This is a genomic window from Lentzea sp. NPDC003310, from assembly GCF_040610935.1.
GTDB lineage: Bacteria > Actinomycetota > Actinomycetes > Mycobacteriales > Pseudonocardiaceae > Lentzea.
In genome coordinates this window covers 1-115,343 of sequence record NZ_JBEXNC010000009.1, presented here as the reverse complement: position 1 = coordinate 115,343, position 115,343 = coordinate 1, and the positions used below count along the sequence as shown (strand labels likewise).

At 70.1% G+C, this 115,343-nt stretch carries 105 protein-coding genes and 1 tRNA gene (1 of these 106 running past the window's edge); 36 read left to right on the top strand and 70 right to left on the bottom strand.

Annotation, left to right across the window (positions count from 1 at the left end; translation table 11 throughout):
* The 4 genes from ABZX02_RS19665 to ABZX02_RS19650 form a co-directional block, all read right to left on the bottom strand.
* A protein-coding gene (locus ABZX02_RS19665; RefSeq protein WP_355300015.1) for a hypothetical protein crosses the window boundary here: on the bottom strand, positions 1-516 show its 5' portion. The gene continues 348 nt to the left of window position 1, outside the view; only the first 516 of its 864 coding nucleotides appear in the window; the start codon lies at positions 514-516; its stop codon lies off the left edge, out of view.
* A 68-nt stretch (positions 517-584) separates the two neighbouring features.
* Positions 585-1,178, bottom strand: coding sequence for a Crp/Fnr family transcriptional regulator (locus ABZX02_RS19660; RefSeq protein WP_355300014.1), 594 nt, complete (start codon positions 1,176-1,178; stop codon positions 585-587).
* 39 nt (positions 1,179-1,217) lie between these two features.
* Positions 1,218-1,955 (bottom strand): FkbM family methyltransferase, encoded by a 738-nt coding sequence (locus ABZX02_RS19655; RefSeq protein WP_355300013.1) that lies wholly within the window; start codon positions 1,953-1,955, stop codon positions 1,218-1,220.
* A gap of 9 nt (positions 1,956-1,964) precedes the next feature.
* Positions 1,965-2,801, bottom strand: coding sequence for a hypothetical protein (locus tag ABZX02_RS19650; protein WP_355300012.1), 837 nt, complete (start codon positions 2,799-2,801; stop codon positions 1,965-1,967).
* 172 nt (positions 2,802-2,973) lie between these two features.
* Between ABZX02_RS19650 and ABZX02_RS19645 the strand changes: the two genes are divergently transcribed.
* Positions 2,974-3,049: transfer RNA gene (locus tag ABZX02_RS19645), tRNA-Arg, on the top strand.
* Positions 3,050-3,124: 75 nt separating this feature from the next.
* Here the strand turns inward: ABZX02_RS19645 and ABZX02_RS19640 are convergent.
* Positions 3,125-3,607, bottom strand: a complete 483-nt coding sequence (locus tag ABZX02_RS19640; RefSeq protein ID WP_355300011.1) for a hypothetical protein — start codon at positions 3,605-3,607, stop codon at positions 3,125-3,127.
* Positions 3,608-3,698: 91 nt separating this feature from the next.
* A complete protein-coding gene (locus tag ABZX02_RS19635; RefSeq protein ID WP_355300010.1) occupies positions 3,699-4,181 on the bottom strand; it encodes a GNAT family N-acetyltransferase in 483 nt (160 codons plus the stop codon).
* A gap of 28 nt (positions 4,182-4,209) precedes the next feature.
* Here ABZX02_RS19635 and ABZX02_RS19630 point away from each other — a divergent pair, with 28 nt between their 5' ends.
* The 4 genes from ABZX02_RS19630 (at position 4,210) to ABZX02_RS19615 (ending at position 10,706) form a co-directional block, all read left to right on the top strand.
* Positions 4,210-5,151: a nucleoside hydrolase gene (locus ABZX02_RS19630; protein WP_355300009.1), complete on the top strand. Its 942-nt coding sequence runs from the start codon at positions 4,210-4,212 to the stop codon at positions 5,149-5,151.
* A gap of 46 nt (positions 5,152-5,197) precedes the next feature.
* Positions 5,198-6,097 (top strand): LCP family protein, encoded by a 900-nt coding sequence (locus ABZX02_RS19625; RefSeq protein ID WP_355300008.1) that lies wholly within the window; start codon positions 5,198-5,200, stop codon positions 6,095-6,097.
* A gap of 248 nt (positions 6,098-6,345) precedes the next feature.
* On the top strand, positions 6,346-10,155 hold the full coding sequence (locus ABZX02_RS19620) for a hypothetical protein (RefSeq protein ID WP_355300007.1): 3,810 nt from the start codon (positions 6,346-6,348) through the stop codon (positions 10,153-10,155).
* A 53-nt stretch (positions 10,156-10,208) separates the two neighbouring features.
* Positions 10,209-10,706, top strand: a complete 498-nt coding sequence (locus ABZX02_RS19615) for a DUF2165 domain-containing protein (RefSeq protein ID WP_355300006.1) — start codon at positions 10,209-10,211, stop codon at positions 10,704-10,706.
* Here the strand turns inward: ABZX02_RS19615 and ABZX02_RS19610 are convergent.
* Both ABZX02_RS19610 and ftsZ read right to left on the bottom strand, forming a co-directional pair.
* The gene (locus tag ABZX02_RS19610; protein WP_355300005.1) at positions 10,681-12,690 is read right to left on the bottom strand and encodes a diguanylate cyclase; all 2,010 of its coding nucleotides are present in this window, start codon (positions 12,688-12,690) and stop codon (positions 10,681-10,683) included. The genes ABZX02_RS19615 and ABZX02_RS19610 overlap by 26 nt on opposite strands.
* A gap of 727 nt (positions 12,691-13,417) precedes the next feature.
* Positions 13,418-14,746 carry a cell division protein FtsZ gene (gene ftsZ, locus ABZX02_RS19605; RefSeq protein ID WP_355300004.1) on the bottom strand — a complete coding sequence of 443 codons (1,329 nt, stop codon included), beginning with the start codon at positions 14,744-14,746 and terminating at the stop codon, positions 13,418-13,420.
* 558 nt (positions 14,747-15,304) lie between these two features.
* Here ftsZ and ABZX02_RS19600 point away from each other — a divergent pair.
* On the top strand, positions 15,305-15,430 hold the full coding sequence (locus ABZX02_RS19600; protein WP_355300003.1) for a hypothetical protein: 126 nt from the start codon (positions 15,305-15,307) through the stop codon (positions 15,428-15,430).
* A 106-nt stretch (positions 15,431-15,536) separates the two neighbouring features.
* Here ABZX02_RS19600 and ABZX02_RS19595 read toward each other — a convergent pair whose 3' ends face one another.
* The 8 genes from ABZX02_RS19595 to ABZX02_RS19560 form a co-directional block, all read right to left on the bottom strand.
* Entirely contained in the window at positions 15,537-16,286 is a 750-nt protein-coding gene (locus ABZX02_RS19595; RefSeq protein WP_355300002.1) for an FtsQ-type POTRA domain-containing protein, read from the bottom strand.
* Positions 16,283-17,650, bottom strand: a complete 1,368-nt coding sequence (gene murC / locus ABZX02_RS19590; RefSeq protein ID WP_355300001.1) for a UDP-N-acetylmuramate--L-alanine ligase — start codon at positions 17,648-17,650, stop codon at positions 16,283-16,285. Before murC ends, ABZX02_RS19595 begins: the two co-directional genes overlap by 4 nt.
* Entirely contained in the window at positions 17,647-18,750 is a 1,104-nt protein-coding gene (murG, locus tag ABZX02_RS19585) for an undecaprenyldiphospho-muramoylpentapeptide beta-N-acetylglucosaminyltransferase (protein WP_355300000.1), read from the bottom strand. Before murG ends, murC begins: the two co-directional genes overlap by 4 nt.
* Before the next feature lie 20 nt (positions 18,751-18,770).
* On the bottom strand, positions 18,771-20,159 hold the full coding sequence (gene ftsW, locus ABZX02_RS19580) for a putative lipid II flippase FtsW (protein ID WP_355300256.1): 1,389 nt from the start codon (positions 20,157-20,159) through the stop codon (positions 18,771-18,773).
* 146 nt (positions 20,160-20,305) lie between these two features.
* Positions 20,306-21,679 carry a UDP-N-acetylmuramoyl-L-alanine--D-glutamate ligase gene (murD, locus tag ABZX02_RS19575; RefSeq protein ID WP_355299999.1) on the bottom strand — a complete coding sequence of 458 codons (1,374 nt, stop codon included), beginning with the start codon at positions 21,677-21,679 and terminating at the stop codon, positions 20,306-20,308.
* A 4-nt stretch (positions 21,680-21,683) separates the two neighbouring features.
* Positions 21,684-22,769 (bottom strand): phospho-N-acetylmuramoyl-pentapeptide-transferase, encoded by a 1,086-nt coding sequence (gene mraY / locus ABZX02_RS19570; RefSeq protein ID WP_089917287.1) that lies wholly within the window; start codon positions 22,767-22,769, stop codon positions 21,684-21,686.
* Positions 22,766-24,226, bottom strand: coding sequence for a UDP-N-acetylmuramoyl-tripeptide--D-alanyl-D-alanine ligase (gene murF, locus ABZX02_RS19565; protein WP_355299998.1), 1,461 nt, complete (start codon positions 24,224-24,226; stop codon positions 22,766-22,768). The genes mraY and murF overlap by 4 nt, the downstream gene beginning before the upstream one ends.
* On the bottom strand, positions 24,223-25,653 hold the full coding sequence (locus ABZX02_RS19560) for a UDP-N-acetylmuramoyl-L-alanyl-D-glutamate--2,6-diaminopimelate ligase (protein ID WP_355300255.1): 1,431 nt from the start codon (positions 25,651-25,653) through the stop codon (positions 24,223-24,225). Before ABZX02_RS19560 ends, murF begins: the two co-directional genes overlap by 4 nt.
* Positions 25,654-26,026: 373 nt before the next feature.
* Here ABZX02_RS19560 and ABZX02_RS19555 point away from each other — a divergent pair, with 373 nt between their 5' ends.
* Entirely contained in the window at positions 26,027-26,776 is a 750-nt protein-coding gene (locus ABZX02_RS19555) for a universal stress protein (RefSeq protein WP_355299997.1), read from the top strand.
* Positions 26,777-26,820: 44 nt separating this feature from the next.
* The gene (locus tag ABZX02_RS19550; protein WP_355299995.1) at positions 26,821-31,965 is read left to right on the top strand and encodes a TIR domain-containing protein; all 5,145 of its coding nucleotides are present in this window, start codon (positions 26,821-26,823) and stop codon (positions 31,963-31,965) included.
* Here the strand turns inward: ABZX02_RS19550 and ABZX02_RS19545 are convergent.
* From ABZX02_RS19545 to mraZ, 5 genes are all read right to left on the bottom strand, one after another.
* Positions 31,962-33,149 (bottom strand): putative glycoside hydrolase, encoded by a 1,188-nt coding sequence (locus tag ABZX02_RS19545; RefSeq protein WP_355299993.1) that lies wholly within the window; start codon positions 33,147-33,149, stop codon positions 31,962-31,964. The genes ABZX02_RS19550 and ABZX02_RS19545 overlap by 4 nt on opposite strands.
* Before the next feature lie 160 nt (positions 33,150-33,309).
* A complete protein-coding gene (locus tag ABZX02_RS19540) occupies positions 33,310-35,211 on the bottom strand; it encodes a penicillin-binding protein 2 (RefSeq protein WP_355299991.1) in 1,902 nt (633 codons plus the stop codon).
* Positions 35,211-35,801 carry a hypothetical protein gene (locus tag ABZX02_RS19535; RefSeq protein WP_355299989.1) on the bottom strand — a complete coding sequence of 197 codons (591 nt, stop codon included), beginning with the start codon at positions 35,799-35,801 and terminating at the stop codon, positions 35,211-35,213. Before ABZX02_RS19535 ends, ABZX02_RS19540 begins: the two co-directional genes overlap by 1 nt.
* Positions 35,798-36,751, bottom strand: a complete 954-nt coding sequence (gene rsmH / locus ABZX02_RS19530; protein ID WP_355299988.1) for a 16S rRNA (cytosine(1402)-N(4))-methyltransferase RsmH — start codon at positions 36,749-36,751, stop codon at positions 35,798-35,800. Before rsmH ends, ABZX02_RS19535 begins: the two co-directional genes overlap by 4 nt.
* Positions 36,752-36,918: 167 nt before the next feature.
* Entirely contained in the window at positions 36,919-37,350 is a 432-nt protein-coding gene (gene mraZ / locus ABZX02_RS19525; RefSeq protein ID WP_053733094.1) for a division/cell wall cluster transcriptional repressor MraZ, read from the bottom strand.
* A 409-nt stretch (positions 37,351-37,759) separates the two neighbouring features.
* Between mraZ and ABZX02_RS19520 the strand changes: the two genes are divergently transcribed.
* From ABZX02_RS19520 to ABZX02_RS19500, 5 genes are all read left to right on the top strand, one after another.
* The gene (locus ABZX02_RS19520; protein WP_355299985.1) at positions 37,760-38,407 is read left to right on the top strand and encodes a helix-turn-helix domain-containing protein; all 648 of its coding nucleotides are present in this window, start codon (positions 37,760-37,762) and stop codon (positions 38,405-38,407) included.
* Positions 38,338-39,192, top strand: a complete 855-nt coding sequence (locus tag ABZX02_RS19515; RefSeq protein ID WP_355299983.1) for an RNA-guided endonuclease TnpB family protein — start codon at positions 38,338-38,340, stop codon at positions 39,190-39,192. The genes ABZX02_RS19520 and ABZX02_RS19515 overlap by 70 nt, the downstream gene beginning before the upstream one ends.
* A gap of 128 nt (positions 39,193-39,320) precedes the next feature.
* Positions 39,321-40,322: a MoxR family ATPase gene (locus tag ABZX02_RS19510; protein ID WP_355300254.1), complete on the top strand. Its 1,002-nt coding sequence runs from the start codon at positions 39,321-39,323 to the stop codon at positions 40,320-40,322.
* Positions 40,323-40,324: 2 nt separating this feature from the next.
* Positions 40,325-41,590: a DUF58 domain-containing protein gene (locus ABZX02_RS19505; protein WP_355299981.1), complete on the top strand. Its 1,266-nt coding sequence runs from the start codon at positions 40,325-40,327 to the stop codon at positions 41,588-41,590.
* Positions 41,590-44,112, top strand: a complete 2,523-nt coding sequence (locus tag ABZX02_RS19500) for a DUF3488 and transglutaminase-like domain-containing protein (protein ID WP_355299980.1) — start codon at positions 41,590-41,592, stop codon at positions 44,110-44,112. The genes ABZX02_RS19505 and ABZX02_RS19500 overlap by 1 nt, the downstream gene beginning before the upstream one ends.
* 191 nt (positions 44,113-44,303) lie before the next feature.
* On the opposite strand, the gene ABZX02_RS19495 is transcribed toward ABZX02_RS19500, so the two are convergent.
* Positions 44,304-44,699 (bottom strand): DUF3040 domain-containing protein, encoded by a 396-nt coding sequence (locus tag ABZX02_RS19495; RefSeq protein ID WP_090073948.1) that lies wholly within the window; start codon positions 44,697-44,699, stop codon positions 44,304-44,306.
* Positions 44,700-44,981: 282 nt separating this feature from the next.
* Between ABZX02_RS19495 and ABZX02_RS19490 the strand changes: the two genes are divergently transcribed.
* Both ABZX02_RS19490 and ABZX02_RS19485 read left to right on the top strand, forming a co-directional pair.
* Complete coding sequence (locus tag ABZX02_RS19490) at positions 44,982-45,488, top strand: hypothetical protein (protein ID WP_355299978.1); 507 nt, start codon at positions 44,982-44,984, stop codon at positions 45,486-45,488.
* Positions 45,488-47,044, top strand: a complete 1,557-nt coding sequence (locus ABZX02_RS19485; protein WP_355299976.1) for an alkaline phosphatase D family protein — start codon at positions 45,488-45,490, stop codon at positions 47,042-47,044. The genes ABZX02_RS19490 and ABZX02_RS19485 overlap by 1 nt, the downstream gene beginning before the upstream one ends.
* A 543-nt stretch (positions 47,045-47,587) precedes the next feature.
* Here the strand turns inward: ABZX02_RS19485 and ABZX02_RS19480 are convergent.
* Positions 47,588-50,746, bottom strand: coding sequence for a S8 family serine peptidase (locus tag ABZX02_RS19480; protein ID WP_355299974.1), 3,159 nt, complete (start codon positions 50,744-50,746; stop codon positions 47,588-47,590).
* Between the two features lie 267 nt (positions 50,747-51,013).
* Here ABZX02_RS19480 and ABZX02_RS19475 point away from each other — a divergent pair, with 267 nt between their 5' ends.
* Both ABZX02_RS19475 and ABZX02_RS19470 read left to right on the top strand, forming a co-directional pair.
* On the top strand, positions 51,014-52,519 hold the full coding sequence (locus tag ABZX02_RS19475) for a M48 family metalloprotease (protein ID WP_355299972.1): 1,506 nt from the start codon (positions 51,014-51,016) through the stop codon (positions 52,517-52,519).
* A gap of 18 nt (positions 52,520-52,537) precedes the next feature.
* A complete protein-coding gene (locus tag ABZX02_RS19470) occupies positions 52,538-53,638 on the top strand; it encodes a DUF4034 domain-containing protein (RefSeq protein WP_355299970.1) in 1,101 nt (366 codons plus the stop codon).
* A 531-nt stretch (positions 53,639-54,169) separates the two neighbouring features.
* Here ABZX02_RS19470 and ABZX02_RS19465 read toward each other — a convergent pair.
* From ABZX02_RS19465 to ABZX02_RS19455, 3 genes are all read right to left on the bottom strand, one after another.
* Complete coding sequence (locus tag ABZX02_RS19465) at positions 54,170-54,829, bottom strand: hypothetical protein (protein WP_355299968.1); 660 nt, start codon at positions 54,827-54,829, stop codon at positions 54,170-54,172.
* Positions 54,830-54,914: 85 nt separating this feature from the next.
* Positions 54,915-56,189, bottom strand: a complete 1,275-nt coding sequence (locus tag ABZX02_RS19460) for a DNA polymerase IV (RefSeq protein WP_355299967.1) — start codon at positions 56,187-56,189, stop codon at positions 54,915-54,917.
* A 35-nt stretch (positions 56,190-56,224) separates the two neighbouring features.
* Positions 56,225-57,319, bottom strand: coding sequence for an amidohydrolase family protein (locus tag ABZX02_RS19455; protein ID WP_355299965.1), 1,095 nt, complete (start codon positions 57,317-57,319; stop codon positions 56,225-56,227).
* A 12-nt stretch (positions 57,320-57,331) separates the two neighbouring features.
* Between ABZX02_RS19455 and ABZX02_RS19450 the strand changes: the two genes are divergently transcribed.
* Complete coding sequence (locus ABZX02_RS19450) at positions 57,332-58,642, top strand: glutamine synthetase family protein (RefSeq protein ID WP_355299963.1); 1,311 nt, start codon at positions 57,332-57,334, stop codon at positions 58,640-58,642.
* Here ABZX02_RS19450 and ABZX02_RS19445 read toward each other — a convergent pair.
* The 6 genes from ABZX02_RS19445 to ABZX02_RS19420 form a co-directional block, all read right to left on the bottom strand.
* Positions 58,623-59,147 (bottom strand): sigma-70 family RNA polymerase sigma factor, encoded by a 525-nt coding sequence (locus ABZX02_RS19445; protein WP_355300253.1) that lies wholly within the window; start codon positions 59,145-59,147, stop codon positions 58,623-58,625. The genes ABZX02_RS19450 and ABZX02_RS19445 overlap by 20 nt on opposite strands.
* A 200-nt stretch (positions 59,148-59,347) precedes the next feature.
* Complete coding sequence (locus tag ABZX02_RS19440; protein ID WP_355299961.1) at positions 59,348-60,025, bottom strand: sigma factor-like helix-turn-helix DNA-binding protein; 678 nt, start codon at positions 60,023-60,025, stop codon at positions 59,348-59,350.
* A 103-nt stretch (positions 60,026-60,128) separates the two neighbouring features.
* Positions 60,129-60,695, bottom strand: a complete 567-nt coding sequence (locus ABZX02_RS19435) for a sigma-70 family RNA polymerase sigma factor (RefSeq protein WP_355299959.1) — start codon at positions 60,693-60,695, stop codon at positions 60,129-60,131.
* A gap of 85 nt (positions 60,696-60,780) precedes the next feature.
* Entirely contained in the window at positions 60,781-61,497 is a 717-nt protein-coding gene (locus ABZX02_RS19430) for a class I SAM-dependent methyltransferase (protein WP_355299957.1), read from the bottom strand.
* Positions 61,494-62,063 (bottom strand): sigma-70 family RNA polymerase sigma factor, encoded by a 570-nt coding sequence (locus tag ABZX02_RS19425; protein WP_355299955.1) that lies wholly within the window; start codon positions 62,061-62,063, stop codon positions 61,494-61,496. The genes ABZX02_RS19430 and ABZX02_RS19425 overlap by 4 nt, the downstream gene beginning before the upstream one ends.
* Before the next feature lie 99 nt (positions 62,064-62,162).
* A complete protein-coding gene (locus ABZX02_RS19420; RefSeq protein ID WP_355299953.1) occupies positions 62,163-62,882 on the bottom strand; it encodes a class I SAM-dependent methyltransferase in 720 nt (239 codons plus the stop codon).
* Positions 62,883-62,915: 33 nt separating this feature from the next.
* Between ABZX02_RS19420 and ABZX02_RS19415 the strand changes: the two genes are divergently transcribed.
* The 4 genes from ABZX02_RS19415 (at position 62,916) to ABZX02_RS19400 (ending at position 66,847) form a co-directional block, all read left to right on the top strand.
* Entirely contained in the window at positions 62,916-63,761 is an 846-nt protein-coding gene (locus ABZX02_RS19415; protein WP_355299951.1) for a ParA family protein, read from the top strand.
* Positions 63,754-64,515: a DNA-formamidopyrimidine glycosylase family protein gene (locus ABZX02_RS19410; protein ID WP_355299949.1), complete on the top strand. Its 762-nt coding sequence runs from the start codon at positions 63,754-63,756 to the stop codon at positions 64,513-64,515. Before ABZX02_RS19415 ends, ABZX02_RS19410 begins: the two co-directional genes overlap by 8 nt.
* Positions 64,516-64,547: 32 nt before the next feature.
* Positions 64,548-65,789 (top strand): cytochrome P450, encoded by a 1,242-nt coding sequence (locus ABZX02_RS19405; RefSeq protein ID WP_355299947.1) that lies wholly within the window; start codon positions 64,548-64,550, stop codon positions 65,787-65,789.
* A gap of 80 nt (positions 65,790-65,869) precedes the next feature.
* A complete protein-coding gene (locus ABZX02_RS19400; RefSeq protein ID WP_355299945.1) occupies positions 65,870-66,847 on the top strand; it encodes a quinone-dependent dihydroorotate dehydrogenase in 978 nt (325 codons plus the stop codon).
* 3 nt (positions 66,848-66,850) lie between these two features.
* On the opposite strand, the gene ABZX02_RS19395 is transcribed toward ABZX02_RS19400, so the two are convergent.
* The 7 genes from ABZX02_RS19395 to rimO form a co-directional block, all read right to left on the bottom strand.
* Positions 66,851-68,035, bottom strand: coding sequence for a solute carrier family 23 protein (locus tag ABZX02_RS19395; RefSeq protein ID WP_355299943.1), 1,185 nt, complete (start codon positions 68,033-68,035; stop codon positions 66,851-66,853).
* A gap of 236 nt (positions 68,036-68,271) precedes the next feature.
* A complete protein-coding gene (locus ABZX02_RS19390; RefSeq protein WP_355299942.1) occupies positions 68,272-69,093 on the bottom strand; it encodes a hypothetical protein in 822 nt (273 codons plus the stop codon).
* Positions 69,094-69,134: 41 nt separating this feature from the next.
* Positions 69,135-69,986, bottom strand: a complete 852-nt coding sequence (locus tag ABZX02_RS19385; protein WP_355299940.1) for a PspA/IM30 family protein — start codon at positions 69,984-69,986, stop codon at positions 69,135-69,137.
* A 359-nt stretch (positions 69,987-70,345) separates the two neighbouring features.
* A complete protein-coding gene (locus ABZX02_RS19380) occupies positions 70,346-70,768 on the bottom strand; it encodes a helix-turn-helix transcriptional regulator (protein WP_355299938.1) in 423 nt (140 codons plus the stop codon).
* A 106-nt stretch (positions 70,769-70,874) separates the two neighbouring features.
* A complete protein-coding gene (locus tag ABZX02_RS19375; RefSeq protein WP_355299936.1) occupies positions 70,875-71,351 on the bottom strand; it encodes a CinA family protein in 477 nt (158 codons plus the stop codon).
* Positions 71,348-71,926: a CDP-diacylglycerol--glycerol-3-phosphate 3-phosphatidyltransferase gene (gene pgsA / locus ABZX02_RS19370; protein ID WP_355299935.1), complete on the bottom strand. Its 579-nt coding sequence runs from the start codon at positions 71,924-71,926 to the stop codon at positions 71,348-71,350. The genes ABZX02_RS19375 and pgsA overlap by 4 nt, the downstream gene beginning before the upstream one ends.
* Positions 71,923-73,326, bottom strand: coding sequence for a 30S ribosomal protein S12 methylthiotransferase RimO (rimO, locus tag ABZX02_RS19365; protein WP_355299934.1), 1,404 nt, complete (start codon positions 73,324-73,326; stop codon positions 71,923-71,925). Before rimO ends, pgsA begins: the two co-directional genes overlap by 4 nt.
* 95 nt (positions 73,327-73,421) lie before the next feature.
* Here rimO and ABZX02_RS19360 point away from each other — a divergent pair, with 95 nt between their 5' ends.
* The 7 genes from ABZX02_RS19360 (at position 73,422) to ABZX02_RS19330 (ending at position 78,479) form a co-directional block, all read left to right on the top strand.
* A complete protein-coding gene (locus ABZX02_RS19360; RefSeq protein WP_355299932.1) occupies positions 73,422-73,922 on the top strand; it encodes an amino-acid N-acetyltransferase in 501 nt (166 codons plus the stop codon).
* Between the two features lie 63 nt (positions 73,923-73,985).
* A complete protein-coding gene (locus tag ABZX02_RS19355; RefSeq protein ID WP_355299930.1) occupies positions 73,986-74,837 on the top strand; it encodes a MerR family transcriptional regulator in 852 nt (283 codons plus the stop codon).
* On the top strand, positions 74,821-75,612 hold the full coding sequence (locus tag ABZX02_RS19350; RefSeq protein ID WP_355299928.1) for a hypothetical protein: 792 nt from the start codon (positions 74,821-74,823) through the stop codon (positions 75,610-75,612). Before ABZX02_RS19355 ends, ABZX02_RS19350 begins: the two co-directional genes overlap by 17 nt.
* Positions 75,599-76,117 carry a hypothetical protein gene (locus ABZX02_RS19345; RefSeq protein ID WP_355299927.1) on the top strand — a complete coding sequence of 173 codons (519 nt, stop codon included), beginning with the start codon at positions 75,599-75,601 and terminating at the stop codon, positions 76,115-76,117. The genes ABZX02_RS19350 and ABZX02_RS19345 overlap by 14 nt, the downstream gene beginning before the upstream one ends.
* Complete coding sequence (locus ABZX02_RS19340) at positions 76,114-77,268, top strand: YcaO-like family protein (protein ID WP_355299925.1); 1,155 nt, start codon at positions 76,114-76,116, stop codon at positions 77,266-77,268. Before ABZX02_RS19345 ends, ABZX02_RS19340 begins: the two co-directional genes overlap by 4 nt.
* 5 nt (positions 77,269-77,273) lie before the next feature.
* Positions 77,274-77,927: a nitroreductase family protein gene (locus ABZX02_RS19335; RefSeq protein WP_355299923.1), complete on the top strand. Its 654-nt coding sequence runs from the start codon at positions 77,274-77,276 to the stop codon at positions 77,925-77,927.
* Positions 77,928-78,011: 84 nt separating this feature from the next.
* Positions 78,012-78,479 carry a phospholipase gene (locus ABZX02_RS19330; protein ID WP_355299921.1) on the top strand — a complete coding sequence of 156 codons (468 nt, stop codon included), beginning with the start codon at positions 78,012-78,014 and terminating at the stop codon, positions 78,477-78,479.
* Position 78,480: 1 nt separating this feature from the next.
* On the opposite strand, the gene ABZX02_RS19325 is transcribed toward ABZX02_RS19330, so the two are convergent.
* Positions 78,481-80,859, bottom strand: coding sequence for a DNA translocase FtsK 4TM domain-containing protein (locus ABZX02_RS19325; RefSeq protein WP_355299919.1), 2,379 nt, complete (start codon positions 80,857-80,859; stop codon positions 78,481-78,483).
* A gap of 118 nt (positions 80,860-80,977) precedes the next feature.
* On the opposite strand from ABZX02_RS19325, the gene ABZX02_RS19320 reads away from it, so the two are divergent.
* Positions 80,978-81,751 (top strand): lysophospholipid acyltransferase family protein, encoded by a 774-nt coding sequence (locus ABZX02_RS19320; RefSeq protein ID WP_355299917.1) that lies wholly within the window; start codon positions 80,978-80,980, stop codon positions 81,749-81,751.
* Here the strand turns inward: ABZX02_RS19320 and ABZX02_RS19315 are convergent.
* Together ABZX02_RS19315 and ABZX02_RS19310 are read right to left on the bottom strand one after the other, a co-directional pair.
* Entirely contained in the window at positions 81,648-82,328 is a 681-nt protein-coding gene (locus ABZX02_RS19315; RefSeq protein ID WP_355299915.1) for a hypothetical protein, read from the bottom strand. The genes ABZX02_RS19320 and ABZX02_RS19315 overlap by 104 nt on opposite strands.
* 48 nt (positions 82,329-82,376) lie before the next feature.
* The gene (locus tag ABZX02_RS19310) at positions 82,377-85,148 is read right to left on the bottom strand and encodes a BTAD domain-containing putative transcriptional regulator (RefSeq protein WP_355299913.1); all 2,772 of its coding nucleotides are present in this window, start codon (positions 85,146-85,148) and stop codon (positions 82,377-82,379) included.
* 124 nt (positions 85,149-85,272) lie between these two features.
* Between ABZX02_RS19310 and ABZX02_RS19305 the strand changes: the two genes are divergently transcribed.
* Positions 85,273-85,902 carry a class I SAM-dependent methyltransferase gene (locus ABZX02_RS19305; protein WP_355299911.1) on the top strand — a complete coding sequence of 210 codons (630 nt, stop codon included), beginning with the start codon at positions 85,273-85,275 and terminating at the stop codon, positions 85,900-85,902.
* Positions 85,903-85,978: 76 nt separating this feature from the next.
* Here ABZX02_RS19305 and ABZX02_RS19300 read toward each other — a convergent pair whose 3' ends face one another.
* The 9 genes from ABZX02_RS19300 to thyX form a co-directional block, all read right to left on the bottom strand.
* A complete protein-coding gene (locus tag ABZX02_RS19300; RefSeq protein WP_355299909.1) occupies positions 85,979-86,176 on the bottom strand; it encodes a hypothetical protein in 198 nt (65 codons plus the stop codon).
* Positions 86,176-86,979, bottom strand: a complete 804-nt coding sequence (gene atpB / locus ABZX02_RS19295) for a F0F1 ATP synthase subunit A (RefSeq protein WP_355299907.1) — start codon at positions 86,977-86,979, stop codon at positions 86,176-86,178. Before atpB ends, ABZX02_RS19300 begins: the two co-directional genes overlap by 1 nt.
* A gap of 103 nt (positions 86,980-87,082) precedes the next feature.
* Positions 87,083-88,672, bottom strand: coding sequence for a ribonuclease J (locus tag ABZX02_RS19290; protein WP_355300252.1), 1,590 nt, complete (start codon positions 88,670-88,672; stop codon positions 87,083-87,085).
* An 86-nt stretch (positions 88,673-88,758) separates the two neighbouring features.
* Entirely contained in the window at positions 88,759-89,655 is an 897-nt protein-coding gene (dapA, locus tag ABZX02_RS19285; protein WP_355299905.1) for a 4-hydroxy-tetrahydrodipicolinate synthase, read from the bottom strand.
* Between the two features lie 19 nt (positions 89,656-89,674).
* A complete protein-coding gene (locus ABZX02_RS19280; protein WP_355299904.1) occupies positions 89,675-90,286 on the bottom strand; it encodes a TIGR03085 family metal-binding protein in 612 nt (203 codons plus the stop codon).
* A gap of 25 nt (positions 90,287-90,311) precedes the next feature.
* Positions 90,312-90,725 (bottom strand): hypothetical protein, encoded by a 414-nt coding sequence (locus tag ABZX02_RS19275; protein ID WP_355299902.1) that lies wholly within the window; start codon positions 90,723-90,725, stop codon positions 90,312-90,314.
* Positions 90,726-90,727: 2 nt separating this feature from the next.
* Entirely contained in the window at positions 90,728-92,167 is a 1,440-nt protein-coding gene (locus ABZX02_RS19270) for a protein kinase (protein WP_355299901.1), read from the bottom strand.
* A gap of 71 nt (positions 92,168-92,238) precedes the next feature.
* A complete protein-coding gene (locus ABZX02_RS19265; protein WP_355299899.1) occupies positions 92,239-92,640 on the bottom strand; it encodes an ACT domain-containing protein in 402 nt (133 codons plus the stop codon).
* Between the two features lie 4 nt (positions 92,641-92,644).
* Positions 92,645-93,349: an FAD-dependent thymidylate synthase gene (gene thyX / locus ABZX02_RS19260; RefSeq protein WP_355299898.1), complete on the bottom strand. Its 705-nt coding sequence runs from the start codon at positions 93,347-93,349 to the stop codon at positions 92,645-92,647.
* 68 nt (positions 93,350-93,417) lie between these two features.
* On the opposite strand from thyX, the gene ABZX02_RS19255 reads away from it, so the two are divergent.
* Both ABZX02_RS19255 and ABZX02_RS19250 read left to right on the top strand, forming a co-directional pair.
* Entirely contained in the window at positions 93,418-93,936 is a 519-nt protein-coding gene (locus tag ABZX02_RS19255; protein WP_355299896.1) for a toxin-antitoxin system HicB family antitoxin, read from the top strand.
* 5 nt (positions 93,937-93,941) lie between these two features.
* Positions 93,942-94,856 carry a DUF4097 family beta strand repeat-containing protein gene (locus ABZX02_RS19250; protein WP_355299895.1) on the top strand — a complete coding sequence of 305 codons (915 nt, stop codon included), beginning with the start codon at positions 93,942-93,944 and terminating at the stop codon, positions 94,854-94,856.
* Positions 94,857-94,886: 30 nt separating this feature from the next.
* Here the strand turns inward: ABZX02_RS19250 and ABZX02_RS19245 are convergent, their stop codons facing one another.
* Genes ABZX02_RS19245 through ABZX02_RS19235 form a run of 3 tightly spaced genes read right to left on the bottom strand, consistent with a single transcriptional unit; the run spans position 94,887 to position 96,997 of the window.
* Positions 94,887-95,381 (bottom strand): hypothetical protein, encoded by a 495-nt coding sequence (locus ABZX02_RS19245; protein ID WP_355299893.1) that lies wholly within the window; start codon positions 95,379-95,381, stop codon positions 94,887-94,889.
* Positions 95,382-95,399: 18 nt separating this feature from the next.
* Complete coding sequence (locus ABZX02_RS19240; protein WP_355299891.1) at positions 95,400-96,008, bottom strand: TetR family transcriptional regulator; 609 nt, start codon at positions 96,006-96,008, stop codon at positions 95,400-95,402.
* Between the two features lie 5 nt (positions 96,009-96,013).
* Positions 96,014-96,997, bottom strand: coding sequence for an aldo/keto reductase (locus ABZX02_RS19235; RefSeq protein ID WP_355299889.1), 984 nt, complete (start codon positions 96,995-96,997; stop codon positions 96,014-96,016).
* A 126-nt stretch (positions 96,998-97,123) separates the two neighbouring features.
* Here ABZX02_RS19235 and ABZX02_RS19230 point away from each other — a divergent pair, with 126 nt between their 5' ends.
* Positions 97,124-97,666 carry a helix-turn-helix domain-containing protein gene (locus ABZX02_RS19230; RefSeq protein ID WP_355299887.1) on the top strand — a complete coding sequence of 181 codons (543 nt, stop codon included), beginning with the start codon at positions 97,124-97,126 and terminating at the stop codon, positions 97,664-97,666.
* The gene (locus tag ABZX02_RS19225; RefSeq protein ID WP_355299885.1) at positions 97,663-98,538 is read left to right on the top strand and encodes an SRPBCC family protein; all 876 of its coding nucleotides are present in this window, start codon (positions 97,663-97,665) and stop codon (positions 98,536-98,538) included. The genes ABZX02_RS19230 and ABZX02_RS19225 overlap by 4 nt, the downstream gene beginning before the upstream one ends.
* A gap of 171 nt (positions 98,539-98,709) precedes the next feature.
* Here the strand turns inward: ABZX02_RS19225 and ABZX02_RS19220 are convergent, their stop codons facing one another.
* Positions 98,710-99,216: a hypothetical protein gene (locus tag ABZX02_RS19220; protein WP_355299883.1), complete on the bottom strand. Its 507-nt coding sequence runs from the start codon at positions 99,214-99,216 to the stop codon at positions 98,710-98,712.
* Between the two features lie 21 nt (positions 99,217-99,237).
* The gene (locus ABZX02_RS19215; RefSeq protein ID WP_355299881.1) at positions 99,238-99,780 is read right to left on the bottom strand and encodes a GNAT family N-acetyltransferase; all 543 of its coding nucleotides are present in this window, start codon (positions 99,778-99,780) and stop codon (positions 99,238-99,240) included.
* A 63-nt stretch (positions 99,781-99,843) separates the two neighbouring features.
* Between ABZX02_RS19215 and ABZX02_RS19210 the strand changes: the two genes are divergently transcribed.
* Positions 99,844-101,049, top strand: coding sequence for a crosslink repair DNA glycosylase YcaQ family protein (locus ABZX02_RS19210; RefSeq protein ID WP_355300251.1), 1,206 nt, complete (start codon positions 99,844-99,846; stop codon positions 101,047-101,049).
* A gap of 382 nt (positions 101,050-101,431) precedes the next feature.
* On the opposite strand, the gene ABZX02_RS19205 is transcribed toward ABZX02_RS19210, so the two are convergent.
* The 14 genes from ABZX02_RS19205 to ABZX02_RS19140 all read right to left on the bottom strand — a co-directional run bounded on the left by ABZX02_RS19205 (position 101,432) and on the right by ABZX02_RS19140 (position 115,032).
* Positions 101,432-101,869 (bottom strand): hypothetical protein, encoded by a 438-nt coding sequence (locus ABZX02_RS19205; RefSeq protein WP_355299879.1) that lies wholly within the window; start codon positions 101,867-101,869, stop codon positions 101,432-101,434.
* Positions 101,866-102,603: a 4-hydroxy-tetrahydrodipicolinate reductase gene (dapB, locus tag ABZX02_RS19200; protein WP_355299878.1), complete on the bottom strand. Its 738-nt coding sequence runs from the start codon at positions 102,601-102,603 to the stop codon at positions 101,866-101,868. The genes ABZX02_RS19205 and dapB overlap by 4 nt, the downstream gene beginning before the upstream one ends.
* Positions 102,600-103,892, bottom strand: coding sequence for a pitrilysin family protein (locus ABZX02_RS19195; RefSeq protein WP_355300250.1), 1,293 nt, complete (start codon positions 103,890-103,892; stop codon positions 102,600-102,602). Before ABZX02_RS19195 ends, dapB begins: the two co-directional genes overlap by 4 nt.
* Before the next feature lie 107 nt (positions 103,893-103,999).
* Positions 104,000-106,240, bottom strand: a complete 2,241-nt coding sequence (locus tag ABZX02_RS19190) for a polyribonucleotide nucleotidyltransferase (protein ID WP_355299876.1) — start codon at positions 106,238-106,240, stop codon at positions 104,000-104,002.
* Positions 106,241-106,470: 230 nt separating this feature from the next.
* Positions 106,471-106,740: a 30S ribosomal protein S15 gene (gene rpsO, locus ABZX02_RS19185; protein ID WP_045318466.1), complete on the bottom strand. Its 270-nt coding sequence runs from the start codon at positions 106,738-106,740 to the stop codon at positions 106,471-106,473.
* Between the two features lie 127 nt (positions 106,741-106,867).
* Positions 106,868-107,314, bottom strand: coding sequence for a hypothetical protein (locus ABZX02_RS19180; protein WP_355299874.1), 447 nt, complete (start codon positions 107,312-107,314; stop codon positions 106,868-106,870).
* Positions 107,311-107,793 (bottom strand): helix-turn-helix transcriptional regulator, encoded by a 483-nt coding sequence (locus tag ABZX02_RS19175; protein WP_355300249.1) that lies wholly within the window; start codon positions 107,791-107,793, stop codon positions 107,311-107,313. The genes ABZX02_RS19180 and ABZX02_RS19175 overlap by 4 nt, the downstream gene beginning before the upstream one ends.
* A gap of 83 nt (positions 107,794-107,876) precedes the next feature.
* The gene (locus ABZX02_RS19170) at positions 107,877-108,809 is read right to left on the bottom strand and encodes a bifunctional riboflavin kinase/FAD synthetase (RefSeq protein ID WP_355299873.1); all 933 of its coding nucleotides are present in this window, start codon (positions 108,807-108,809) and stop codon (positions 107,877-107,879) included.
* Between the two features lie 49 nt (positions 108,810-108,858).
* Entirely contained in the window at positions 108,859-109,188 is a 330-nt protein-coding gene (locus ABZX02_RS19165) for a hypothetical protein (protein ID WP_355299872.1), read from the bottom strand.
* Positions 109,189-109,207: 19 nt separating this feature from the next.
* Complete coding sequence (truB, locus tag ABZX02_RS19160) at positions 109,208-110,095, bottom strand: tRNA pseudouridine(55) synthase TruB (protein WP_355299870.1); 888 nt, start codon at positions 110,093-110,095, stop codon at positions 109,208-109,210.
* Positions 110,096-110,106: 11 nt separating this feature from the next.
* Entirely contained in the window at positions 110,107-111,432 is a 1,326-nt protein-coding gene (locus ABZX02_RS19155) for an MFS transporter (protein WP_355299868.1), read from the bottom strand.
* 131 nt (positions 111,433-111,563) lie between these two features.
* Positions 111,564-112,865, bottom strand: a complete 1,302-nt coding sequence (locus ABZX02_RS19150; protein WP_355299866.1) for an MATE family efflux transporter — start codon at positions 112,863-112,865, stop codon at positions 111,564-111,566.
* Between the two features lie 50 nt (positions 112,866-112,915).
* Entirely contained in the window at positions 112,916-114,049 is a 1,134-nt protein-coding gene (locus ABZX02_RS19145; RefSeq protein WP_355299865.1) for an ROK family transcriptional regulator, read from the bottom strand.
* A complete protein-coding gene (locus ABZX02_RS19140) occupies positions 114,046-115,032 on the bottom strand; it encodes a bifunctional oligoribonuclease/PAP phosphatase NrnA (RefSeq protein WP_355299863.1) in 987 nt (328 codons plus the stop codon). Before ABZX02_RS19140 ends, ABZX02_RS19145 begins: the two co-directional genes overlap by 4 nt.
* Between the last annotated feature and the right edge of the window lie 311 nt (positions 115,033-115,343).

Below are 115,343 nucleotides of genomic sequence, written 5' to 3'. Positions count from 1 at the left end.
GACGTCGTCGTACACCCGGTCCGAGATGATCGCGGCGAGGAACGTGATGTCCGGGTCCGAGAGCTCGAGCAGCCGGCGCACCTCAGCGGCGTCAACCAGCCTGTGCGCAGCCACGCGGCTGTCACCGCACCCGTCACCGAGGCGAGGAGAGTCCGACTCGTACAACGGCCCCACGGTGATGGCGGCTCGCAGGCGCAGCCTGGACTTCCGATCGCGGGACCGCAGAATTCGGTCGTAGTAAGCGAGTTCGTACTGCAGGGCGTCGAGGAACGGCCCGGTCAGCAGCGGCAACGTCTCCGGCCGGAACCCCACCGCGTAGCCGTCACCGGTGCTGTCGGGGAAACGCCGCTCGTCCCACACATCACCACGCCCCGCGCGTTCGAAGGCTCGCTGGAGCAGATCAGGAATGATCTCGGTGAACTCGCGCTGCTGCACGGCGGTATGACCGCTGTAGTTCTCCATGTCCACCACGAGCACCGCGCGGTAGGGAGGTAGATCTTCGGCTGGCTCAGTCATGCCGTTGACGGTGTCAGCGGGCCTCCGACCGTGCTGCGCAGCAGATACCACCTAGGAAGTGACCCAGGTCACTCAGCAAGTCGAATGGGGCTCGTCGAGACCAAGAAGTCCTGCTCGCACAGTTGCGTCAACGCCTTCACAACGGCGTTGCGCGACAGCCCGAGAGACTCAGCGAGCTTCGACTGCGACAGCGGGATGACCTGAGGTTCCGGGTGGTCGGCGTCAGCGAGCTGAGCGATCCGCTCGATCACGTCACGCACTCGCGTCTCCGTGCCACGAGAAGAAACCCTGGCCACGGTCTCCCGCAACTTGGCGACGACGTACTGGCCGAGCTGATCGCCGACCTTGTGCCTCTCGAGCACCCGCTTGAACGCGCCACGGGAAATGCTGAACGCGACGCAGGGCTCCATCGCGACCACCGTGGCCGACCGCGTGCCGCCGTCCTGCGCGGACATCTCGCCGAGCACGTCACCCGAACCGCGCACGGCCACCAGCAACGTCGAGTTCAGCACGCGAACCCGGCCCCGTTGCAACACCAGCAGCGACGTGTCCGGCGCTCCCTCGACCAGCAACGTCTCGTTGGCCTTGAAGTCACGCCTGATACCGGTGCTGCGCAACTCGTTCCACACGACCGCGGGCACCAGCGCCCGAAACCCTCGCACGACTCCTATCTACCCAAACGAGTGCCGGGCCGCAATCACCTAAGCGCGGAACAGGTAGTTCCTGATCTCGTCGCCGATCTGCCGCGTCGGCCTCCACTCCCCGCCGTGCCACGTGCTCATCCGGTACCCGCGGTCGGTCAGGAAGTCAGCGACGTCCTTCGCCTGGTACCCGAACCGCTCGACGTGCCGTTCCTCGATCTCGAGCAGGAACGCGGGCTTCAACCGCTCGATGGTCTCCTCGGCCCCTTCGAGGACCTTGAGCTCGGCCCCCTCGACGTCCGCCTTGACGAAGTCGAGCTTCGTGATCCCCTGCTCCTCGACGAAGTGGTCCAGCGTGTCCGTCTTGACCAGGACGTCCAGGTGCTGCTCGAACTCCTCGTTGGACCCGAGTCCGTTGGCCCCCACCGTGAGGAACGACCGCCCGGTCACCGGACTCCCGTGCCGCACCGGCACGGACATGACCTCACGCCCCTGCTTCTCGGCACCGAGAGCCACCGAGTGCCGCTTGATGTTGGCGCCTTCCCGCGGCCGCAACACGTACGACAGGGCAGGGTGCGCGAACACCAGCGGCTCGACGCTGTGCACAGTCCCTTGTGGACCGACCAGTCTCGAAAGTGTCACCGTGTAGAGCCCAAGAGCGGCCCCGACGTCCACGCAGACATCTCCAGGCCTGACGACCTTGCGGAGCCCGATCAGCTCCGCCTCGGCGTAGGGCGTGAGCCGCGCGAGGGCCCTCAACCCGGCGACAACCGCGGCACTGCGAAGTTGGGTCAACACCTCGCCAGCCTAGACGTGCCCGTTCCGGTGCTGTTCGCCCGCAGGCAACCCGACCCGGTCCGCGAACTCGGCCGCGACCCGCTCCCCGCCGTACACGCTCAGGGCCTTCACGAGGTGCAACCGCAGATCCCGCCGGTGCGAGTCCTCGAGCTCGGGCATCGCCCGCTCCACGCTGTGGACCAACGACTCGGCCCAGTGCATCGTGGGCTCCCGCTGCGCGATCTTCACCAGCTCGGCCAGGTGATCGGCCAGCTTGACCGCCTCCTCGACCTGGTACCCGTTGCGCTGCAACCACCAGATCGTCGCCGTGCCGACGTCCGTCAACACCTCGTCCCGCAGGTACCGCATCTCGGCCCGTTCCACGTCCCGCTCGGCCAACTTGAACGTGGAGTTCCTGAGCAGCTCGATGTGCTTCTGAGCCATCTCCAGGTCACCGTCGTGCACGCTGACCTTGACCTGCTCGGCCCGAGCCCACACGTGCGTCCCGGGCACCTGCTGCTCGGTGGCGAGCTCGTCCCCCAACTGCACCTGCAAGGCCGCGTGGTGCACCAACATCGCCTTGCCGCTGATCTCCTTGGCCCGCTGCAACACGTGGTGGATGGCAGCACTCTTGGGCGAGTTGTGCCGCAACCCCGTGGCGAGGTCCAACCGCCACACCACAGTCAGCCGGAGTTGGAAGTCCAGCCCGTAGACCGCACTGGCCAACGGCGTCTCGAACTCCTGCTGATGACTGCTGGCCGGCGGCACGAAGGTGATCTCCTCGACGCGCCGCGGCACCCTCCGACGCCACCAGGCCTTGAGGGAACCGAGCGGGCCAGGACGGAAGTCGGGCCAAGGTCTGCTCACGCACCCTCCCTACCTGACGTTTGTGCCCGGCAGAAGGTGGCCTGCCTCACTTCCCTCCAACGGCCGCAGGGCCTTGGCGCCGCTCCTCACGGTGCGTGAGCGGGGTTCGTGCACCTCTAGGCGGGGGCGCTGGTCAACTCGGTGGCGGGGTCCCGGTAGACTGCTGTCGCCAGCCCTAGTAGCTCAGGGGATAGAGCATCGGTTTCCTAAACCGTGTGTCGCAGGTTCGAATCCTGCCTGGGGCACCACCTTTCGCCGGGTGAAATCAAGCTCTGACCAGCGGCAACGCGGTCGGAGCTTGATCTTTTCCAGCCCCTGGCGCATCAGGCTCCCGAACGGACGTGCGCGATGTACGGCTCGTAGGCCGAGAGATCGCGCCCAGGCTCGTACCGGCTCAGGTAGTAGTAGTCGGCGATGATGTTCGCCTGCTGCTCGGTGTTGAAGTCGCCGAACGACCGGCCGCGCAGGCCCTCGGCGCCGCCGTAGTCGTAGAGGCTCTTCTTGAAGAAGCCCGCGATGGCGGTCGGCAGGAGGCTGAGGATGCTGCGGCCGTGCTGGTACTGGTAGGCGTGCGTCAGTTCGTGGACCAGCCAACGTTCGAAGCGGGCCTGGTGTTGTGGTGTGGTCAGGACGCCCTTGGGGAACGTGACGAGACGCGGGAGAGTGCGGGCCACGCCGAAGCTGCCCAGGATGCCGCCTTCGGCCAGTCGGAGGGCGCTCACGTCCAGGGCTTCGCCGAAGACCTCGCGGGCTATCGAGGTCTCGTGCTCTTCCAGGTTGCGGCGGAAGGCTGCTCTGAACGCCATGGCGGCTCCCCTCTTCTGTGGTGATGGTAGGGCTTACCGGCAGAAGACTTGTTGTGCGCCAACGGTCAGGTGCTCGACGAGTACGCCGTGCTCACCCTGCGGCGCCGCTGAGCCGGTAGCGGATCTCCTTCAACTCCACGCCGTCGATGGTCTCGGTCTTCTCGAGGCCGTCGACGCGGAACCCGAGCCGCTCGTAGAACCTCCGGGCCCGCGGGTTCTCCTCGAACACCCACAGCACCACGTCGTGCTCGCCTGCCAGCGCCGCCCTGGCCATCTCGTAGCCGAGGCCGGTGTCGTACGCCGAGGCCAGCACGTAGATCGCGTAAAGCTCGAACGCCGCGTCGGGCTCGCGCGACGGCCCCACGGCGACGAACCCCACCACCTCGCCGTCCGCCAGGCCGACCCACACCCCGCCGCGCGGGATGGAGCGCTCCCACATCGCCGTGCAGGACTCGACCGAACGGCCGTCGAGCACGGAGTCCGGGACCAGGCCCCGGTAGGCGTCCTTCCAGGCCTGCACGTGCACCGCGCCGACGGCGGGCGCGTCCTCGACGACGGCGGGTCGAACTCTCACGGCATCCCCCAATGGCATGATCGAACGCATGCGGATCATCGTCGACGCGGACCCCGGCATCGATGACGCCCTCGCTTTGTACTACCTGCGGGCACAGCCGGAAACCGAAATAGTCGCCATCGGCACGGTCCACGGCAACGTGCCGGTCGAGCAGGCCACCGCCAACGCGCTGCGGCTCGTCGAGCGCCTGGACCTGGACGTCCCGGTGGCCATGGGCGCCGCCAAGCCGCTGGCCCAGCCGCTGCGGACCGCCGAGGACGTGCACGGCCGGGACGGGCTCGGCGGCCACGCGGGCGACGAGCCCGCCGGCTCCCCCACCGGGCAGAGCGCCGCCGAGCAGCTGGCGGACCTGGCCCGGCAGCACCCCGGTGAGCTCGACCTCCTCGCCATCGGGCCGCTCACCAACGTCGCCCTCGCCCTGCAGATCGAGCCGCGCCTGCCGCAGCTGCTCGGCAAGGTCGTCGTCATGGGCGGCGCGCTCAATGTCCCCGGCAACATCACCTCCCACGCCGAGGCCAACTTCTGGCACGACCCGGAGGCGGCCGACCTGGTCCTCGCGGCCGGCTTCGACGACCTCACGATCGTCGGCCTCGACGTCACCATGGAGAGCCACGCGCCGCAGGAGTGGCTCGACGCGCTGCCCGAGGACTGCTACCCGCGCCGGATCCTCGGCTTCTACGCCGACTTCTACGGCAGCTTCCTCGGCAAGAAGGGCTTCGTCCCGCACGACCCGCTGGCCGCCGCGGTCCTGGTCGACCCCGGCCTCGCGACGTACGCCGAGGACCGGTTCGCGATCGAGCTCACCGGGCGCTACACCCGCGGCAAGATCGTCGCCGACCAGCGCTTCCTGGCCCCGGACAGCCCGTTCGGCCGCGACATCGCCACCGAACGCGCCACGGCCCGGTACGCCGTCACGGCCGACCACGCCACCTTCCACGACCGGTTGAGGCGCGCTGTGACACAACCATGACGAACCACCGACGGGACCTGGACAAACGCCGGGGACCGTAGGAGACATGAACGTCCACTTGAAACGATGGCTCGTGGTCTCGGGGGCCGCCGTGGTCATCGCGGCGGGCGTCGTGGTCGGGGGTTCCTACTGGCGGCTGGAGAGCAATCTCAAGACCGTCGATCTCGCGAGGGAGATCACCCACCCCAGGCCTCCGTCGACGCCGGGCCGCCCCCTCAACATCCTGCTCCTCGGCAAGGACGACGACCGGTCCGACACCGCGATGGTCGTGCAGCTGAACGCGAAGGGCGACCAGGCCCGCGTCATCAGCATCCCGCGCGACACGATGGTGCCGAGGCCGCAGTGCGGGACCAACCCGCCGTCCGCGCTCGCCATGTTCAACAGCGCCTTCTCCACGGGCGGCGCCGCGTGCACGGTGGCGACGGTCGAGCAGATGAGCGGGATCCGGATCGACCACTTCGTGCAGATCGACTTCAACGGCTTCCGCGACCTGATCGACCGGCTCGGCGGAATCGACGTCACGATGCCCGAGGCGATCGACGACGAGAAAAGCGGACTGCAGGTGCCGGCCGGTCCGGCGAAGCTGAACGGAACCCAGGCGCTCGCATTCGTGCGCACCCGGTACAGCATCGGAGACGGCAGCGACCTGAACCGCATCAAGAACCAGCAGCTCTTCATGCGTGCGTTGAGCGAGAAACTGGCGAACGAGAACTGGCTCGCCAGTCCCGCGAAAACCCTCGAACTCGCCGACGTCCTCACCAAGTCCATCGTCACGGACTCGGAAATCGGCTCCATTCCGGAACTGGCCGATCTCGCGGGCAAGCTCACCGCGTTGAAGCCGGACGCCATCACCTACGTGACGCTGCCGACCGAGACCTACCCGCCCGATCCGAACCGCGTCCAGCCCAGGCAACCCGAGGCGGACGCCCTCTGGCACGCCGCCTGACCTAGCAGGCGGCCCCCTGCCACTCACTCGGCCACGGCTGAGGAGACCCCCAGCGGTGCTCCTCAGCCGTGGACGTTCTACCCCAGTCAGCCACCAGCACTTCGACGGTCTCCCCATCTCGTGAAGGACGTGGAGTCGAGGTTGTCAGACCACCTCGTTATGGTGGGTTCCTGACTGCCTGTCCGGTGCGTGCGCCGCAGCTCAGACGGGCGGTCCTCGTTTTCCGGTCCGGACGAGGAGGAGGCCGCTTGGGACCCCGTGGTGTCTTCGCGGAGCGCTTCGCGCTGCTCTACGCGGAGGCAGGCGACCCGCCCCTGAAGCGGGTCACGGAGTCGGTCGCCCGTGCCCGCCGGACGGACGAACAGGGCAGGCCCCTGCGCGTTCCGGCGCAGCGGGTCAGCGACTGGCGGCGCGGGCGCAACGTGCCCGCGCGGTTCAGCGGCTTGAGCGCGGTCCTCGACGTGCTGGTCGGCGAGGCCCGCAAGCGCAGGCCCCAGCAGGCGATCGACGGCCTGTACGACCTGGACGCGTGGCGCGCCCTCTGGGAAGAGGCGCTCGCGAGTCCTGTCACGGAACCGGACACGCCTCCTCAAGAAGACGACTCCGTTTGCCCGTACATGGGTCTGAGCGCTTTCGGACCGCAGGACGCGAATTGGTTCTTCGGCCGGGAAAGGGCGACCAACGCACTTCTCGACCGGCTCGACGACAACGGCATCACAATGCTCGTCGGCGCGTCCGGAGCCGGGAAGTCCAGCGTGATGAAAGCCGGTGTCCTGCCGCGGCTCGGCAAAGACGCCGTCGTCATTTCCCCCGGCACCGATCCGCTGAAGGAGCTCGCCCTCCAGGTGCCGGAGCTGATCCACGTGCTGGAGTCGGCGGCCGGGCAGGACGTGCTGGCCGACTTCGCGCGGGAGGTGCAGTTCGCGGTCGGCGAGCGGGTCGTGATCGTCGACCAGTTCGAGGAGGCGTTCACCCTCGGCGGCGACGAGGACCGGCTGCGGGTCTTCGTCCAGGCCCTGCACGCGGCATCGCGCAAGACGGCGGTCGTGCTCGGCGTGCGGGCCGACTTCTACGCCCGCTGCCTCGACTTCCCCGAGCTCGCCGAGGCCCTGCAGACCAGGCAGATGGTGCTGAGCGCGATGTCCGCGGCCGAGGTCCGCGACGCCGTGACGAACCCGGCCAAGGCCGCGGGCCTGCAGCTCGAACCCGGGCTGGTCGACCTCATGCTGCGCGACCTGGGCACCCACAACCGCCGCGGCAAGGACGCGTACGACGCGGGCGCGCTCCCCCTGCTCAGCCACGCGCTGCTGGTCACGTGGCAGCGCCGGCAGGCGGGCCGCCTCACGATCGCCGGCTACCGCGCCGCCGGGGGCATCCAGGGCGCGGTCGCCGCCACCGCCGAACGGGCCTGGTCCGACCTCGACGAACCGGCCAGGGCGGCCGCCCGCCAACTGCTGTTGCGCCTGGTCAGGGTGGGTGACGACACGCAGGACACCCGCCGCCGCTCCAGCCGCCACAGCCTGCTGGAGGCGAGCGGCAACCTGCCCGCCACCGAACGCGCGCTCGAGGTCCTCACGCACGCCCGCCTGATCACCACGGACTCCGGCTCGGTGGAGATCACGCACGAGGCGCTGCTGCAGGCCTGGCCCCGGCTGCGCAGCTGGATCGACGAGGACCGCGCGGGCAACCTCACGCGGCAGCGGCTGGAGGAGGACGCGGCGGCGTGGTCCACGCACGACCATGACTCGTCGCTGCTCTACCGCGGCGCACGGCTGGAGGGCGTGCGGCAGCAGCAGGACGTCACCACGATCGCGAAGGAGTTCGTGCGCACGTCCGAGCGCCAGCACCGCAAGAGCGTCTGGCTGCGCCGGTCCGCGGTCGCGCTGGTGGCGGTGTTCGCGCTGATCGCGGCGGGCGCGGCGGTGATCGCGGTGAACCAGCGCAACGACGCCCAGTTCCGGCAGGTCGTCGCGGAGGCCGACCGGCTGACCGGTAGCGACCCGTCGCTGTCCGCGCAGTTCCTGATGGTCGCGCACCGCATGCGCCCCGACGACCAGGGCGTGGTCGCGAAGCTGCTCGCCACCCAGCAGGTCCCGCTGGCCGTGCCGCTCGTCGGCCACACCGGCGCGGTCTACCTGACGACGTTCAGCCCGGACGGCGCGCTGCTCGCCACCGCGAGCTACGACCGCACCGCGCGGCTCTGGGACGTGCGCGACCGCAGCCGCCCCAAGCAGGTCGCCGTCATCGCCGACCACACGAACTGGCTGAGCTCGGCGGTGTTCTCCCCCGACGGCAAGGTCCTCGCGACCACCGGCCAGGACGCGACCATCCGGCTCTGGGACGTGACGGACCCGGCGAAGCCCAGGAACCTGCACACGATCCAGACCGGCAACGGCCCGTCGTACCTGCTGGAGTTCAGCCCGGACGGCACGCTGCTCGCCGCGGCGAACGAGGACCGCTCGGCCCGGCTGTGGGACGTGCGCGACCCGGCGAACCCCGAGCCGTCCGGCGAACCGCTGCGCGACCACACCGCCGCGGTGCGCTCGCTCGCGTTCAGCCCGGACGGCAGGACCCTCGCCACCACGGGCGACGACCAGACGATCCGGTTGTGGGACGTCGCCTCGCGCACGCGGATCGGCAAGCCGATGACCGGCCACACCCTCGGCATCCACACCGTGGCGTTCAACCCCGACGGCACACTGCTCGCGAGCGGCTCCGACGACAAGATGGTGCGGCTGTGGGACCCGGCCTCGCAGGACCCGGTCGGCCAGCCGCTCGTCGGGCACACCGGGCCGGTGTGGTCGGTGAAGTTCAGCCCCGACGGCCGGACGCTCGCCTCCGGCGCTTCCGACGCCACCGCGCGGTTGTGGAGCCTCAGCAACCCCGCCGCGCCGACCCCGCTCGGCCGCCCGCTCCAGGCCCGCGGCGCGGGCGTGTTCGCGATCGGCTTCAGCCCGGACGGCGACGCGCTCGCGACCGGGTCGCTGGAGAACGCCGTCAACCTGTGGTCGCTGCCCAACGCGATGCTGCTCGGCCACTCCTCACTCGTGACGACGCCGTCGTTCAGCCCGGACGGCAAGATCGTCGCGACGGGCTCCGGCGACAAGACCGCGCGGCTCTGGGACGTCTCGAACCCGCAGCACCCCAAGCAGATCGGGCAACCGCTGACCGGCCACGAGCGGACGGTGAGCAGGCCGCGGTTCCGCCCGGACGGCAAGGTGCTCGCCACCGCGGCCGGCGACAAGACGGTGCGGCTGTGGGACGTGGCCGACCCGGAGCACCCGAAGCTGCTCGGCGCACCTCTCGTGCTGGAGAACAGGTTCGCGGCGTGGGCGCTGTTCCGCCCGGACGGCGAGGTGCTGCTCACCAGCAACACCGACGAGTCGGTGCGGCTGTGGGACGTCCGCGACCCGGCCAAACCCGTGCCGCTCGGTCCCCCGATGACGGGCCACGACGCGTACGTCAACGACGCCGAGTTCAGCCCCGACGGCCGCACGGTCGCCACGGCGAGCAGCGACAAGACCGTGCGGCTGTGGGACGTGAGCGACCCGGGGCGGCCGCGGCAGCTGGGCGAGCCGATCAAGGACCCCCAGGTCGTGAACCAGGCGATCTTCACGGCGGACGGCGGCACGCTGATCACCTCGGGCCAGCACAAGGTGATCAGGTTCTACGACGTGCGCGACCGGGAGCACCCGCGCCTCGTCAGCGAGCTCTCCGGGCACACCGGCACGATCAGCGCGATCTCGATCAGCGCGGACGGCAGGACGCTGGTGAGCAGCAGCGCGGACCGCACGTTCCGGCTGTGGAACGTCGAGGACCCGGCCAACCCGACCTACCTCGGCCGGCAGATCGCGGGCGACTGGGCGGCCGAACCGCTGGCCCAGTTCGCCCCGCACGGCAGCCTGCTCGCCACCGGCAACGCGGACGGCATCGTGCGGCTGTGGGACCTCGACGTCGAGCACGAGATCAGCCGCATCTGCACGGCCACCCGCGGCGTGCTGACCCCGGAGCTGTGGCAGGAACGTCTGTCTCAGATGGACTTCCGGGATCCGTGCTGATCCTCACCGCGCAACTGCCTCACGGGCCGCACCGTTTCGGTTACTGTCCGCCCATGCGTCTTCTTGCTCGGGTCGGCAGCTTGCGCGCGGTCGTCGCGGTGACCGTCGGGTTCATCGCCCTCAACATGATTCTCGTGGTGCTCGGCAACGTCACGGACTACGGCACGAACGAGGCGTTCGTGCAGCACGTCCTGGCCATGGACACCACCTTCGGCGAGGGGCTGAAGTGGCGGGCGATCACCAGTCCCGCGATCGTCACCCTCGTCTACGTCGCGATCATCGTGTGGGAGGCGATCTCCGCGGTCCTGCTGACCGCCGGCACCATCGCGTACCTGCGCGACAAGGAGGACAGCGCGCGCAAGTTCGCGTCCGCGGGCCTGCTGATGGTCGTGGCGCTGTTCCTCGGCGGCTTCATCACCATCGGCGGTGAGTGGTTCGCGATGTGGCAGTCGAAGGACTGGAACGGCATCGGCGCGGCCCTGCGCATGGTGACCATCGCCGGCTTCGCGCTGATCCTCGTGCACCTCAGCCCGCGTCGGGCCACTCCGTAGTCGGCTCGACGCAGAACACCGGCCCGACGCCCGCGTCGGCCCCGAGTCCACCCCACCAGTCGCGCTGCTCGGCGTCCTCGACCGGGTCGACCACGACGATGCCACCGGCCTCGTGCACGAACCCGATCAGGTCGCTGAGCACGTGCGACACCAGCTCGTCCGGCTTGCGGCAGCGCCCCTTCATCCGCACGGCCCGCACCCCGAGCGAACGCACGAGCTCGATCTCCTCGGTGGACCCACGAAAGTCGCGCGCACCGATGTGGATCCCCATGTCCGACAACAGTTCCAGGTTGTCGGCGGCCTCGCTGTCCTCGGACGCGAGCACGTGCACGGGGAACCCGAGCAGCAACCGCCCGGCCTGCAACCCGGTGTCCGCGAGCACGCGCCGCACGTCGCGAACGAGGTCGGGGTTGTTGGCCATGCTCTCGGTCAAGCAGACGGCGAGCATCTCGTCGTGCTGACAGGCGGTCTCGGCGGCCGTCCGCAACATCCACTCGCCGAGCGGCAACATCAGCCCGGTGTGCTCGGCCATCGACGCGCACTTCTCGTGCGTGATCAGCCCGGCGTCCCGGTGCCGCCAGTTGAGCTCGGCCTCGACACACACCCGCGCCGACCCGTCGAGCAGCATGACGGGGTTGAACACGACCTCGATCTCGCCGCTCTCCCACGCACCGGGCATCACGGCGGCGAGCGCGAACTCCTCCTGCTCCCGCTTGTCCTGCGTGGCGTCGTGCAGCCCCCACTGCCGCCGCCCGACCCGCTTGGCCCGCCGCAACGTCATGTCCGAGGCGCGCAACACCTCGGCGGGATGATCACCGGAGTGCAGCCGCGGCAACACCCCGATCGTCGCCGACACCGCCACCCCGTGATCACCGAAGTAGACGGGCTCGGCCAGCTCGTGCTCGATCATCCGGATGGTCGAGTCGACGTCGGGCGTCTCGGGCCCGTTCTCGACCAGCACGGCGAACTCGTCGCCCTCGAGCCGCGCCACCATCGCCTTCTCGCTGGAGAACACCGCGCTGAGCCGCTCGGCGACGAGCTTGAGCACCTTGTCCCCGATCTCGCGCCCGAGCCCGTCCGTGATCACCGCGAAGGCGTCGAGGTCGAGGTGGTACAGCGTCACACCGTGCTCGATGTCGCTGTGCAGCAACGATTCCAACCGAGTGGTCAGGTACTGCCGGTTGGGCAGCCCGGTCAACGCGTCGTGCAACGACTGGTACTGCAACCGCCCACCGAGCAACGTGAGCTGGCTGTCGTCGTCGATCATCACCACGTAGTGCACCGGCTCGTCCTCGGCGTCCCGCTGCATCGTCGCCGCGAGCAACACCCGGAAGTGCTCCCCGTCCCGATCGATGAGCCGAGGCCGCTCCTCCACCCGCCGCATCCGCCCGTACCGCAACCCGGCCAGCGCGTCGTTGACGAGCGGCAGGTCGGCAGGAGCGATCAGGTCGACGAGCGTCATCCCGGCAACGTCCTCCCGCCGCAGGATGGTGCACAGGGCCTCGTTGGCCCGCGTCAACGCCCCGTCGAGCCCGACGATCGCGATCCCGGTGGACGAGTGCTCGAAGATGTCCTCGAACCGCTCCTCACTGGCCTGCAGATCCAGCTGAACAGCCCGGTTGGCCCGTAACAGGGCCTGACTGACACTCTCCTGCTGTTCCAACACGAAAGACTGAATGGCCGCGGTATAAGCAGCAGACACGGCCCCGATCACCAACGCGGCCCGCCGAGCATCCGCCCCTTCCTGCACGACGAACTCGGCGAGCACCTCCAGCGACGCGGGCAAGCTCTCGGCACCAACGCAGTGGATCTCGACGAGCCGAGTCCCCACCACGGAGGCAACGGCAGGATCCTCGACCAGGGCCTCGGCGACCACGTTGAGCAGCTCGTGCAGCTCCTCGATCAGCTTCGCGGCAGAGAACGGTATGTACGCGGTCCGACTGACCTTCGCAGCCCAGCCGCGCGCCAACTCGTCACGTCCCACCGGACGTGACGGTCTCGCGTCGTCTTGGCTCGGCAATCCGTTCCACCTGACCTGCTCGGCGAGCAACGCCGCAGAAGCCTACCGCCAGCAATCCACACCGTCCCATCGCGCGGGCCCGTTCCCCCCAACGGGTTAACAGCGATCTCGATGCGTCACGACCTGATCAGCTAGAGCAGCTCAATTTTCTCACGACAAGCCCGAACACAGCCCTCAGAAGACCCAGAGGACGACCAACGGCAAGGAAACAACGACGAACGGCACCACAAGCAGACCACCACCCCGCCCCACAGCGAAGCCGAAGGCGAGCAGTCCTTCCCAAGACCTAAGGGCGGTGGGGTCCCATCACGAGTCGCGCCATAGCACTTGCTGCACGTGAAGAGGGGTGTCAACTCGACACGCTTTTCGTCGAGTTGACACCCCTCCAGGCATGTGGCCCGCTCTTGGCTCGGCTCGTGATGGGACCCCACCGCCGAGCCGCCCAAACAAAGCAACGGGCAGCCGCTCTACGCAACAGGCGTGCCATCAACCCGCCCACAGCGCGGACCCCCTGATCAGATTGCCGGGGTCTGGGGCAGAGCCCCAGGGGAAGCAAGCAACAGGAACCCGCCGCACGCAACAGGGGAACGCAAGCTGACGCAGGCGTCCCCCCAAAACGAAGACCCCCTGAGCCCAAACGCTACTCAGGGGGTCCGACAAGATCACAAACGCTAAAACAAGACCGAAAACGTCACCGCCGCATGAACGGCGGCACGTCCACCTCGTCATCCGGGTCGTCCGTGACCGGCACCGGCCGAGAAGGCAACGACCCGTTGGGCGACAACGACCGAGGCACAGACGGCACGTACCCGTTCCCCTGCACCGGCGAAGGCTGAGACGGCAACGAGGCGGGCGGCGCCTGCCGAACCTCAGGCTGAACAGGCTGAACAGGCTGAACGGGCTGCACCGGCTGAACAGGGGGCTGCACCGGAGCCTGCACCACGGGCTGAACCGGAGGCGGCGTGGCAGCCACCGGAGCGTGCGTCGGCGTGGCCGAGGCGGAAGCGATCGGCCCGGTCGCCGTCCGAGGCGGCGAGGACAGCGCCGTCGGCTCCAGCTTCTTGTGGGTCGGTCCGCCGCCGTCGAACCCGGCCGCGATCACCGTGACCCTCACCTCGTCGCCGAGGGAGTCGTCGATGACCGTACCGAAGATGATGTTCGCGTCCGGGTGCGCGGCCTCCTGGACCAGCGACGCGGACTCGTTGATCTCGAACAGGCCCAGGTCGGAGCCGCCGGCGATCGAGAGCAGCACGCCGTGCGCGCCCTCCATCGAGGCCTCGAGCAGCGGCGAGTTGATGGCCTTCTGGGCGGCTTGGACCGCCCTGCCCTCCCCTCGGGCCGAGCCGATGCCCATCAACGCCGAGCCCGCGCCGGACATGACCGACTTGACGTCGGCGAAGTCCAGGTTGATCAGACCCGGGGTGGTGATGAGGTCGGTGATGCCCTGGACACCGGACAGGAGCACCTCGTCCGCGGAGCGGAAGGCGTCCATCAGGCTCACGCCGATGTCGCCGAGCTGCAGCAGCCGGTCGTTCGGGATGACGATGAGCGTGTCGCACTCGTTGCGCAGCGCCTGGATGCCGTCCTCGGCCTGCTTGGCGCGGCGCTTGCCCTCGAAGGAGAACGGGCGCGTCACGACACCGATGGTCAGTGCGCCGAGCTTGCGGGCGATCGAGGCCACGACCGGCGCGCCGCCGGTGCCCGTGCCGCCGCCCTCACCCGCGGTGACGAAGACCATGTCGGCCCCCTTGAGGACCTCCTCGATCTCCTCGCGGTGGTCTTCGGCGGCCTTGTGCCCGACCTCGGGGTTCGCGCCGGCGCCGAGGCCGCGCGTGAGCTCACGGCCGATGTCGAGCTTGACGTCGGCATCAGACATCAGCAAGGCCTGTGCGTCGGTGTTCACCGCGATGAACTCGACGCCCTTCAGCCCGACCTCGATCATGCGGTTGACGGCGTTGACACCGCCACCACCGATGCCGACGACCTTGATCACCGCGAGGTAGTTGTGCGGGGGCGTCATCGGATCCGCCTTCCTGATCGTGGTCCGCGCTGTGGTGCTGGGTGTGATGCACCCGGATTGAACCCTCGACCTCTTCTCGAGATCCAGAGTTATGTCAACCCCGTATGTTCCTGCTGGACGGTAAGCACCGGCGGTGCGTCGGTCCAGCAGCCACGCCGTAGGGTCCCAACACTGTGCGCTACTACTCCCCGGTCGTGCCGTCAAGTAGCGCGTACGGTCCTGAGGACGACGCCCCCCAAGCCTAGTCGGACCTCGAATCAGAGATCGTCTCGCCCGCCCTATCGACGAGTTTCCGTCGGTGACGGCCGCTCACAGGGGCGAGAAACCCGCCTGCGAGCTACTACAGCGCCGACCCACCTACCAGGCCGTCACCCGTTCTCACGGCGTAGACCCGCCTACCGGCCGCAGCGCTGCGGACCCTCCGACAGAACAGGCGCCCGCCACCCCGCGTCGACCTGGAATTGAGTACTTCCTTCGGGTGACAACGATCGATGTGGCTAATACGGCGAGTGGTAGCCCGATGAGGACGGTAGTCGTTCATCAACCAGGAGGCATGTCTTGGCACCCGCACCCGCGTCCGTGCGTTCGCTCGTCGTCGAAGCGATCGTCCTGGAACTCGTCACGAGCAGGCTCGGCAGCCTCGTCGTACGGGTCGCGATGGCGCGACTGAGGTCGAACGGCTAGCGGACCCCGGAGGCGATTCCCTTGTGCTCCAAGCCGATTCCCCGTGCCCGACGTCCTCGCAGGTTCCCGGCGCCGTCCCGGCCGCCGGCCCCTCGGCGGTGACGGGCTACGACACCGTGGCGAGGTCCGGCGACGACACGTCGTACGTCGTGCCCTTCCGTGACAACAGCACGAGCAGCACGGCCGCCTTGCGCTTCGTGTCCTCGGCGCTGCCCCACTTCACGACGCGGTTGCCGGACAGCGTGAGCTTCACGTCGGCACCGGTCGTGGCCGCCACCGCCAGCACGTCCGGCCGCAACTGCTCCGGCAGGTCGTTCACCACGCCGACGACGGCGCGGGTGGCCGGGTCCGAGGACGACGGCAGCGTCAGGCCCAGTTCGGGGACGCCCGGCGCGGCGGCCGGGAGGATCGCGTAGTCCTTGCCCGTCGCGTCGACCAGGTGGTAGCCGTCGGGCAGCTTCACGGAACCGACCGGTGTGCGTTCGGTGATCAGCAGCCGGACGGTGCCCGGGAGCTGGCGTTCGACCTCCACCGCGGCCACGCGCGGGATGCCCGCCACGCGGTCGTGGATCTCCTGGAGGTCGAGGCGCACCAGCGGTGAGCCGGTCTCGATCGCGGCCACGGCGCGGACCTCGTCCTCGGTCAGCGCCGCGTTGCCGCGGACGTCGACCTGGTGCACGCCGAGCAACGGGGTGAAGAAGACGCAGTAGACGACGCCGACCACGGACAGCACGGTCAGCAGCGCCACCAGGCGGCGGCGCAGGATCACCCTGCGCCGCGCCCGGTACTCGGCGCTCTTCGGTCTCCGGTTCGCGGGGCGAACTCGCGTGGACCTGCCGCGAACCGGTGCGCTCACGACAGCGCGCTGACGATCTCGGGGCCGAGCATCGTCACGTCGCCCGCGCCCATGGTGACCACCAGGTCGCCCTCGCGGACCAGCGACGCCACGAGCGACGGCACGCGGTCGAACGACGGCTCGTAGTGCACGGAGGCGGTGACCTGCTCGGCGATCAGACCGCCGGTCACGCCCGGTTCCGGTTCCTCGCGCGCGCCGTAGACGTCCAGCACGACGACCTCGTCCGCCAGCGACAGCGCGGCGGCGAACTCCGCGGCGAACGTGCGGGTGCGCGAGTACAGGTGCGGCTGGAACACCACGACGAGACGGCCCGCGCCCGCGACCGGACGGGCCGCGCGCAGCTGTGCGTCGACCTCGGTCGGGTGGTGTGCGTAGTCGTCGTAGACCGACACCCCACCACCACGGCCCTTGAACTCGAACCGGCGACGCACGCCGCCGAAGGCCGCGAGGCCCTCCAGCAACCCGGCCTGGTCGGCGCCGAGCTCCAGGCCGGCCAGCAGTGCGGCGATCGCGTTCAACGCCATGTGCTCGCCCGGCACCGCGACCCGGACCTCGACTGCCACGCCGTCGATCTCGACCGACGCGAGGCCACCGGACTCGAACGGCTTGTAGTCGACCAGCTTCGCGTCCGCGGCCGACCGCCCGTACTCGCGCACGCGGATGCCGCGCGCACGGGCCTCGGCGATCAGGCGGGCGGCACCGGGATCGTCCACACAGGACACCAGCACGCCGTCCGGCACGATCCGGTCGAGGAACGAGTCGAACACGGCCGTGTAGGCCTCGACGGTGCCGTGGTGGTCGAGGTGGTCCGCCTCGACGTTCGTCACGACGGCGACGGACGGCGAGAAGAACAGGAACGAGCCGTCCGACTCGTCCGCCTCCGCCACGAACACGCCGCCGGTGCCCTGGTGGGCGTTGGCGCCGGACTCGTTCAGGTCACCGCCGATGGCGAACGACGGGTCCACGCGGCAGTGCTGCAACGCCACGGTGAGCATCGACGTGGTCGACGTCTTGCCGTGCGTCCCGGCCACACACACGACGCGGTGGTCTTCCATCAACGCCGCGAGGGCCTCGGCACGGCGCAGCACCGTGATGCCGCGCTCGCGGGCCGCCGCGTACTCCGGGTTCGTGTCCTTGATCGCGGTCGACACCACGACCTCGGTCGGACCGCCCACGAGCTGGTCCAGGTTCGCGGCGTCGTGCCCGACGGCGATCCGCGCGCCCTGGGCACGCAGGGCCAGCACGGTCCGCGAGTCCTTGGCGTCCGAACCGGACACCTGCACGCCGCGCGCCAGCAGGATGCGGGCGATGCCGCTCATGCCGGCACCGCCGATGCCGACGAGGTGAACGCGTTCGAGGCTCATTTCTTGATCACATCCAGAACGGTGCGGGCCAGGACCTCGTCCGCCTCGCGCCGGCCGGTGCCGAGCGTCGCGCGGGACATCTCCGCGAGCCGGTTGCGGTCCGCCATCAGCGGCACCACCAGCGACGCGACCTTCTGCGGCGTGAGCTCCTCGTCCGGCACCAGCAGGCCACCGCCCGCGGACACGACCGGACCGGCGTTGAGCGCCTGCTCGCCGTTGCCGATGGGCAGCGGCACGAACACCGCGGGCAGGCCGACGGCCGACACCTCGGCGACGGTCATCGCGCCCGAGCGGCACAGCACGGCGTCCGCGGCGGCGTACGCGAGGTCCATGCGCTCCAGGTACGGCACCGGCACGTACGGCGGGCGGCCCGGAACCTGCTGCACCGCAACGGAGTTCTTCGGGCCGTACGCGTGCAGCACCCCCACGCCAGCACGGGCGAACTCGGCGGCCACGGGCGCCACGGCCTCGTTGATCGAACGAGCGCCCTGCGAGCCGCCGAACACCAGCAGCACCGGCGCGTGCGGGTCGAGGCCGAAGAAGCGGCGGGCCTCGTCGCGCAGCGCGGCGCGGTTCAGCGACGTGATGGACTGGCGCAGCGGGATGCCGATGATCTGCGCGTCGGTGAGACCGGAGTCCGGCACCGCCGCGGCGACGTGCTCGGCGAACTTCGCGCCGACCTTGTTCGCCAGACCGGCCTTCGCGTTCGCCTCGTGCACCACGATCGGCACGCGGCCGCGCGCGGCCAGGTACGCGGGCAGCGCCACGTAGCCGCCGAAGCCGACGACGACGTCCGCGCCGACGCGCTCCAGCACCTCGCGGGTCTGCTTCACGGCGCCGCGCACGTTCAGCGGCAGCTTCAGCAGGTCCAGGGTGGGCTTGCGCGGCATCGGCACCGGCGGGATCAGCTCCAGCGGGTAGCCGCGGGCCGGCACGATCTTGTTCTCCAGGCCGCGCTCGGTGCCGAGCGCGACGACACGCGCGTCCGGCCGCAGCCGCATGACCGCGTCGGCCAGCGCCAGTGCCGGCTCGATGTGTCCGGCGGTGCCACCGCCCGCGACCACGACGCACGGACCACTGGGGGCAGGGTGCCCGGTCAAGACTTCCTCCGAGGGATCAATCAGTTGGGTCGCCCGCGACCGCGGGTCGACCTGCCTTGCTCAGAACGGCCCTGTGTGCGCCGCGAGTCGCGGCGACGGTACTCCGAGGGCGGAGCGGACCTTCCTGCCATACGACGTTCGTCCATGACCGGAAGTTGCTGCGTGCGGGAACGACCTGGTGCGCGCGGCGGCGTGGACGGCCGCACGGGCTTGCGCTTCGCGGGCGGCCGGTACGCCTCGGGCGCGGGCAGTTTGAGCAGGCCACCGACCCGGCCGGGGCCGAGCGAGCGCAGTGCCGCGACGGCGTCGGGCTCGTGCCGCGCGCAGTTCGCGAGGATGCCGAACACGATCATGGTGATCACGATCGAGGTACCGCCGGAGGAGATCATCGGCAGCGTGAGACCGGTGACCGGCAGCAGCTGCACGACGTAGCCGATGTTGATCGCGGCCTGCGCGACCAGCCACACTGTCAGCGTCGCGGCCACGATCCGGATCCACGGGTCGGTGTTGCGCGCCGCCACCCGCAGGCCGACCCAGGCGAGCCCGCCGAAGAGCGCGAGCACGAGCGCGCACCCGACGAAGCCGAGCTCCTCGCCGATCACGGCGAAGATGAAGTCCGACTCGACGTTGGGCAGGTACCGCCACTGCGAGCTGCCGCGCGCGAGCCCCTTGCCGAACAGACCGCCGTCGGCGAGCGCGAACATCGCCTGCCGGGCCTGGTGCCCCGCACCGTCCGGGTCGGCGTCGGGGTTGAGGAACGACGTCACGCGCTTGAGCCGGTACGCGGCACCGATCGCGAGCACGGTGGCGCCCGCGACCGCGCCGGCGGCGATCACGCCGAACAGCCGCATCGGCGCGCCCACGAACCAGAGCAGGCTGATCAGCACCACGCCGAGCGTGATCGTGCCGCCGAGGTCCGGCTGCAACATGACCAGCGCGAACACCAGCATGGCCACCGGCACGACGGGCACCAGCAGGTGCCGGTACTGCGAGAGCAACGCGCGCTTGGTGACCAGGACGTGCGCGCCCCACAACGCCAGCGCGAGCTTCACGGCCTCGATCGGCTGGAACGAGACGGGTCCAAGTGTGAACCAGGACCGCGCACCACCGCGGACGTCACCGAGCGGCGTCAGCACCAGTGCCAGCAACAGCACGCCGATGCCCATCGCGGCCGTCGAGAAGTGCCGGAGCTTGCGCAACGGGAACCGCAGCATCACCCAGAACAGCACGGCGCCGATGCACACGTAGATCAGCTGCTTCTGGAACACGCTGTACGCGGACACGCCCGACGCGACCTGTCCCGGCGCCGACGCCGACAGCACCATCACCAGGCCGAGCACGGTGAGCATGCCGAAGATCGCGAGCAGCAGGTGGAAGTCGGCGAGCGGGCGGCTCAGCCACGAGGTCATGCCGCTGCGCAACGAGGCGACGCGGCCCGCGGGACGAACCTTCCGCTTGCTTCTCGGCTTGTCGGCGACGACGGTCACCAGATCATCGTCTCCTGTGTCAAGCGCTCGAACGGGGATTCCTGGGGGCGTGTCGCCCTCATAGAACCCTACCGACCACCCGTTAGGCGCTTCACAGCGTCCGTGAACGCCTGTCCGCGGTGCGCGTAGTCGGTGAACATGTCCATCGACGCCGCCGCCGGGGCGAGCAGGACCGTGTCACCGGACTGCGCGAGCTCCTGCGCGGCACGCACCACCGCGAGCATCGGATCTTCGTCGGCCGCGAGGTCGAGCGACACCACCGGCACGTCCGGCGCGTGCTTCGCCAACGCCTCCGCGATCACCGCACGATCCGCACCGATCAGCACGGCACCACGCAGGCGGTGGGCCTCCGTCCGCACCATGTCCTCGACCGACGCGCCCTTCAGCAGCCCGCCCGCGATCCACACGACGCTGTCGAACGCGCGCAACGACGCCACCGCCGCGTGCGGGTTCGTCGCCTTCGAGTCGTTGACGTACTTGACGTCGGCGCCGTCGACCGTGACGAGCACGGCCCGGTGCGCGGCCGGTTCGAACGCCTCCAGGCCCTCTCGCACGGCCTCGGACGGCACGCCGTAGGCACGGGCCAGCGCCGTCGCGGCCAGGGCGTCCACGATCCCGGGCGGACCGGCCGGGCGGATCTTCGCGACCTCGACCAGCGGCTCGTCGTCGGCGAACGCGCGGTCGACCAGCCAGCCGTCGCGCACGCCGAGCTGACCAGGCTCGGGCTCCTCCAGCGTGAACCCGACGCGGTCGCGGGCCGGCGAGGCCTCCAGCAGGTCGACCACCCGGTCGTCCTCCAGCCAGCCGATCGCCACGTCACCGGTCAGCACGCCGGCCTTGGCCTGGGCGTAGGCGTCCATGCCGCCGTGCCAGTCGAGGTGGTCCTCGGCGAGGTTGAGCAGCGCCCCCGCCTGCGGGCGCACCGACGGCGCCCAGTGCAGCTGGAAGCTCGACAGCTCCACCGCGAGCACCCGGCGCCCGGCCAGCAGCGCGTCGACGACCGGCAGGCCCACGTTGCCGCAGGCCACCGCGTCCGCACCGGCGGCGTGCAGGATCGACTCCAGCATGCCGACCGTCGTGGTCTTGCCGTTCGTGCCGGTCACGGCGAGCCACACCGGCGGGTCGGCGAGTTCCGTGCCCATCCGCCAGGCCAGCTCGACCTCGCCGATGACCTCGATGCCCGCCGAGGCGGCGGCCGCGAGCAGCGGGCTCGACGGCTGCCAGCCGGGGCTCGTGACGACCAGCGAGGTGCCGGCCGGCGGTTCCACCAGGCCGGGCACCAGGTCCACGCCTTCGAGCAGGGTCTCGAGCGCCGCGAGCCGTTCCGGCGACGAGTCCGTCACCACGACCTCGGCGCCCGCCGCGAGCAACGCCTCCGCGGCGGACCGGCCGGTCACTCCAGCACCGGCGACCAGCACCTTCGAACCAGCCAGCTTGGTCATGAGACTAGAAACCGCCCGTCAGCCACTCGCTGTAGAACACGCCAAGTCCGAACATGCAGCAGATGCCGGCCATCAACCAGAACCGGATGATGACCGTGGTTTCCGCCCAGCCCGCGAGCTCGAAGTGGTGGTGGAACGGGGCCATGCGGAACAGGCGCCGTCGAGAGGTGCGGAAGACCGCGACCTGCAACGCCACCGACAGGGCCTCGACCACGAACAGACCACCGATGACGATCATCAGCAGCTCGGTGCGGGTCGCGATCGCGAGACCGGCGACGAGACCGCCGAGCGCGAGCGAACCCGTGTCACCCATGAAGATCTTGGCCGGAGCGGCGTTCCACCAGAGGAAGCCGATGCAGCCGGCCATCGCGGCCGCGGCGATCACGGCCAGGTCCAGCGGGTCGCGGACGTCGTAGCAGCCCGCCACCGCGTAGCTCGAGCAGTTGTAGCGGAACTGCCAGAACGAGATCACCACGTACGTGCCGAACACCATCGCCGACGAACCACCCGCGAGGCCGTCGAGGCCGTCGGTCAGGTTCACGGCGTTGGACCACGCGGCCACCATGCCGTAGCAGAAGACGATGAACCCGATGGTGCCGAACGAGACCACGGTGATGTCGCGGACGAACGACAGGTTGACCGACGCGGGCGTCAGGCCGTCCTTGTTCGGGAACTGCAGCACGAGGATCGCGAACGTGATGGTCGCGATGAACTGGCCGACCAGCTTCGCCGTCTTGTTCAGACCCAGGTTGCGGGCCTTGCGGATCTTGATGAAGTCGTCGAGGAAGCCGACGAGGCCGAGCGACGTCGTCAGCATGAGCACGAGCAGACCCGACGCCGTCGGGGTCTGCCCGGACGCCGAGGCCGACATCGAGTTCACGAGGTGCGTGCCGAGGTAGCCCGCCCACATCGCGACCAGGATGGCGAGACCACCCATGGTCGGCGTGCCGCGCTTGGTCTTGTGGTGCTGCGGACCGTCCTCGCGGATCTCCTGACCGAACCCCTGACGGGAGAAGATCTTGATCAGGTAGGGCGTCAGCAGGATCGACACCGCGAGGGCGATCGCTGCCGCGATCAGGATGCTCTTCACTTGGTTCCTGCCTCCAGCAGGGCCTCGGCGATGCGCCACAGGCGATAGGCGTTGGATGCCTTGACCAGCACTACGTCACCGGGCCGGACTTCCCCCAGGAGCAACGCGATCGCCGCATCTGCGTCCGGTACCGAGACGGATTCGTCTCCCCAAGATCCTTCCAGGTGCGCGCCCTGGTGCATCGGGCGGGCCGCCTCACCGACGACGACCAGCTTGCTGATGTCGAGGCGCACCACCAGACGGCCGATCTCGTCGTGCTCGCGCACCGCGTCGTCGCCCAGTTCCGCCATCGGGCCGAGGACGGCCCAGCTGCGGCGGGCGGGCGTCGTGGACCGCGCGATCGACGCGAGCGCCTTCAGGGCCGCCCGCACCGAGTCGGGGTTCGCGTTGTACGCGTCGTCGATGACCGTCACGCCGTCCGCGCGCTCGGTGATGTCCATGCGGTGCGCGGACACGCGTTCGGCGGCGCCGAGCCGCTGGGCCACCTCGGCCGGCGTGGCGCCGAGTTCGAGGGCGATGGCGGCGGCGACCAGCGCGTTGCCGACCTGGTGCGTGCCGTTGAGGCCGAGCTTGACCTCCGCGTCGCCCTGGGCCGTCTTCAGCGTGAAGCTCGCCCTTGCCTGCTCGTCCAGCACGATGTTCTCGGCGCGGACGTCGGCCTTCGTGCTCTCGCCGACGAGCACGACCTTCGCCTTCGTGCGGCTCGCCATGCCCGCGACCAGCGGGTCGTCCGCGTTGAGGATCGCGACCCCGTCCTCGGGCAGCGACTCGACCAGCTCGCCCTTGCCCTGCGCGATGCCCTCGCGGGAACCGAACTCGCTCAGGTGGGCGGTGCCGACGTTGAGCACGGCGCCGAAGCGCGGCGGCGCGATCTCGCACAGGTTCGCGATGTGGCCGATGCCGCGCGCGGACAGTTCCAGCACGAGGAACTTCGTGTCCTCGGTGGCCCGCAGCGCGGTCCACGGGTGGCCGAGCTCGTTGTTGAACGAGCCGGGCGGCGCGATGGTCTCGCCGACCGGGCTCAGCACCTGGGCGATGAGGTCCTTGGTGGACGTCTTGCCCGCGGAGCCGGTGATGCCGACGACCGTCAGGTCCTTCAGCCGGTCCGTGACGTGGCGGGCGAGCTTGGCGAGCGCCGCGAGCACCGCCGCGCCCTCGCCGGTCTTGTCGCCCGCGAGCACGTACGCGTTGGCGTGCTTGGTCTCCACCGGCGGCGCGATCACCGCGGGCGCGTCGACCTCGCGGCCCGCCAGCACCCCGGCCGCGCCCGCCGCCACGGCCTGCGCGGCGAAGTCGTGGCCGTCGACCCGTTCCCCGGGCAGTGCCAGGTACAGGCCGCCCCCGGTGACCTTGCGGCTGTCGAACTCGATGGTGCCGGTGACCACCGGACTGCCGTCGGTGGCGTGCAGGCGTCCGCCGACGATCTCCGCGATCTCGGCGAGCGTGAGTGCGATCAACGGTGAGCCTCTCTGATCGCGGCGGTCAGCGTCTCGACGTCCGAGAACGGGTGGACCACGCCGGCGATCTCCTGTCCCGTCTCGTGTCCCTTGCCCGCCACGACGACGACGTCACCCGGAAGTGCGAGCTCGACGGCCTTCTGGATCGCGAGCCTCCGGTCGCCGATCTCCAGGACCTCGCCCCGGTTCGCGGTGGCGAGCGCCCCTTCGAGCATGGCGGCCCGAATGGAGGACGCGTCTTCGCTCCTCGGGTTGTCATCGGTGATGATCAACACCTCGGCGCGTTCCGCGGCGGCCTCGCCCATCAGCGGGCGCTTGGCGCGGTCGCGGTCACCTCCGCAGCCGAGCACGATGATCACGCGGCCGTCGGTCTTGGCGCGCACGGCGTCGAGCGCGAGGGCGACGGCGGCGGGCTTGTGCGAGTAGTCGACGACCGCGGTGAAGTCCTGGCCCTCGTCGACGCGCTGCATGCGGCCGGGCACCTGGACGTTCTTCAGGCCCTCGGCGATCGCCTCGGCGCTGATGCCCTCGAGGTGCAGGCAGGCGATGGCGAGCAGGGCGTTCGCGATGTTGAAGCTGCCCGCGAGCGGCAGGTGGATCCGGATGTCGCCGCCGGGACCGTGCGCGGTGAACGTCTGCTCCCCGGTCGCGCTGACCTCGACGTCGGTGGCGGTCCAGTCGGCGTCCCTGGTGGTCGCGACCGTGACGGTGCCGTCCTTGACCAGGCGCGGACCCCAGTCGCCGTCGACGCAGACGACCTCCCGGCGCGCGCGGCCGTCGAACAGCTGCGCCTTGACCTGGAAGTACTCCTCCATGTCGGCGTGGAAGTCGAGGTGGTCCTGGCTGAGGTTCGTGAACGCGCCGATCTCGAACTCGGTGGCGGCGACGCGGCCCATGTGCAGCGCGTGGCTCGACACCTCCATCGCCACGTCGGTGACACCGCGCTCGGCCATCACCGCGAACAGCGCCTGCAGGTCCGGCGCCTCGGGCGTGGTGTGCGAGCTGCCGAGCTGCTCGGTGCCGATGCGGGTGCCGACGGTGCCGATCAGGCCGGTGTCGCGGCCGGCGGCGCGCAGCACCGACTCGATCATATACGTGGTGGTGGTCTTGCCGGACGTGCCGGTGACCCCCCACAACCTGATCTTCGTCGACGGCTGCCCGTAGACGTGCGCGGCGAGCAGGCCGACGACCTCGCGGGGGCGTGGGTGGATCAGCACCGGCACGTCCTTCAGCGAGTCGCGCGCGGCGCCCGCCTCGTCCGTGAGCACGGCGACGGCACCGTTCTCGATCGCCGTCGCGGCGAAGTCGGCACCGTGGACGTGCGCGCCGGGCAGCGCGGCGTAGAGGTCTCCGGCGACCACGTGCTGAGCACGCAGAGTAACCCCCGTCACCTGGACGTCGGCATGCGCTGGCCTGGTCAGGTGCACGTCGGCGACCGCGGCGAGAGCAGCCACGGAAGCAGGGCGGATGGCGTTGGGGCGGGGCGGGGCGGTCGCGACCTTGCCCTCGAGCTTGGCAGGCACGGGCAAGAGGCTACCGGCGTGCACGGAGTGGCCGAGCGGCGCGTTGGCGTTCGGGTGATGATCGTCCGATCTGCGCCGTTCGGGTGGCCCGCCGCGCTGGTCGGAGTGAGCGAGCCCGTCCGGCCGAACAAGTTCCTGCCCGCTTCGTGACTTAGTGCCCTGTGACCACTCGTGCGCCTGCGGTGAGGTGGAGAACGGCAGGAGGCGGCAGATGAGAACCAGCTCGGCGGTGGAGCCCAGGAGATTCTCCTTCTGGGCACCGGATTTCAGTCGTTCCGTGACGGTCGGTGTGGACACGTCCGAATTCGCTTACCACGCGTTCGAATGGGCGGCGCGGCACGCGTGGTCGCTCCGGACGGACCTCCAGGTCTACCTCGCGGACCCCGGCGACACGACGGTCCAGAAGGTCCTGGAACGGCTCCCGATGCTCACCGCCCACTTCCGCCCGAGCGGCGACGACCCGGTGGCCGCGCTGGTCGGGGCGTCGGACTCCAGCGCGACCTTGGTCTTGGGGTGCAAAGGTGAACAGCACCGCGGCCTGGGGCTGGGCTCCCTCGTCCTGCCGGTGCTGCGCCGCGCGCGGTGCGGAGTCGTGGTGGTGCGCGGTCGTCCCCGGGCGATCCGCGGCGAGCACGGCTGGATCACCGCGGCCGTCGGCGGGTGCGAGGACCCGGTCGTGCTGCGGCGCGCGGTCGAACTGTGCCGCACCCGCCGCGCGCGCCTGCGGCTACTGCACCTGCACCTCCCCGCGCAGCACGGCGCGTCCGTGCCGCGTGACGAGGCGGCGGTGCGCCGGGCCGTGCTGTTCCTGCGCACGACCGCGCCCGAACTGACCCCCGAGGTCCTCGTCGAGTCGCGGCACCCGCACGAGGCACTGGCCGAACTGGACTCCGACCTCGTGGTGCTGGGTCGCGGCGGACAGCACGACGGGGTCGGGCTCGTCACCAGAGCGGCGCTCTACCACGCCTCGTGTCCAGTTCTCGTGGCCAGGCCGGAGCCGATTCAGGACGACCGGGTGAAGCTCTAGCCGAAGCCTCGTTCGGCCACGCACGAGATCTCTAGCATGTGGCGATGCCTCCAGTTGACGCGACGACGCTCCGGGGCGCCCTGCTCACCCTGTCCGAAGAGGACGGCACCTGGCTGAACTCGGTCGACGCGCCGCTGGGACGGGTGCTGTCGGGCACCTCGATCCACATCTCGATGCACGGCCTGTACGGCTGGCTCGGCGGCACGAGGGTGCCGCACCTCGTGCAGGCCAGGATCGCCCGCGCCGTCGCCGACCTGCCCCCGCACCACGGGTTCGACCGGCTGGAGCCCGTCTTCGCGGTGCACACGGCGCTGGCGGCGACGGCGTTCTTCGACTCGGTGCGCGAGGTGCTGACCGGCGACCTCCAGCTGCCGACGCCGCGGGAGTGGCACCAGGAGGACCACTCGTTCGTCTCGTACCTCTACTCCGACGACGTGCCCGCGCCCTCGGCCGTGCAGGACTTCGCCAACACGATCGCCTCCATCGCGACGTGGGCCGCCAACCGCGGTGAACGCGTCCACCGGGCGTTGCACCGGACGAACCCCCGCTGCGGCAGCGAGGCGTTGCTCGACCTCAGCTTCGCGCGCAGCGTGTCGATCCGGTACGAGAAGGCGGTGCGCGCGCACGCGAAGGACGTCCGCGAGTTCGCGCTGTGGACCGGCCTCGCCGACACGAGCGGGTTCACGAGCACCGGGCAGAGCACCATCGCTCCCCCGAGCCGCGCGCTGGAGGTGCTGCACCGGGCCAACCGGGCGGCGCTCGACGACGACCCGCCCGCCGAACCCGGTCTCCCGCCGGCGCACCTGCTCTACGTGCCCGCGAACTACCGGCTCGCCAAGGCGGGCCCGGTGGCGCGGCTGTCGGACGAGAGCTGGTGGGCGTCGCAGCCGCGGCGCAGCGACGACGTGGAGGCGCTGCTCGCGACCCACCTCACGAGCCCGCTGGCGTTCCGGTTACCGCTGCTGGTGATCGGCGGGCCCGGCTCGGGCAAGTCGATGCTGACCAAGGTGCTGGCCGCGCACATGCCCGCCGCGCACTACGCCGTCGTGCGCGTGCAGCTGCGCGGGGCCCAGCACGCGGCCCTGCTCGACCAGGTCAACCAGGTGCTGGCGCAGCAGACCGACCACCAGTTCACCTGGAACGACCTGGCCTGGTCCGGCCGCCAGTGCACCCGCATCCTCGTGCTGGACGGCCTCGACGAGATGGCGGACCGGCGCGGTGACCTGCTGAGCGAGCTCGCCCGGTTCCAGAAGACCGAGGCCGCGCTCGGGCATCCGGTGGCGCTGGTGGTCACGTCCCGGACGTCGTCGCTCGACCAGCTGCACATCCCGGACCGCATGCCGGTCGTGCAGCTCACCGACCTCGACACCGCCCAGATCCGCCGGTGGGTGGCGCGCTGGAACGACGCGACGGCGCAGACCCGGCGGCCCCTCGCGCTCGACACCGTGCTCGCCCACCCCGAGGTGGCGCGCAACCCGCTGCAGCTGACGCTGCTCGCGCTGCGGCTGACGAACCCCGCCGCGGTGCACCCCCGCGGCACGGTCAGCGCGACGGACCTGTTCCAGCCCGACACCCCGTCCCCCGGCCTCGCGGTGGCGAGCGTCGCCGCGATGGGGATGCTGAACCGCGGCTGGCGGCCGATCTCCGCGGAGGAGCTCCGCGCGGACCTCGCCGCGCTCGGCGAGACGGACCCCGGCTCGGCCGAGTCGGTGATCGGCGACCTGGAGCAGCGGCCGGCGACCGTCGCGGAGTTCCGGATCGCGATGCTCGTCCTCGACCTCCTGCCGAGCGCGGAGTCCGACGACGCCCTGCTGTTCGCGCTGCTCTCGCACGCCCCGCTGGCCCTGCGCCCGGCCACGCTGACGTTCGTCGCGCAGCTGGCCCACGACGCCCCGGCCGCCACGCAGGTCAGGCTGGTCGAGGTGCTCGACGCGCTGCTGTCCCGCAACCGCGGCCACACGAGCCGCTACTCGGCCTACCAGCCGTCCCACCTGAACATGATCCGGTCGCACGCGCTCTACTCCGCGAACCTGGTGCTGCTGCGGCTGTCCGTCCAGGAGGCGGAGGACCGGCGGCCCGTCGCGACCGGGCAGGCGCACGCGCTGCTCGACCGGTGGGCCGACCGGCTCGACCAGGCCAGCCGCCGGTCCGTGCTGTCCCTGGTGGCCGTCGAGGACGGCGGGTTCGTCCGGCGCACCCCTCCCGACACCGTCGCGCGCGCACGGCTCGACCCGGACCCGCAGGCGCCCGGGGTCGAGTTCCTGCAGCGCGGCCTCTCGGCGGACGACCGCCACACCGGCCGGGTGACCTGGTCGTCCGACGGCGCGCTGCTGGCCGTCGGCCACGGCGGCGATCTCGCCGTGTGCTGGCGCGTCGGCGAGGACGCGCCACCGGAGGAGGTCGGCCGGGTCCTCGGCGTGGCCGACATCGCCTGGCACCCGTCCCGGCCGGTCGCCGCGGTCGTGCAGCGCTCGCCGCACGTCGGCGGGCACCACGTGGTGGTCACCGCGTTCGACGGCGAACCCGGCCGCCCGGTGTGCTCGGCCGGGATCGGCACCCGGCTCTCGTGGTCCCCGGACGGCGACGTGCTGGCGGTGGGCGAGATCAGCGAGATGACGCTCGTCGACAGCACCACCGGCAGGCCGTCGGGCGCGTTCAGGTTCGCGCCCTCCGGGCCCCAGCACCTGCTGCGGCCGCGCTGGTCCCCGGACGGCCACCACATCTGGGTGGCGGGCCACGGGCACATCTCGATGATCCGCACGGCCGACAACGAGGTGCGGACGTTCCAGCACGACCTGCACGCCCGGGACATCTTCGTCCTGCGCGGCGCGCAGGCCCTGGTCGCGTTCACCTCGCCCGGCAAGCACGACATCACCATCACGGCGTTCGGCCGGCTCGCCGCTCCCACGACCCTCGAAGGGCACGCGGACCTGGTCACCTGCGTCCGGTTCTCGCCCGACGGCGGCTTCGTCGCGTCGATGTCGACGGACAACACCGTCCGGCTCTGGAGGGCCGCCGACTGGCAGTGCGTGGCGGTGCTGCCGAGGGAGAACATCAGCGGCCGCGGCGGGCTCGCCTTCCACCCCACCGAGCCGCTGCTCGCGATCAAGGACGGCAACGGCGTCGACGTCGTGCGGCTCGACTACGGCGTGCTCGGCTCGGTGAGCGCCGCCCCGACGTCCCGCCGCTACGCCAACGCGAAGATCGTGCTGGTCGGCGACACCGGCGTGGGCAAGTCGGGCCTCGGACTCGTGATGAACGGGCAGCAGTTCGTGCCGACCGACTCGACGCACGGGCGCAACGTGTGGACGTTCGAGCGGTCCATCGAGACGCTGCCGTCCGGGGACGTCCAGACGCGGGAGACGCTGCTCTGGGACCTGGCCGGGCAGCCCGGCTACCGGATGGTGCACCAGCTGCACCTCAACGAGGTCGCGGTGGCGCTGGTCGTGTTCGACGCCCGCAGCGAGACCGACCCGTTCGCCGGGGTCCAGTACTGGAGCCGGGCCCTCGCCCAGGCGCGGCGGCTCGACGGACCGGCGGCCGTGCGCCTGAAAGCGTTCCTCGTCGCCGCACGGACCGACCGCGGCGGCACGGCCGTGAGCACCGCACGGATCGAACAAGCCGTGCAGAAGTACGGGTTCGACGGGTTCGTGGAGACCAGCGCGAAGGAGGGCTGGGGCGTCGAGGAGCTGATCCGCACCGCCCGGGACGCGATCGACTGGGAAGCGGTGCCCGTGGTCAGTTCCACCGCGCTGTTCCAGTCGATCAAGGACTTCGTGCTGGAGGAGAAGCAGCAGGGCCGGATCCTGTCGACCGCGGACGACCTGCTGCTCAGCTTCCGGCGGCTGCACCGCGACCCCTCGCCGGTCGACGAGCTAGCCGGGAAGTTCGCGGCGTGCCTCGGGCGGCTGGAGGGCGTCGGCGTGATCCGGCGCATGCAGTTCGGCGGCTACGTCCTGCTGCGGCCCGAGCTGCTGGACGCCTACGTGTCGTCGCTGGTGCAGGCGGCGAAGGACGAGCCGGACGGCCTCGGGTTCGTGCCGGAGAAGGACGCGCTGGAGGGCACGTTCCGGATGCCCGAGTCGGAACGGCTGACGAACGAGCAGCAGGAGCGCGTCCTGCTGATCACCGTGGTCGAGGAGCTGCTGCGCCGCGAGATCGCGTTGAAGGAGGTCACCGACAAGGAGGTCGACCTCATCTTCCCGTCGCAGTTCACCAGGGAACGGCCGGACGCCCCGCAGGTGCCCGGCCAGGACGTGGTGTTCACCTTCGACGGCGACCTGGCGTCGATCTACTCGACGCTCGCCGTGCGGCTGTCGCACTCGCGGTTCTTCCAGCGCGGCCCGATGTACCACAACTCCGCGTCCTACCTGGCCAAGGCGGGCGGCACGTGCGGCATCGCGGTCCGCGAGGTCGAGGAGGGCAAGGCCGAGCTCGTGCTGTTCCACGACGAGCAGGTGACGCCGATCGTGCGGCGGCAGTTCGAGGCGTACGTCGTCGAGCACCTGGAGCAGCGGGCCGGCAACGTGGTGCTGCGCCGGATCCGCCGGTGCAAGCCGTGCGACCAGCCCGTGGACGACGTCGTGGTGCGCAAGCGGTTGAGCGCCGGCCTCACGAACGTGCGCTGCCAGCTCTGCGACGAGTTCGTGTCGCTGCTCGACGAGGAGCAGCCGGACGTGCGGCCGGTCGTGGCCGAGATGAACTCCCACGCGAACACCCGCCGCGACCTCGACGTGGCCGCGACGACCCTCAAGGGCAAGCGGGAGGCCGAGGACTACGACGTCTTCCTGTGCCACAACGTCAAGGACAAGCCGCTCGTCCTGGAGGTCGTCGCGGAGCTGGAGGCGCGCGGGATCCTGCCGTGGATCGACATCCACGACATCCAGCCGGGCTCGCGGTGGCAGATCGAGATGGCGAAGGGCATCGAGAAGAGCCGGTCGGCGGCCGTGCTGATCGGGCCGTCCGGGTTCGGGCCGTGGCACGACGCCGAGATGCAGCTGATCAACGACTGGTCGGTGCGCGACACCCGGCGGCGGGTGATCCCGGTGATCCTCGACGGCGTGGACGGCGACGTCGACCTGCCGGGCTTCCTGCGCGTGTGGTCCACGGTCGACATGCGGATGGCGGCCCCGGACCCGGTCGAGCACCTGATCTGGGGGATCACCGGGGAGCAGTCGCGCAGGCTCTAGCAGTCCTTGCGCAGCACGGTTCCGCTGGTGCCCGGGAGCACCACGTAGCTGACCGGGGCGCCCGTCTCGTTGGTGTGGAGGGAGTCGAGCCGCACGGTCACCGGTCCGGTGCCGGTCTTGTTGGCGTTGACGACCACCGTGCCGCACTCGAAGTCGCGCTGGTGCACGTTCGTCGCGATCTCGTGGTGGGGCCCGAGCGGGTCGCCGAGGTCCCAGTCGTACTCGGCCCGCCACCGCGACGGGTCGTCGTAGCCGTCGGTCTCCTCGATCTCCGAGATCGCCGCGTGCTCCCCCACCGCGAGCAGGTACGAGGCGAAGGCGTAGCGGAACGGCTGCTCGGCGCCGCTGTGGTGCGGCTGGACCCAGGTGATCTTGCCCTTGGCCTCGTTGGCGGTGATCTGCGCGACCTGCCTGCTCCAGCCCTGCTCGTACTCCGAGAGCAGGTCGTCGTCGCCGAAGGTCAGCCACCACTCGTCGAAGCCGCCGTCGAGGTGCTCAACGTAGCTGTCCCAGGCGCCGTCGTGCAGGCGGGCGTTGGACAGGTTCGCGACGGTCTTCAGGCCCGCGTCCACGAACCTCTGCCGCGTGCCGGCGAGCATCGAGAGGTAGGCCGCGCGCATCGCCTCGTCGGTCGGGTACGCCGCCGGGCAGGTACCGGGGTGGTAGGTGTCGCAGGCGAACAGGGCGTTGTCCATGAAGACGCCGTCGAAGACCTTCGCCGAGGACGCGACCACGTTGTCGGCCCAGGCCTCCTGGTAGGCCGGGTTGCCGACGTCCATCTGCCAGTGGCCCGCGTAGCCGTCGTAGGAGAACCGGTTGCCCGCGGCGTCGCGCAGGAACCACGACGGGTCGGCCTCGCAGTAGCCGACGCCGGTGGGGAGGTCGGCGTCGTCCACACCGCCGGAACAAGCGTAGTCGCGCGTCGAGGAGAGATCTTTGTAGACGAAGGTCTGGATCTCCGGATTCGCCTTCTTCAACTTCCTCGCGAGATCACCTTCCCAGGCGTTCAGCACGACGTACGAACGCCGGTCCGCCTCGATTTCGATCATTTCGCGGGACGTGGGCGTGCTGTTCATGTGCAGCCAGTACGACTTCACGGGCGCTTCGCCCTCCGGGACCTGAACAGGGGGAACGGTCGGCAGCCCCAGCAGCAGTGCCAAGATCGAATATCCGATGGAACGCACGACGCACATCACCTCGTTCAACTCTCCGGTTTCGGAGAATTAAACGTGAAGAAATGCGTCTCAACACGAAGAAGTTTTCACTGTCAAGAGAAAGAATTCACGCCTGGGCGCGCTCCGGTCCCTTGCGCTTCCGGAACGCGCCACCGACAATGCGCGACCGCTACAGCTGCAGCTGCACGAACGGCGTCTGCTCCGGCGACATCGGCACCTGGAACCGCTGGGTCAGGAATGTCGCGATGTCGTGGAACACCGGCGCGGCCGACTGGGCACCGGACGGCGCGTCGAGCATGACGCCGACGACGTAGCGCGGGTTGTCCGCCGGGAGGATGCCCGCGAACGTGGTCCAGTACTGCGACTGGGAGTAGCACTTGCAGGCCTGGTCGATCTGCTGCGCCGTGCCGGTCTTGCCCGCCACCTGGTAGCCGGGCACCGCGGCCGGCTTGCCGGTGCCGTTCTGGTTCGGGTCGCGCGGGTCGGACTGCGTGACCGAGCGGAACATGTCGCGGACGGTCTTGGCCGTCTCCTTCGACACCACCTGCACGCCGTCGGGCCGCTGCTTCTCCGAGCGCGCGCCCTCCTGCCCGATCTCGGCGCGGACCAGGCGCGGCGGGATGCGCAGACCGTCGTTCGCGATGGCCTGGTACATGCCGGTCATCTGCAGCAACGTCATCGAGAGGCCCTGGCCGATCGGCAGGTTGCCGAACGTCGAACCGGACCACTGGTTGAGCGGCGGGACGACGCCCGCCTCCTCGGCCGGCACACCCGAGCCGGTGCGGCGGCCGAGCCCGAACTTCTGCAGCATCTCGGCGTAGCGCTCCTGGCCGACCTGCTGGGCGGCCTCCAGCGTGCCGACGTTGGAGGACTTGGCGAACACGCCGGTGAACGACATCGGGACGGTGCCGTGGTTCCACGCGTCCTTGATGACCCGGTCGGCGACCTTGATCGACCCCGGCACCTGCAGCACGTCGTCCGGCTTGAACAGGCCGTACTCGACGGCCGCGGCGGCGGTGACGATCTTGTTCACCGAGCCGGGCTCGAAGCTGTACGCCACGGCGGTGTTGCGCTTCTGGTCCTCGGACGCCTTGCCGAAGTCCGTCGGGTCGTACGTCTTGTCGTTGGCCATCGCGACGATCTCGCCGGTGCGGCTGTCCAGCACGACGGCCGAGCCGTTCTTGGCGCCGTACTTCTTCGTGTAGTCGCTGATGATCTTCTGGACCGCGTACTGCGTGTCGATGTCGATCGTCAGCTCGAGGCTCTTGCCGGGCTGCGGCTTCACCAGCTCGCGCTCGGTGTTCGGGATGACGAGCGTGTCGTCACCGGACATGGTGTCGACGACGCGGCGGCCCGTGCGACCGGCCAGCACGTTGTCCTGCGCGTTCTCCAGGCCGAGGATGCCCTGGACGGTCGGCGGCTTCTCGTCCTGGCGCCAGTTGGCCGCGCCGATGATGTTCGACGCCAGCTCGCCGTTGGGGTAGATGCGCTTGGAGCGGTACTCCGAGCCGATCTCCGAGGGGTACTTCGCGACGATCTTCGCGGCCTTGGCCGGCTCCGCCTCGTTGACCAGGACCTCGTAGGAGATGTCCTTCACCAGCTGCTGGTAGACGGTCTCCTCGTCGGTCTTCTCGCCGTTGACCTCGGGGCCGAGCGTCTCCGCCATGAACTTCGCGACCTCGCGGGCGTGCTCGTCGTAGGACACCGCGTACTTCTTCGGGTCCTTCGCGCGGGCCTCGTCCCACGTCTTCCGCGCGCGCTGCGGGAGGATGTAGAGCGCGCGCACCTCGATCGAGAACGCGAGCTGGTTGCCGTTGCGGTCGAGGATCGAACCGCGCTCGGCGGGGATGTCGATGGGCGTCGTGCGCTGCTTCTGCGCCTGCAGCGACAGCTCCTGCGCCTGCAGGCCCTGGACCTGCACGAGCTTCACGCCCGCGACCACCAGCGCGCCGATCAGCAGCACGCGGCCGACGCCGATGCGCAGCCTGCTGTTGCCGCCCAGCCGTGCGGCCGGGGCGGGACCGCGCACCGACAGCGGACGGCGCGGTCCCCTCGTCTGCGGACCGGGCATCAGCCACCCGCCGGGGGCGTCTGACCCGCGGGCGGCTGCTGACCGGCCGGCGGGTTCTGACCGGCGGGCGGCGGGGGCGGCTCGGAGGACGGCGGGGGCGGCGGCGTCGACTTGGTCGCGGGGCTCGGCTTGCCGAACTCCTCGATCGAGCCGTCCGGGTTCTGCCGCAGCCGGGCCGGGTTCGACGGCTCGACGAGGCCCATCTCACCCGCGCGGCGCGCGAGGTCGGTCGGCGACTCGAGCAGCGCCACCTCGCGGCGCAGCTGCTCCATCTGCAACGTGAGCCGCTCGGCCTCCGCCCGTGCCTCCTGCAGCCGATACGTGTCGGCGGCCGCCTGGGTGGAGAAGTACATGATCCCGGCGACGCCCGCGCCGAGCACGAGCATCACGAGCACGACGAACGGGGCCTTGGAGACCTGCTTCTGCTGCGGCGCGGCCGAGGCGCCCCGCAGGTTCGAGGCGCGCTGGGCCCGCCGGGCGTAGGCGCGCTCGGCACCGGCGGTGCGGCGCCGCGCCTTGTCCTTCTGGGCGGACTTGTCCTTGGACGGGTCGCGGGGCGACGGCCCACCGACCCGTGCGGGTGCCGTCATCTCGGTGCTCCGATCCGCTCCGCCGCGCGCAGGCGCACCGGCGCCGCCCGCGGGTTGTCCTCGATCTCCTGCTCGTTCGCGAGCTCCGCGCCCTTGGTGAGCAGCTTGACCTCCGGCCCGTGGCCGGGCAGCTCGACCGGCAGGCCGGGCGGGGTCTTCGACTTCGCGAGCTCGGCGAGCGCCTGCTTCACCATCCGGTCCTCGAGGGACTGGTAGGACTCGACGACGATCCGGCCGCCGATGCCCAGCACGCCCAGGGCCGCGGGCAGCGCGAGCCGCAGCGACTCCAGCTCGCCGTTGACCTCGATCCGCAACGCCTGGAACGTGCGCTTGGCCGGGTGCCCGCCGGTGCGCCGGGACGCCGCCGGCACGACGGCGTAGAGCAGCTCGACGAGCCGGCCGCTGTTCGTGAACGGCTCCTTCTCGCGCTCGCGCAGCACCGCCGAGGCGATCTTGCCCGCGAACCGCTCCTCACCGTAGGTGGAGAGGATGCGCGCGAGGTCGCCGTGCGAGTACGTGTTGAGCACGTCCGCCGCCGTCATGCCGGTGCCCTTGGACATCCGCATGTCGAGCGGGGCGTCCTTGGAGTACGCGAACCCGCGCTCCTCCTCGTCGAGCTGCAGCGACGACACCCCGAGGTCCATCAGCACGCCGTCGACGTGCGAGTACCCGAGGTCCGCCACGGCCTCGTCGATGTGGTCGTACGTGACGTTGACCAGGTGGACGCGGTCACCGTGGCGCGCGAGCCTCTTCCCGGCCATCTCGATGGCCTGCGGGTCGCGGTCGAGCCCGATGAGCGTCAACTCGGGGTGGGCGCTCAACAGCGCGTCGGAGTGGCCACCCATGCCGAGCGTCGTGTCGACAACGATGGCGGGCTTGCCTTCGAGCGCCGGAGCGAAGAGTTCCAGGACGCGGTCCAGCAGCACCGGAACGTGCCGCGGCTGATCCATCGGACCCTCTACTCCCCTTAATGCGCGTTTCGGGTGACGTCAGGTCCCCGCCCGCCCGTCGAACCTGGCGCCGGGGAAGGTGCGCCAGGGCCGATAGTCGAGCGGACCGAGGCCTCACGGCACCCGAATCGCGTTGAACATCCGGCCTGTTGCTCGGCTGACCGCCATCAGAAGACGCCCGGAATGACCTCCTCGCGAGCCGTGGCGTAGCCGTCCTCGTGCTCGTCGAGATAGGTCTGCCAGGCCGCCGCGTCCCAGATCTCCAACCTGGTGAACGCGCCGACGACCACGCACTCCTTGGTCAGCCCGGCATACCGGCGCAGTTCCGGTGCGATCAGGACCCGGCCCTGACCGTCCGGACGCTGCTCGTCCGTGCCCGCGAACAGATACCGCTGGTAGGCGCGTACGGCGTCGTTGGTGAACGGCGCCTCGGCGACCTTCCTCGCCATCTGCTCGAACTCGGCCCGGGGGAACACGTACAGGCAGTGGTCCTGGCCCTTGGTGACCATGAGACCTCCCGCCAGTTCGTCCCGGAACTTCGCAGGCAGTGTCAGCCGACCTTTGTCGTCCAGGCGCGGGTAGTGAGTGCCGAGGAACACGGCAGCCACCTCCCTTGCCGGGCGACGAGACCGGCAGTGGAGCCCCCGTCTGCCCCACCGGCCGCCACAGTACCCCACTTTTCACCACAGTCAACGTTGAAACAGGTGTCCACGCAGCATGTCGTTACCCGTTTGCGCAGGTAGACGGCGTGGAGTGGCGTGGGGGGACGGTGGGGGAGTTCGTGCGTCACCACCTTCGCGGGTGAGGGTTCAGACCCGAATAAGCACTCGAACGGCCTAGAAAATTCGGCGAAAACAGCGTGTGGCGGCGAGATGGTGGGGGAAGGTGGAACGGGCCCGGCACAGCCCGCGAGCGCGCGGCGCCTGACCGGCACCGAGGAGGGCCGACGGACACTCCCGCGAGCCGCCAACCAGCACTGTCGGTGTCGTGCGCTACTTTCATCACGAAATGGTCACGGTGATCCAGGCGTACCGGTACGCACTCGATCCGACCGCAAGGCAGCGCTCGGCTTTGCGGTCGCACTGCGGTGCGCAACGCTTCGCGTTCAACTGGGGCCTGGCGCGGATCAAGGCCAATCTGGACCAGCGTGCCGCCGAGGCGACCTACGGCGTTCCCGACGATCGGCTCACCCCAGCGGTGTCGTGGTCGGCCTACAGCCTGCGCAAGGTCTGGAACCAGGCGAAGAGCGAGGCAGCGCCGTGGTGGGGCGAGAACTCCAAGGAGGCCTACTCGTCCGGGCTCGCCAACCTGGCCACCGCGTTGACGACCTGGCACGACAGCCGCAGGGGCAGGAGGCCCGGCCGCGCGGTCCGGTTCCCGGGGTTCAGGGGGAAGCGAGCTGGTTCGTCCTGCCGGTTCACCACGGGCGCGTACGGCCTCACCCACGATCGGCGGCACGTCAAGTTGCCGCGCATCGACTCCGTGCGCACCCACGAGTCCACGCGCAAGCTCGCCCGCCACTTGGAGCGCGGTACCGGTCCGCCACCGTGTCCCACCGGTCCGGCCGCTGGTTCTGCTCCTTCTCGGTGGAGATCATCCGGACCGAGCCGACGCCACGCCGACCTGGCGACGCGGTCGGTGTGGATCTCGGCGTGAAATCCCTCGCGGTGCTGTCCACGGGCTTGGTCGTGCCGAACCCGAGGCACCTCGGCCTCGCACTTCGCGCACTGCGCCGGCTGCAGCGGCAGGCCGCTCGGCGCACCGGCCCCGACAAGCGCACCGGGCAGCAGCCCTCGAGCCGATGGCGCCGGACTCGCGACAAGATCACGCGACTGCACGCCCGAACCGCGTACGCCCGCAGCGATGGCCTGCACGAACTCACCACCGGTCTGATCCGCGAGTTCGGCACGATCGTGCTGGAAGACCTCCCCGTGTCCGGCATGCTGCGCAACCGCCGCCTGGCCCGGCACATCGCCGATGTCGGCATGCGCGAACTGCGGCGGCAACTCGGCTACAAGTCCGCCCGGGGCGGGTCGAGGCTGGTCATCGCCGACCGCTGGTACCCGTCGTCGAAGACCTGTTCGGACTGCGGCGCGGTGAAAGCCAAGCTGCCGCTGCGTGTCCGGGTGTACGACTGCGACGAGTGCGGCTCCGTGCTCGATCGCGATCTCAACGCCGCCCGCAACCTCGTCTCGCTCGTCGGCGAGGCTGCGAACGGCACGTCCGCGGCGAGTTGCGCCGGGACGGGAAAAAGCCCGACGGAAACCCACGTCAGACCCACGCGGTGTGGGCAGCGGGTACTGCCGCGGGAAGACCCGGCCGCGGCCGGGCCAACGCCACACCGCGAGGTGACGGCTACCGAGCGGAGCGGGCAAGCGTTCGCTCACGGCTCAGGCAACGGAAGGTGGAAACTGGTGGAGATGGATGCAGCAGGTAACTAACGGCACTTAGCCGTGGTTTGACACACTGCGTGAAACGCTCACACGTCCGTGTTCCGGACACGGCTGCTGGAGGTTTAGTGACGCCGGGAAGCCCAAGCGCGAACAGTCACGCGCCGGTCGATCAGGTTCTGGGTGAGCTGCACGGCGCCGTCCAGCGGATCGCCGCCAACGTCGAACGGGTGCTCGTCGGCAAACCCGACGTGGTCCGTCTCGCCCTCGTGACGCTGCTCGCCGAAGGGCACCTGCTGGTCGAGGACGTGCCGGGTGTCGGCAAGACCTCGCTGGCGAAAGCGCTTGCCCGTTCGATCGACTGCACCGTGAGCCGCGTGCAGTTCACGCCGGACCTGTTGCCGAGCGACATCACCGGCTCGTCCATCTACAACCGGCAGGAGAACGACTTCGAGTTCCGGCCCGGGCCGATCTTCGCGAACATCGTCGTCGGCGACGAGATCAACCGCGCCTCCCCCAAGACGCAGTCCGCGCTGCTGGAGTGCATGGAGGAGCACCAGGTCACGGTCGACGGCAACACGTACCCGCTGGGCTCGCCGTTCATGGTGATCGCGACGCAGAACCCGATCGAGATGGAGGGCACCTACGCCCTGCCCGAGGCGCAGCGCGACAGGTTCACCGCGCGTGTGTCGGTCGGCTACCCGGACCCCCAGGCCGAGCTCGCCATGGTCGACGAGCACGCGGGCCACAACCCGCTCGACGACCTGCGGCCCGTCTCGGACGCGAACCAGATCCTGCGGCTGATCGAGGCCGTGCGCCGGGTGCACCTGTCCCCCGAGGTCCGCCGGTACGCGGTCGAGCTGGTGTCGGCCACGCGCCGGCTGCCGGAGCTGCGGCTGGGCGCGTCCCCGCGGTCCACGCTGCACCTCGTCCGGGCGGCTCGCGCGCAGGCCGCGCTGGCCGGTCGCGACTTCGTGGTGCCGGACGACATCCACGCGGTGTCGATCCCGGTCCTCGCGCACCGGCTGGTGCTGACCGCGGAGGCGCAGGCCGCCCGCCGGTCCCCCGCCGACCTGATCAGGGCCCTCCTGCAGCGGGTGCCGGTGCCGACCGCGGCGATGGACCCGAGCGCGGCGTTCGTCCGGAGCATGAACAACAACAACGCAGGGACACCACGCTAACGATGCGCACCGCACTCTCCGGTCTGACCACGCGCGGAAGATGCTTGCTGGCCGCGGGGTTCGCCGCCGGAGTGTGCGCCGCCGTGCTGAACGAGCGCGACCTGCTGCGGGTCGCCGCCTTCGTGATCGCCCTGCCGCTGCTGGCCGCGTGGCTCGCGACGAGGGCGCGGGTGGGGTTGCACGCCGCCCGCTACCTCGCGCCGAGCCGGGTGCCGGTGGGGGCCGCGTCCGAGGTGAAGCTCGACCTGCGCAGCACCGGCCGGCTGCCCACGGGCGGGCTGATGCTGGAGGACACCGTCCCGTACGCCCTGGGCGCGCGGCCGCGGTTCCTCGTCGAACGGCTGCCCCGCAACACGCCGACCTCGCTGCGCTACCCGCTCAAGCCGGTCATGCGCGGCATCCAGCAGGTCGGGCCGCTGATGGCGCGGATCACCGACCCGTTCGGCCTCGCCGAGTTCGACCGCGAGCTCGCGGGCCGGTCGCGCCTGGTCGTGGTGCCGCGGGTCGTGCGACTCGGCGGGCTGCCTGGCGGGTCCGGCATGGGCGCGGGTGACGACGGCTCGGTCCGGCTGCGCGCCGGTCAGGGCGAGGACGACGCGGTCGTGCGGCCGTACCGGCAGGGCGACGACCTGCGGAAGGTCCACTGGCGGTCGACGGCGCGGCGCGACGAGCTGATGGTCCGCGTCGAGGAACGGCCGTGGCGCGGCGGCACGACGGTGCTGCTCGACCACCGGGTGCACGCGCACCGCGGCACCGGCCCCACGGCGTCGCTGGAGTGGGCCATCTCGTTCGCGGCGTCGATCTGCCTGCACCTGCACCACTTCGGGCACCAGGTGCGCCTGGTCTCCGAGGACGGGCGGGTGCTCGCGGGCGGGTCGTCCGACGGCGGGCACAGCGACCACGTGGTGCTGGACTCGCTCGCCGCGCTGCAGGGTTCGCACCGCCGTGAGCTGAGCGGCGGGACGGACCCCGGCGCGGGCCAGGAGGTCATCGCGGTGCTCGGCGGGCTCTCACCGGCCTCCGCGGAGGAGCTGGTGAGGTACCGGCCGCGCGGGACTCGCAGCCTGGCCGTGCTGATGGACGTGAACGCCTGGTCCGGTGGCACGGACACGTCCGCTCCGGAACCCGAGGACGCCCGGCGGTTGCTGACCGGCGCGGGCTGGGGCGTGGCCATCGCGAAGCCGTCGGCGTCGATGCAGCAGGTGTGGCAGGAGCTGTGCGCCTCGGCAGGGACCCGGGGTCCGTCGTTCCGTTCGGAGGTGGGCTGATGGGGTCCCGTTCCGCTCCTTCACGGGGCACCGAGCCGGAGTGGTTCACCTCGGCGACGCCGTGGATCGCCGCGCTGGCCGTGCTCTGCGCCTCGACCGCGCTGTCCGGGGTCATCGAGGGTGACCTGTGGCTGGTGCGCATCGGCGTGGTGATCGTCGCGATCACCCTGACCGGCGCGTTCCTGCGGGCGACCCGGCTGACCCCGCCGCTGGTGGCGGTCGCCCAGATCGTGGTGCTGTTCTGCCTGCTCACGGCGTTGCACACGCGGTCGGGCATCTTCCTGTTCATCCCCGGCCCGGACGCGCTGGGCGAGCTCGGCGACGTGCTCGCGGAGTCCGTGGCGCAGGTCCAGACCGGGGTGCCGCCGGTGCACGCGTCCCCGGCGATCCAGGCGCTCGTGGTGCTCGCGATCGGCCTGGTCGCGGTGCTGGTCGACACGCTCGCGGTGGCCGCGGCGGCCCCGGCGGCGTCCGGACTGGTGCTGCTGTGCGTGTTCGCGGTGCCCGCGTCGCTGGCCGACGAGATGCTGCCGTGGTGGACGTTCGTGCTGGGCGCGGCGGCGTTCGCGATGCTGCTCGCGGTCGACGGCCAGCACCGGCACGAGGCGTGGCGCGGCCGGCTCGGGTCCGGGTCGGCGAGCGGGTCCGGCGGGTCCGCGACCTCGGTGGCGGCGATCGCGATGGTGGTCGCGCTGGTCGTCGGCGCCGGCTTCACGCTGGTCGGCACGGTCGGCAGGCTGCCGGGCGGGGGCGGCGGTGGCGGCGGCAAGGGCGGCATCGGGCTGAGCGAGATGACGTCGTTGCGCGGCATGCTGAACCGCGGCCGCAGCGCCGAGGTGTTCTACGTGCGCGGCATGGACGACCCGACGTACATGCGCGCGTCCACGCTCGCCCAGTACGTGCCGAACAAGGGCTGGGAACGCGGCACGCCCCCCGGTGGCCAGCCGGCGCGCGGCGAGCTGCCGCCGCAGCCGGGTGACCGCGGCGAGGGCAAGACCACCCGGATCAACATCGAGCCGCGCGACTGGCGCAGCTTCTGGCTGCCGACGTACGGCCAGGTCCGCCGGATCGACACCCCGGACGACGACTACCAGTTCGACGCGAAGAAGGGTGTGATCTACACCCAGCGGGAGCGCGAGCCGGAGCCGTACGAGATCGACACGGTGATGACGCCGCCGACGAAGCAGGCGCTGCGGCTGGCACCGACGCAGGCGAACGCGGTGGACCGCGAGTACTACAAGTTCGACGGGGTCGAGCAGCCGATCGTCGACCTGGCCAAGAAGATCGTCGAGGGCGCCACCAACGACTTCGACAAGGCCGCCGCGCTGACGGCGTTCTTCAACGGCCCCACCTCGGGGTTCACCTACGACCTCAAGACCGGCGGCGACGTCACCACGGACGCGCTGACGGACTTCGTGCTGCGCGGCAAGGTCGGCTACTGCGAGCAGTTCGCCTCCGCGATGGCCGTGATGGCGCGCGTGGTGGGCCTGCCGTCGCGGGTGGCGATCGGCTTCACCGCCGGCGTGATGTCCGCGGACAACTCCTACCGGGTGATCAGCACCGAGGACGCGCACGCGTGGGTCGAGATCTTCTTCCCGAACTACGGGTGGACGACCTTCGACCCGACCCCGGTCAACGACGGCCGCGGGATCGTGCCGCCGTACCTGCGCGAGACCGCGCCGGGCCAGGAGGACGTGCCGACCGCGAACACGCAGACCGAGTCGACGGCGCCGTCCACGACCGGGTCGGCGCAGTCCTCCACCTCGGCCGACGGCACCGACGGAGCCGCCGACATCGGCAACGCGACGCCGGAGGACACCTCGAAGAACTGGGTGCCGTGGGCACTGCTCGCCGTCCTGATCGTCGCGACGATGTTCCAGATCCTGCGCCACACGAACCTCTCGAAGGTCGCGCCTCCCGAGGCACCGGCCGGGAGCTCGCCGTCAAGGGACGGGCCGCGGTCCAAGAGGAGCCCACTGACACCGCTGCGGCGCTGGAGCGGCCCGATCTCGGTGGTGCTGTGGGCGATCGCGCTGCTGCTCGCGGTGGCATGGCTGTCGTACATCCTGATGGTGGTCGTGCTCCTGGTGCTGCTCGCGGCGACCCCGGCGGCCATCCGCGAGCTGCGCAGGCGCGGCCGGTTGCGAGAGGTCGCCGGGCTCGGACCCCGTGCGGCCTCCGCGGCGTGGAGCGAGCTCATGGCGGAGTCGATCGACCGCGGCGCACCCGTGCCGTCCGCGGAGACGATCCGGATCGCGGCCCGCAGGCTCGCGCGCGAGCACAACCTGGACGACGCGGGCAAGGAAGGCCTGCGCGCGGTGATCGGGGCGATCGAGCGGTCCTGGTACAGCCCGAACCCGGCCGCCGACCCGGCGTTGCCCGGTGCGCTGGCCGCGGTCCGGCAGTCGCTGGGCCGCAACGCCCCGCTGTCGTGGAAGGCGAAGCTGTTCCCGAAGTCGGTGCTGAAGCCGACGCCGACGCCGACGGCGGACACGCCCGACCGGGAGCCGGTCGGGGTGTAGGTGACGGGTGGCAGGCGCCCAGGAGGTGCCTGCCACGGCACACCCGCCCCGCGCCCAGCTGCCCCGCGCCCAGCCACCCGACGCCCCAGCTGCCCCGCGCCCGGTTCCCTCGACGCACCGCCCGTGACAAAGCGAAGGGCCCGCTCCCCTCACCGGGGGCGGGCCCTTCGCTCTGCTGCTTCTCGGTCGGCTTACTGCTCTTCGTCGAAGCGACGGCGGAAGCGCTCTTCCATCCGTTCGGAGAACGAGCTGCGGCTGCGCGCTGGCTTGCCGTCCTCCTGCGCTCCCTCGGCGACCTGGTCACCGCGACGCAACGTCGTCAGGGTGATGAGCGCACCGAAGAACATGAGCAGGAAGCCGAAGACGCTCACCACGGGGATGCTGGCGATCGAGAGCTGCGGCAGCATCACTCCGGTGATGAGCGCGGCAACGCCGACCACGAACAACACGATGCCTTGTACGCGGCGTCGCTTGGACGGCCGCCGCAACTTGGCGCCCCGTACGGTGGATGCGAACTTCGGGTCCTCGGCGTAGAGCGCGCGCTCGATCTGGTCGAGCAGTCGCTGCTCGTGCTCGGAGAGTGGCATCGTTCCTCCTCCGGCACAGCGGTCGCGGGCGCCGGGTGTTCTCGGTTTCCGCCGAACCCGGCGGACGACCCACCCTGGGGACGTCACCTTCCAGGATACGATCCGCGCGCCTCGGCGACTACCCAGTCGGCCTTCTCATACGGTCTGTTCTGTCACCATCATCCTCCTGGGGCAGTGGTGAGGCCTTCGTGAGGCTCCTTCCAGCCCCTTGTGGCCTTCCGTTCACACCTCGTTCCGCCTGCCGACCCGCACGCGACAGCCGCGCTTGCTCGGATCGGTCGCATGACCGAACTCATCGTCAACGGCGCCGCCGAGCAGGGCCTGACCGGCTGGCTCGTGGTCGCGGGCGCCCCCGTCGTGCTGCGGTACGACACGGGCCAGGGGTATCCGGGGCCCGGTGATCCCGGTCCGGCGCAGCGTGGTTCGTCGTTCTTCGGCGGCGGCGACACGCCCCTGAGCACGCTGCGACAGAGCGTGACGTTGCCGCGCCGATCGTCTCAGTTCGTGGTGTCCGCGTGGCTCGGCGGCTACGCGGCGCAGCAGGACGGCGCCCGGCTGTCCGTCGAGTTCCTCGACGCCGGCGGCACCCCGCGCGGCCTGGTGGTGCTCGGCCCGGTGACGGCGGAGGAGCGGTCCGGCCGCACGGGCCTGCTGGAGCGGACGGCGCGCGGCACCGTGCCGCCGGACAGCCGGACCGCCGTGGTGACGCTGCAGATGACCCGATCCGGTGGTGGCACGTCGAACGACGGCTACGCCGACAACATCTCGTTCACGGTCGGAGGCCGCTGATGCTGAACCGACGTGATCTCCTGCGCGCCGCGGCCTCCGCCGGAGCCCTGGGCACCGTGTGGCCGCTGTCGGCGGGCCTCTCCCCCGCGCAGGCGCACGCGGCCGCCCTCGACCTGGGCGTCTCGTGGGACGCCGCGCCGTTCACGCTGGGCGTCGGTTCCGGCGACCCGTTGCCGGACAGCGTGCTCCTGTGGACGCGCCTGGCGCCCGAACCGCTGGCGTTCGAGCAGCCGCTGCCCGAGGTCGTCGAGGTCGAGTGGTCCGTCGCGCTCGACCGCACGATGCGCGCACGCGTGGCGTCCGGAACCGTTGGCGCGTCGGCCCTCCTGGGCCACAGCGTGCACGTGCCGGTGCACGGACTCCGTCCCGGCCGCACCTACTACTACCAGTTCTCGGCTCTGGGCAAGCGTTCCCGCGTCGGCCGCACGCGCACGGCCCCCGGTGGCCCGGTCTCGAAGGTGCGTTTCGCGACGGCGAACTGCCAGGCGTTCCACGACGGCTTCTACGCGGCGCACCGCGGCATCGCCGCCGAGAACCTGGACTTCGTCGTGCACCTAGGCGACTACATCTACGAACACGGCCAGGTCGGCGGCGCACACGTGCGCGACCACGAGGGTCCCGCAGTGCTGTCCCTTGCGGACTACCGCCGCCGCCACGCGCTCTACAAGGGCGACCCGTCGCTGCGCGACGCCCACGCCGCGCACCCGTTCTTCCTCACGTGGGACGACCACGAGGTGGTCAACGACTACAGCGGCTCCGAGGGCGCCGCACCGTTCGTGAAGCGCCGCGCCGCCGCCTACCAGGCCTGGTACGAGCACCTCCCGATCCGCGCTGGGAGCGCTCTCGAACCACAGATCCACCGCCGCCGAGAGTGGGGCTCCCTGGTCGACCTCACGGTGCTGGACCTGCGCCAGTACCGCTCCGCGCAGAACCTCGCCGATGGCACCATCCTGGGCGCCTCGCAGAAGAAATGGCTGCTGGACGGCATTTCCGGCGCCCGCGAGGCGTGGCAGGTGTGGATCAACTCGATCATGCTCTCGCAGCTCGCCCGCCCCGGCGGCGGCTACTACTTCACCGACCAGTGGGACGGCTTCCGCGCCGAACGCCGCGAGGTGCTCGGCCACGTCGCGTCGTCCGGCATGGAGGACCTCGTCGTGCTGACCGGCGACTGGCACTCGGCCTTCGTGGACGACATCCGCCCGGACTTCGACGACGTCACCTCGCCGGTGATCGGCACGGAGTTCACGGCGCACTCGGTCACGTCGGGCGCGTACTCGCCGGAGTGGAACGCGGCGAACGGACCGGTGATGGGCGCGGCGAACCCGCACCTGAAGTACTTCGAGGGCAACAGGTACGGGTACGACGTGTACGAGGTGACGCCGCAGCGGTTCACCACGCACATGAGGGTGATCGGGGACCGGCGGGACGCGGCGTCGCCGGTGACGACGCTGACCACGTTCCACGTCGACCGGGGGAAGGCCGGGAGCTACGAGGACCCGGCGACGGTGGGGTCGGCGGCGCAGTACCGACGGCCTTCGCAGAGTTCGACCCGCTGAGTCGTAGCAGCGTTCGACTCGCTGAGTCGCGGAAGTGCCAGACCCGCTGAGCTGGAGAAGTGTCAGACCCGCTGAGTAAGCTCGAATTCGGGGGTTCCCGGGCCCTGTGTGGCCGGAGTGCGGAGCCCCCGAATCCGATGCTACTCAGCGGGTCTGACAGTGATCGCGTGCGCGGATCAGATGCGCGGGTGAGGCATGCGGCGACGTCCTTGCCCTGGTCGCCGACGACGCGGGCCTGGCCGCACAGGAGCCGACCAACTGGCACGGCCGTGCCTCCCGAGCGGACCAGCGGGTGCGGGCGCATCTCTGAGCCGGCCAGCGGGCGCGGCCGCGTTCACGGGCCCACCCAGCCAGTCCGTCATACCTACAATCCCCACCGGCCAGCTCCGCCACGCCCGCCGCGAGCCAACCGGCCGGTCCGGACACGCCCCGAGCAGGCCAGCGGGCCAAACCACGCCCCGAACCGAACACCGGCCCCGAGCGCGCCCCGGAGCCGACCAGCGGCCCTGAGCGCACCCGGAGCCGACCAGCGGGTCGGACGGCTCAGCTCGCGATCTTGTAGGCGCGGATGATCGTCGTCTCGCCCGTGTTGCCCGCCGCGTCCGTGGTCTTGGCGCGCAGCGAGGCGAACTTGGCGTCCTTCGGGTGCTTCAGCAGCACCTTGTCGCCGACGGCCTGGGCCTGCTTCCAGGTCGCGCCGTCGTCGTAGGACACCTCGACGGTGACGCGTTTGACCTTCGGCGTGTTCTGGCCCTGCTCGACCTTCAGCGGGACGAGTTGCACCCGGCCGTGCGCGGTGTCCTCGTCGTCGAGCTTCGGCTGGAAGCGGACGACCGTGAGCGGCAGGTGCGTGATCTCGTTGGTGTGCTTGGCCTTGAACGTCCAGGCGCCGCTCACCTTCGTCGACAGCTCCGCGTCGCGGCTGTGCTCCATTTCGGCGCGGTAGGTGCCTTCGTCGGCGGGCACGTCGAACACAGCGGTCGGGGTGGGCGACTCGCCGAGCTTGGTGCCGTTGCGGGACAACGAGGTCTTCGCCGTTCCGCCGGACACCCTGCCCGCGCCGCCGTTGCCGTCGGTGAAGAGCGGGACGACGACGGCGATCTGGTCCTCGAGCCTCGCGAGGCCGAAGCGCGGCTCTGCCGGGACCGACGGGCCGAGGACGGCGATGCCGAACGTCTGCGAGTACTTCTTCCCGCCCTTGAAGGCGCGGCTCGGGTTCTCGGTCGAGTACTCGGGGCGGTCGTCCGGGCCGACGCGGTCGTAGATCCAGCTCCACTTGCCGGTCACCGTCGACACGAGGTCGACCGCACGGCCACCGTTCGGCACCTGCGTGAACCACGCGAACCCGCCGCTGCCGTCGACCGGGTGCGGCATGACCGCGACGCCGTGCTTGCGGCCCTCGCCTGCCGGGCGGAACCCGGTGGTCATCTCGGCGAGCTCGCTCGCCTTGGCCGTGCGCTCGTACCCGGTCGGCATGCGCTTCTCGGTGTACATGAGGCGGTAGCTGACCGGCGTCTTCTCGTCGCGGGCCGCGCCTTGGAACTGCTCGGCGATCGTGGTCGAGAAGCCCGGCGCGTCCGGTCCCAGCTGAGCCGTGGAGAACTGGCCTGCGAGACCGTCGAAGACCGCCCAGCCGTGGCCGAACGGCGCGCCCGCGACCTGGGTGGTGTAGCCGACGGTGCCGATCATGCCCTTGGCCGCGGCGTCCGGTGTCTTCAGCGCGACCGGTTTCGCCTGGCGCGTGTCGATCGTGATCGATCCCTTGCCGGCCACCACGAACTTCGGCTGCACCACGAACGCGACCTTGAAGTCCGTGCTGATGACCGAACTGTCCACGAGGTACTCGCCCTTGGGCAGCCGGACGTCCTTCGCGGTGCCCGGATAGCTCTTGCCCGTCTTCGTGTTGACGAACACCGTGCTCTGGTTCTCGGCGGGGTTGCCGTCGGCGCCGAGCACCGACACGGCGGTGTCGTAGCTCTCGACCTCGCGGTTGACGCTGACGAGAGTGCGGAGCCCGTTCGACGCCACGACCGCGCCGCTGTAGGCACCGTCCGGCGCGGCCACCCTGGTGTCGGCGGTGATCGTGGCCTTGGCCTCGCCTCCCGCGGGGACGGTGACCTTCGCCGGTGACACGGTGAACAGACCCGCGGGCGCGGGCTTGCCCTCCGGGCCCTTGACCTCTGCGGTCAGGTCGAGCGTGACTGGCTCGGTGCCGGGGTTGCGGTAGGTGACCTCGCGGACGACCTTCTGGTCGTCGTCGTGCGGCCACTGCTGCAGCCCGAAGTTGATGTTCGCGGGCTCCGCGACCACCTGCTGCGCCAGCATCCTCGGCACGTCCGCCCGTCCGGCGCCCTGGTCGAACGCCGTCAGCGACGGGTTCGCCTTGGCCGACGCCATGACTGTGGCCTTGAGCCGGTCGCCGGACCAGTCGGCGTGCTGCTGCTTGAGCAGTGCGACGACACCCGCGACGTGCGGCGTCGCCATCGACGTGCCGTCCATCGCGACGTGGCCCTGAGTACCGGCCTCGGCGGCGACGATGCCGACACCGGGCGCGGTCACGTCCGGCTTCACCGCTCCGTCCGCGGCCGGACCGCGGCTGGAGAACGGGGCGATGCCGTCGTTGCGGTCCACTGCCCCGACGGTCAGCGCCGACTCGGCACTGCCGGGCGAGCCGATCGTCTCCGGCCGCCCGGAGTTGCCCGCCGCGACGACGAACAGCGCGCCGGTCTCCCGGGAGATCCGGTTGAGGGCCTCCTCGATGGGGTCGATCTCCGGGGTGTCACCTCCTCCCAGGCTCATGTTGATGACGCTCGCGCCCTGGTCGGCCGCCCACTGCATGCCGGCGAGGATCGCCGAGTCCGGGCACCCGCCCGGCTGGCACACCTTGCCGTCGAGGATCTCCGCGTCCGGCGCGACGCCGCGGTACTGCTCGCCCCTGCCGGCGATCGTCGACGCGACGTGCGTGCCGTGCCCGACCTCGTCGGTGTTGTCCGGCGAGTCGGTGAAGTTCTTCTCGGCGACCTGCCTGCCCTGCAGGTCCGGGTGCTTCTCGTCGACACCCGTGTCGAGCACCGCGACCTTCACGCCCTTGCCCGTCACACCGGCCGCCCACGCCTGCGGCGCGCCGATCTGCTTCGTGCTGCGGTCGAGCGACACCTTCCGGACGCCGTCGAGCCACACCTTCTCCACGGCGCCGCCGCGCAACGACTCCCAGGCGCTGCCCGACTTCTCGACGGACCCCGTCACCAGACCGGCCACGGACTCCTGCCCCGCCAGCGCCGTCACACCGGATCGCGCGCCCGCCGCCGGCCGCACGATCACAGGAACGGTGCCGCGCCGCGCGTCGTTGTAGCCGAACTCGGCCATGGACGTCACGTCGAACAACCGCGGGTCGAGCTTTCCGTTGTCCACCAAGGCGATCGCGTCCGCGGGCACCACGTGCCGATGTCCGTCCCGCAGGAACGTCCGCACTGGCATCCTGCCGCGCCCCGGCCCCGGCACGAACCGCACGACGCGGTCGCCCGCCAACTCCACCCGGTCACCGGTGATCAGCGTGACGCTGTGGTCACCCTTGCTCGCCGGTTGCCGCTCCTGCGCGTGCGCGACCGCCGTCGTCCCCGTGGTCACTCCCGCGGTGACGAGGCCTGCCGACAACGCGAGCGCGGTGATCCCCCTGCGGGCACCTCGCTGTCCTGCTCTCACTGGGTACCTCCAGTGCTCGATGAGGTGTTGCCTCAGTGACCGTAGGGACACCGAGCGTCACCCCACCTCCTTCTGGAGGCCGGAGCTGCACAGGGCGATGTCATCCCGCAGCGGTACCCGCACTGGCCGATCGGCTGGTTGACACGGGTCCGTTCTCTCGGGAGCAACCGTCTTTCGGCATTGAGTCGTGACCGGGTTCTCGTGCACACTTCGTGCTGCCGTCAGCTGGGGGCGGCACGGGGGTTCTGGGGGAAGGTCGCTCTACCTATGCGCGTCTCTGTTCGTGCTGCCATCTCGGTGGCGTTGCTGGTCGGTTTCTACGTCCTTGCCTTCGGATTGATCGGGGGCCTGCTCGCGCTCGAGACGTACGCCCTGATCGAGCGTCCGTTCGTGGGGCTAAAGCTGGGCCTGTTCGTCGTGCCGGTCGTGTTCGCCCTGGGCAAGGGCCTGATCTCGCTGGAGCGCCGCACGCGCGACGAGGTGCCGGGAACGCTCGTCACGCCCGAGGAGCAGCCCGCCCTCTGGGACCTCGTGCGCCGTCTGGCCGCCGAGGTCGGCACCCGCCCGCCGGACGAGATCCGGATCCTCGCCGCGGTGAACGCCGGGGTCGCCGAGGACACCCGTTTCCTGGGACTGCGCGTCCTCAAGCGCAGGATGTTCATCGGTGCACCTTTGCTCACCTCCTTGACCGAGAAACAACTCATCGCCGTGCTCGCCCACGAACTCGGGCACTACGCCAGCAAGGACACGCGTCTCGCCGGTGTCGTCGTCTCCGGCCGTGACGCGATGCTGCGCGCCGGTGCCCACATGAACACCGAGCAGTGGTTCCAGCGCATGATCGCCAAGCTGTTCCGCGGTTACGCCAAGCTCTACCTCCGCGTCTCGCAGGCGATCAGCCGCCGCCAGGAGTTCGCCGCCGACCGCGTCGCCGCCACCCTGGCCGGCTCGTCCGCCGCCGCGTCGGCCTGGCGCGAACTGCCGGTGATCGACGCCGCGTGGGACCTCTTCACCAATCGCCACCTGACCGTCGCGTGGGAACTCGGCTACCTCCCCACGACGTTCTTCGACGGCTTCGCCCGCCTGCGCACCTCGTCCGAACTCCACGAGGAGCTGGAGGAGATCCGGCAGAACCCGCACGACCCGGACCGCGGCCCGTACGACTCGCACCCGCCGCTGCGCGACCGCATCGCCGCGATCGAGGCCATGGCCCTGGAACCCGAGTCGGGCTGGGGCGACCGCCCGGCACTGGAACTGCTGACCGATCCGATGCCGCTGCTCGACGCCGCCGTCCTCACGACGCTCGTGGCCGACGCCGCCACGAAGCACCGCGTCGACTGGGCGACCCTCGGCCACATCGGTGCGCGAGCCCGTGTGGTCCGAGGCACCGAACGCCTGCTGGAAGCGTCCGCGGCGAAGATGAACACGGCCCCGTCCCTGACCACCGTCCTCGACGCCCTGGACGCGGGACACCTCGCCGACCTCGGTTCCCACGTCCCCGGCAACAGGGAGGCAGGCGCCCGAGCCCACCGCGAGATGGCCCGCGGCGAAGTGCTTCCCGAGCTGTCCGCCCTCGTGGCGCTGGCGTTCTCGGACGCGGGACTCGCCCGCTGGGAGCTGGACTGGCTGGGACGGACCACGTTCGTCACCTCCTCTCACGACTTCGACATGGCCGAACACCTGGACGCCGCGGTCGCCGACCACGGCAGCACCGAGGGCCTGCGCGCCGCGCTCGCCACAGCCGGTGTGGCCCCCGACTACCGCCCAGCGCACTGAGCGTTCAGGAGAAACCCCGTGGTGCTCTCACTTCTGTTCAAGCCCAAGGAACTCATCACCGTCATCCGCCTCATGCGCGAGGCGAAGCGGCTGGGCGTGGAGATCGACGACCTTCCCACCGACGTGGTCGCGTCGTACGTCCTGCCGAAGACCCACCCGGAGCGCTACGGCCTGGTCCCCGACGCCGAGGTCACCACTACGTCGCCGATCGAGGACCTCGCCCTCGCCGCCGTGAAGGACGACGTCCGAGCGGGCAACTGGGAGAACGCCGCCGACCTGGTCGCCTCGACCCACGGCGACTGGGACCGCCGCCAGCGCGTCGTCTGGGCGTTGGCCGACCTCGCCGCCAAGGACGACAACTGGATGGAGGCGTGGCAGGCGGCCCGCCCCGGCGACCCGCACTGGATCGTGGTGCACGCGATGTCGCTGGTGTCCCTGGCTTGGGACATCCGCGGCAGCGCCACCGCCTCCCAGACCACGCGGGAGCAGTTCGAGGGTTTCCACCGCGTCCTGTTCGAGGCGCGTGAGGCGGCCCAGGTCGCCGCCGCTGTCGTGCCGGACGACCCCACGCCGGTGAACACGATGCTGACGCTGGCCCGCGGGTTGCAGGTGTCGCACGACGAGTTCCGGGAGATCTGGGACGAGTTGATGGCTCGGGATCCGTTGCACCACAACGGACATCTGCAGGCTTTGCAGTACTGGTGCCGGAAGTGGCATGGGTCGGATGAGATGGCGTTGGAGTTCGCTGCGGCGGCGGCGCTCAAGTCGCCCAAGTTGCTGGGGTTGCCGTTGCAGGCTGCTTATGAGGCTGAGGGGACCTCTCCTGGGGTGTGGGGGTTGCCTTCGGTTGTGGGGGCGTTGGATTCGTTGCTTCGTCGGCTGGCTGATGAGGGGGCGGACACGTATGCGCTTCGGGATGATCGTGGGTATGCGATTTACGGGTTGGTTGAGTTGCAGCGGTTTGAGGAGGCTTTGGGGCAGTTCCGGGCTTTGGGGGCGTTGGCTGATGCTGGGCCTTGGGACTACTTCGCGGAGCCCCGATTGAAGTTCTTGAGCTTGCGTGGGGCTGTGGTGAGGGCTGTGGCCAAGGGCAAGGGGGTCAAGGCTTCGGCTCGGTGAGGGTGGGGCTTTGGGTTGTGGCAGAGGGGTTTGGGGGCGGCTGGGGTCGGGCGGCCGGAGTCGGGCGGCGAGGTCGGAGCCCGAGACTGGGTTGGGCCGGCTGGGATTGGCCGGCTGGGGTCGGAGCGACTGGAGTTTGGGGCGACTGAGCTCGGGCGGCTGGGTTTGGGGCTGCGAGGTTGAGGGTCAAGGTTGGGTAGTGGCGGCTGGGTTGGACCGGCTGGGGCTCAGGGCGGCTGCGGTTCGGAGCGGCTGCGGGTCTGGGGCTGCGGCTTGGGGCCGCAGGTGTAGGGCCGCGGGTGTAGGGCCGCAGGTTCGAGGGGCGAGGCGGGGTTAGTGGCGGCAGGGCGGGTGGGCCGAGGCTCAGGTCGGCTGGGTAGAGGGCGGCTGGGGTAGAGGGCCAGCCGAGGTCGGGCAGCAGAGGCGCGCGGCGGCGCTGGGTTGGGCGCGGCTGTGTTGCCGTGCCGATGGCGTCGGGACGCCCTTGGTGACGCTTGCGGCACGGCGGGGTGTTGCGTTGCGGTTGGGCGGTTAGCTGACTGGTAGTGGGATTCTTGCTTGGGGGACTGCGGGTGGGCGGCGGTCCATCACGGCCAGCTCCAGTTGGCGGGCTGGTGAGTCGCCCAGGAGTTTGCGGGCCAGGGTGGTGCCCTTGCGCGGGGCCATGGCCAGCTCTGCTCTCAGGGCTTGGATGCCCACGTAGTGGGCTACCTCGTCGAGGATGGCCTTGGTGTCCGGGATCGAGCGGGTTCTGCGGATGGCGTCCACCGCTGCTCGTTCCAGCGGGGCCACGTGGAAGCCTCGGCGGAGGGCTGGTTTCGGGAGGCGGTCCGTCCTCTCCAGCCTGAGGGTGCCGTGGCCGCAGGCTGACGAGTGGCGTGGGGCCAGGACGTGGATCGCGTCTGCTGTCGGGAGGACCGACCTCATGCCGTGCAGGTACAGGGCGTCGAAGGCGGTGAGCATGGCGCCTTCGCCCGCGTAGAGGAGGGCGGCCTGCACCAGTTGTTCTCGGGACGGGCCTGCTCTCGACAGCAGGAAGATGCTCGGGAACAGGCGTTGCCAGGGGGCGCCCGGGCGGGAGCGCTGGTCGATCAGGGACGGGGACAGTCCTATGTGGAGCAGGGCGGCCAGTGGTGCTACCCGGTGGAGGAAGAGGGTGCCCAGGGCTTCCAGGTCGATGGGGTGGCGCATGGGTCAATGGTGGGGGGTGGGGCGGGTGGGGTAGCTCGGTGATTCGGAAGCTGTGGACAACTTGCGGGTTGTGGACAGGTTGCGATCACTCGGGCTTCGGTTCGAACTGGGCTGTCCTTTCCGGACTGTCGGAGAGCAGTGAGGCTGGGCGGACCGCCAGCGAGCCGAAGCGGGAACGGGCCTGGTCGGCGGCTTGGTCGGCTTCTCGCCAGCCTCGTTCCGGGGCGTCGAAGATCAGTTGCTGGGCGGAGTCGGCGTTGTCAAGTCCCTCGATCCGGACGCCGATCAGGCGGATCGCTCCGGGCGGGGTCTGGGTGTCCAGGAGTTCGGTGGCGACGCGGTAGACCTCCTGGGTCACGTCGGTCGCGACCGGGAGGGTGCGGGAGCGGGTGATCGTGGTGAAGTCGGCGAAGCGGACTTTGATCGACACCGTGCGGCCGTGCAGTCCCTTGGCGCGCAACGAGGCTGTCGAGCGTTCCGACAGCCGCAGCAGTTCGCGGCGGAGCAGCGACCTGTCCACGACGTCCACCTCGAACGTCTCCTCGGCGCCGAGCGACTTCTCGCGCGACTCCGGGACCACCGCGCGGTCGTCCACGCCGGCGGCCAGCGCGTAGAGGTGTTCCGCGAGGGCCACGCCGACCTTGCGCCGCAGGCGCGGGAGCGGCATGGCGGCCACGTCGGCGACGGTGTCGAGGCCCAGTTCTTGCAGGCGTGCGGCGGTTTTCGCGCCCACGCCCCACAGCGCGGAGACCGGCAGCGGGTGCAGGAAGTCGAGAGAGGAGGCCGCGGGCACGACCATCATGCCGTCGGGCTTGCACATGCCGGAGGCGAGCTTGGCGAGGAACTTCGTCGACGCGACACCGACCGAGCACGTCACGCCGTGGTCGGCGAACACGCGGGACCTGATCAGCTCGCCCACACCGCCCGGGGTCATGCCCAGCCGGCGCAGTGCGCCGCCGACGTCCAGGAAGGCCTCGTCCAGCGACAGCGGTTCGACCAACGGCGTGATGTCGCGGAAGATCGCCATGACCCCGCGCGACACCTCTTGATAGAGGTCGAACTGCGGTGAGAGGTACACGGCGTGAGGAGCCAAACGGCGCGCATGTGCCGTGGGCATCGCGGAACGCACTCCGTACTCACGCGCGAGGTAGTTCGCGGAACACACGACACCCCGCCCACCGATGCCGCCGACGACGACGGGCACGGACTCGAGCTCCGGGCGTTCGCGGATCTCCACGGACGCGTAGAAGGCGTCCATGTCGACGTGCAGCATCCGGCAGCCCGTGTCGTCAGGCCAGACGCCATCGCGCGCACGGAACCGGTCGACCAGGCCGCGTGGCAGGTTCGCACTGCGACCCATGAACACCCCTCTCGAACGTGAGTTCGACACGAATCCTACAGTTCGTACACCCGTGCGGCGTTCTCCGACGCGATGAGCCGAGCGATCCGATGCGCGTCCTCCTCGACGAGGGCGTCACGGCGCAGCGCATCGGCCAGGAAGTCCGACAGCGCCTGCCGGAACAGCAACGCGCCGAGGTAGTACAGCTCGGGCAGGGCGAAAGCGTCGGTCGAGAACAGGAACTTCCCGTACGGCACGATCTCCAGCGCCTCGGCGAACACGCGCGACGCCTGATGGCCGAGCCCGTGCGTCGCCAGCCCGAGGTCGCAGAACACGTGCGGGAACACCTGCGCGAGGTACCCGGCCTGCCGGTGGAACGGGTAGTTGTGCAACAGCAGCACCGGGACACCGAGCCCGGCGGTCGCGCGGAGGAACGGCGTCAGCAACGTCGGATCGCACCGGTGCAGATCGAGGTCCGAGTCGCCGTACCCGACGTGGAACTGCAGCGGCAGCCCCGCGGCCAACGCCTCCCATGCCAGCCAGGCGATCACCACCGGGTCCTCCAGCCGCCCGGACGACCACGCCGCCACCGCGCGCTCCACGTCCGCGTCGGCGGGCCGCGCACCCGGCAGGTCCAGCCCGATCCGGTACGCCGCCACGGACTTCGCGCCCACCGCGGACGTCGAGGCGAGCGCCGACCGGACCTCGGACACGAACGAGGAAGGCGACTCGTCCCGCAACGACTCGGCCAGCGTCTCCAGCCGCACGATCTCGTGCGCCACTCCCCCGCCGAGCGACGCGAGCTCGGCACCGGACAGCAGCCGCTCCGCCTGGAACCCTCCGTCCACCAGGAACGTGTGGATCCCCGACGCCATCAGGAACGTCCGCGACACCTCGGCGATGTGCAGCGAGTTCCGCCGTTCGAGGTACTCCTCGGCCGGGGCGTGCCGGGGCAGGTCGAGCAACGGCGCGCACCACCGCCGCACCGCGAACCCCACCGCCGAGTCGAAGAACGACCCGCCCAGCGGGGCGACCGCGTCGGCCTCCAGCAGCAGCGACTCGAACTCCGGGCGCGTGCTGTCCTCCCGCAGCACCCCGTGGCAGTGGTGATCTACCAACCCGAGTTCGGCGACGAACGGCAAGATGCCCATAACCTTAGGATCGTGGACTCAGCGGAGCGGGACCAGCGGTTCGAGCGGGCGACCGAATTCTTCGACGGGCTCAACGCGCGGGACGTGCGCATCGTGGCACTCACCTGGGTCGACAACAGCGGTATCACCCGCACCAAGTCCGTGCCCCTGCGCAGGCTCGCGCACGCGGCGGCGCACGGCGTGGGCGCGTCCCCGGTGTTCGACGTCTTCCTGTTCGACGACTGGATCATCCAGGGCCGGTTCGCCGGTGGGCCGGTCGGCGACCTGCGCCTGCACCCCGACCTCGACCGCCTCACCGTGCTCGCGGGCCAGCCCGGCTGGGCCTGGGCGCCCGCCGACCGCCACTACCAGAGCGGCGTCGCCTACCCGATGGACCAGCGGCTGCAGGCCCGCAAGGCAGTCAGCAGGCTCGCCGACGCGGGCCTCACCGCGAAGGCCGGCTTCGAGATCGAGTGGTGTGTCGGCAAGCAGGGCACCGACGACTGGGTCCCCGCGACCAGCGGCTCCGCGTACGGCCAGGCCCGTCAGGCCGAGCTGTCCGACTACTGCGTCGACCTCGTCACCGCCCTGGACCAGCAGGACGTCGAGGTCCTCCAGTTCCACCCCGAGTACGCCGCCGGCCAGTTCGAGATCTCCACAGCCCCGGAAGACCCCGTCAACGCCGCGGACACCGCCGTGCTCGTCAAGGAGACCATCCGCGCCGTGACGCTCCGGCACGGCCTGCGCCCGTCGTTCTCGCCCAAGGTCATCAACGGCGGCGTCGGCAACGGCGGTCACCTGCACCTGAGCCTCTGGCGCGACGGCACGAACCTCTTCGACGGCTTCCAGGACGAGGCGAAGCAGTTCAGCGCCGGAGTCCTCACCCACCTGCGCGCGTTGTGCGCGATCGGCGCGCCCTCTCTCGCGAGCTACCTCAGGCTCGTGCCGAACACGTGGGCCGCGCCATTCGTCGCGTGGGGCGAGGAGAACCGCGAAACGGCGCTGCGCCTGATCAGGGACAACCTCGAGATCAAGTGCTTCGACCTCACGGCGAACCCGTACCTCGTCGTCGCGGGCGTGATCGCGGCCGGCCTGGACGGCATCGCGACCGGGGCGGCGCTACCCGAGGGCCTCAACGTCGACCCGGCGCTGCTCGGCGACGTCCAGCGGCTGCCCACCTCGTTGAAGGAGGCCGTCGACGAGTTCGAGAAGGACGCCGTGCTCACCGAGGCATTCGGCCAGGAACTCGCGGGCACCATCGCCGACGTGCGGCGCGGCGAGATGGAGCGGTACAAGGACGCGAGCCCGCAGGGCATCGCCAACGTCACTCGCTGGCGGCACTGAGCTCCTTGCGCAACCGCGAGAGCGCACGGTGCTGTGCGACACGCACGGCACCAGGCGTCGATCCGACCGCCTCGGCCGTCTCCTCCGCGGACAACCCCACCATCACACGCAGCACGACGATCTCACGCTGCTTCTCGGGCAACACGCGCAGAAGCGTCTGCATCTGGTTCGAGAGCTCCCCTTGCATCGCACGCTGCTCAGGACCGGCCGCGGTGTCCATCGACTCGGGCAGCTCGGGCACTGCCTCGGCGCGGTTGCGCGAGAAGCTGCGGAACGAGTCCGCCACCTTATGCGCCGCGATCCCGTAGACGAACGCCAGGAACGGGCGCCCCTGGTCACGGTACGACGGCAACGAGGTCAGCACCGCCAGGCACACGTCCTGCGCCACGTCGTCCGCCGACGCGAACGATCCAACGCGCGCACGGCAGTACCTCACGATCAACGGCCTGATGGTGCCCAACAGCCGTTCGATGGCAACGCGGTCACCGGCCACAGCGCGCGCCACGTGCTCGTCAGCCGACTGCGGGCGGCTCGAGTAGTAGGTGGGCGCCGGCGGGTCGACCGGTTCCTCGGCACTGACGGAGGTCCGTTCCACCAACGCGTCGATGCTCCCCTTCGACGCGGAAACCGGCCCGCCGACGGACGAGCCGTGCACGGCTTCCGCGGGCACCTTGCGGTGCAGGCCGGGTGAGAACTCCACGCAGATCACCGTTCCTCTTCTGGACGCCGGCGCACCGCGAGACGTGCCCGCCGGATCCGTCCTTCGACCGCGCGCGGGGTGAGTCGCATCAACTCACCGATCTCCGCGTGCGAGTAGCCCTGGTCATGGAGGAAGAGCAACCGCTTGCCGTCCTCGCTCAACGTGGCGAACGCGGCGTTGGCCGCCGCCTGCTCGATGACCGCGTCCTCGGGGGTCGCTTCGGTCACCACGTGTTCGAGGGAGGCCACCGTGTCCACGAGCCGCACGTCCTGCCAGCCGTGCGCGCGCGTCTGCCAGCGGCGGTACACGTTCGGGAACGCGAGCACGCACGCGTTGACGAAGTACTCCTCCAACGGGAGTCCGTGCTCGATCGACCACTCGCGCCCGAGCAGACCCCGGTCGCGGAAGTAGACGAACCCGTCGTACACCGCGTCGCTCGCCAGCTCCTCGGCCTCCTGCGGCGGGATGTCCTGCTTCTGCAGGTACCGGCCCTGCTGCCCGCAGCGGGAGAACATGGCTCCGGACCGCACGAGTTTCGTAACGATCGTGAGGCCGCGCCCGAGAAGCTGACGGTGGAACTGGTCCCAGCGCGGCCCGGACAGCCCGGTCTCGCGGAAGTGCTGCACCAGCACCCCGTCGATGCGCAGCCGGTCGGCGGCAAGCGCTGAGTCCGAACTTCCCATGCCCCCTGGTCCCTATGTCGGCGTCTTCCTGCCCTCTAGGTATGTCGTTTGGGTGCGTCCACCCCACGCATCCACTACGACTCGTCACAAATGCAAACGAATGTCACCCGATCGGGACAGCCAACGATGCGATTTCCTTGCGAAGACGACCGAGCGCTCGGTGCTGTGCGACGCGCACCGCACCCGGCGTCGAGCCCACCGCGTCCGCGGTCTCCTCGGCGGACAGACCGACCACGACGCGCAGCACGAGGATCTCGCGCTGCTTGTCCGGGAGGATGTGCAACAGCCGCCCGAGGGTGCCGTTCAGCTCGTCCTGGATGACGAATTCCTCCGGTCCGTCGCCCCGCACCGCTTGGTCGGGCACGTCGGAGACCGGCTCCGCACGGTTACGAGCCAGCGCCCGGTGCGCGTCGGCGACCTTGTGCGCGGCGATGCCGTAGACGAACGCGAGGAACGGCCGGCCCTGCTCCCGGTAGTTCGGGAGAGCCGTCAGCACGGCCAGGCAGACCTCCTGCGCGACGTCGTCCGCAGTTGTCGCGGAACGTCCCACTCGAGCGCGACAGTACTTCACCACCAGCGGACGCAGGTAGCGAAGTAGCTGGTCAACGGCCCTGTGCTCACCCTGCACGGCCCGCTTGACCAGTTCTGCGGATAACGCTGAACTCTCCATCCGAAGTGTCCCCTCGTCGACGTCCCGTGGAGGAGACGTGCGACGCGTCACTCCTTATGCGGAAAGTAGGGAGAAACTTCAAACGTCACCCGTTCGTACCAACGAACAGCGGTTGGTAATAGGCGTCGAGCAACCACTCCACGTAACCGAAACCCGCTCGTTCCGCCAATGCGGTGATTTCGTGACGAGTAATTGCCCAATACCGTGCCTTGCTCACCACAACGTTCCACGACTCGTTCTCGTGCAGCCGGAACATCTCCAGTTCGTACTGATCGCCGTCCCAGTGCCACAGCTGGAACCACACGACGCGCCCCGGTCCCACGGACGGAGGAGTGGACAACGGACGCTCGGCGCGGATCGCGTCGTAGTCGCGCGTGGAGAGGACGAGACGCCCTCCGGGCCTCAGCACCCGACGCATTTCGCGCAGCGCCGCCAGCACGTCGTCAGCCGTCAGCAAATGGGGCAACGCGTTGTCCGCCGCGAGCACGACGTCGAAGGAGCCGTTCGCGAACGGCAGCGCACGCATGTCCGCGGCGAACGCTGGCACCGCGACCCCACGCGCCGAGGCCTCCACGACGGCCCGAGAAGCCGCCCTGGGGCTCAGATCAGCGCCCACGACCTCATAGCCGCGCACGGCCAGACCGATCGCCTGCGTACCGATGCCGCACGCACAGTCGAGAACGCGCGCGCCCGCCGGAATGAACTCCGCGAGCTGCGACGCCTGCCGGGCCATCGACGCGTCCCAGTCCGCGAACATCAGGTCGTACGTCGCGGCCAGGTCGTCGTAGAAGGCTCCGGTCAAATCAACTCCTCGACCCCCACGGACGTGCGCAGCTTGGCCAGCGCACGGTGCTGGGCCACCCGCACGGCCCCCGGCGTCGAGCCGATCGCCTCGGCCGTCTCCTCGGCCGTCAGACCGACGACCACGCGCAGCAGCAGGATCTCGCGCTGCTTGTCCGGCAGCAGGCGCAGCAGCTGGCCCAGTCGCGCCGACAGCGAGCCGAGCAGCGCGCTCTCCTCGGGGTCGACCGCGAGCGAGGGCCCGTCCGGGACCTCGGCGACGGGTTCGGACCGGTTGCGCGCCGAGACCCGGTGCGCGTCGGCAACCTTGTGGGCGGCGATGCCGTAGACGAACGCCAGGAAAGGTCTTCCCTGCTCGCGGTAGGTGGGCAGTGCCGTCAGCACCGCCAGGCAGACCTCCTGCGCCACGTCGTCGGCCGACGCGTACGCCCTTTCGTTGCGACCCACGCGCGCACGGCAGTACCGCGCCACGAGCGGACGCACGGAGGCCAGCAGCCGTTCGACGGCTTGCCGGTCACCCGCGACGGCCTCGTTGACCAATGAGGCCAGCAGGTCGGAACTTTCCATCTCGTGGTTCCCTACGTCGGCAGCGGAGCCATTATCTTTCGCCGCCGCGTCGTTTGGGACCACTCATCAGGGTCATAAATGTCCCGAATGCACAGCGAGTCAGGCGGTCCGGCGGGCGAGCACGTGCAGCCGGGCGGCGACGTCCCGGAGCGGGGACCTGGTCGCGGCGGCCAGCTCCAGCTCGGCGAGTGCGTCGGCGGCACCCGGATTCGTGTCCAGCACCACACCGGGCACGAGGTCTGAAACTACACCGTGACCTTGCAGGATCTCGACACTCAGACCCGCGTCGAGCACGAGCTTCTCGAGCCCGGCGACGTCGAACCGGCGCTGCAACGGGTCGCGCGTGCCCGCGAGCTGCCCCGCGTCGTCGTCCAGCAACCGCCGCGCGTCCACGATGCGACCGGCGATCGCGCGGTGCAGGATCGCCGCGAAACGGTTCGCGACCAGCACCGACACCGCACCGCCGGGAGCGACCGCGGCGGCCAGCGAGGCGAGCGCGGCCGGGGCGTCGTCGACGACCTCCAGCAGCCCGTGCGCCAGCACCAGGTCGGCCTCACCGGGGGGAACCCCCAACGCGTCCGTGTCGCCCTGAACAGCGGCGATGGTCACGCCGGCCTCGCGCGCACGGGTGTTCAGCGTGGCCAGGGCGTTCGGCGACGGCTCCACGACCGTGACCAGGCATCCCGCCGCGGCGAGCGGCACGGCCCACACGCCGCTGCCACCCCCGACGTCGAGCACGCGGGGCTGTTCCCCACCCCTGCGCTCGCGTGCGGCGGCCAATTCGGCGTCGAGCACCCTCTGTACGGCGTCCGGTCGCATGTCCAACAGAGTAGGAGACCCTAGAGTAGGTCTGTGCATACGGTGTCCGTGCTCAGCCTCAAGGGAGGCGTCGGCAAGACGACGGTGGTGCTCGGCCTGGCCTCTGCCGCCCTCCGCCGTGGTGTCCGCACTCTGGTGATCGATCTCGATCCGCAGTGCAACGCCACGTCGACGCTGGAGCCCGAGGAGTCCAAGGCGAGCATCTACGACGTCCTGCAGGACCCGTCCGAGGAGAACCTGGAACAGGCGATCCGCCCGAGCAGGTGGGGTGACGGCATCGACGTGCTGTCCGGGTCCGAGGACGCCGAGCTGCTCAACCACCCCGATCCGAACGAGTCGCGGCTGCACCGCCTGAAAGACGCGCTGCGCACGTTGCGGGACATGTACGACGAGTTCCCGTACCACCTGGTGCTGCTCGACTGCCCGCCGTCGCTGGGCCAGCTGACCCGCTCGGCGCTGGTGGCGGCCGACCGCGCGCTGCTGGTCACCGAACCGACGATGTTCGCCGTGGCGGGCGTGCAGCGGGCGTTCGAGGCGGTGCAGAACGAACGCGAGAGCAACAACGCCGACCTCCAGCCGCTGGGGGTCGTCGTGAACCGCGTGCGGCCGCGTTCGCACGAACACCAGTTCCGCATCGACGAGCTGAGGGACATCTTCGGCCCGTTGGTGATGCCGGTAGCGTTGCCGGACCGTCTGGCCGTGCAGCAGGCACAGGGCGCGTGCATGCCCATCCACGAGTGGGGCACGCCGGGCGCGCGTGAGGTCGCCCTGGCGTTCAACCTGTTGCTCGCCCGCATCCAGCGCATCTCGCGGAGCCGGCGCCGGGCCGTGCACCACGACTTCGACGACGACGAGATCCAGGAAGCGGTGGATGCCTGAGGGGGACACCGTCTTCCTGGCGGGCAAGCGCATGCACGACGCGCTGGCCGGGAAGACGCTGCTGCGCGGCGAGCTGAGGCACCCCCGGCTGTCCACCCTGGAACTGGCCGGGCTGGACGTCCTGGCCGTGCGCACGTACGGCAAGCACATGTTCACGCGGTTCTCCGACGGCAACAGCCTGCGCAGCCACTTCCGCATGGACGGCTCGTGGCACCTCTACCGGCCGGGTGAGCGCTGGCGGCGGCCCGCGCACCAGGCCCGCGCGGTGTTCGAGGTGGACGACCGGCAGGCCATCGGATTCGCGCTGCACGACATGGAGTTCCTGCCGACCGCCGAAGAAGATCGACTCATCGCACATCTCGGACCCGATCTCCTGGCGGACGACTTCGACGCCGCTGAGGCCGTTCAGCGGTTGACCGCGGACCCTTCCCGACCCATCGGGCTCGCATTGTTGGATCAACGGGTCATGGCCGGCGTCGGCAATCTCTACCGCGCGGAAGTGTGTTTCCTGTTGCGCGTTCTACCGACGGCGCCGGTGTCGGCCGTGGACGCCTCACGTGCGGTTGCGTTGTCGCGCAAGCTCTTGCAGGCGAACCAGTGGCGGCCGGAACAGAGCACGACCGGCGACCTGCGCGTGCAGCACTACGTTTTCGAACGGACCGGCAAACCCTGTTTGCGGTGCGGCACAAGAGTCCGATCGGACGAGATCGACGGCAGATTTGTGTACTTCTGCCCAAAATGCCAATCCGGTTGAACCGAGACGCTTCTCCAGCCGTGTCCCCCAATATGGCGGTCAATCTGGATGCGTTGCGCCCGGGCTTCACCGACGACCCGTACGCGGTGCTGAAGAGCCTGCGCGACGCAGGCCCGGTGCACCGGGTCGAGACCCTCGGCGTGCCCATGTGGCTCGTGACCCGCTATCCCGACGTGCGCGCCGCACTGGACAACCCGCTGCTGTCCTCGCACGGCTCCGCGCTCGCCGAACCGCTGCGCGGCCACCCGCACTTCGCGTCGTGGTGGTTCGGCGACCTGTCCGAACACATGATGAACAGCGACGAGCCGAACCACACGCGTCTGCGCCGTGCGGTGTCGAGCCAGCTCACGCCCCGCCGCATCGCCGCGCTCCGCCCGCGCGTCGAACAGGTTGCGGCCCAGCTCGTCGACGGCTTCGCGGACTCGGGACGCTGCGACCTGATCGCCGACTTCGCGGCCCCGCTGCCGATCACCGTGATCATGGAACTGCTCGGCGTGCCGGCCGTGGACCAGGAGAACTTCCGCTACTGGGCGGATGTCGTCACCGGGCTCGCCGACGGTGACGCGGCCTCGGCCCGTGAGGAGACCTCGGGCTACCTGCGGGACCTCGTGACGCACAAGCGCACGTCCGGCGACGACGACCTGATCGGCGGCCTGGCCCGCGGGACCGGTGAGACCGCGCTGACCGACGACGAACTGGCGTCGCTCGCGTTCCTGCTGCTCGTGGCGGGCTACACGACCGCGGTCGACCTGGTCGGCAACGGCGCGCTGGCCCTGCTGCGCAACCCGGAGCAGCTCGAACTGCTGCAGCGCTCGTCCTCCCTGCTCCCCGGTGCCGTCGAGGAGTTCCTGCGCTTCGACGGACCGACCTCGCACCTGCTGCGGTTCGCCACGCAGCCGCTGACGATCGGGGGCGTGCAGATCCCGGCGGGCGACGTCGTGCTGCTCTCGCTCGCCTCGGCCGAGCACGACCCGAACCGCTACCCGCGCGCCGACCAGCTCAACATCGAACGGGCGGACCGCCAGCACCTCGCGTTCGGGCACGGCATCCACTTCTGCCTGGGCGCGCCGCTGGCCCGGCTGGAGGGCGAGGTGGCGTTCCGGACGCTGCTGTCGCGCTGCGCCGGCCTGGCCCTCGACACCGCGCAGCCGCTGGGCTGGCGGGTGTCGCTGGGCAGCCGCGGGTTGCGGGCGCTGCCGGTGACGTTCCTGGCCAAGCCCAGGATGCCGCTGGACGAGCAGGCGACGATCAAGGTGCCCAAGCCCACGATGTAACAACGTGGCGCCCGACTGCCTCGCCGAGGTGGGACTAGGGGCTGCGCGCCCACCCTGAGCTGCCGTTATAGGGTGGGCGCGTGGTGTACAAGCAGGTGGTTCGCAGGGCGTTGTTCGGAATGCACGGCGGCGACGCGGAGCGGGTCCACGAGACCACGCTCAACGCCATGGCCCGGCTGAGCCCGCTGGCGCGGTTCGCCCGCGGCCAGAACAACCCGCGCACCGTGTTCGGCGTCCGCTTCCCCAACCCCGTGGGGCTCGCCGCGGGGCTCGACAAGGACGGGCGCGCCCTGCCCGCGTGGGCCGCGCTGGGCTTCGGTTTCGTCGAGGTCGGCACCGTCACGTGGCACGCGCAGCCGGGCAACCCGAAGCCGCGGCTGTTCCGCCTGCGCGAGGACGAGGCGATCATCAACCGGATGGGCTTCAACAACGCGGGGGCGCAAGCGCTTGCCGCGAAGCTGGACCGCACGTCGTTGAAGGCGCCGCTCGGCATCAGCCTCGGCAAGTCCAAGATCACGCCGGTCGAGCACGCCGTGCAGGACTACCTGAACTCGCTGACCGCGCTGCAGGACCACGGCGACTACTACGCGATCAACGTGAGCTCGCCCAACACGCCCGGCCTGCGCAGCCTGCAGGACAAGGGCGCGCTGACCGAGCTCGTCCAGGCGCTCACCGCCGCCACGGACAAGCCGATGCTGGTCAAGATCGCCCCCGACCTCACCGAGGACGCCATCGCCGAGGTCATCCAGGTGTGCGTCGACAACGGCATCAAGGGCCTCATCGCCACGAACACCACCCTGAGCCGTGAGGGCCTCACGAGCTCACACGCGTCCGAAACCGGGGGTCTCAGCGGCAAGCCGCTCACCCGGCGCGCGAACGACGTGGTCCGGTTCATCACGAAGAACAGCGACCTGCCGGTCATCGGGGTCGGCGGCATCGCCACCGCCGACGACGCCAAGCGCATGATCGACGCCGGCGCGAGCCTCGTGCAGATCTACACCGGGTTCATCTACGAGGGCCCTGGGCTCGTGTCGCGGATCAACCGTGCACTGAGGTGAGCGTCAGGTGCGGCGCGCAGCCCTGAGCCAGCGCATCACCGGGTGCAGGATCACGACGAGCAGCGACCCCCACACCATGCCGCCCATCTCCAGGTCGCCGATCTCGATGGTGAGGTCACCGACGCCGGCCACGAGCGCGGCGCCGCCCACCATCGCGTTCGCCGGGTTCGCCAGGTCGACGCCGCGGTCCATCCAGATCCGCACGCCGATCAGCACGATGAGGCCGTAGAGCACGAGCGTGCAGCCGCCGAGGACGCCCGGCGGGATGGTGCCGAACAGCGCGATGGCCTTCGGGGAGAACGCCAGCAGCGTGGCGAACACCCCGGCGAACGCGAACGCCGCCGTCGTGTAGACGCGGGTCACGGCCATCACGCCGATGTTCTCGGAGTACGTCGTGGTGCCGGCGCCACCGCCGAGGCCGGACAACGCGGTCGACAGCCCGTTCGCGATGATCGCGTCGCCCGCGCTGCCGTCGAGGTTGCGCCCGGTCAGGGCCGCCACCGCCTTCACGTGCCCGACGACCTCCGCCACCAGCACGATCACCACGGGCAGCATCAGCAGCACCACGGACGGGCGCAGCTCGGGCTGGTAGAGCTTCGGCAGGCCCACCCAGGCCGCGTCGCGCAGCGCGGAGATCCGGTCCGACGGCACGGCGCCGAACGCGAGTCCGCCCATCCAGACGGCCACGAAGCCGATCAGGACGGAGAACCGGAACACCAGACCGCGGCCGAGCACGCCGGCCAGCAGGATCACGAGCGTCGTGAGGCCCGCGAGCAGGGGCTGCTCGGCGAAGTTCGAGGTGGCCTGGCGCGAGAGGTTCAGGCCGATGAGGATCACCACGGCGCCGGTGACGACCGGCGGCATGACCGACTCCAGCAGCCGCACGCCGAGCGCCTTGACCGCGATGCCGACGACGATCACCAGCAGGCCCGCGGCGACGACGCCGCCGAGCTGGGCCGCGATGCCCTGCTCGCGCGCGGCCACCAGCGGGGCCACGAACGCGAACGACGAGCCGAGGTAGCTCGGGACGCGGTTCTTGGTGATCACGAGGAAGAGCAGCGTGCCGAGACCGGAGAACAGCAGCGTGGTGGCGACGGGCAGACCGGTGGCGGTGGGAACGATCACCGTCGCGCCGAACATGGCGACGAGGTGCTGCACTCCGAACCCGATGGTGAGCGGCCAGCTCACCCGCTCCTGGGGTGCGACGGTTTCACTGTCGGTGATCCGACCGTCCCCGTGCACGGTCCACAACGCCAATGCACTGCCTCCCGGCAATTCAGCCGGCTTCCCGCAGACCGGCCCCGGAATCCTGCCACGCCATGTAGCGGCTACGGCTAGATAACGGTCCGATAATCACACGATTGCAGCAAGGATCTCCAGAGGGACTCGCCGAATAGCCGCATGCGATTACGGAGAGTCACATTTTAGTGCGCTGAATAGCCTGAGACATCGCGCATCGCGGACGCCAGCCCCGCCATGTGGTCCGTGGCGTCGTCGAGCACCTCGGCCGGGTTCTGGAACTGGGTGCTCGCCGCCAGCGCCTTGCCCGCCTCCGCCACCAACGCGCAGTAGCGGTCCACGCCGTCGGCCAGCTGGATCCGGAGCACCCGGACGCCTTCGACCAACGCGGCGCGCTCCAGGTGCGGCGCGGTGTCCCGAGCACGTTCGACGGCCTGCAGCTGTGCCGACACCGCGCGGATGGCCGTGGCGGCCTCCTGGGCGGTCTGCCGGGCGTGCTGGACGGACTCGGTGGGCATCGACGTGAGCGCGGGTGAGTCGAGCTGCTGGAGCAGCTGCGTCATCGCGTCCTCGGCGCTGTGGAGCTTCTCCATCGGCACGCGCGCGGACGAGATGTGCGCGGGCAGCGGCGGCCGGGGCGGGGGCGGCGGCGACAACGCGAGCCGCTGCCGGGCGACACCCAGCTCCTTCAGCTTGAAGCCGCTGCGGACGGCGAGAACGGCGGGCACGGCCGCGCCGATGGACCCCGTGACGGCGGCCCACGTGCCGAGCACGCCGGTGAAGCCCAGCACCGCGAGGGTGCCGAGCATCGAGATCACGATCAGCCAGAACGTCAGCACGGCGTTGGTCCGCTTGCGCTTGCGCTCGAGCTTCGCGACCGGGTCGTTCCACTTCTGCAGGCGGTAGCGCGCCTGCTCGGCCAGCGGGTGGCCCTGGAGCGACGCACCCAACTCGCCGACGACCTTGCGGACGATCTCGTTGTTGGGACGGTTTCTCCAGGGCTCCATGATCACCTGCTGACTCCTCCTGCTCCCCCGGCCTCAGAACTTCAGTTCTGGGCGGGAGGAACCTGCTGCTGCTGGGTCTTCTGCTCCGACTGGACGCGCTGCGCGATCTCGGCCTGGATCTGGGCGGCCGCGCTGTTGCCCGCGGTCACCTGCTGCGGGGTGCTCGCCTGGCCGCCGTGCATCGACGCGCGGATCTGCTCCAGCCGCGACGAGCCGGCCAGCTGGGTGGTCGAGGCCTGCACCTCGAGCATCCGGCCCTGGACCGAGTTCTGGGCGAGCTCGGCGGACCCGAGCGCGGTCGAGTAGCGCTTCTCGATCTTGTCGCGAACCTCTTCCAGCGACGGCACGTTGCCCGGCGCGGCGAGTTCGCTCATCTGGTTCAGCGATGCGGAGACCTGCTCCTGCATCTTGGCCTGCTCGAGCTGGCTGAGGAGCTTGGTGCGCTCCGCCAGCTTCTGCTGCAGCATCATCGCGTTGCGCTCGACCGCCTGCTTGGCCTGTGCGGCGGCCTGCAGGGACTGGTCGTGCAGCGTCTTCAGGTCCTCGATGCCCTGCTCAGCGGTGACGAGCTGGGTGGCGAAGCCCTGCGCGGCGTTCTCGAACTGCGCGGCCTTCTGCTCGTCGCCCTTCGCGCGCGCCTCGTCGGCGAGCACGAGCGCCTGGCGCGCGGAGGCCTGCAGCTTCTCCACGTCGCCGAGCTGGCGGTTGAGCTTCATCTCCAGCTGGCGCTGGTTGCCGATGACGGCCGCCGCCTGCTGCGAAAGCGCCTGGTGCTGCCGCTGCGCCTCCTCGATGGCCTGCTGGATCTGCACCTTCGGGTCAGCGTGCTCGTCGATCTTCGACGAGAACGACGCCATCAGGTACTTCCAGAACTTCACGAACGGACTGGCCATCTCCTACGCCTGCCTTCTCGGTGCCGGTGTTGGATCCATCGTCTCAATTGTGCGTCGGCGTATCCACCGACACGGGGAGATATCCGGGAACACCCTGACCCACCCCGGGACTTAGGTAGCCACGCCTGGCGACGTGCCAATCCTGCCCGCACCCGCGTCCCGGGACGCGGTGACCCAGCGTGCCGATGCCAAGCCGTTGCCTGCCGTCCAGCGCGCCGCCGTCGTTGTCAGTTGAACGTTCGACGACGCAATCTTGTTGCAGACCGTCACGTGGCGGGGGCCACAGACTCTCAGTTGTCACCCGAATGCAGGCGACCCCGCACGCCGGTCGGCGCACGGGGTCGGGTGGGTACACGGGGTTATGCCGCGACGACTGCCTTGGGCGTCTCGCCGATCTTGCTCGTGAGCCGGTGGCTGAGCATGGGCTGCAGGCGCAGGTCGGACAGGTCGTCCGAGAGCGTGGCGGGCAGCACGCGGCCACCTTCCAGCTTGCGCCCGTCCGAACGTCCGTCCGGGACGGTGTCGGGCACCGTGTCCGGCGTCTGCTGGACGGCGCCGATGTCGGAGGCGACGTGGTGCAGCAGTTCGGACAGCGGAAGTTCCAACGCGTCACAGATGGCCGCGAGGAGCTCGCTGGACGCCTCTTTGCGGCCGCGCTCCACCTCGGACAGGTACCCCAGGCTCACACGTGCGGTCCGAGAGACCTCGCGCAGCGTGCGGCGTTGGTTGGTGCGGGCATGGCGGAGCCGATCACCGATCGCCTCGCGCAGCAGCACGGTCATACGCGCGCCTCCTTCCGGCCGGCCGTGTCCCTACGTTACCGATCGACACCGACAACGGGCACTGACTTCCGAACACGTCCGCCAAGGGCGAACGAACGCGGAGTCATCATTTGTTCCCGTCGTCCGTGACCAGCAGGTGGTCCGACAGCAGGACCAGGGCTTTTTCCACAGCGGCCGAACGCACCGCTGTGCGGTCGCCACGGACAGTGATTGTCCGCACTGTGGACACTCCAGGCCCGCTCAAGCCGATGTGGACCGTCCCCGGAGCGATTCCGTCCTGGGGGTCCGGTCCGGCGACCCCGGTGAGCCCGATCCCCCAGTCCGACTCGCACGTCCTGCGCGCGCCTTCGGCCAGTTGGATCGCGACGTCGGGGTGCACGGCACCGTGCTCGTCGAGCAACCGCTGGTCCACGCCCGCGAGCTTGTGCTTCAGCTCGGTGGCGTAGACGATCAACCCACCGCGGACCACGGCACTCGCCCCCGGTGTGTCGACGATCGTCGCGCACAGCAGACCCGCGGTCAGCGACTCGGCCGTGGCGACGGTCTGGTTCTTCGCTTTGAGCAGATCGACGACGGTGGTCATGCGACGGCGCGACCTGCCCTTGCCTTCATCTTGAACGCCCGGACGACGTAGTCGATTCCCGTGACGACCGTGAGCACCAGCGCGACGGCCATGATCACCCAGGCGATCAGCTGCAGCACGTCGTTCTGCGGGAGCACGAACAGCCCGATGGCGATGACCTGCGCGAGCGTCTTGGCCTTGCCGCCGCGGCTCGCCGGGATGACGCCGTAGCGGATCACCCAGAACCGCAGCAGCGTGATGCCGATCTCGCGCACGGCGATGGTGATCGTGATCCACCACGGCAGCACGTCGAGGATGCTCAGCCCCACGAGCGCGGACCCGGTCAGGGCCTTGTCCGCGATCGGGTCGGCGATCTTGCCGAAGTCGGTGATCAGGCCGTGCTTGCGCGCGAGCGTGCCGTCGATGTGGTCGGTGAAGCTCGCGACCGCGAAGATCGCGAACGCGATGAGGCGCCACGTGGTGTCGAAGCCACCCGCTTCGAACAGGGAGAACAGGAAGACCGGAACGAGCGCCAGCCGCGCCATCGTGAGGATGTTCGCGACGTTGAGCAGCGGGACCTTCCGGGCCTCCGTCATGTCGGGAGTACCTCGACGATCAGGTCGACACCCTCGGAGTCGACGACGCGGCAGCGCACGAAGTCGCCGCGCTTGAGGCCCTCCGCCTCAAGCACGATGCACTCGCCGTCGACCTCGGGGGCCTGGTGCTCGGCCCGGCCGACGCAGTCGTTCTCGTCGTCCTCCTCAGTCTCGATCAACACCGTGACCTCGGTGCCGACCCGGTCCTCGGCGCGCTGGCTGGTGAGCTCCTCGACGAGGTTGCCGATCCGCTGCACGCGCTCGGCGATGACGTCGGCGTCGAGCTTGCCGTCGAGCTCCTCGGCCTCGGTGCCGTCCTCGTCGGAGTAGCCGAATATGCCGACCGCGTCGAGGCGCGCCTCGGTCAGGAACCGCTCCAGCTCCTGCAGGTCGGCCTCGGTCTCGCCGGGGAAGCCGACGATGAAGTTGCTGCGGATGCCGGCCTCGGGCGCGTGCTCGCGGATCTGCCACACGAGCTTGAGGAAGCTGTCCGTGTCGCCGAACCGGCGCATGCGGCGCAGCACGTTCTCGCTGGAGTGCTGGAACGACATGTCGAAGTAGTTCGCGACCTTGTCGGTCTTCGCGATGGCGGCGACCAGGCTCGGCTTGGTCTCGGCCGGCTGCAGGTAGCTGACCCGCACCCGCTCGACGCCCGGGATGGACGCGAGGCGCGGCAGCAGCTGCTCCAGCGCGCCCTGCTCGCGCGGCAGGTCCTTGCCGTAGCTGGTGGAGTTCTCGCTGACGAGGAACAGCTCCTTGACGCCGTTCTCGGCGAGCCACATGGCCTCGGAGACGATCTCGTCGGGGTGCCGCGACACGAAGGCGCCGCGGAAGCTCGGGATGGCGCAGAAGCTGCACCGGCGGTCGCAGCCGGACGCGATCTTCAACGGCGCCACGGGGGCGTCGTCGAGCCGCTTGCGGGGCGTCTTGGTCGGGCCCCAGCCGTGGCCGGGCACCTGAACGGCGTCCTTGGCCTCCTGGCGCTTCACCGGCGTGATCGGCAGCAGCGTGCGGCGGTCGACCGGCACGTGCGACTCGACCGGCTTGCCGTGCAGCACGTCCTGCAGCCGCTCGGCGAGGTCGTTGTACTGGTCGAAGCCGAGGACCGCGGCCGCCTCGGGGAGGCTGTCCGCGAGCTCCTTGCCGTACCGCTCCGCCATGCAGCCGACCGCGACGACCTTGGCGCCGGTGTCGGACGCGGCGAGCAGCGTGTCGACCGAGTCCTTCTTGGCCTGCTCGACGAAGCCGCACGTGTTGACGACGACGACGTCGGCGCCCTCGTCCACCAGCTCCCAGCCGCCCTCGCCGAGGCGTCCGGCGAGCTCTTCGGAGTCGACCTCGTTGCGGGCGCAGCCCAGGGTCAGCAGCGACACGCGTCGCGGAGTGGTGGGAGAAGACACGACGCTCAGAGTAACCGGACCAGGTCCTGCCGCTTGAATCGCGCTGCGCCCACTGCCCGCGAGTGCCGTGCGGCGGCGGCTCATACTTGACGGCTGTGACCAGTGGGGTAGTCGTGCGGCGCGCCCGCACCAGCGACGTGCGCGCCATGAAGGCGTTGATCGACGGGTACGCCGGCAAGGTCCTGCTGGCCAAACCCCTGGTCACGCTGTACGAGGCGGTCCAGGAGTTCTGGGTGGCCGAGGAGGACGGCGAGCTGCTCGGCTGCGGCGCCCTGCACGTGATGTGGGAGGACCTGGCCGAGATCCGCTCCGTCGCCGTCTCCCCGATGGCGCTGGGCAAGGGCGTCGGTCACCGGATCGTGGCGCAGCTCATCGCGACGGCCAAGGAGCTGGAGCTCGCGCGCATCTTCTGCCTCACGTTCGAGACCCGGTTCTTCAACAAGCACGGCTTCGTGGAGATCGAGGGCACGCCGGTGAGCCCCGAGGTCTACGAGGAGATCATGCGGTCGGTGGACGAGGGCGTCGCCGAGTTCCTCGACCTGAGCTACGTGAAGCCGAACACGCTCGGCAACAGCCGGATGCTCCTGGAGTTGTAACTCTTCGAGTAATCACTCGAAGAGTCTTGACTCAACGAACGGCGCGAGGCCAGTATCTGTCCCGTGTCCGAATCGCTCACCGTCGACGAGCTCGCTGCCCGGATCGGCCTGCCCAGCAGCACCATTCGCATGTACCAGACGAAGGGTGTGCTGCACGCGCCGAGACGGCAGGGACGCGTGGCGTACTACGACGCCTCGCACGTCGAGCGGTTGACGTTGGTGCAGCGGTTGCAGCAGCGGGGGTTCTCGCTGCCCGCGATCGCCGAGCTGATCTCGGCACGCGAGAAGGGCGAGTCGGTCGCCGCGGTGCTCGGCATGGGCGAGACCGAGGGGCCCGACGACTGGGTTCGGATCAAGGTGCGCGACATCCGGCACCTCGTTCCGATGGGAGACGTCCAACCGCGACTCCTCCTCCGGGCTATGCGGTTGGGCTTGGTGCGGTGGAAGTACGGCTGGCCGCACGCGCGTCGCTGGGCACTCGAAGCGGGCGGCCGGTTGGCCGGCCTACGGGTGCCCAGCGATGACGTCATGGACAGCTTCACGCGCCTGCGCACGGCGACCGACGCGGTGGCGGCGGACTTCGTGCGGTTGTTCGAACGGCAGTTCTGGCCCGAGCTGGCCCGCAAGGCCGGCGACGAGAACCAGCTGGAGAACGTGCGGGCGTTGCTCGTCGAGCTGACCTACACGGCGGAGACCGCCGTGGTGGGGACGCTGCGGGAGTCGATCCGGGACGCGGCCGAGGAGTTCGCGTCGCGGCACGGGTTGCTGCCGAGCGACGACTACCAGCCCGCGTGGGCCGAGCAGCCGTTGCCTCCGATCGCCGAGAACCTCATGGATCCGGCGGGTGATCTGCCGAGCGAGCAGGAGATCGAACGCTTCCTGCTGAGGGGGGACGAGGATGAGCCTGGTCGCTGATCCCGCCTGGCACGCGCAAATCCGTGACGAAGGCCTTGTGGTGTACGCGGGCGCTGATCTCGCGTACCTGATTCCAGACCTGCCCAGGGCGGTGGCCGTGGCGCTGGCAGGACTGTTCGAGCCAGTGTTGAGGGGAGTGGCTCGAACGGTCGACGAGAGCCGGTTGGGGGAACCGGTTCGTCAGCACCTGGCCCAGCTGAGGACCCTGGGCGCTCTCCGCCCGGCCGGGTTGCCCGTGGACGACGCGACGCCTTTGGGGATCGGCACGCGCGTCGTCGGCGAGGCACCCGCCGGGCTGGCAGAGCTGTTGCCGCACCACGAGAACCCGGACCTGCTGCTCGTCGTGCGGACGACCGGCACGCTGGTCGACCTGGTCGAGGTGGCGCGCGAGACGAAGGTCCCGCACCTGTTGCTGGACCTCGCGTACCACCACACCGCCGCCGTCGGGCCCTTCGTGGTGCCCGGTGCCGGCGCGTGCCTGGCGTGCCTCGCGGTGCGGGCGGGACGGCGGTGGGGCGATCCACCGCCTCCCCCACGACCGGGAGCGCTGTCCCACGAGTTCCCGCTCTCCCTTGCACTGCAAGCGATCCAGAACATCCGCAACGGCTCCCTCGCGTTGCTGGACACGGTCGTGACCGTCCACCTCGACGAGTTCACGACGACGCGCGAGAGCGTGTTGCCCGCCGCTGACTGCGAGATCTGCCCGAAGGTCGAGTTCGGGCGCGTGTCACTTCCTTGGGGGAACCTTGAACGCGACGGCAGTGCGGTTACCTGACCAGTTCTCACCGGGTGCGGCCGCCGCCAACGCCGCGACGCCCACCTGTTGCTGTTGTTGTTGCTGCTGCGCGGTCACCTCGGTCGGCGCGGCCGTGCAGATCCCGGCGGCCCTGTACGAGGAGACGAAAGACCTCCCTCGGCCGCGCGGCCTGCTGGTGCTGCCGGCGGCGATCTTCCCGTTGCTGGTGATCCTGTTGCCGTTCCTCACGATGGGCGCGGTCTTCGACGTGCACTGGGGCTGGTGGCTCGGCGGCTTCGCGGCGGCGCTCGCGTGGGCCACCGCCTCCGGTTTCATCGCCAGGTCGCCGAATCCGGTGGGCAGCGTGGTCCGGCTGCTCGGCTGGGCCGCGCTGTGGTGCCTGGAACCGTTCGTGGTGCTGTTCATGCTGGGCCCGATCGCCGCCGCGGGCGAGGGGGTCGTGTGGGTGCTCGGCGTGCTCTACTTCGGCGGCGCGCTGGCACTCGGCTACTGGATCCTCCGCCGCTACCGGGCCAAGCGATGAGGACCGTCGCCGAGGCGCTCGCGGAGCGCGCGGTCGGCTGGCGGCAGGGTGTGGTGTCGCAGCTGCACCCCGTGCCGCACAGTCTGTCCGATGTGGACGTCGAGGGCTGGGCCGCTGTGCCGGAGCCGTTCGCGACGGGCGGCACGTCCGGTGGCACCAGCAGGATCGCCGCGATCGCCGAGGCGCTGGAACGGCACGCGGCCGCGCGGTCACCGCTGGAGGTCGCCACCGACGGCGAGTGCTGGCCGCTGGAGCACTTCAGCCTGCACACGGTCGAGCAGCGCGTGTCCCCGAACTACCGCTACCGCAAGGGGTACGTCGACACGCCGTACACGCGGGCGTGGACGTTGCCGGGCAACGAACCGATCCGCGTGCCGCTCGGCCTGGTCGGGCTGGACGCCGCGCACGGGCTGCCCACGACCTCGTCGGGGCTCGCGGCCGGGCCGTCCACCACCAGCGCTCTCCTGCGCGCCACCCAGGAACTGGTGGAGCGCGACGCGTTCACCACGACCTGGCTGCACTCCATCGCACCGCAGCGGTTCGCCACCGACCTGCCGCACGGCGTGCAGGCGTTCGACCTGACGCCGGCCTACAGCCCGCACCCGGTCGTCGCTGTGGCGGGCTCACTGCCGCTGGCCGGGAAACCGAGGCCCACGCTCGGCCTGGCGTGCCGCGCGACCGTCGCCGAGGCCGTGCGGAAGGCCTACGAGGAGTGGGTGCAGGGCACGGTGTTCATCGAGGTCTGGCTGGCGCGCAACGGTGACGAGCCCGTCGGCGAGGTCACCGACTTCGACCGGCACGCCGTCTACTACGCCACGCATCCGGACGAGTGGGACGCGCTGCCGTGGTTCGCGGGCTTCGAAACGGACCCGCCGCCGGACGCCCGATCCCGTGGCACAGCTGCGGAACTGACCGAGCTGGTGCACGCCCTGGACGACGCGGGCATCCGCCTCGCCTACCGCGAACTCACCACGCCGGAACTGTCCGCCGTCGGCTTGCACTGCGTCCGCGTCCTGTCCCCGGACCTGGCGCCGCTGCACGCCGACCACCGCTGGCCGCACCTGGCGGGCTGTGCCCGTGACCTGAGCTGGCGCTACCCGCACGCCTCGCCGGGCACCTTCCCCAATCCCGCACCGCATCCGCTGGGGTGAGCACGATGTTCGACGACTTCTGGGCCGCGAGCCGCTTCTCGCCTCTGCACCAACGCCGGCTGGGCGAGAAGCTGCGCGACTTCCGCCCCGAGCCCGCGCTGGTCGACCCGCTGGAGCTCCCGGCGGCACCACAGCCCCTGCCCCGCCCGCACGACCGCCTGCAGAAGCTCTTCCAGGCGCGCAGGAGCACCAGGGAGTTCGCGGACAGGTCGTTGACCGAACGCCAGCTCGGCACGGTGCTGGGTGCCCTGTCGGACAACAGCTTCCCGTCGGCCGGCGGTCTCAACCCGGTGCGCTGCTACGTCTTCACGAACGGCCGGGCGCTGCGCTACGACGTCCGCCGCCACGCGCTGCAGGACATCGCACCGGCACCGGAGAACCTCGCCGAGATCCTCGGCACGCCGGAAATCCCGCCGCTGACGATCGTCCTGGTGTTGATGGACAAGGACTCATTCGAGAAGTACGGCGAACGGGCGGGCCGCTTCGGCTTGATCGAAGCAGGAGCCGCGGCGCAGACCATCTGCCTCCGTTTGGCGGAGCAGAAACTCGGCGGATACCTGCTCGGCGGAGTAGCGGACCACGAAATGCTGCACGCGCTACGGCTGCCGCGCGACGTCCGCGTGGCCACGGCGATCGCCTGCGGGCACGTGATCACCTGACGTTCATCAGATCGTGTCTACCGAGGACAGTCGATCACGGGCTACAACTGGGCGAGACCCTGCTCACACCCAGAGGAGCTCGCCATGTCGAAGACCCTGCGCTCGGCGTTCGTGGGTGCCGCCGCCTCGTTCGCCCTGATCTTCACGGGCACCCCGGCCCACGCCGTGGACATCGTCGCGGTCACCGACGACTACCTCTACACGAAGTCCCTGAGCCAGTTCACAACACTGCGCGCCCAACAGCCCTACGCGGGCCAGCTCGACTGGTCGTCCGACGGCTGCTCGTACTCGCCGGACAACCCGTTCGGCTTCAAGTTCCTGCCGACCTGCCACCGCCACGACTTCGGCTACCGCAACTACAAGCGGCAGGGCCGGTGGAACGAGGCGAACCGCCTGCGCATCGACAACAACTTCAAGTCCGACATGTACCGGCAGTGCGGGTCGAACTGGGCGTGCAAGCGCACGGCCGACCTGTACTACGCGGCCGTGCGCCAGTTCGGCGGCACCGCGAGCTCCACGGCCACGAGCATCCAGAACGCCGGCCTGAAGTAGCTCACTCGTCGTCGGCGGGGCCGCCTCCGCGCATCAGGTAGACCACGTTCTCGAGCTCGTCCGGCTTGATCAGCACCTCGCGTGCCTTCGAGCCCTCGGACGGTCCGACGACGCCACGGGTCTCCAGCAGGTCCATGAGGCGCCCCGCCTTCGCGAACCCGACGCGCAGCTTGCGCTGCAGCATCGACGTCGAGCCGAACTGCGACGTGACGATCAGCTCCGTCGCCTGCACCAGCAGCTCCAGGTCGTCGCCGATGTCGGCGTCGATCTCCTTCTTCTCGCCGGCCTTCTGCGACGTGACGCCGTCGGTGTACTCGGGCTGGGCCTGGTTCTTGGTGAACTCGACGATCGACGAGATCTCCTCGTCGCCGACGAACGCGCCCTGGATGCGCACCGGCTTCGAGGCGCCCATCGGCAGGTACAGCGCGTCGCCCATGCCGATCAGCTTCTCGGCGCCGGGCTGGTCGAGGATGACCCGCGAGTCCGTCAGCGACGACGTGGCGAACGCCAGCCGCGACGGCACGTTCGTCTTGATCAGACCGGTCACGACGTCGACGGACGGGCGCTGCGTCGCGAGCACCAGGTGGATGCCGGCGGCACGGGCCTTCTGCGTGATCCGCACGATCGCGTCCTCGACGTCGCGGGGCGCGGTCATCATCAGGTCGGCGAGCTCGTCGACGATCGCCATGATGTACGGGTACGGCCGGTAGACGCGCTCGGATCCGGGCGGCGCGGTGATCTCGCCGGACTTCACCTTGCGGTTGAAGTCGTCGACGTGCCGCACCCGGTTGACCTGCATGTCCTGGTAGCGCTGCTCCATCTCCTCGACGAGCCACGCGAGCGCCGCAGCGGCCTTCTTCGGCTGCGTGATGATCGGCGTGATCAGGTGCGGGATGCCCTCGTACGGCGTCAGCTCGACCATCTTCGGGTCGATGAGGATCATCCGGACCTCGTCGGGCGTCGCCCGGGCCAGCAGCGACACCAGCATCGAGTTCACGAACGACGACTTACCGGAACCCGTGGAGCCCGCCACCAGCAGGTGCGGCATCTTCGTCAGGTTCGCGGTGACCATGTGGCCCTCGATGTCCTTGCCGAGGCCGATCACCATCGGGTGCGTGTCCTTGACCGTGGACGGCGCGCGCAGCACGTCGCCGAGGCGCACCATCTCGCGGTCGCTGTTGGGCACCTCGATGCCCACCGCGGACTTGCCGGGGATCGGCGCGAGCAGGCGGACGTTGTCGGTCGCCACGGCGTACGCGATGTTCTTGGTCAGCGCGGTGATCTTCTCGACCTTCACGCCGGGGCCGAGCTCGACCTCGTAGCGCGTGACCGTCGGGCCGCGGGTGAAGCCGGTGACCTGGGCGTCGATCGAGAACTGGTCCAGCACTCCCGTGATGGCCTCGATCATCTGGTCGTTGGCCTTGCTGCGGGTCTTCGGCGCGTCGCCGTCCTTGAGCACGTCCGGCGGCGGCAGCTGGTACTCGCCCTCGACCGAGCGCACGACCAGCGTCGGCGCGGGGGTCTTCTTCTCCCTGGGCGGCTTGGCCGCGACGGGCTCCGGGGCGGGCTCGTCCAGCGGGAGCTCGGCCTGCGGCTCCTCCTCCAGCGGCGCGGCGGCCTGGCGGCGGCGCGACGGACGGCGCAGGCGGACCGGCTTCGGCTCCTCCGGCAGCTCGTCCTCGTCGGTCTCGTCGGACGGCTTCGCGCCGGGGTGCAGCAGCGAGCGGATGCGTTCGGGCGCCTGGCGGATCGGCGTGTGCGTCACGACCAGCAGGCCGTACCCGAAGATGAGGAACAGCAGCGGCCCGGCGACCCACGGCGTCAGCCCCTGCGCGAGGAACCCTCCGGCCAGGTAGCCGAGTGCACCACCGGCGCTGCGGCGCTCGATCGGGTCCATCGGCAGGCCGCCGATGAGGTGGAACATGCCGAGCACGCCGATGATCATCAACGACGACCCGATGATCAGCCGCGGTCGCGCGTCCGGCTTGGGGTCGGTGCGCATCAACGTGATGCCGATGGCGAGCAGCACGACCGGCACGATCACCGCCGGGAACCCGACGGAGCTGCGCACCGCGACGTCCACCCACTGCCCGACCGGACCGCCCGCCTGCCACCACACGCCGGCGCCGGTGATCACGGCGAGCGCGATCAGCAGCAGCCCGAGACCGTCACGGCGGTGTTCGGGGTCGAGGTCCTTGGTGCGGCTGACAGTCCGCACGAGGCTGCCGACACCACGGCCCAACGCACCCCACACGGCGCTGATGGCGCCGCCGCTCTTGCGCGGAGCGGGCTTTCTGGACGCGGTGGATCGCGCCCGCGGCTTGGCTGGTGCTTTGCCGCGTGACGTGGTCTTTCTCGAAGTCCCTGTGCGCCCGGCCATGTCTATAAGGTAGTCCCTTGCGTCTCACCAGCCTCATTTGCAACTGGGACGCGTGCGAATCTCCATGGTTCACCGGATCGGGCACGGTGTCGTTCCGACACGCCGTAGGCTGCGCCGCGTGTCCACACCGCTCTTCTGGCGCGTGCTCATGGTGGTCGACCGGGGCCTGATCGCGCTGACCGGCAAGCTCGAGGTCTCGGGCGACATCCCCCCGGAGCTGCTCGGCAAGCCGTTGCTGCTGGCCTCCAACCACATCGGCAACCTCGACCCGATGGTGCTGATCGCGGCCTGCCGCAAGATCGGCGTCAACCCGCGCTTCATGCTCGCGGGCGGCCTGCTCGACGCGCCGGTCATGGGTCCGGCCCTCAAGGCGTGCGGGCACCTGCGCGTCGACCGCCGGTCGGCGAACGTCGGCGAGGCCATGCACCGCGCCGTGGAGGCGTTGCAGAAGGGCGGCGACCCGATCGCCGTCTACCCGGAGGGCAAGATCAGCCTCGATCCCGGGCTGTGGCCGGAGCGCGGCAAGACCGGGGTGGCCCGCATGGCGCTGGGCGGCGGCATCCCGGTGATCCCGATCAGCCAGTGGGGCGCGCACGAGGCCGTCTACTGGGGCAACCTCAGCGTCGGCGGCTGGAAGGACCTCCTGCCGTACCTGACGTCGTGGCTGCGCGCGGTGCGCAAGCGGCCGACGTTCAAGGTCCACTTCGGCAAGCCGGTCGAACTCTCGGACCTGCAGGCCGACACGATGGGCGACGCCCGGCGGGCCCACGAGCGGATCATGACCGCGATCACCGAGGGCCTGGTGCCGCTGCGCCTCGACGAGCCGGACGTGCCGCGCTTCCACGACCCGACGCGTCCGACGACCGGTTCCTCGCCCTGGCGGCCCGCCTGACCGAGTAGGCGATCACCGTGATCAGCATGAGCAACGGCATCGGGTTGCCGCGCCACAGGCTGATCGCGAAGTCGGCCACCGGGACCACCAGCGCCACGACGAACGTGGCCGCGCTCGCCGTGGGCAGCTTGACCTTCGGGTCGGTCCACGGCGTGCGCCCCCACGGCTTCGCGACGCTGAGCCACGCCTGGAACGCGATCGCGCCGATCATGAGCGAGGTCCCGACCGGCATCCACGCGCTGAGGTGACCCTCGATCGCCGCCTGCAGGTTGCCGCTCAGGATGAAGATCCCGACGTAGAGCTGGCTGACGGTGATCACGAACTTCGCGAGCACCCACCAGTGCCGGAAGTAGCCCCACGGCGTGGTGGCGCTGAGCATGAACCCGCTGAACGCGCTGGTGTTCGCCATGATCGCGAGCACCTCGTGGTCGAGGTGGCGGGCCATCCTGAACGCGCTCACGTCGCCCGTGCTCATGCCGTGCAGCAGCAGGGCGAGCAGCGCGACGGCCTGGCTGAGCCAGCCGACCGACGTGACGACGTGCAGCCACACCAACAGGGTTCGAGCGCGCTTCTGCATGACATGTAGCTTGCCTACCTATTGCGGCGAGCACATCAGGGATCTCCCCTAGGCGAGCTCGTGCAGGCGGGCGCGGACCTCCGGCGTCAGCGGGTGGTCGTAGTCCTCGTAGATCGTCAGCGCTTCCAGCAGGTGCGTCCGCGCCACGTCGGGCTGCCCCGCGCTCGTCTCCCCCAGGCCGTGCAGCGCCTCCGCGAGGCTCTTGCGGTCGCCGAGCACCCGCAGGAACGCGATCGCGTGCCGGAACGAGTCACGCGCCTCGACGCGGTCGCCGCGCTTCGCCTGCGCCCAGCCGATGCTGACCAACGCCATCGCCTTGCCGTGCACGGCGTCGTGCGAGTCCATCAGCTCGTAGGCGGTCTGCGCGGCCGCGAGCGACGCCTCGAACTGGCCGGCCGACCGCAGGATGTCGCTCAGGAACAGCCTCGTGCCGCCCTCACCGAACCACGAGCCGACCGCGGCGTGGCCCCGCAGCGCCTCGCTGAACCGGTCGACGGCGAGGTCGAACTGGCGCAGGCCGCCGTACGCCATCCCGAGCCCGGTGAGGCTCCACGCGGCACCGGCCGCGTCGCCGATCTCGCGCCGGATCGCCAGGGCGCGGTCGAAGAGCTCCAGCGCGTCCGCGAAACGCTGACCGCGAAACGCCGACAGGCCCTGGCCGTGCACCGCCCACGCGCGCACGGCCTGGTTGCCGTCACGGGTCGCGGTGCGTTCGGCGACGCGGTACGTGCGCGTCCACTCGTCGAGCGCGCTCGACACGATGAAGTAGTTCCACAACGCCACCGGGATCTGCCACGCCGTGGGCGAGTGGTGCTCCTCGGCGAGCCGGGTGACGGCCAGCAGGTTCGACGATTCCACGCGGCACCAGGTGAACGCCTCGTCGTGCGAACTGAAGTCCTGTGTGGACAGTGGCGGCAGCAGGAACGACGGGTGGTCCGGCGGCGCGATGACGGTGCCGGCGGCGTTCGCGGTGTCGAAGTACCAGCCCAGCAGGCGTCGCACGGCCTCGTCGCGGCCGTCGGAGGACTCCTCGGTGGCGCTGAGCTCCGTGGCGTACAGGCGGAGCAGGTCGTGCAGCCGGTAGCGGCCGCGCGCGACCTCCTCCAGCATGTGGCCACCCGCCAGCACGTCGAGCAACGTCCGCGCGCGCGACACCGGCACACCCGCGAGCGCCGCCACGGCGTTCAGGCTGATCTCGGCGCCGGGGTGCAGGCCGATCAACCGGAACGTGCGCGCGGCGTCGGGCTTCAGCGCGAGGTACGACCACGAGAAGGCGGCACGCACGGCCGTGTCCTCGTCATCGCCCGTGGCGAGGACGTTCAGCCGGTCGCGTTCGTCGGCGAGGTCTCCGGCGAGGTCCGCCAGCGTCAGGTGGGGCCGCGTGACGACCCGTTCGGCCGCGATCCGCACCGCGAGCGGCAGGTGCCCGCACAGTTCGACGAGCTTCGCGGCGGCGGCGGGTTCGGCGGCGACCCGGTCCGAGCCCACCGCGGACGTCAGCAGCGCCAGGCCCTCGTCGCGGGTCAGCGTCGACAACGTGATCGAGTGCGCGCCGTCGCGGGCGACCAGCCCGCCGAGGTGGTTGCGCGACGTCACGAGCACCATCGAGGTCGACCGGCCCGGCAGCAGCGGGCGGACCTGCTCGGCCAGCCGCGCGTTGTCGAGCAGCACCAGCACCCTCTTGCCCGCGAGCACGCTGCGGTACAGCGCGGACTTCGCAGACAGGTCGTCCGGGATGCGTTCGGACGGCACGCCGAGGCTCTGCAGCAGTTGGTGCAACGCGGCGGCGGGCTGCACCGGCGGTGCCGACGAGTCGAACCCGCGCAGGTCGACGTGCAGCTGGCCGTCCGGGAACCGGGCAGCCACCTGGTGCGCGAAGCGGACGGCGAGCGCGGTCTTGCCGACGCCGCCCGTGCCGGTGATCGCGACGAGCACCGGCGAGTGGTCGTGCGGCACGACCTCGGCGAGCTTCGCGAGCTCCTTCTCGCGGCCGGTGAAGTCGCGGATCTCGTGCGGCAGCTGGACCGGCACGAGCGCGGGCGCCGCCGGTTCGGGCTGCGGGTCGGGACGGCCGACGAGCACCTGCTCGTGCAACTGGCGCAGCTCGGGGCCGGGTTCGATGCCGAGCTCCTCGATGAGCAGCCGGCGCAGGTCCGCGTAGACGGCGAGCGCCTCGGCCTGCCGGCCGCCGCGGTAGAGCGCCGACATCAGCAGGCCGTGCAGCCGCTCCCGCAACGGGTGCGCGCTGACCAGCGTCGTCAGCTCCCCCGCGACCTCGGTCTCCCGCCCGACCGCCAGCATCAACGCGGCACGCTGCTCCACGGCCGTGAGCCGCAGTTCGGCCAGCCGCGCACGTTCCACGGCCGCGAACGGCCCCGGCACGCCGTCGAGTGCGATCCCCCGCCACAGCCCCAGCGCGGCGTCGAACGCGGCGACGGCCTCGGCCGGTTCGTCGCGCAGCCGGCCCGCCTCGTCGAGGTGCGCGCGGGACACAGCGGCGTCGGAGCTGCCGGATGGGAGCCTCAGCAAGTATCCAGCGTCCGTGGAGAGCAGCACGGAGCTCGGGGCGCGCGAGGCCCGGTCCGGTTCGAAGAGACGGCGCAGCCCGGCGACGTAGGTGTGGATGCCGTTGTCGGCGCTGGCAGGGGGATCATCGCCCCACACGGCGTCGATGAGCTCGCTGCGCGACACGACGTGATTGGCGCGCAACGCGAGCACGGCGAGCACAGCCCTCTGCCGCGGCGGACCGAGCGAGAGCTCGGTGCCGTCCACCGTGGCCGCGAGCGCGCCCAGCAAGCTGACGCGCAACTCGTTCTGCACTTCTGGTCTCACTTCGTCGCTGTCCGCGTTCTCCTGGCAACCTACCGTCAGTTTTCGTCCAGAAGCCATCCAGACGCCGTGCAGAGACCTTCTCCACACTTCACTCAAGGTGGATTGGGCCGAAATGAGGGGCGGGGAAATGAACGCGGCCGAGGTCTTCGACACGCTCGGACTGGAGTACCAGCGCGCCTGGTCGCACCAGCCCGCCCTGCACGGCACCCTGGCCTGGTTCGCGGCGACTCAGCCGGCCGGGTCGCGCGTGCTCGACATCGGCTGCGGCACGGGCGTTCCCGTCGCGCGCACCCTCGCCAAGGCGGGCATGAGGGTCACCGGCCTGGACGTGTCGCCGGTGATGGTCGACATCGCCTCGACGCAGGTCCCCGACGCCACGTTCCACAAGATCGACATCCGCGACTTCGAGTCGCCGCCCGGCTCGTGGGACGTCATCTGCGCCGTCTTCTCGCTGCTGCAGATGACCCAGGCCGAGATCGTCGCGACGCTGGGCCGCATCTCGACGTGGCTGCGGCCCGGCGGGCACTTCTTCCTCGCCACCGTGGCGATCGACGTCGAGCAGGTCACGCTGCCGTGGATGGGCCAGGAGATCGAGGTGTCGTCGTTCTCGGAGGAGAACTTCGAGGCGCACCTCGGCGAGGTCGGCCTGCGGGTCGTGCGGCGCAGCAGGCCGGTGTTCACGCCGTCGTACCCCGGCGCGATGCCCGAGGAGTCGCTGCACCTGGTGTGCCAGCGCCCCTGACGGCGTTGCCCGATCGGACATGACGGACGCCGCGCGGACACCGGTCCGCGCGGCGTCTTCGTCAGTGCTGCTCGGCTCAGCGGGCGAACCCGCGGAGTCGCTCGGGCGCGGCACCTTCGCGCACGACGCCCTCCCGCACGACCCACGCCGGCGTCGGCACCGCCCACCCCGCCGAGTACAGGTCGTGGTCAGCCGCCTCCAGCACCCGCAGGACCGCGGCGTGCTGCTCGGGTGCGAACTCCACCCAGCCCCGCACCCCGACGTACGTGCCCATCAGTGCTGCTCGGCCAGCGCGCGACCGATGAAGTGCGCCGACAGCAACGCGAAGATGTACGCCTGCAGCACCTGCACCAGCGCCTCCAGGAAGAACAGCGCGATGGCGAGCGCGAAGCCCAGCACCGACACCGGCTTCAGGTAGATCGGCGCGTTGAACAGGAGGAACTCGCTGCCGAGCGTGAACACCAGGATCAGCAGGTGGCCCGCGAACATCGCCGCGAACACCCGGATCGCGAGGTTCAGCGGGTCGAAGAAGAACTTGAGGATGACCTCGGTCGGGATCAGCAGGCCCCACAGCACCGGCTTCGGCACGTCCGGGATGACGAACTGGTTGCGCAGGTACCCGCGCAGCCCGAACTTGCGGATGCCCACGTAGTGGTAGAGCGGGAAGACGATCAGCAGCGCGACGGCCGCCGGGAACCCGCTGTGCGTGAACGTCGGGAACTGGATGAGCGGAATCAGCCCGTAGAGGTTGTTCACCAGCACGAAGCAGAAGATGCTGACGATCAACGGCACGTACGGCGCGAATTCCTTGGCGCCTATCTGTTCTCGCGCGATGGTGTTGCGGCCGAAGTCGTAGACCGATTCGGCGGCGAACTGCCAGCGCGACGGGATCAGCTTCAGGTTCCTGGTGGTCACCAGGAAGAACGTCAGGATGATCACCACCGACAGCACCAGCAGGACCTGCGGCTTGGTCACCTCGAAGGAGAACGGCAGGCCGAACGGCTCGTGCCAGCTGAAGATCGGTGGGAGAAGAATGTCGTCTTTGCCCGGTGGGCTGAAGACGTCACTACCGGCCATTGGGCGAACCCCCTCGTCCATGGTCTGGGAACAAACCTTATCGGACGAGGGGGACGCAGATCACAGCGGGGTCACGGAAACGGCCGGAATTCCCTCTGAAGTGTCACACCGGAATGACGGTGGGCACGATCATCGGACGGCGGCGGTAGGTCTCCGCCACCCACCGGCCGACGACGCGCCGCACGGCCTGGGCCACCCGGTGCGTGTCGGTGATGCCCTCGGCCTCGGTGCGCGCCAGCTCCATCTCCACGAGCGGGACGACGGCCTCCAGCGCCTTCGGGTCGTCGGAGAAGCCGCGGCCCGAGATCGTCGGCGCCGTCACGGCACGCCCGGAGGCGCGGTCGATGGCCACCGAGATCGAGATGAAGCCGCCCTCGCCGAGCACGAGGCGGTCGGACAGCGTCGACTCGCCGACGTCGCCGACCGACAGGCCGTCGACGTACACGTGGCCGACGACGACGCGGCCGGAGACCGCCGCCTTGCCGTCCACCAGGTCCACGACGACGCCGTCCTCGGCGATGACGACGTGGTCCTCGGCGACACCGGTGGCGACGGCGAGAGCCGCGTTCGCGCGCAAGTGCCTCCACTCGCCGTGCACCGGCATCACGTTGGACGGCCGCACGGCGTTGTAGAGGAACAGCAGCTCGCCCGCCGGCGAGTGGCCGGAGACGTGCACCTTCGCGTTGCCCTGGTGCACGACGGTCGCGCCGAGCTTGGCGAGTCCGTTGACGACGTTGAAGACCGCGTTCTCGTTGCCGGGGATCAGCGACGACGCGAGGATCACCGTGTCGCCCTCGCGGATCGAGATCTGCCGGTGGTCGCCGCGGGCCATGCGGGACAACGCCGACAGCGGCTCGCCCTGCGATCCGGTGGAGACGAAGATGACCTCGTCCTCCTCCATCCGCATCGCGACGTCGAGGTCGACGAACAGCCCGTCGGGCACGTTCAGGAAGCCCAGGTCGGACGCGATGCCCATGTTGCGGACCATCGAGCGGCCCACGAACGCGATCTTGCGCTTGTACTGCACGGCGACGTCGAGCACCTGCTGGACGCGGTGCACGTGCGAGGCGAAGCACGCGACGATGACGCGCTGGTCCGCCTTGCGGATCACGTTCTCCAGCACGGGGCCGATCTCGCGCTCGGGCACCACGAAACCGGGCACCTCGGCGTTGGTCGAGTCGACCAGGAAGAGGTCCACGCCCTCGTCACCCAGGCGGGAGAAGCCAGCCAGGTCGGTGAGCCGGCCGTCCAGCGGCAGCTGGTCGAGCTTGATGTCACCGGTGTGCAGCACCAGGCCCGCGGCCGTGCGGATGGCCACGGCCAGCGCGTCCGGGATGGAGTGGTTGACGGCGAAGAACTCGAGCTCGAACGGCCCGAACGACCGCTTCTCCCCCTCCTTCACCTCGACGAGGCGCGGGGTCTGGCGGTGCTCGCGGCACTTGGCGGCGAGCAGCGCCAGCGTGAAGCGGGAGCCCACGACCTGCACGTCGGGGCGCAGCTTCAGCAGGAACGGGACCGCGCCGATGTGGTCCTCGTGGCCGTGCGTCAGGACGATGGCGTCGATGTCGTCGAGCCGGTCCTCGATGGCGCGGAAGTCGGGCAGGATCAGGTCGACGCCCGGTTGGTCGTCCTCGGGGAACAGAACGCCGCAGTCGACCACGAGCAGCCGGCCGGCGTGCTCGAAGACGGTCATGTTGCGGCCGACCTCGCCAATTCCGCCGAGTGCGACGACGCGGAGGCCGCCTTCCGGCAGTGCGGGCGGCAGTTCGGTCGATTGGGTCACGCGTTGACTCCCAGTTCGGCCGCGATGGCCTCGATGTCCTCGGCGGCGGCTGGCACCAGCGGCAGGCGTGGGTCGCCCACGTCCAGTCCGCGCAGGCGCAGCGCCGCCTTCGTGTACGTCACGCCGGGAACCCGGCGGAAGGGTCGCAGCAGCGGCAGCAGCGACTCGTGGATTTCCTTGGCCCGGGCCACGTCCCCGGCTTCATACGCATCAGCGAGGTCCCGCAGGCGGTCGGCCGCGAGGTGACCGATGACGCTCACGAACCCGACGGCGCCCACGGAGAGCCACGGCAGGTTCAGCGGGTCGTCGCCCGAGTAGTAGGCGAGATCGGTCGAGGCGATCACCCGGCTGCCCGCGTGCAGGTCGCCCTTGGCGTCCTTCACGGCGCGGATCCGCGGGTGCTCCGCCAGGCGCAGGATCGTGTCGACCTCGATGGGCACGACCGCGCGCGGCGGGATGTCGTAGAGCATCACCGGCAGCTCGGAGGCGTCGGCGACGGCGGTGAAGTGCGCCAGCAGACCTTCCTGCGGCGGACGCGAGTAGTACGGCGTCACGACCAGCACACCGTGCGCGCCGGCCTTCGCGGCCTGCTGCACGAGGTGGATGCTGTGCGCGGTGTCGTAGGTGCCCGCGCCGGCGACCACGGTCGCGCGGTCGCCCACGGCCTCCACGACGGCCGTGATCAGCGCGGCCTTCTCCCGGTCGGTCGTCGTGGGGCTCTCGCCGGTCGTGCCGTTCACGACCAGGCCGTCGTTGCCCAGGTCCACCAGGTGTTTCGCCAGTTCCTGCGCCTTGGGGAGGTCGACCTCGCCGCGCGAGTCGAAAGGCGTGACCATGGCGGTGAGAACGCGGCCGAACGGGCGGTCCGGCCCTGCGTACGGGCTTCCTGGCATGCGCAGAAACTACCCGAGATCAGACACTCCGGTTCAACGACCGCACGCGTTGCACCGCGTCGGCGTCACCGCTGTACTCGACGCGGGCCTCGTCGCGCCCGAACGCCAGCATCACGAGCTCGGCCACCTCACCGGTGATCACCACGCCGTTCGCGCCCTGCTTCGCGACGACGTGCTCGCCATCAGGCCGTACGAGCGTCACGCCCACAGGGGAGGACTTGTACGTCATGCGCGCGGTGAACGGCAGCAGCTTCCACAGCACCTTCTCGCGGCGCTCGTCGTACGGCCGTGGCTCCCAGTCCGGCTGTGCGCGCCGCACGTCCTCGTGGTGCACGAAGTACTCGCCGGTGTTCATCAGGTCGTCGATCGGCGAGATCCAGAACGGCGGCGTGCGGACGAGGTCCAGGAGTTCGCTCCACGCCTTGTGCGCGTAGTCCGTCTGGACCTTCTCGGTCCACTTCGTGAACACCGGCAGCAGGATGCCGGGAGCGGTGTCGGGGCGGCGCTCGCGGATCGCGAGATGTGCGGCCAGGTCCCTGGTCAGCCAGGTGCCGCACAACGTCGGCGCCTCCGGACCGAGTTCGGTCATCAGGTCGACCAGGGCCTTGCGCTCATCGCGGGCGAGACTCACTCCCCCATTCCACCACAGCCGGCGATCAGGCCTCGTTCGGCTTGTAGCAGGCGGTGAACCCGGTCGGCTTGGACGAGTTGTCCGCGAGCAGCTTCACGACCTGCTCGCGGTTCAGGTTCTCCGGGTAGCCGGGCCAGTCCGGCTCCTGACCGTTGACGTGCAGCTCGTCGAGCCAGTAGCCGGACTGCCCGGAGGTCTTCGCGAACTCCAGGTCACAGCCCTTGACCCGCACCACGACCTCGATGGTCTTGTCCGAGGACTTGATGGTGCGCTTGCCGATCTTCTTGGACTTCTTCTCCTTCTCCGTGCTCGGCTCACCGGGGTTGCTGAACCCGGCGGCCTTGAGCTCGGACACGAACTTGTCCTCGTTGTTCGCGCACGCCGTGAGGGCGGCGGCACAACCGAGGACCAACAACGCGGAGACGATCCGTCGCTTCACGGTCAGCTGTCCTTCTTCGCACTGATGGTGCCGTCGAGTTTGCTGGCGTCCTTGGCACTGGCCAGGCACCAGATCTTGCGTTCCGCGTTGCCGCCCTTGTCCTTGGCCCACGCGCTCTCGCTCGGGACCAGGGTCGTGAGCTTGAGCTTCGCGCCGTCCTTGACCCACTCGGAGTTCAGCGTCATCTCGCACCGGGCGACGCCGAGGCTCTTGAGCGCGTCGACGCCGGGGTACGCGGCGTCGGGCAGGTTGGACGCGAGGGGCAACGTGTCGATCACGTCGAACACCTCGAAGTCGTGCGGCTTGTCGCACTCCTCGCGGGAGTCGGAGTTGAGCAGCTTGGTCGGCGCGACCTCACCGAGGCCACAGGTGTTCTCGTACAGACCGAAAACGGGGATCTCGGCGCCCTCGCCGTAGGTCAGCGCCTGGCTGCCGCCGCCACCGGGCGCGGTGAACGCCTTGTGCGCGAAGATGCCGCCGGTGAACGCCGCCGCGGCGATGACCACGGCGGCGACCAGTGCCAGGACGCGGTTGCGCTTCTTCTTCGCGGGGTCCGCGGCCGCGGGCTGCTGGTACTGCTGGGTGTGCACCGGCGCGACACCGGTGGGCGGCGTCGGCTGGTTGCCGATGCTGGAGAGCATCGCGCGGGCCTGCGGGCCGGACAGCCGGGCGTTCGGGTCGGCGATCAGCAGACCGGTGATGACGGCGCCGAGCACGCCCGTGGCACGGGTCAGGCGCGGGGTCTCGCTCATGATCGCGTGCAGCGTCGAGGCCGTGGAGGAGCGTTCGAACGGGCTCCAGCCCTCGACGGCGTAGCAGAGGGTCGCGCCCAGCGCCCACAGGTCGGACGCGGGACCGGCCTCGTGGCCGTGGATGCGTTCGGGCGCCATGTAGGCGGGCGAACCGATGAGGCTGCCGCTCGTGGTGAGGCGCGGGTCGTCGACGGCCTGGGCGATGCCGAAGTCGGTGAGTTTGAGCTTGCCGTCCGGGCGCACCATCAGGTTTCCGGGCTTCACGTCGCGGTGCACGATGCCGGACTGGTGCGCGGTCTCGAGCGCCGACAACGCCTGCAGCGCGATCGAGATGACCTGGTTCTGCGGCATCGGACCGTGGGTGCTGATCAACGTCGACAGCGTCGCCGCCTCGACCAGCTCCATGATGATGTAGGTCGTGCCGTTCTCGTGGATCGCGTCGTAGACCGTCACGATCGCCGGGTCGTTGAGCTTGCCGGCGGTGCGCGCCTCGCGCAGAGCGCGCTCTTCGAGCACACGGCGTTCCTCGTGCGCGATGCCGTCCGGCAGGTGCAGTTCCTTGACCGCGACGAAGCGGCCGATGTGGCGGTCCTGAGCGCGCCAGACGATGCCCATGCCGCCACGGCCGAGCTCCGCGACCAGGGCGTACCTGCCCGCGATGACGCGAGGTTCGACTGCCTGTCCGTGCAACGTGCGCTCCTGAAACCTGGGAACCGGGGGCGTTGACGGTACTTGAGACCCGCCAACCGGGGGATCGGTTCCTAAGCTTCCGGCGCTACAACCAGTTCGTGACCTGCGGCACGCAAGGCCACTACCGCGCGCCCCAGGTCCTTCTGCTTCACCAGCAGGTGGTCGGTGTCGTAAGTGGACAGCGCGAACAGCGAGACGCCCGCCGCCGCCAGCTCCCCCGCCAGAGCGGCCATGATGCCGGTCAGCGTGAACTCGAGCGGCCCCCGCACGGTGAGCAGGCGCCACCCCGTCTCCGCGGTGTCTCCGTCCAGGGCGAACGACGCGGGCGCGATGATCGACAGCTCGGCCGGGGTCCTGGTGACGGACACCAGGACGTCGGTGAGGTCGAGCAGCCCGCTGGGGACCGGAGCGTCCGGTGCCAGGCGCGTGACCGCGTAGTCGCCGGGCCGGACGTCCACGATGAGCCGCTTCATGCGCTCAGCCTTCAACCACCAGTGGGCTGGAGGCAACTTCTGTGCCGTCCGGGAGTGTCGAGATCACGAAGTCCGCGAACGCGTTGGGCGCGGCCTTGGTCAGTTCGCGCAGGCACGCCACCGCGAGCTCGCGCAGTTCGACGTTGATGTGCTCTGTGGCGCGCATGGCGATGAAGTGGCGCCACGAGCGGTAGTTGCCCGTCACGACGATCTCGGTGCCCGTGGCGTTGGGCAGCACGGACCGTGCGATCTGTCGCGCGCGCCGCCCGTTCACGGACTTCTCAAGGCTCTGCACGAGGTCCTCGTACGCCTTGAGGCTCGCCTCGGTGGCGGCGACGAACCGCGCGTGCAGCTCGGGGTCGCGCGCGATCAGGTCCGGCTCGACGACGTCGGTCGGGTCGGTGCGCTGGGAGAGCTGCGAGTACGAGAAGTGCCGGTGCCGGATCAGCTCGTGGGTGAGCGAGCGCGGCAGCTCGGTCAGGTACAGCGAGGCGCTGCCGTGCTCGAACGCGGCGAGGTGGCCGACGTCGAGCAGGTGGTGCAGGAACGTCGCGTTGGTGTTCGTCATGGGGTTCGAGCGGTCCCACGACTGGTAGCAGGCCCGGCCGGCGAACTCGACCAGCGCCGCGCCGCCGTCCGCGTCGGTCGTCCACGGCACGTCGTCCGGCGGGATGAACTCGGTCTTGGCCACCAAACGCACTCTCGGCATGGCGCCGACGGTAGACCTGACACCACGGGTTTGTTGCGCGATGTCGGAAGTGACGTCATAGTGGTGTCATGGATCTGTCGCCGTACATCGCGTCACTGCGCGAGGACCTGGCGACGGCCGCGTCAGCGGGAGATGAGAACACCCGTCGAACGGCCGCCGCGTTGTCCGCAGCGCTCGAGCCAGCCGCGCGACTGGCGATCATGAACGCACTGTCCGACCTGGCCGCGGAGGTCACCGCCTCCCTGGACGGGCAGGTCGTGGACGTTCGCCTGTCCGGCCGTGACGTCCAGGTGGTCGTCACGGGGTCGGCCGAACCGGAGCCGGAGCCCGCCCCGCGTCAGGAGGCGCCACCCTTTGGCACCGGTGACGCCACGGGTGACATCAGCCGCATCACCCTGCGCATGATCAACGAGCTCAAGTCGAAGGCCGAGGCCGCCGCGGCGGCGCAGGGCGTGTCGCTGAACTCGTTCATCCAGCAGGCCGTCGGCGGCGCGGTGCACGGCAAGCACAAGCACCACGGCGGGCACAAGGGGTGGAGCGGGAACGCGGGCCAGGGCTCGCGCGTCCGCGGATGGGTGCAGGGGTGAGCCTGATGACCGAACCGAATTCCGACCCGGCCGCGGAACCGGCCGGCGTGGTGCGCCAGCAGAGCTTCGAGTTCGCGGGCGTCGCCGAGATCGACATCTCGCTGCTCAGCGGCCGCGTGCAGGTGCAGCTGGTCGACGAGCCGGGCGTGCACGTCGAGGTGCGGCACGACCCGAACGCGGGCAACTCGTGGACCGAGGGCCTGTCGAGCGTGCTCAGCTGGGTCAGCGGCCAGTTCGGCCCGGACAAGACCACTCCGCCGAGCGGGCCTGAGGAAGCCGTGCGCGACGCACGGGTCGAACTGCTCGGCAACCGCTTGCGCGTCGAGTCGTCCAAGGCGCTGCCGTTGCGCGCGGTGCCGTTGTCGGTGGTGGTGCGGGCTCCCGTGGGGTCCCACGTGTCGTCACGGACCGGTGCGGCCGACGTCATCGTCACGGGCGGTGCGGGTCGTCTGGACCTGAGCACCGGCACGGGCTCCGTGTCCGCGGACCGCGCGACCGGCGAGGCCAAGGTGAACTCGGGCGCCGGCACGGTGCGGCTGGGCACGATGCTCTCGTCGCTCAAGGCCAAGACCGGCAGCGGTGACGTGGAGGTGTCCTCGATCGCGGGCACGACCACGCTGATCACCGGCACCGGCGACGTGTGGCTCGGCGCGGTGCAGGGCAACGTCCAGGTGCGGACCGGCAGCGGCGACCTGACCGTGGCCGACGCGGCCACGGGGGAGATCCAGCTCGGCACCGGCTCGGGCCACATCCGCGTCGGCATCCGCCAGGGCACGCTCGCGCGCGTCGACCTCGTGTCGACGTCCGGCACCGCCCGCAGCGACCTCGACGTCTCGGCCGAGCCGCTGGGCGACGCCGCGCTGACGGTCACGGGCCGCACGGGCAGCGGCAACGCGCTGGTGACGACCGCTTCGAACTGACCGGGGGGTCGGAGGTCCCGGACGGCGTCCCTAGGGCTCCTGGAACGGCTTGGAGCCGCCGGGGACGTCGTCCGGGAAGAGCGGGCAGCGGATCTCCGCCGTCAGGAACTTCCGCACGAAACTCGAGAAGTTCCCGTCGTAGGACCACTTCTGCTGCATGTCCGTGACCACCACGGTCCACTCGTCCGGCTCGCCGCGGGTGTACCAGAGGCAGTGCTCGCCGTTCACCGTCATGCCCCAGGGCAGCAGACCGGGCCGGTCGGGGTGCACCCGCAGGCCGGGCGCCCTCCGCAACGCGCGCAGCATCTTGGGCGCCGTCGCCATCCAGTTCATGAAGCCGGCGCGGGCCGTCGGGTGCAGGATGCGGACGTAACCGCCCACGATGAGCGGCGGGTAGGCCATGGCGAGGTGCACGTAGTCGCTGGGCAGCGCGGTGCCGGCCCGTGCTTTGACCGCGTCCCAGTCAACCGGGTCCGGGCGCCTCTCGGGCGCTCCCAGCAGATCGATCCACTCGTCAGGCGGCACCGTTCACCTCCGTGACCCTCAAGCATCGCCTGTGGCACTTGGGATTCGGTTGTACCGCAGTCCGGCGACGACCAGTGAGACGACGGCGTCGAACGCGTCCTGAATGTGAGGATTCCCCCACTCCTGGGCGTGAGCCGGGTGGTGGAACACCTGCGTCGCGTCCCACACCGCCTGCGCCGTCGTCCGCACGTCGTCCGTCACGAACTCGTGGGTATCCACGCCGGCCTGGATGATGCGCGTGATCTGCCCCACCAGGTGGCCGAGGTGGTAGTCGGGGATGATCGTGCTCTCGCTCACCAGCACCTTGAACGTCGCGAACAGCTCCGGTTCGTCGGAGTGCGAGAGCCGCTTGCGGTCGAACAGGTGCTGCAGCCAGGCCCGCAGGTTGTCCCCCGCACTGGCCTGCGGGTCGAGCACCGACTCCATCTCGGCGTGGATGGCGTCGAGCCAGCGCCGCGTCACGGCCTCCCGCAACGCGGCCTTGGTCGGGAAGTGGCGGTAGACGCTGCCGTGGCTCACCCCGAGCGCCTTGGCGACGTCGACGACCGTCGCCTTGGCCGGGCCGTACCTGCGCAGCACCTCTTCGGTCGCCGCGAGGATCGCCTCGCCGGTCAACGCCTCCGCCACGTCGCTCACCTCTCGCTGTCCAGCATGGCCATCTGCTGGGCCGGGTACCGCGTGCCCGCAGCGGCCCCGACAGGAACAACGGCCTCGATCTCCTGCAGTTCCCGGTCGGTGAACGTCACGCCGACGGCACCGATCGCCTCGTTCAGCCTCGCACGCTTGGTCGTGCCGACGAGAGGCACCACGTCCTCACCGCGCGCCGCGACCCAGGCGATGGCGAGCTGCGCGACCGTGACGCCCTTGGCCTCGGCGATCTCGCGGAGCTTCGCGACGAGCGTCTCGTTGCTCGCGAGGTTGTCGCCCTGGAACCGGGGAGTGTGGCTGCGGTAGTCGCTGCCGTCGAGCGAGAGAGGAGTGGAAGAGATCAGACCGCGCGAGAGCACGCCATACGCCGTGATGCCGATGCCGAGCTCACGGGTGACTTGGAGGATCTCCCGCTCGACGCCGCGTTCCAGCAGGCCGTACTCGATCTGCAGGTCCGCGATGGGGTGCACGGCGTGGGCGCGGCGGATGGTGTCGACGCCGACCTCGCTCAGGCCGATGTGCCGGACGCGGCCCTTGTCGATCTGCTCGGCGATGGCGCCGATGGTGTCCTCGATCGGGACGGACGGGTCGAGCCGCGCCGGCCGGTAGATGTCGACGTGGTCGGTGCCGAGCCGCTCCAGCGAGTACGCGAGGAAGTTCGCGACCGCGACCGGCCGGGTGTCGAACCCGATGAACGCGCCGTCGGCGTCCCTCATGCCGCCGAACTTGACGCTGAGCTGGACCTCGTCCCGGCGACCCTTGATCGCCTCGGCGACGAGCAGCTCGTTGTGGCCCTGGCCGTAGAAGTCGCCGGTGTCGAGCAGCGTGACGCCCCCGTCCAGGGCGGCGTGGATGGTCGCGATGCTCTCGTCCCGGTCGGCCGGGCCGTAGGCGTTGGACATGCCCATGCAGCCCAGGCCGATCGCGGACACGGCCGGGCCGGTTGCTCCGAGCTGACGCTTCTGCATTTCGAACCCCTTCGTCGTCTGTGCCTCCCAGCCTGCCCGATGGACTGACAGATTTCAATATCTGTCAGTCCATCTCTGTCCGCCTGATTGACAAAAGAGTTTTGAACGTTCAAAGTCTTTTTTGCGATGAGAGACGTGATCTACCTGGAACGGATGGAGCAGGCCGAGACCCTGCTCAAGCCGCAGCGCGTGGAGGTGCTGCGGCAGCTCGCCGCGCCGCGTTCGTGCACCGAGGTCGCCGAGGTGCTCGACCAGACGCCGCAACGCGTGCACTACCACGTGAAACAGCTGGTCAAGGCGGGTCTGGCCGCGCAGGTCTCGGAGCGCCGCGTGCGCGGTGTCCAGGAGGGCCTCTACCAGGCCGTCGCCCGGTCGTACTGGCTGTCACCGCGCCTGGTCGGCCGGATCGGGTCGCGCGACGAACTGGCATTGGGGCACCTCGTGGACCTCGCCGAGCAGATCCAGGTCGACGTGGCGGCGCTCGACAGGTCGAGCGAACTGCCGTCCGTCGGGGTGTCCGGGGAGATCCGGGTGCCGCCAGAGGACCGCGCACGGTTCCTCGCCGACCTCCAGACGACGTTGCAGGACCTCTTCACCAGGTACGGCGGCGCGGAAGGGGATGCGTTCCGCGTCGCGCTCGCCTGCTACCCCAAGGGAGAAGACCGATGAGCACCGGAGTTGTCCGAGTCCGCACGTCCGCCACGCCCGCCCGGATCCACCAGGCGCTGACGACGGCCGACGACCTGCGCGTGTGGCTCGCCGAGCACGCCGACGTCGACCTCGGGCAGGGGGTGTACGAGTTCTGGGGGCGCTACACGCCCGAAGGTGAACGCGGCCGGCAGAAGTTGCTGGAGGTCACTTCTTCTTCGGTGCGCTTCTCGTGGCAGTTGTTCGGCGAGGAGCACACGGTCGAGCTCGGCGTGGAGGAGCGGGACGGCCAGACGCTGATCGTGGCGTCGCAGTCGCCGTACCCGGATTGGGGCCTGGGAGTCGAGGACGAGGGCAGGTCGGGCGTCCTGCAGACGTTCTGGTCGCTGTCGCTCGCGAACCTCGTGGAACACGTCGAGGGGCGCCCGGTGTTCGCGCTGTGCGACTTCTCGACGCCCGAGCAGAAGGTCGAGGTCGACATCGCGGCTCCGCCCGCGGACATCATCCACGCGCTGACCGACCCGGACGTGTTCGCGCGGTACTTCGGCGCGCGGTGCTCGATCGAGCCGCACGTCGGCGGCCGGTGGGCGATGGGCGACGACCTCGAGGACGAGCACGCGGCGAAGATCCTCGCCCTCGACGAGGAGCGCTTCGCGATCGAGTTCCCCGACGGCATGGTCACCTCATGGGAACTCGCGGCGTCCGAGGGGAAGACGCGGCTCACGTTCGTGCAGAGCGGGTTCGACGTGTCCAGCCCGCCGTACGGCTCGTGGCTCGGCTGGCTGTCCGGGTTCGCGGACATGCGCCGGATGCTGGAGCTGCCCTCGTGGCGTCCGCTCTGGCACTCGTACGAGGCGCCCGGACTGCCGGACGGCGCGCTCGTTCTCGAATAATCGGGCGTGAAACCGGCGGGTGAGAGCCAGATCATTCGGCTCTCACCCGTTTGCGCCTGGCTTTCGTCGGCGCTTGATCGATACCTTCGGGGTCGTGCTTGAGTCAGCCCGAGTCACCGTGGCAGCAGTGTTGATCGCCTTCTCCGTGGCGGCGTCGATCCTCTTCAGCTACTAGAGCCAGGCCATCACGATGGCCGGCGAGGCCGCGAGGACGCTGAACCTCGCGAAGCGGCCGACCATCCCGGTGGCCACGAACATGAGCGTGGACATGCCGGCCAGTCCGGCGAGCACGCTCGTCGCCATGAACGGCGGCACCCCGACCAGCGCGCTCACCCCGTGGGTGCCGGCCATCCAGTTCGGGTGCGCCCGGCACTTCGCGTGGATCCACTCGCCCCAGCGGTGCATCCGCGTGCCGGGGCCGAACCAGCGGCTGAGCCGCGACGGCTTCTCGCTGGGCTTGCGGCGCAGGAACTTCGGCAGGTGGATGTCGCCGCGCGCCGCGTAGAAGTACAGGAGCTTGCCCAGCACCTGGCCGACGGCGACCGAGAGGCCGACGATCCAGAACGACGTGTCCGGCCAGCGCGCGCAGAGTCCCAGCACGAACATCTCGATGCTGATCAGTGGGACGATCGCTGAGCCGAAAGCGACCCCGAAGGTGAGGCCGATCAAGGCGAGCACCCGGCCGAGGTTACACAGATCTCAGTCGTCGAGTCGGACGGACAGCGGACCGGACACCCGGACTTCGCGCAACGGACGCCCGCCCGCGTCCAAAGTGCGCACCGTGCCGTCACCCGTCCAGCCCAGTCGTTCGTAGAAGTTCCTGGACGCCTTGTCGGCCTCCGGCACCCACGCGATGCCGCGCGTCGCGCCCGTCTCGTGCAGCCGCCTGCCCGCCTCCGCGACGAGCCGCGTGCCGTGCCCCCGGCGTCCCCACCGCGGCTCGACCAGCACGCTGACGAGCGCCGTGGTGGCCGCGTCCTCCGGCAGGCTGCCGTCGGCCTTCGCGACCTCCTCGTCGGGCGCCTTGCTCGCGACGGCGAACCCGACGACCCACTCCCCCTCGGTCGCCTTGAGCACGGCGCCGAGCTGGATCACGCTCGACCACGAGTCGTCGGTGTCGAGCGTGTCGAGGACCTCCTGCGGCACCAGCTCGGCGTAAGCGAGCCGCCAGGTCTCCCGGTGGATGCGGACGATCTCCGCGAGGTCAGCAGCGGTGGCGATCTCCACGCCGGCGTCGGCCATGCGCGCACCCTATCGGCGCCGGAATTGTCAGGGGTGCGTGGCACCATCGGCGACGTGCAGAGGATGAGTGCGGACGTGGCCCGTCGAATCGCGCTGGGAGCCCAGGGCTTCACCGACCCGAGGCCGTCCGCGGCCACGCGCAGGCACCTGCAACGCGTCCTGTCCCGCGTGCAGCTGCTGCAGATCGACTCGGTGAACGTGGCCGTGCGCGCGCACTACATGCCGCTGTTCTCCCGCCTGGGCTCCTACCCCGCCGCCCTGCTGGACGAGGCCGCCTGGACGCATTCGGTGCGCAAACCGCGCATGCTTGTCGAGACGTGGGCGCACGAGGCGTCCCTCGTCCCCGTGGCCGACTGGCCGCTGTTCCACTCGGGAGCCAAGAAGCGGGGCTGGTGGCAGAACTACCAGACGATCCTCGAACGCTCCCCGCAACTGGTCGACGACGTCCTCGCCGCCGTGAAGGAGCTGGGCCCGATCGGCGCCGGCACCCTGGAGAAGGCCCTCATGGGCGACCAGGGCCGCGCGAAGGGCCCGTGGTGGGACTGGTCCGAGGTGAAGCGGATCTGCGAGGTCCTGTTCGGCGTGGGCGTCCTGACCACCGGCACCCGCCGCTCGTTCGAGCGGCTCTACGACCTGACCGAACGAGTCATCCCACCCGACGTCCTTGCCCAGAAGTGGGACGCCGACTCAGGCGCCCGAGAACTGGTCCTGCGCTCCGCCGTGGCCCTCGGCGTGGCCACCGAACCAGACCTGCGCGACTACTACCGCCTCGACCCCCGCCGCTCCCAGGCCGCGGTCGCCTCCCTGGTGGAGGACGGCGTCCTGGAACCGGTGGCCGTCGACGGCTGGCGAGGAGTGGCGTACCGCCACGTCGACGCCCGAGCCCCACGCCGCGTCACGGGCCGCGCCCTGCTGTGCCCGTTCGACCCGCTGATCTGGGAGCGGGCCCGCACCGAACGCATCTTCGGCTTCCGCTACCGCATCGAGATCTACGTCCCCGAACCGAAGCGCGTGCACGGCTACTACGTGTTCCCGTTCCTGCTGGACGGCGCGCTCGTGGGCCGCGTGGACATCAAGGCCGACCGGGCCGCGGGCGTGCTGCGGGTGCAGTCGGCGTGGGCCGAGGAGGGGGTGGACCGCCCGCGCGTCGCCGTGGAGCTGGCGGCCGAGCTGCGGCACATGGCCGAGTGGCTGGGCCTGGAGGACGTGCTGGTGGTGCAGAAGGGGGACCTGGCGGCGGAGCTGATCGCGGCGGTGGTCAACGGCTGACCCGGCCCGCTGGGAAGTCGCCGCGCGCCGCCGCCACCACGGCGCGCCCTTCACGCCGCGCACCACACGCCACACCCAGGCGGCGCGCGTCACACGCCGCACCCCTCGCACCGCACGCCACGCGGCGCACCCAGTAGCGCCGCGCTCAGAGCGACACCCCCAGCCACTCGCACCACACCCCGGCGGAGTCGCACCAAGTGATGCCGCGCCCGTCGTCCCCGCCCGTCCTCCAGCCGTGCTCACGCCACGCCCAGGCGGCCACCCACCCCGCCCTCTCCAACCCCGTCCCCGCGAGTCCTCTCCCGCCCCAGCGCGCCTGCCCCTCCCATCGTCGCTCCCCCGACAACGCAAAAGCCCCAGGCCAGCGGCCTGGGGCTTCGGGTCACGCGTGCAGCTGTATGGCTTTCCGCATCGTCTCGCGAGCCCGCCCGCGGTCCCCCGCGACGTCGTACGCGTGGGCCAGCCGGAACCACGCCCGCCAGTCCTCCGGCGCGGCCTCCACCTCGGCCCGCCGCTCCTCGAACCACGAGTCCGCCGCGTCCCGCTCCACCCGGCCCGACGGCCGGCGCGGCAGGTGCGACACGTCCGGCAGCAGGCCGTCCGCCTCCAGCTCGCGCGCCATCTTCTCGGTCTCCCACCCGAACCGCAGGTTCGAGTACACGAGCCAGACGCCGAGCAGCGGCAGGATCAGCACGCCGACGCCCAGCAGCACACCCACGACCTCGCCCGTCCGCAGCAGGGCCACGGCCCGGCCGGCGAGCAGGACGAAGTAGACCGCGAGCGCCGCGATCAGCAGGCCTACGGTGAGCCGGACCTTCACAGGTCTAGGTACTTGTCGAGGCCGACGGCGAGACCGGGGCGATCGACGATCTCCCGCACCGCCAGCACCACGCCGGGCATGAAGGACGCGCGGTGCAGCGAGTCCTGGCGCAGCGTCAGGGTCTCGCTCTCGCCACCGAACACGACCTCCTGGTGCGCGATCATGCCGGAGATCCGCAGCGAGTGGACGCGCACGCCGTCCACCGACGCACCTCGTGCGCCCGGCTCCTCGACGGTGGTCGCGTCGGGCATCGGGCCCATGCCCTTCCGCGCCGCCACGATCAGGCGCGCGGTGTGGGCCGCGGTGCCCGAGGGCGCGTCGGCCTTGCGCGGGTGGTGCAGCTCGATGATCTCGGCCGACTCGTAGTAGCGGGCGGCGATCTCCGAGAAGCGCATCAGCAGGACGGCGCCGATGCCGAAGTTCGGCGCGACCAGGACACCCACGGACGGCTTGTCCGCGAGCAGCGCGGAGACCGCGTCCAGGCGGGTCTGGTCGAAGCCGGAAGTGCCGACCACACAGTGGATTCCGGCGCCGATGCAGAACTCCAGGTTCTCCATCACCACGTCGGGGTGCGTGAAGTCGACGACGACCTGGGCGCCCGCGTCCACGAGCGTCTGCAGCGGGTCGCCGGCGTTGAGGGCCGCCACGACCTCCATGTCCTTCGCGGCCTCGACCGCGCGAACCACCTCGGAACCCATGCGGCCCCGCGCGCCGAGAACTCCGACGCGAATCATGCAATCACCTCGTGTACCTGGTCCGGCAGATCGTCGGCGTGATCGTAAGGGCCCACCACCGCGGCGGCGACGGGCCTGCGCAGCAGCTCGCGTGCGAGCAGCGCCACTTCCTCCGCGGAGACGGCGTCGATGCGCGTGAGGGTCTCTTCCACGCTCAGGTGGTCGCCGTAGTTCAGCTCGGACTTGCCGATGCGCGACATCCGCGAACTGGTGTCCTCCAGCCCGAGCACCAACGCGCCGCGCAGTTGGCCCTTGCCGCGCGCCACCTCCGCGTCCGACAGGCCACCGCGCGCGATGTCCACGAGCACCTCGCGGATCACGCCCGCGGTCTCACCGAGGCGGTCCGGCTGGCAGCCCGCGTACACGGCGAACGTGCCGGTGTCCGCGTACAGGCCGACCGACGAGTACACCTGGTAGGCGAGGCCTCGCCGTTCGCGCACCTCCTGGAACAGCCGCGAGCTCATGCCGCCGCCGATGGCCGCGTTCAGCACGTTCAACGCGAAGCGGCGCTCGTCGTGGCGGTCGAGACCGCGCATGCCGAGCATCAGGTGCGCCTGTTCGGTGTCGTCGGTGTGCAGCACCAGCTTGCGGGCGTCGGCGATGCGCGCGCGACCCGCCCTCGGTGCGACCGCGCTGCCCTCCCGCGTCAGGCGGTCGCCGATGGCCTTACGCACCAGGCGCATCACCTGCGCGTGCTCGATGTTGCCCGCGACCGAGAGCACCATGCGCGGCAGCGTGTAGCGCTTCTTGTAGAACGAGAACAGGTTGTCCCGCTGCATGTCCTGAATGGACTTCTCGGTGCCCAGCACCGGACGCCCCAGCGCGTGCCCGCCGAACAGCGCCTCGATGAACGCGTCGTGCAGCAGGTCCTCGGGGTCGTCGTCGCGCATCGCGATCTCCTCGAGCACGACTCCGCGTTCGGTCTCGAAGTCGCGAGGGCCGCAGATCGCCTCGAACACCACGTCGGTGACGAGGTCGACCGCCAGCGGCAGGTCCTCGTCCAGCACGTGCGCGTAGTAGCAGGTGTGCTCCTTCGCGGTGAACGCGTTCAGCTCACCGCCGACCGCGTCGATCTCCTCGGCGATGGCCGCCGCCGTGCGCCGGGTGGTCCCCTTGAACAGCAGGTGTTCCAGGTAGTGCGCGGCACCCGCGACTTCGGGCCGCTCGTCGCGGGACCCGACCTGCACCCACAGCCCGACCGAGGCGGACCGGACGCTCGGGATGCGCTCGGTGATGACCCGCAGACCCGACGGCAGCATGCTGCGCCGCACCTCGGAGCCCGCGGACATCTCCAGCACCCGCGTGCTGCCCGGCTTCTGGAGGTGCCCAGGCGTTGCAGTACGCGGACGGCCGCGGGTGGGTGCACCCGCGGCCGTCACGTTGTTGCTCGTCGCACTCACTGCGCGGGAGCCGCCTCAGCAGCGGATTCCTCCGCGGCGGGGGCCTCAGCCGGCTTCGCGGCGTCCTCTTCGGACACCACGACGAGGCTGATCTTGCCGCGCTGGTCGATGTCGGCGATCTCGACGCGGAGCTTGTCGCCGACCTTGACGACGTCCTCCACCTTCGCGATGCGCTTGCCGTTGCCCAGCTTCGAGATGTGGACGAGGCCGTCCTTGCCGGGCAGCAGCGAGACGAACGCGCCGAACGCGGCCGTCTTCACCACGGTGCCCAGGAAGCGCTCGCCGACCTTCGGCAGCTGCGGGTTCGCGATCGCGTTGATCATGCCGATCGCGGCCTCGGCCGAGGGGCCGTCCGCTGCACCGACGTAGATCGTGCCGTCGTCCTCGATGGAGATGTCGGCACCGGTCTGCTCGGTGATCGAGTTGATCATCTTGCCCTTCGGGCCGATGACCTCGCCGATCTTGTCGGTCGGGATCTTGACCGACGTCACGCGCGGCGCGAAGGCGCTCATCTCGTCCGGGTCGGAGATGGCCTCGGCCATGACCTCGAGGATCGTGTAGCGCGCGTCGCGGGCCTGGCCCAGCGCCGCCGCCAGCACCTCGGACGGGATGCCGTCGAGCTTCGTGTCGAGCTGCAGCGCCGTCACGAACTCCTTGGTGCCCGCGACCTTGAAGTCCATGTCGCCGAACGCGTCCTCGGCACCGAGGATGTCGGTCAGCGCCACGTACTCGGTCTTGCCGTCGACCTCGTCGGAGACGAGACCCATCGCGATGCCGGAGACCGGCGCCTTCAGCGGGACACCCGCGTTGAGCAGCGACAGGGTCGAGGCGCAGACCGAACCCATGGACGTCGAGCCGTTGGAGCCGAGGGCCTCGGACACCTGGCGGATCGCGTACGGGAACTCGTCGCGCTTCGGCAGCACCGGCATGAGCGCGCGCTCGGCCAGTGCGCCGTGGCCGATCTCGCGGCGCTTCGGCGAGCCCACGCGGCCGGTCTCACCGGTCGAGTAGGGCGGGAAGTTGTAGTGGTGCAGGTAGCGCTTGTGCGTCTCGGGAGCGAGCGAGTCGATCTGCTGCTCCATGCGCAGCATGTTCAGCGTGGTGACACCCAGGATCTGGGTCTCGCCGCGCTCGAACAGCGCCGAGCCGTGCGTCCTCGGGATCACGGCCACCTCGGCACCGAGGTCGCGGATGTCCGTGAGGCCGCGGCCGTCGATGCGGACCTTGTCGCGCAGGATCCGCTGGCGCACGAGCTTCTTGGTCAGCGAGCGGAACGCGGCGCCGACCTCCTTCTCGCGACCCTCGAACTGCTCGGCCAGCTTCTCGAGCGTGGCGGCCTTGATCTCGTCGAGCTTGCCCTCGCGCTCCTGCTTGCCCGCGATGGTCAGCGCCTGCGCCAGCTCACCGGCGGCAGCGGACTCGACGGCCTCGAACGCGTCGGCCTGGTAGGCCGGGTACGTCGGGAAGTCGCCGGTGGCCTTCGCGGCGACCTGGGCGAGCTGCGCCTGGGCCTCGCAGAGGACCTTGATGAACGGCTTGGAGGCCTCGAGGCCCGCGGCCACGACCTCCTCGGTCGGGGCGGTGGCGCCCTCGGCGATCATGTCGATCACGTTGTCGGTGGCCTCGGCCTCGACCATCATGATCGCGACGTCGCCGGCCTCGGTCACGCGACCCGCGACGACCATGTCGAACACGGCCTTCTCGAGCTGCTCGTAGGTCGGGAACGCGACCCACTGGCCCTCGATCAGGGCGACGCGGACGCCGCCGATCGGGCCGGAGAACGGCAGACCCGCGAGCTGCGTCGACGCGGACGCGGCGTTGATCGCCACGACGTCGTACAGGTCCTTCGGGTTCAGGCTCATCACGGTGATGACGACCTGGATCTCGTTGCGCAGACCGTCCACGAAGGACGGGCGCAGCGGACGGTCGATCAGGCGGCAGGTGAGGATGGCGTCCGTGCTCGGACGGCCCTCACGCCGGAAGAAGGAGCCGGGGATGCGGCCCGCGGCGTACATGCGCTCCTCGACGTCCACCGTGAGGGGGAAGAAGTCGAAGTGCTCCTTGGGGTGCTTCGACGCCGTCGTGGCGGAAAGAAGCATGGTCTCGTCGTCCAGGTACGCCACCACGCTGCCGGCGGCCTGACGCGCGAGGCGCCCGGTCTCGAAGCGGATGGAGCGCGAGCCGAACTTGCCGTTGTCGATAACGGCAGTCGCCTCGTGGACCTCGATGTCCGTCATTTACTTGTTACTCCTCGTCTTTTGGACACCGCTCACGCGTTCTGACGAGGCCGGTCTTCGATCGAAGTCCTCTGGGGCGTTTCCACCAGAGGGCCACTACCGAGGACCGGCGAAAACTGCTTCGCGCGATGCGGGTCCTGTTGTGCTTCCTCTTTGCAACCAGGGATCTGTATACACCCGGTTGTGCGCCGAGGGGGAGTGACCGGCCGGTCACTCCCCCTCGGCGTGAATCACCTGCGCAGACCGAGGCGCTGGATCAGCGCGCGGTAGCGGTTGATGTCCACCTTGGTCAGGTAGTTCAGCAGACGGCGGCGACGGCCGACCATCAGCAGGAGACCACGGCGGGAGTGGTGGTCGTGCTTGTGCTGCTTGAGGTGCTCGGTGAGGTCGGCGATGCGCTTGCTCAGCAGAGCGACCTGCGCCTCGGTCGAGCCCGTGTCCGAGTCGTGCAGACCGTACTCACCGAGGATGGACTTCTTCTGATCCGTGGACAGTGCCACTAGGTACTTCTCCTACTTGTTCAGGTCCGTGCGGCCCCACGCCCGCCGAATTGCTGGCCGGGGTAGCCGGTACTGGCCGCCACGGACCGCAGCCAGACCCAACTGCGAAGGCTATCAGGCAGTGTGCTCAGCGGCGCGCTGACGTGCGCAACCCCACCCGGTCCACGGGTGCGTGGACGCCGTCCGCGCTGCTCACGAGCACTGCTTCCGACGGCTGCCACGGGCTGCTCAGAAACTCCGGCATCGGTTGTCCGCTGTACCCGTAGGCCACCGTCAGGTGCGCGAACCAATTGTCGTCCGCGCCCGCCGCTCTTGCCAACCGATTTAGGTCGCCGTCGATTCCCGCCCAGAGAACCCGGCCGCGGAAGTCGTCGAAGTTCCGAAGCCGGAGCTCGGGGACCTCATGGCCCTCGAGCGCCCGGAAACGTTCCTCATCAGCGGATTCACCGTGGAAGCACAACGTGATGTGCCACTTCTCCGGCTTGGTCCACTCCAGGTCGAGCGTCCGGTCCAGCACGGCGTCGAGCTCGTCGACCACGTACCGGGGCGGGTAGAGCGCGGTGAAGTACCTCACCGCTGGCCGGCGGCCCTGATGGCACGCCGGAACAGCTCCGCGATCGCCGGGAAGTCGTCGTGCAGCAGGTCGGCGGCCTGCTGGAGCTCGACGCGGTCGGCGACCCGGCGCAGCACCGGGTACGCGACGCTCTCGTCGCCGTTGACCGGCAACGAGTCGCGCGAGACCGTCGGCTTGGAGTCGCGCACGTCGTCGAGCGCGCGCTGCAACGCCTCCGGCGCCCCCGTCGCCACGTCGGGCGTGAGGATCTTGCGCTCCAGCATGATCATGCGCGCCAGCACCGCGGGGTTGCCGATCTTGGCCCGGCGGCCGCTCATCACCTGGCTGAGCATCGGCGCGCTGATCCCGAGCACGTCCGCGAGCTGGGCCTGGGACACGTTGAAGGCCACGACCAACCTGCGCACCCGGTCACCCAGAGGCTCCCCGTACCACTCCCGTTGCAGGGCGAGGTTGCGCTGAACGATCTTGTGGTCCTCCACCTTGGCCTCTCCAGTAGCCCGCACTCTGACCGCATCCTGCCAGCACGAAGGCTGTCAGGTGCCCTTTTCGCCTGATCTGACGGTCACGACTCGGCCAGCAGTTCCCTCGTTCGGTCTACGTCCCGGTGCATTTGTTCGAGCAGGGCCTCGACGGAGTCGTACTTCTCCATCTCGCGCAGCCGTTCGATGAAGTCCACGGCCACGCGCTGGCCGTAGTAGTCCTCGTCCACGTCGAGCACGAAGGCCTCGACGCGGCGCTCCTTGCCGGAGAACGTCGGGTTGGTGCCGACCGACACGGCGGCCTTGAGCGTCTTGCCCTTGGCGTCGGTGAACCAGCACGCGTAGATGCCGTCGGCCGGCACCGCCGCGAACTTGGGCGTGGACAGGTTGGCGGTCGGGAACCCCAGGTCCTTGCCGCGCCCGTCGCCCTTGACGACGATCCCCTCGAGGCGGTGCGGCCGCCCCAGCGCCTCGGCCGCCGCCCTCACGTCACCGGCGTCGATGCACGCCCGGATGTAGGTGGACGAGTACGTCACCTCGTCTGCGGACACCAGATCAGCCCCCTCGGTCACGAATCCGAACCGCTGCCCCAGCTGACGCAGCAGCGCGACCGTACCCGCCGCCTTGTGCCCGAAGGTGAAGTTCTCCCCCACCACGACAGCCGCCGCGTGCAGCTTCTCGACGAGCACCTCGTGCACGAACTCGTCGGCGGGCATCCTGGAGGTCTCCAGCGTGAACGGCACCACCACGAAGTGGTCGATGCCGAGCTCCTCGACCAGCTCGGCCCGCCGGCGCAGCGTGGTGAGCTGCGCGGGGTGGCTGCCGGGCCGCACGACCTCGGACGGGTGGGGGTCGAAGGTCATCAGCACGCTCGGCAGGCCGCGCTGCTCCGCGAGCTCGACGGCACGCCCGATCAGGGCCTGGTGGCCTTTGTGGACACCGTCGAACACGCCGATGGTGACTACGCAGCGGCCCCAGCCGCCCGGGAGGTGATCCAGTCCGCGCCAGCGTTGCACGGTGATCAGCCTACGACGGGTGCGCGAGCCACCGCAGACGCAGGTGCCGTCACGGATTCCCGCCGGCCAGGCACCGCTCGAACCTGTGCGGCTCGGCCAGCATCCCGAGCACCATCAGACCGAAGTCGTAGTCCTCCGGGTCAGCCGCGCTGAAGTCGAAGTCGAAGATCGTCGGCCAGTCCCGGGGTTCGTGCAGGTAGGTGCAGGACCACACCACCGCACCACCCGACAGGATCAGCAACCGACGCCGGTACGAGAGTCGACTGAGCTCGGCGGTCATGCCCGGTTCGAGCGCGAACCACCGCCGCCAATGCCGCAACCACAGCTTCCCGTCGCGCCGATGCAGCGCGACGGACCACCACGCTCGTCTCACGATCATGAAGACCCCCAGCGGAAGCCTAATCAGCCGGGCTGAGCACCACCACGGGCTTGCAGGCCGGGCCTTCGTCCTTCGCCAGCGCGATGACGTGGCCATCCGGCCCGAACACCCCGTACGTCCCGTCGATCCCCCCGGCACGCAACCGCTGCCCGTGCGACAACGCCGACGCCTCCTTCGGGTCGATCTCCCGGCGCGGGAACGCCGTGGCGACCGCCGCGTCGAGGTCCAGCGACAGGCCGGGCGTCTCCTCCAGCTGCGCGAGCGTCTTGGCCACGCGCAGGTCGAACGGGCCGACCCTGGTGCGCCGCAACGCCCCGAGGTGGCCACCGACACCGAGCGCGGCGCCCAGGTCGCGGGCCAACGCGCGCACGTACGTGCCGGACGAGCACTCGACCATCACGTCGAGCAGCACCGTCTTGTCCTCACGACGCGAGAACAGCACGTCGAACCGATGCACGGTCACGGGCCGTGCGGGGATCTCCACCTCTTCACCGGCACGGACGCGTGCGTAGGCGCGCTTGCCGTCGATCTTCACCGCGGACACCGACGACGGCACCTGCTGGATCGGGCCGGTCAGCTTCGCCACCTCGGCCGCGACCGCCTCGTCGGAGACCCCCGAAGCGTCCTCAGTGGACAGGACCTCGCCCTCGGCGTCGTCCGTGGTGGTGGACGCGCCGAGCACGATCGTCGCGAGGTACGCCTTGCTGTCGAGCGCGAGGTGGCCGAGGAGCTTCGTGGCGCGCTCGATGCCGAGCACGAGCACGCCGGTGGCCATCGGGTCGAGCGTGCCGGCGTGCCCGACCTTGCGGGTGCCGAGGATCCTGCGCACACGCGCCACCACGTCGTGCGAGGTCATGCCGTCCGGCTTGTCGACGACGACCAGGCCCGGTGCAACAGAGGGTTTCACGGCGCAGAAGCTTAAGCGACGCGCAGCGCGTCCCAGCGACGACGCCGGATCTGCACCGGCACCGCCTCCCCGCGTTCCTCGGCCTCGAACACGGCGGCACGGGCGCGGCGCCACCACACGAGCATCCGCCAGCCGCCGAACACGAGCACCACCACGAGGAAGCTCAGCGCGACGCGGAACGCCGCGGCGGGCGCGAGCACGCCCTCCACGAGGTCCAGCAGCACGCCGATGCCCAGCGCCGAGACCGTCACGGCGAGAAAGCCGCCGACGTTGACCAGACCGCTCGCGGTGGACTGGCGGTGCGACGGGTTGTAGTCGCGGGCGAGCGCGAACGCCACTCCCGAGATCGGTCCACCCACGGTCAGCACGAGGAACACGACCGCGATGACCGGCGCCGGCACGTGCCCGCCCGGCCACAGCAGCAACACGGCCCACCCGGTGAACGCGAAGCCCAGGAACCCCACGGCGATCGGCATGCGCCACTCGGGGTTGCGCGAGAACAGCCCGCCGACGACCGGTCCCGTCACGATCCCGCCGATGACGAGGAGACCGAGCGTGGAGGACGCGGCCTGCGGCGACATGCCCTGCGCCTGCACGAGGTACGGGTAGCCCCACAGCAGGCCGATGACGGCGGGCGTAGACATCGTGCTGAAGTGCGCCCAGAACCCGAGCCGGGTGCCGGGCACGCTCCACGCCTGCCGCACCTTCGGCCAGATCTTGCGCAACGGCACGGGTTCCGGCCTCGGCGCGGTGAAGCCCGAAGGCACGTCGCGCACCCGCAGGAACGCCACGACCGAGTAGAGCGCGGTGACTCCGCCCGCGACGAGGAACGCCCACGTCCAGCCGATCGAGCCGAGCAGCAGCGTCAGCGGCACGGTGGCGACGAGGTTGCCGAAGCCGCCGATCGTGGCCGTGACGGCGACGACGAGCGAGTACTGGCGCGGCGGGAAGTGCGTCGCGACCAGGCGGATCACGCTGATGAACGTCATCGCGTCCCCCATGCCCAGCACGGCGCGCGCGGTGAGACCCAGCGCGTAGGAGTCGGCGACGGCGAAGAGCAGCTGGCCGGTGCCCATGAGCAGGGCGGCGACCGTGAGGACGCGGCGCGGCCCGTAGCGGTCGACGAGCAGGCCGGTGGGGATCTGCATGAGGGCGTAGACACCGATCTGCAGCACGGTGAACACACCGAGCTGGGCGGGTCCGAGCCCGAAGCGTTCGCTCGCCTCCAGTCCGGCCACGCCGAGCGTGGTCCGGTGGAACAGGGCGGCGAAGTAGACGAAGACGGCGGTGGTCCAGATCAGCCACGAGGTGCGGGTGGCGCGATCGACCGGCGGCAAGGCGCACTCTCCCCAGTTCAGAGGTAGGCGGACATTAGTTACATCGCATCAAGCAACCTTCTTGGTAACGGTTACATGCCGTGAAGTCGGACACAGCACCCGTTCGGGGCGGTCTTCCGTGGGCCTGGTCACTACCGGACCGCGCCCTCCACGGCCCACTCTCCCGACCGTGTGCGCCACACGACGGCAAGGAGCCGCAAGACCATGAACGCCGACAACCCCGTCCAGATGCCGGCCAGTCCCCAGCCGAACGCGTACGAGGCCCACACGAGCGGCAGGAACCCGATCACCGCCGAGCCGAGCGTCGCCGTGCGCATGAACTTCACGTCACCCGCCCCGAGCAGCACGCCGTCCAACGCGAACACCACGCCCGCGATCGGTTGCAGTGCAACGAAGAACCACCAGGCGTGCGGGATCTCGGCCAGCACGCCCGCGTCCGTCGTGAACGCCCGCGGCAGCACGGTGACCAGCGCGGCGAACACGATCCCGAGCCCGATGCCGAACACCAGCCCGTACCGCGTGACCTGCCAGGCGAGCTTCTCCGCCTGCCGGCGCTTCGAGGCGCCCAGCGCCGCACCGACCAACGACTGCGCCGCGATGGCCAACGAGTCGAGCACAAGTGCGAGGAACGTCCACAACTGCAACACGACCTGATGCGCACCCAACGCCCCCACGGACGTCCGTGCCGCCACAGAGGCCGCGCTGATGAAGCACGCCTGGAACGCCAAACTCCGCAGAACCAGATCACGGCCCATGCCGAGCTGCGCGCGCATGGACGCCCAGTGCGGCTTCAACGACACTTGCTCCGCGAACAACGCCTTGAAGAACAGCCCTGCTGACAGCAGCTGTGCCACGACGTTCGCGATGGCCGAACCCTCAAGCCCCCACCCCGCGCCATAAACGAGCGCAGGACACAACACGGCGCTGATGCCGTTGCCGATCAGGATGTACTTGAGAGGCCGCCGTGTGTCCTGAACACCGCGCATCCACCCGTTGCCGGCCATCGTCACGAGGATGAACGGCGCACCGAACAACGCGATGCGCACCCACTCGACCGCCGCGTCCGCCACAGCACCGGCACCCGCGAGCAGCTCCGCCAACGGCCGCGCGAACAACTGCCCGAGGAGCACCACGAGCACACCGGCGGCCAACGCCAGCCACGTCGCCTGAACGCCCTCCTCAACGGCCTCCTGCCGACGCCCGGCACCGTGCAACCGAGCCGTGCGCGCCGTCGTGCCGTACGAGAGGAACGTCAGCTGCGTCGACACCTGCGTGAGCAACACACCGCCGAGAGCAAGCCCTGCGAGCGGTAGCGCGCCAAGGTGCCCCACGACCGCCGTGTCGACGAGCACGTACAGCGGCTCGGCCGCCAACACCCCCAGGGCGGGCACCGCCAGCCCGATGACCCGCCGAGCGGGAACCCGATCCTCCACCCGACGAACCTATGCGCTGGCACACGCCCGCGTGCGGTGACGGCGGCCACTCACGACCGTTGGGGCAACCCGAAGACCTGCTCGCGCGCGACGGCCAGCGCCGAGTGCAACGCGCCGGACCGGACGGGCTTCGCGGTGATCTGCGCGAGGTGCACGGGCGTCCGCGGCACGACGAGCTTGAGCAGCTCCTGCGCCACCAGGTCGCACAACGTCTCACCGCCCGCGTGCGCCACCGCACCGGACAGCAGCACCAGTTCGGGGTCGAGCACGCACACGACGTTCGCCAGCCCGAGCGCGATCCGGTGCGCCAGCAGCGTGAGGAACGCCTTGCCCTCGGTGCCGGCGTTCAGCGCGTGCGCCACGGCCTCCAGCCCGGTGGACTCGGTGATGCCGTGCTCGGCCGCCAGCGCGACGATCGCCTCGCTGTCGACCTGGTCGCCGTAACGGCCACCGGGCACCTGCATCGAGTCGATCTCACCGGCGCCACCGGTGACACCCCGCAGCAGCGTGCCGTTGACCACGACCGCCGAGCCGATCTCGTCCGCGGGCCAGAACAGCACGAAGTTGCGCACCCCGGCCGCCCGCCCGGAGCTCATCTCCTCGAGCGCGGCGAGGTTGATGTCGTTCTCGATCGACACCGAGGTGCCGAGCAGCTCGCGCAACGTGGACGGCAGGTCGACGTCGACGAGCCCGGGAAGGTGCGGCGCGAACCCGAGGTGCCCGGTGGCCGGGTCGACCGCACCGGGCGTACCGACCACGACGTGCGACAACGCGTCGAGCGTCAACCCGGCGAGCGCCGCCGCCTTCTGCACCGTCTCCCGGAAGACCCGGAGCGTGTTCTCCTTGGGCATCGGCGCGCTGTGCTCGGCGAGCAACGACCCGGTGATGTCCGCGATGGCCACGTCGATCAGCTCGGGCGACAACGCCACCGCCGCCACGTACCCGACACCACCGTTGACGGCCCACATCTGCGCCCGAGGCCCCCGCCCACCACCACGCAACCCGGTGCGGACGACCATGCCGTCCTCCTCGAGCCGCGCGAGCAACTGCGCGGTGGCGGGCTTGGACAGCCCGATCACTTCTTCCAACTCGGCCCGAGTCATCGCCCCGCTGCGCAGCAACGTCTCGATGGCGGCCCGATCGTTGATCTCCCGCAGCAACCGCGGGCTTCCCGTCCGTGTCATGACCCCACCCGCTCCAACGCGCCCTTCAGCGCCGCAACGACCTGCTCAGCGGCCCCCTCGAAGGTGAACCCGGCCGCCAGCCGGTGCCCACCACCCCCGAGGACCTGCGCCACCTCACGAACGTCGACCCGGCTGACAGCCCGCAACGACACGGACCAGTACCCGGGCCTGAGCTCCTTCAACACGGCCGCGACCTCAGCCTCGGAGGCAGAACGGACCACGTCGATCACGCTCTCCACCTCCTCGCTGCGCACACCGTGAACGTCCTCAATGCTCACGACAGCATGGACAAGCCCCAACCCACCCGCCGCCGCAAGGTCAAGCTCCGCCCTGGCCAACACACGAGACAACATGCCGAGATACGCGAACGGATGCGCGTCCATCAACGGCCGAGTAACGGCATACGCGTCCACTCCGGTCTCCAACAACCGAGCAGCAGTGCGATGAGCAGCAGGCCCAGCCTTCCGAAACCCACCGGTGTCCGTGACAAGTCCCGCGTAGATGCACCGAGCAATCGGCTCGTCGACCTCAACACCCATCTCGTCGAGCAGCTGGAGCGCGATGAGCGCCGTAGCCTCAGCATGCTCATCAATGCAGTGCAACGTCCCGTACCGAGTGTTGGACACGTGGTGGTCCACCACGATCACGGGCCCACGGCACCGCGCAACCCGCCCCTGCAACGGCCCGAGCCGAGCCAAACTGCCCGTGTCCATGACAACGAGCATCTCGGGCTCCTCCGGCACCTCGTCCCGATGAACGAGCAACCCAGCGGTGTCCAAAGCCTTCAAACTCTCGGGCACGACCTCCGGGTCACCAAAGGCCACCCGCACCACAACACCCCGCCGATGCAGCGCAAGCCCGACAGCCAAGGCACTCCCGAGCGTGTCGGCATCGGGGTTGATGTGACTAAGCAGGGTCACGTCACGGGCGTCGGCCAGTAACCGCGCGGCCTCGGCAATGGTGGTGCTCAGGTCGTCTGCCACAGGGAGACGTTAGCCGTTAACGGCCAGAAAGTGCTGTCCGGCACCCTCAGACAAGACAGTTTCCATCCAATTACCCAACGAACGTGCCAAGTGGACGAACCAACAACCACCCCACCCAGCCGCAAGTCAGCAGGAAGAGCAAAGCGGCATGCCCCGCCCCACAGCGACGCCGAAGGCGAGCAACTCAAGCAAAGCCGAAGGCGAGCAGTCTCTTCCCAAGACCTAAGGGCGGTGGGGTCCCATCACGAGTCGCGCCATAGCTCTTGCTGCACCTGAGGGGTGGGGGGGGGGGGGGACGGGTTTGTTTGAAT

Coding starts and splice junctions, on each gene's coding strand:
- ABZX02_RS19640 (WP_355300011.1), bottom strand. CDS start 3,607: ATGGCGTTCAGAGCAGCCTTCCGCCGCAACCTGGAAGAGCACGAGACC.
- ABZX02_RS19630 (WP_355300009.1), top strand. CDS start 4,210: ATGCGGATCATCGTCGACGCGGACCCCGGCATCGATGACGCCCTCGCT.
- ABZX02_RS19625 (WP_355300008.1), top strand. CDS start 5,198: ATGAACGTCCACTTGAAACGATGGCTCGTGGTCTCGGGGGCCGCCGTG.
- ABZX02_RS19615 (WP_355300006.1), top strand. CDS start 10,209: ATGCGTCTTCTTGCTCGGGTCGGCAGCTTGCGCGCGGTCGTCGCGGTG.
- ftsZ (WP_355300004.1), bottom strand. CDS start 14,746: ATGACGCCCCCGCACAACTACCTCGCGGTGATCAAGGTCGTCGGCATC.
- murC (WP_355300001.1), bottom strand. CDS start 17,650: ATGAGCCTCGAACGCGTTCACCTCGTCGGCATCGGCGGTGCCGGCATG.
- ftsW (WP_355300256.1), bottom strand. CDS start 20,159: ATGACCTCGTGGCTGAGCCGCCCGCTCGCCGACTTCCACCTGCTGCTC.
- murD (WP_355299999.1), bottom strand. CDS start 21,679: ATGACCAAGCTGGCTGGTTCGAAGGTGCTGGTCGCCGGTGCTGGAGTG.
- ABZX02_RS19550 (WP_355299995.1), top strand. CDS start 26,821: ATGCCTCCAGTTGACGCGACGACGCTCCGGGGCGCCCTGCTCACCCTG.
- ABZX02_RS19540 (WP_355299991.1), bottom strand. CDS start 35,211: ATGCCCGGTCCGCAGACGAGGGGACCGCGCCGTCCGCTGTCGGTGCGC.
- ABZX02_RS19535 (WP_355299989.1), bottom strand. CDS start 35,801: ATGACGGCACCCGCACGGGTCGGTGGGCCGTCGCCCCGCGACCCGTCC.
- rsmH (WP_355299988.1), bottom strand. CDS start 36,751: ATGGATCAGCCGCGGCACGTTCCGGTGCTGCTGGACCGCGTCCTGGAA.
- ABZX02_RS19520 (WP_355299985.1), top strand. CDS start 37,760: ATGGTCACGGTGATCCAGGCGTACCGGTACGCACTCGATCCGACCGCA.
- ABZX02_RS19505 (WP_355299981.1), top strand. CDS start 40,325: ATGCGCACCGCACTCTCCGGTCTGACCACGCGCGGAAGATGCTTGCTG.
- ABZX02_RS19500 (WP_355299980.1), top strand. CDS start 41,590: ATGGGGTCCCGTTCCGCTCCTTCACGGGGCACCGAGCCGGAGTGGTTC.
- ABZX02_RS19495 (WP_090073948.1), bottom strand. CDS start 44,699: ATGCCACTCTCCGAGCACGAGCAGCGACTGCTCGACCAGATCGAGCGC.
- ABZX02_RS19490 (WP_355299978.1), top strand. CDS start 44,982: ATGACCGAACTCATCGTCAACGGCGCCGCCGAGCAGGGCCTGACCGGC.
- ABZX02_RS19485 (WP_355299976.1), top strand. CDS start 45,488: ATGCTGAACCGACGTGATCTCCTGCGCGCCGCGGCCTCCGCCGGAGCC.
- ABZX02_RS19475 (WP_355299972.1), top strand. CDS start 51,014: ATGCGCGTCTCTGTTCGTGCTGCCATCTCGGTGGCGTTGCTGGTCGGT.
- ABZX02_RS19465 (WP_355299968.1), bottom strand. CDS start 54,829: ATGCGCCACCCCATCGACCTGGAAGCCCTGGGCACCCTCTTCCTCCAC.
- ABZX02_RS19460 (WP_355299967.1), bottom strand. CDS start 56,189: ATGGGTCGCAGTGCGAACCTGCCACGCGGCCTGGTCGACCGGTTCCGT.
- ABZX02_RS19455 (WP_355299965.1), bottom strand. CDS start 57,319: ATGGGCATCTTGCCGTTCGTCGCCGAACTCGGGTTGGTAGATCACCAC.
- ABZX02_RS19440 (WP_355299961.1), bottom strand. CDS start 60,025: ATGGGAAGTTCGGACTCAGCGCTTGCCGCCGACCGGCTGCGCATCGAC.
- ABZX02_RS19435 (WP_355299959.1), bottom strand. CDS start 60,695: ATGGAGAGTTCAGCGTTATCCGCAGAACTGGTCAAGCGGGCCGTGCAG.
- ABZX02_RS19425 (WP_355299955.1), bottom strand. CDS start 62,063: ATGGAAAGTTCCGACCTGCTGGCCTCATTGGTCAACGAGGCCGTCGCG.
- ABZX02_RS19420 (WP_355299953.1), bottom strand. CDS start 62,882: ATGCGACCGGACGCCGTACAGAGGGTGCTCGACGCCGAATTGGCCGCC.
- ABZX02_RS19410 (WP_355299949.1), top strand. CDS start 63,754: ATGCCTGAGGGGGACACCGTCTTCCTGGCGGGCAAGCGCATGCACGAC.
- ABZX02_RS19405 (WP_355299947.1), top strand. CDS start 64,548: ATGGCGGTCAATCTGGATGCGTTGCGCCCGGGCTTCACCGACGACCCG.
- ABZX02_RS19390 (WP_355299942.1), bottom strand. CDS start 69,093: ATGGAGCCCTGGAGAAACCGTCCCAACAACGAGATCGTCCGCAAGGTC.
- ABZX02_RS19385 (WP_355299940.1), bottom strand. CDS start 69,986: ATGGCCAGTCCGTTCGTGAAGTTCTGGAAGTACCTGATGGCGTCGTTC.
- ABZX02_RS19380 (WP_355299938.1), bottom strand. CDS start 70,768: ATGACCGTGCTGCTGCGCGAGGCGATCGGTGATCGGCTCCGCCATGCC.
- ABZX02_RS19375 (WP_355299936.1), bottom strand. CDS start 71,351: ATGACCACCGTCGTCGATCTGCTCAAAGCGAAGAACCAGACCGTCGCC.
- pgsA (WP_355299935.1), bottom strand. CDS start 71,926: ATGACGGAGGCCCGGAAGGTCCCGCTGCTCAACGTCGCGAACATCCTC.
- ABZX02_RS19350 (WP_355299928.1), top strand. CDS start 74,821: ATGAGCCTGGTCGCTGATCCCGCCTGGCACGCGCAAATCCGTGACGAA.
- ABZX02_RS19340 (WP_355299925.1), top strand. CDS start 76,114: ATGAGGACCGTCGCCGAGGCGCTCGCGGAGCGCGCGGTCGGCTGGCGG.
- ABZX02_RS19335 (WP_355299923.1), top strand. CDS start 77,274: ATGTTCGACGACTTCTGGGCCGCGAGCCGCTTCTCGCCTCTGCACCAA.
- ABZX02_RS19330 (WP_355299921.1), top strand. CDS start 78,012: ATGTCGAAGACCCTGCGCTCGGCGTTCGTGGGTGCCGCCGCCTCGTTC.
- ABZX02_RS19325 (WP_355299919.1), bottom strand. CDS start 80,859: ATGGCCGGGCGCACAGGGACTTCGAGAAAGACCACGTCACGCGGCAAA.
- ABZX02_RS19315 (WP_355299915.1), bottom strand. CDS start 82,328: ATGCAGAAGCGCGCTCGAACCCTGTTGGTGTGGCTGCACGTCGTCACG.
- ABZX02_RS19305 (WP_355299911.1), top strand. CDS start 85,273: ATGAGGGGCGGGGAAATGAACGCGGCCGAGGTCTTCGACACGCTCGGA.
- ABZX02_RS19300 (WP_355299909.1), bottom strand. CDS start 86,176: ATGGGCACGTACGTCGGGGTGCGGGGCTGGGTGGAGTTCGCACCCGAG.
- atpB (WP_355299907.1), bottom strand. CDS start 86,979: ATGGCCGGTAGTGACGTCTTCAGCCCACCGGGCAAAGACGACATTCTT.
- ABZX02_RS19290 (WP_355300252.1), bottom strand. CDS start 88,672: ATGACCGTCTTCGAGCACGCCGGCCGGCTGCTCGTGGTCGACTGCGGC.
- dapA (WP_355299905.1), bottom strand. CDS start 89,655: ATGCCAGGAAGCCCGTACGCAGGGCCGGACCGCCCGTTCGGCCGCGTT.
- ABZX02_RS19265 (WP_355299899.1), bottom strand. CDS start 92,640: ATGAAGCGGCTCATCGTGGACGTCCGGCCCGGCGACTACGCGGTCACG.
- thyX (WP_355299898.1), bottom strand. CDS start 93,349: ATGCCGAGAGTGCGTTTGGTGGCCAAGACCGAGTTCATCCCGCCGGAC.
- ABZX02_RS19255 (WP_355299896.1), top strand. CDS start 93,418: ATGGATCTGTCGCCGTACATCGCGTCACTGCGCGAGGACCTGGCGACG.
- ABZX02_RS19250 (WP_355299895.1), top strand. CDS start 93,942: ATGACCGAACCGAATTCCGACCCGGCCGCGGAACCGGCCGGCGTGGTG.
- ABZX02_RS19235 (WP_355299889.1), bottom strand. CDS start 96,997: ATGCAGAAGCGTCAGCTCGGAGCAACCGGCCCGGCCGTGTCCGCGATC.
- ABZX02_RS19230 (WP_355299887.1), top strand. CDS start 97,124: ATGAGAGACGTGATCTACCTGGAACGGATGGAGCAGGCCGAGACCCTG.
- ABZX02_RS19225 (WP_355299885.1), top strand. CDS start 97,663: ATGAGCACCGGAGTTGTCCGAGTCCGCACGTCCGCCACGCCCGCCCGG.
- ABZX02_RS19215 (WP_355299881.1), bottom strand. CDS start 99,780: ATGGCCGACGCCGGCGTGGAGATCGCCACCGCTGCTGACCTCGCGGAG.
- ABZX02_RS19210 (WP_355300251.1), top strand. CDS start 99,844: ATGAGTGCGGACGTGGCCCGTCGAATCGCGCTGGGAGCCCAGGGCTTC.
- dapB (WP_355299878.1), bottom strand. CDS start 102,603: ATGATTCGCGTCGGAGTTCTCGGCGCGCGGGGCCGCATGGGTTCCGAG.
- ABZX02_RS19195 (WP_355300250.1), bottom strand. CDS start 103,892: ATGTCCGCGGGCTCCGAGGTGCGGCGCAGCATGCTGCCGTCGGGTCTG.
- ABZX02_RS19190 (WP_355299876.1), bottom strand. CDS start 106,240: ATGACGGACATCGAGGTCCACGAGGCGACTGCCGTTATCGACAACGGC.
- ABZX02_RS19165 (WP_355299872.1), bottom strand. CDS start 109,188: ATGATCGTGAGACGAGCGTGGTGGTCCGTCGCGCTGCATCGGCGCGAC.
- ABZX02_RS19145 (WP_355299865.1), bottom strand. CDS start 114,049: ATGACACGGACGGGAAGCCCGCGGTTGCTGCGGGAGATCAACGATCGG.